This is a genomic window from Xenophilus arseniciresistens, assembly GCF_028023875.1.
GTDB lineage: Bacteria > Pseudomonadota > Gammaproteobacteria > Burkholderiales > Burkholderiaceae_C > Xenophilus > Xenophilus arseniciresistens.
Window position 1 is genome coordinate 1 of the sequence record NZ_JAQIPB010000004.1, and the last position, 113167, is coordinate 113167.

Annotated in this window: 106 protein-coding genes and 1 pseudogene (1 of these 107 cut by a window edge); 39 read left to right on the plus strand and 68 right to left on the minus strand. The window is 67.0% G+C overall.

Annotation, left to right across the window (positions count from 1 at the left end; genetic code table 11):
• Positions 1–507 precede the first annotated feature (507 nt).
• Together PGB34_RS11680 and PGB34_RS11685 are read left to right on the plus strand one after the other, a co-directional pair.
• Positions 508–2412, plus strand: a complete 1905-nt coding sequence (locus PGB34_RS11680; protein ID WP_271428272.1) for an ATP-binding cassette domain-containing protein — start codon at positions 508–510, stop codon at positions 2410–2412.
• Positions 2413–2524: 112 nt separating this feature from the next.
• On the plus strand, positions 2525–4234 hold the full coding sequence (locus PGB34_RS11685) for a phospholipase D-like domain-containing protein (RefSeq protein ID WP_408647873.1): 1710 nt from the start codon (positions 2525–2527) through the stop codon (positions 4232–4234).
• Positions 4235–4255: 21 nt separating this feature from the next.
• Here the strand turns inward: PGB34_RS11685 and PGB34_RS11690 are convergent, their stop codons facing one another.
• The 3 genes from PGB34_RS11690 to PGB34_RS11700 form a co-directional block, all read right to left on the minus strand.
• A complete protein-coding gene (locus PGB34_RS11690; RefSeq protein WP_271428384.1) occupies positions 4256–5221 on the minus strand; it encodes a Bug family tripartite tricarboxylate transporter substrate binding protein in 966 nt (321 codons plus the stop codon).
• An 80-nt stretch (positions 5222–5301) separates the two neighbouring features.
• A complete protein-coding gene (locus PGB34_RS11695) occupies positions 5302–5664 on the minus strand; it encodes an AtuA-related protein (RefSeq protein ID WP_271428273.1) in 363 nt (120 codons plus the stop codon).
• The gene (locus PGB34_RS11700; protein ID WP_271428274.1) at positions 5661–7052 is read right to left on the minus strand and encodes an acyclic terpene utilization AtuA family protein; all 1392 of its coding nucleotides are present in this window, start codon (positions 7050–7052) and stop codon (positions 5661–5663) included. The genes PGB34_RS11695 and PGB34_RS11700 overlap by 4 nt, the downstream gene beginning before the upstream one ends.
• Before the next feature lie 101 nt (positions 7053–7153).
• Here PGB34_RS11700 and PGB34_RS11705 point away from each other — a divergent pair, with 101 nt between their 5' ends.
• The 4 genes from PGB34_RS11705 (at position 7154) to PGB34_RS11720 (ending at position 11475) form a co-directional block, all read left to right on the plus strand.
• Entirely contained in the window at positions 7154–8071 is a 918-nt protein-coding gene (locus tag PGB34_RS11705) for a LysR family transcriptional regulator (RefSeq protein WP_271428385.1), read from the plus strand.
• A gap of 175 nt (positions 8072–8246) precedes the next feature.
• Positions 8247–9434: a serine hydrolase gene (locus tag PGB34_RS11710; protein ID WP_271428275.1), complete on the plus strand. Its 1188-nt coding sequence runs from the start codon at positions 8247–8249 to the stop codon at positions 9432–9434.
• On the plus strand, positions 9379–10446 hold the full coding sequence (locus tag PGB34_RS11715) for a serine hydrolase (protein ID WP_271428276.1): 1068 nt from the start codon (positions 9379–9381) through the stop codon (positions 10444–10446). The genes PGB34_RS11710 and PGB34_RS11715 overlap by 56 nt, the downstream gene beginning before the upstream one ends.
• 267 nt (positions 10447–10713) lie before the next feature.
• On the plus strand, positions 10714–11475 hold the full coding sequence (locus PGB34_RS11720) for a hypothetical protein (protein ID WP_271428277.1): 762 nt from the start codon (positions 10714–10716) through the stop codon (positions 11473–11475).
• A gap of 16 nt (positions 11476–11491) precedes the next feature.
• Here the strand turns inward: PGB34_RS11720 and PGB34_RS11725 are convergent, their stop codons facing one another.
• Positions 11492–12958 (minus strand): aminotransferase-like domain-containing protein, encoded by a 1467-nt coding sequence (locus PGB34_RS11725; RefSeq protein WP_271428278.1) that lies wholly within the window; start codon positions 12956–12958, stop codon positions 11492–11494.
• Between the two features lie 112 nt (positions 12959–13070).
• Between PGB34_RS11725 and PGB34_RS11730 the strand changes: the two genes are divergently transcribed.
• From PGB34_RS11730 to PGB34_RS11770, 9 genes are all read left to right on the plus strand, one after another.
• The gene (locus PGB34_RS11730; protein WP_271428279.1) at positions 13071–13667 is read left to right on the plus strand and encodes a LysE family translocator; all 597 of its coding nucleotides are present in this window, start codon (positions 13071–13073) and stop codon (positions 13665–13667) included.
• Positions 13664–14620, plus strand: a complete 957-nt coding sequence (locus PGB34_RS11735) for a DMT family transporter (protein WP_271428280.1) — start codon at positions 13664–13666, stop codon at positions 14618–14620. Before PGB34_RS11730 ends, PGB34_RS11735 begins: the two co-directional genes overlap by 4 nt.
• A gap of 56 nt (positions 14621–14676) precedes the next feature.
• A complete protein-coding gene (locus PGB34_RS11740) occupies positions 14677–15885 on the plus strand; it encodes an aminotransferase-like domain-containing protein (protein WP_271428281.1) in 1209 nt (402 codons plus the stop codon).
• A gap of 52 nt (positions 15886–15937) precedes the next feature.
• Positions 15938–16567 carry a glutathione S-transferase family protein gene (locus tag PGB34_RS11745; protein ID WP_271428282.1) on the plus strand — a complete coding sequence of 210 codons (630 nt, stop codon included), beginning with the start codon at positions 15938–15940 and terminating at the stop codon, positions 16565–16567.
• A 104-nt stretch (positions 16568–16671) separates the two neighbouring features.
• On the plus strand, positions 16672–17631 hold the full coding sequence (locus PGB34_RS11750; protein WP_271428283.1) for a PhzF family phenazine biosynthesis protein: 960 nt from the start codon (positions 16672–16674) through the stop codon (positions 17629–17631).
• Between the two features lie 6 nt (positions 17632–17637).
• Positions 17638–18345, plus strand: coding sequence for a VOC family protein (locus PGB34_RS11755; protein ID WP_271428284.1), 708 nt, complete (start codon positions 17638–17640; stop codon positions 18343–18345).
• Between the two features lie 6 nt (positions 18346–18351).
• Entirely contained in the window at positions 18352–18984 is a 633-nt protein-coding gene (locus tag PGB34_RS11760) for a LysE family translocator (protein WP_271428285.1), read from the plus strand.
• A 54-nt stretch (positions 18985–19038) separates the two neighbouring features.
• Positions 19039–20013, plus strand: a complete 975-nt coding sequence (locus tag PGB34_RS11765; RefSeq protein WP_271428286.1) for a threonine dehydratase — start codon at positions 19039–19041, stop codon at positions 20011–20013.
• Positions 20014–20109: 96 nt separating this feature from the next.
• A complete protein-coding gene (locus PGB34_RS11770) occupies positions 20110–20784 on the plus strand; it encodes a histidine phosphatase family protein (RefSeq protein WP_271428287.1) in 675 nt (224 codons plus the stop codon).
• On the opposite strand, the gene cutA is transcribed toward PGB34_RS11770, so the two are convergent.
• Genes cutA through PGB34_RS11785 form a run of 3 tightly spaced genes read right to left on the minus strand, consistent with a single transcriptional unit; the run spans position 20781 to position 22418 of the window.
• Entirely contained in the window at positions 20781–21104 is a 324-nt protein-coding gene (gene cutA, locus PGB34_RS11775) for a divalent-cation tolerance protein CutA (protein WP_271428288.1), read from the minus strand. The genes PGB34_RS11770 and cutA overlap by 4 nt on opposite strands.
• Positions 21105–21129: 25 nt before the next feature.
• The gene (locus tag PGB34_RS11780) at positions 21130–21453 is read right to left on the minus strand and encodes a hypothetical protein (protein WP_271428289.1); all 324 of its coding nucleotides are present in this window, start codon (positions 21451–21453) and stop codon (positions 21130–21132) included.
• A gap of 38 nt (positions 21454–21491) precedes the next feature.
• Entirely contained in the window at positions 21492–22418 is a 927-nt protein-coding gene (locus PGB34_RS11785) for a LysR family transcriptional regulator (RefSeq protein WP_271428290.1), read from the minus strand.
• 139 nt (positions 22419–22557) lie between these two features.
• Between PGB34_RS11785 and PGB34_RS11790 the strand changes: the two genes are divergently transcribed.
• Genes PGB34_RS11790 through PGB34_RS11800 form a run of 3 tightly spaced genes read left to right on the plus strand, consistent with a single transcriptional unit; the run spans position 22558 to position 26520 of the window.
• Positions 22558–23898: a DUF3100 domain-containing protein gene (locus tag PGB34_RS11790; protein WP_271428291.1), complete on the plus strand. Its 1341-nt coding sequence runs from the start codon at positions 22558–22560 to the stop codon at positions 23896–23898.
• 33 nt (positions 23899–23931) lie between these two features.
• The gene (locus PGB34_RS11795) at positions 23932–25101 is read left to right on the plus strand and encodes a M20 aminoacylase family protein (protein ID WP_271428292.1); all 1170 of its coding nucleotides are present in this window, start codon (positions 23932–23934) and stop codon (positions 25099–25101) included.
• Positions 25102–25134: 33 nt separating this feature from the next.
• Complete coding sequence (locus tag PGB34_RS11800; RefSeq protein WP_271428293.1) at positions 25135–26520, plus strand: L-serine ammonia-lyase; 1386 nt, start codon at positions 25135–25137, stop codon at positions 26518–26520.
• 22 nt (positions 26521–26542) lie between these two features.
• Here the strand turns inward: PGB34_RS11800 and PGB34_RS11805 are convergent, their stop codons facing one another.
• Genes PGB34_RS11805 through PGB34_RS11820 form a run of 4 tightly spaced genes read right to left on the minus strand, consistent with a single transcriptional unit; the run spans position 26543 to position 28539 of the window.
• A complete protein-coding gene (locus PGB34_RS11805; protein WP_271428294.1) occupies positions 26543–26998 on the minus strand; it encodes a PaaI family thioesterase in 456 nt (151 codons plus the stop codon).
• Positions 26999–27002: 4 nt separating this feature from the next.
• The gene (locus PGB34_RS11810) at positions 27003–27251 is read right to left on the minus strand and encodes a GlsB/YeaQ/YmgE family stress response membrane protein (RefSeq protein WP_271428295.1); all 249 of its coding nucleotides are present in this window, start codon (positions 27249–27251) and stop codon (positions 27003–27005) included.
• Between the two features lie 56 nt (positions 27252–27307).
• Positions 27308–28156, minus strand: a complete 849-nt coding sequence (locus PGB34_RS11815; RefSeq protein ID WP_271428296.1) for a creatininase family protein — start codon at positions 28154–28156, stop codon at positions 27308–27310.
• A gap of 56 nt (positions 28157–28212) precedes the next feature.
• Complete coding sequence (locus PGB34_RS11820; protein ID WP_271428297.1) at positions 28213–28539, minus strand: hypothetical protein; 327 nt, start codon at positions 28537–28539, stop codon at positions 28213–28215.
• A gap of 277 nt (positions 28540–28816) precedes the next feature.
• Here PGB34_RS11820 and PGB34_RS11825 point away from each other — a divergent pair, with 277 nt between their 5' ends.
• The 5 genes from PGB34_RS11825 (at position 28817) to priA (ending at position 36474) form a co-directional block, all read left to right on the plus strand.
• Positions 28817–29560: an alanyl-tRNA editing protein gene (locus PGB34_RS11825; RefSeq protein WP_271428298.1), complete on the plus strand. Its 744-nt coding sequence runs from the start codon at positions 28817–28819 to the stop codon at positions 29558–29560.
• Between the two features lie 52 nt (positions 29561–29612).
• A complete protein-coding gene (locus PGB34_RS11830; protein ID WP_271428299.1) occupies positions 29613–31883 on the plus strand; it encodes a protein-disulfide reductase DsbD family protein in 2271 nt (756 codons plus the stop codon).
• Between the two features lie 143 nt (positions 31884–32026).
• Complete coding sequence (locus tag PGB34_RS11835) at positions 32027–32722, plus strand: redoxin domain-containing protein (RefSeq protein ID WP_271428300.1); 696 nt, start codon at positions 32027–32029, stop codon at positions 32720–32722.
• Positions 32723–32780: 58 nt separating this feature from the next.
• The gene (gene hemE, locus PGB34_RS11840; RefSeq protein WP_271428301.1) at positions 32781–33884 is read left to right on the plus strand and encodes a uroporphyrinogen decarboxylase; all 1104 of its coding nucleotides are present in this window, start codon (positions 32781–32783) and stop codon (positions 33882–33884) included.
• Positions 33885–34284: 400 nt separating this feature from the next.
• Entirely contained in the window at positions 34285–36474 is a 2190-nt protein-coding gene (gene priA / locus PGB34_RS11845; RefSeq protein ID WP_456300864.1) for a replication restart helicase PriA, read from the plus strand.
• A gap of 10 nt (positions 36475–36484) precedes the next feature.
• Here the strand turns inward: priA and PGB34_RS11850 are convergent, their stop codons facing one another.
• Positions 36485–37477 carry an AEC family transporter gene (locus PGB34_RS11850; RefSeq protein ID WP_271428302.1) on the minus strand — a complete coding sequence of 331 codons (993 nt, stop codon included), beginning with the start codon at positions 37475–37477 and terminating at the stop codon, positions 36485–36487.
• 229 nt (positions 37478–37706) lie between these two features.
• On the opposite strand from PGB34_RS11850, the gene PGB34_RS11855 reads away from it, so the two are divergent.
• From PGB34_RS11855 to PGB34_RS11870, 4 genes are all read left to right on the plus strand, one after another.
• Positions 37707–39785, plus strand: coding sequence for an ATP-dependent helicase (locus PGB34_RS11855; RefSeq protein WP_271428303.1), 2079 nt, complete (start codon positions 37707–37709; stop codon positions 39783–39785).
• Positions 39782–40219, plus strand: a complete 438-nt coding sequence (locus PGB34_RS11860) for a hypothetical protein (RefSeq protein ID WP_271428304.1) — start codon at positions 39782–39784, stop codon at positions 40217–40219. The genes PGB34_RS11855 and PGB34_RS11860 overlap by 4 nt, the downstream gene beginning before the upstream one ends.
• Complete coding sequence (locus PGB34_RS11865) at positions 40216–41412, plus strand: phospholipase A (protein WP_271428305.1); 1197 nt, start codon at positions 40216–40218, stop codon at positions 41410–41412. Before PGB34_RS11860 ends, PGB34_RS11865 begins: the two co-directional genes overlap by 4 nt.
• 119 nt (positions 41413–41531) lie before the next feature.
• Positions 41532–41819, plus strand: a complete 288-nt coding sequence (locus PGB34_RS11870; RefSeq protein ID WP_271428306.1) for a hypothetical protein — start codon at positions 41532–41534, stop codon at positions 41817–41819.
• Here PGB34_RS11870 and PGB34_RS11875 read toward each other — a convergent pair.
• Both PGB34_RS11875 and PGB34_RS11880 read right to left on the minus strand, forming a co-directional pair.
• Positions 41806–42354, minus strand: coding sequence for a DUF2442 domain-containing protein (locus tag PGB34_RS11875; protein WP_271428307.1), 549 nt, complete (start codon positions 42352–42354; stop codon positions 41806–41808). The two genes, PGB34_RS11870 and PGB34_RS11875, sit on opposite strands and share 14 nt — an antisense overlap.
• Positions 42355–42388: 34 nt before the next feature.
• Complete coding sequence (locus PGB34_RS11880) at positions 42389–42541, minus strand: hypothetical protein (protein WP_271428308.1); 153 nt, start codon at positions 42539–42541, stop codon at positions 42389–42391.
• Between the two features lie 239 nt (positions 42542–42780).
• On the opposite strand from PGB34_RS11880, the gene PGB34_RS11885 reads away from it, so the two are divergent.
• Genes PGB34_RS11885 through PGB34_RS11895 form a run of 3 tightly spaced genes read left to right on the plus strand, consistent with a single transcriptional unit; the run spans position 42781 to position 47861 of the window.
• Entirely contained in the window at positions 42781–43698 is a 918-nt protein-coding gene (locus tag PGB34_RS11885) for a DUF4007 family protein (RefSeq protein WP_271428309.1), read from the plus strand.
• Complete coding sequence (locus tag PGB34_RS11890; RefSeq protein ID WP_271428310.1) at positions 43691–47026, plus strand: ATP-binding protein; 3336 nt, start codon at positions 43691–43693, stop codon at positions 47024–47026. Before PGB34_RS11885 ends, PGB34_RS11890 begins: the two co-directional genes overlap by 8 nt.
• Positions 47019–47861: a phosphoadenosine phosphosulfate reductase family protein gene (locus tag PGB34_RS11895; protein WP_271428311.1), complete on the plus strand. Its 843-nt coding sequence runs from the start codon at positions 47019–47021 to the stop codon at positions 47859–47861. Before PGB34_RS11890 ends, PGB34_RS11895 begins: the two co-directional genes overlap by 8 nt.
• A gap of 48 nt (positions 47862–47909) precedes the next feature.
• On the opposite strand, the gene PGB34_RS11900 is transcribed toward PGB34_RS11895, so the two are convergent.
• From PGB34_RS11900 to PGB34_RS12045, 31 genes are all read right to left on the minus strand, one after another.
• Positions 47910–48761, minus strand: coding sequence for an SIR2 family NAD-dependent protein deacylase (locus PGB34_RS11900; RefSeq protein ID WP_271428312.1), 852 nt, complete (start codon positions 48759–48761; stop codon positions 47910–47912).
• An 11-nt stretch (positions 48762–48772) separates the two neighbouring features.
• On the minus strand, positions 48773–49810 hold the full coding sequence (locus tag PGB34_RS11905; RefSeq protein WP_271428313.1) for a DUF262 domain-containing protein: 1038 nt from the start codon (positions 49808–49810) through the stop codon (positions 48773–48775).
• Positions 49811–49830: 20 nt separating this feature from the next.
• Entirely contained in the window at positions 49831–55242 is a 5412-nt protein-coding gene (locus tag PGB34_RS11910) for an FtsK/SpoIIIE domain-containing protein (protein WP_271428314.1), read from the minus strand.
• Positions 55236–56795, minus strand: a complete 1560-nt coding sequence (locus PGB34_RS11915; RefSeq protein WP_271428315.1) for a hypothetical protein — start codon at positions 56793–56795, stop codon at positions 55236–55238. Before PGB34_RS11915 ends, PGB34_RS11910 begins: the two co-directional genes overlap by 7 nt.
• A complete protein-coding gene (locus tag PGB34_RS11920) occupies positions 56792–58696 on the minus strand; it encodes a hypothetical protein (RefSeq protein ID WP_271428316.1) in 1905 nt (634 codons plus the stop codon). Before PGB34_RS11920 ends, PGB34_RS11915 begins: the two co-directional genes overlap by 4 nt.
• A gap of 201 nt (positions 58697–58897) precedes the next feature.
• On the minus strand, positions 58898–59521 hold the full coding sequence (locus PGB34_RS23105) for a class I SAM-dependent methyltransferase (protein WP_408647874.1): 624 nt from the start codon (positions 59519–59521) through the stop codon (positions 58898–58900).
• A gap of 29 nt (positions 59522–59550) precedes the next feature.
• Positions 59551–60384 carry a hypothetical protein gene (locus PGB34_RS11925; protein WP_271428317.1) on the minus strand — a complete coding sequence of 278 codons (834 nt, stop codon included), beginning with the start codon at positions 60382–60384 and terminating at the stop codon, positions 59551–59553.
• 312 nt (positions 60385–60696) lie between these two features.
• Positions 60697–60921: a DUF2274 domain-containing protein gene (locus tag PGB34_RS11930; RefSeq protein ID WP_271428318.1), complete on the minus strand. Its 225-nt coding sequence runs from the start codon at positions 60919–60921 to the stop codon at positions 60697–60699.
• Positions 60918–62171, minus strand: coding sequence for a TrbI/VirB10 family protein (locus PGB34_RS11935; RefSeq protein WP_271428319.1), 1254 nt, complete (start codon positions 62169–62171; stop codon positions 60918–60920). The genes PGB34_RS11930 and PGB34_RS11935 overlap by 4 nt, the downstream gene beginning before the upstream one ends.
• Positions 62168–63199: a P-type conjugative transfer protein TrbG gene (gene trbG / locus PGB34_RS11940; RefSeq protein WP_271428320.1), complete on the minus strand. Its 1032-nt coding sequence runs from the start codon at positions 63197–63199 to the stop codon at positions 62168–62170. The genes PGB34_RS11935 and trbG overlap by 4 nt, the downstream gene beginning before the upstream one ends.
• Positions 63196–63903, minus strand: a complete 708-nt coding sequence (gene trbF, locus PGB34_RS11945; RefSeq protein WP_271428321.1) for a conjugal transfer protein TrbF — start codon at positions 63901–63903, stop codon at positions 63196–63198. The genes trbG and trbF overlap by 4 nt, the downstream gene beginning before the upstream one ends.
• Before the next feature lie 12 nt (positions 63904–63915).
• On the minus strand, positions 63916–65280 hold the full coding sequence (gene trbL, locus PGB34_RS11950) for a P-type conjugative transfer protein TrbL (protein WP_271428322.1): 1365 nt from the start codon (positions 65278–65280) through the stop codon (positions 63916–63918).
• 4 nt (positions 65281–65284) lie between these two features.
• The gene (locus tag PGB34_RS11955) at positions 65285–65578 is read right to left on the minus strand and encodes an EexN family lipoprotein (protein ID WP_271428323.1); all 294 of its coding nucleotides are present in this window, start codon (positions 65576–65578) and stop codon (positions 65285–65287) included.
• A gap of 13 nt (positions 65579–65591) precedes the next feature.
• The gene (gene trbJ, locus PGB34_RS11960) at positions 65592–66371 is read right to left on the minus strand and encodes a P-type conjugative transfer protein TrbJ (protein WP_271428324.1); all 780 of its coding nucleotides are present in this window, start codon (positions 66369–66371) and stop codon (positions 65592–65594) included.
• A complete protein-coding gene (gene trbE / locus PGB34_RS11965; RefSeq protein WP_271428325.1) occupies positions 66368–68818 on the minus strand; it encodes a conjugal transfer protein TrbE in 2451 nt (816 codons plus the stop codon). Before trbE ends, trbJ begins: the two co-directional genes overlap by 4 nt.
• A gap of 19 nt (positions 68819–68837) precedes the next feature.
• A complete protein-coding gene (locus PGB34_RS11970; RefSeq protein ID WP_271428326.1) occupies positions 68838–69104 on the minus strand; it encodes a VirB3 family type IV secretion system protein in 267 nt (88 codons plus the stop codon).
• Positions 69101–69460: a TrbC/VirB2 family protein gene (locus PGB34_RS11975; protein ID WP_271428327.1), complete on the minus strand. Its 360-nt coding sequence runs from the start codon at positions 69458–69460 to the stop codon at positions 69101–69103. The genes PGB34_RS11970 and PGB34_RS11975 overlap by 4 nt, the downstream gene beginning before the upstream one ends.
• The gene (gene trbB / locus PGB34_RS11980) at positions 69457–70485 is read right to left on the minus strand and encodes a P-type conjugative transfer ATPase TrbB (protein WP_271428328.1); all 1029 of its coding nucleotides are present in this window, start codon (positions 70483–70485) and stop codon (positions 69457–69459) included. The genes PGB34_RS11975 and trbB overlap by 4 nt, the downstream gene beginning before the upstream one ends.
• On the minus strand, positions 70482–70976 hold the full coding sequence (locus tag PGB34_RS11985) for a ribbon-helix-helix protein, CopG family (protein ID WP_271428329.1): 495 nt from the start codon (positions 70974–70976) through the stop codon (positions 70482–70484). The genes trbB and PGB34_RS11985 overlap by 4 nt, the downstream gene beginning before the upstream one ends.
• On the minus strand, positions 70973–73018 hold the full coding sequence (locus PGB34_RS11990; protein WP_271428330.1) for a conjugal transfer protein TraG: 2046 nt from the start codon (positions 73016–73018) through the stop codon (positions 70973–70975). The genes PGB34_RS11985 and PGB34_RS11990 overlap by 4 nt, the downstream gene beginning before the upstream one ends.
• A gap of 281 nt (positions 73019–73299) precedes the next feature.
• On the minus strand, positions 73300–74187 hold the full coding sequence (locus PGB34_RS11995; protein WP_271428331.1) for a LysR family transcriptional regulator: 888 nt from the start codon (positions 74185–74187) through the stop codon (positions 73300–73302).
• A gap of 78 nt (positions 74188–74265) precedes the next feature.
• Positions 74266–75384 carry an ABC transporter substrate-binding protein gene (locus PGB34_RS12000; protein ID WP_271428332.1) on the minus strand — a complete coding sequence of 373 codons (1119 nt, stop codon included), beginning with the start codon at positions 75382–75384 and terminating at the stop codon, positions 74266–74268.
• A gap of 56 nt (positions 75385–75440) precedes the next feature.
• Positions 75441–76124, minus strand: a complete 684-nt coding sequence (locus PGB34_RS12005; protein WP_271428333.1) for an RraA family protein — start codon at positions 76122–76124, stop codon at positions 75441–75443.
• Positions 76125–76143: 19 nt separating this feature from the next.
• On the minus strand, positions 76144–76611 hold the full coding sequence (locus PGB34_RS12010; RefSeq protein WP_271428334.1) for a RidA family protein: 468 nt from the start codon (positions 76609–76611) through the stop codon (positions 76144–76146).
• A gap of 18 nt (positions 76612–76629) precedes the next feature.
• Positions 76630–77415, minus strand: a complete 786-nt coding sequence (locus tag PGB34_RS12015; RefSeq protein WP_271428335.1) for an SDR family oxidoreductase — start codon at positions 77413–77415, stop codon at positions 76630–76632.
• A 9-nt stretch (positions 77416–77424) separates the two neighbouring features.
• A complete protein-coding gene (locus PGB34_RS12020) occupies positions 77425–78642 on the minus strand; it encodes an aminotransferase class V-fold PLP-dependent enzyme (protein ID WP_271428336.1) in 1218 nt (405 codons plus the stop codon).
• Positions 78643–78651: 9 nt separating this feature from the next.
• The gene (locus PGB34_RS12025; RefSeq protein WP_271428337.1) at positions 78652–79380 is read right to left on the minus strand and encodes an amino acid ABC transporter ATP-binding protein; all 729 of its coding nucleotides are present in this window, start codon (positions 79378–79380) and stop codon (positions 78652–78654) included.
• 10 nt (positions 79381–79390) lie between these two features.
• Positions 79391–80047 (minus strand): amino acid ABC transporter permease, encoded by a 657-nt coding sequence (locus PGB34_RS12030; protein ID WP_271428338.1) that lies wholly within the window; start codon positions 80045–80047, stop codon positions 79391–79393.
• Position 80048: 1 nt separating this feature from the next.
• The gene (locus tag PGB34_RS12035; RefSeq protein WP_271428339.1) at positions 80049–80768 is read right to left on the minus strand and encodes an amino acid ABC transporter permease; all 720 of its coding nucleotides are present in this window, start codon (positions 80766–80768) and stop codon (positions 80049–80051) included.
• Between the two features lies 1 nt (position 80769).
• Positions 80770–81639, minus strand: a complete 870-nt coding sequence (locus tag PGB34_RS12040; RefSeq protein WP_271428340.1) for an amino acid ABC transporter substrate-binding protein — start codon at positions 81637–81639, stop codon at positions 80770–80772.
• Positions 81640–82551 (minus strand): dihydrodipicolinate synthase family protein, encoded by a 912-nt coding sequence (locus tag PGB34_RS12045; RefSeq protein ID WP_271428341.1) that lies wholly within the window; start codon positions 82549–82551, stop codon positions 81640–81642.
• A gap of 153 nt (positions 82552–82704) precedes the next feature.
• On the opposite strand from PGB34_RS12045, the gene PGB34_RS12050 reads away from it, so the two are divergent.
• Positions 82705–83688, plus strand: coding sequence for a LysR family transcriptional regulator (locus PGB34_RS12050; RefSeq protein ID WP_271428342.1), 984 nt, complete (start codon positions 82705–82707; stop codon positions 83686–83688).
• Between the two features lie 97 nt (positions 83689–83785).
• On the opposite strand, the gene PGB34_RS12055 is transcribed toward PGB34_RS12050, so the two are convergent.
• The 3 genes from PGB34_RS12055 to PGB34_RS12065 all read right to left on the minus strand — a co-directional run bounded on the left by PGB34_RS12055 (position 83786) and on the right by PGB34_RS12065 (position 87576).
• Entirely contained in the window at positions 83786–85315 is a 1530-nt protein-coding gene (locus PGB34_RS12055; RefSeq protein WP_271428343.1) for an IS3 family transposase, read from the minus strand.
• Positions 85316–85400: 85 nt separating this feature from the next.
• Positions 85401–86579, minus strand: a complete 1179-nt coding sequence (locus tag PGB34_RS12060) for an enolase C-terminal domain-like protein (RefSeq protein ID WP_271428344.1) — start codon at positions 86577–86579, stop codon at positions 85401–85403.
• Between the two features lie 10 nt (positions 86580–86589).
• Positions 86590–87576, minus strand: coding sequence for a Bug family tripartite tricarboxylate transporter substrate binding protein (locus PGB34_RS12065; RefSeq protein WP_271428345.1), 987 nt, complete (start codon positions 87574–87576; stop codon positions 86590–86592).
• A gap of 436 nt (positions 87577–88012) precedes the next feature.
• Here PGB34_RS12065 and PGB34_RS12070 point away from each other — a divergent pair.
• A pseudogene (locus PGB34_RS12070) lies at positions 88013–88629 on the plus strand (substrate-binding domain-containing protein).
• A gap of 169 nt (positions 88630–88798) precedes the next feature.
• Here the strand turns inward: PGB34_RS12070 and PGB34_RS12075 are convergent.
• Together PGB34_RS12075 and PGB34_RS12080 are read right to left on the minus strand one after the other, a co-directional pair.
• Positions 88799–89770: a Bug family tripartite tricarboxylate transporter substrate binding protein gene (locus PGB34_RS12075; RefSeq protein ID WP_271428347.1), complete on the minus strand. Its 972-nt coding sequence runs from the start codon at positions 89768–89770 to the stop codon at positions 88799–88801.
• A 36-nt stretch (positions 89771–89806) separates the two neighbouring features.
• On the minus strand, positions 89807–90799 hold the full coding sequence (locus tag PGB34_RS12080) for a succinylglutamate desuccinylase/aspartoacylase family protein (RefSeq protein ID WP_271428348.1): 993 nt from the start codon (positions 90797–90799) through the stop codon (positions 89807–89809).
• A gap of 119 nt (positions 90800–90918) precedes the next feature.
• Here PGB34_RS12080 and PGB34_RS12085 point away from each other — a divergent pair, with 119 nt between their 5' ends.
• On the plus strand, positions 90919–91857 hold the full coding sequence (locus PGB34_RS12085; RefSeq protein ID WP_271428349.1) for a LysR family transcriptional regulator: 939 nt from the start codon (positions 90919–90921) through the stop codon (positions 91855–91857).
• A 346-nt stretch (positions 91858–92203) separates the two neighbouring features.
• Here PGB34_RS12085 and PGB34_RS12090 read toward each other — a convergent pair whose 3' ends face one another.
• The 9 genes from PGB34_RS12090 to PGB34_RS12130 all read right to left on the minus strand — a co-directional run bounded on the left by PGB34_RS12090 (position 92204) and on the right by PGB34_RS12130 (position 99395).
• Entirely contained in the window at positions 92204–94150 is a 1947-nt protein-coding gene (locus tag PGB34_RS12090) for a DUF3363 domain-containing protein (RefSeq protein WP_271428350.1), read from the minus strand.
• Positions 94151–94477: 327 nt separating this feature from the next.
• The gene (locus PGB34_RS12095; protein WP_271428351.1) at positions 94478–95014 is read right to left on the minus strand and encodes a S26 family signal peptidase; all 537 of its coding nucleotides are present in this window, start codon (positions 95012–95014) and stop codon (positions 94478–94480) included.
• The gene (locus PGB34_RS12100) at positions 95011–95526 is read right to left on the minus strand and encodes a DUF2840 domain-containing protein (protein ID WP_271428387.1); all 516 of its coding nucleotides are present in this window, start codon (positions 95524–95526) and stop codon (positions 95011–95013) included. The genes PGB34_RS12095 and PGB34_RS12100 overlap by 4 nt, the downstream gene beginning before the upstream one ends.
• A gap of 35 nt (positions 95527–95561) precedes the next feature.
• Positions 95562–95816 carry a chromosome partitioning protein ParB gene (locus PGB34_RS12105; protein ID WP_271428352.1) on the minus strand — a complete coding sequence of 85 codons (255 nt, stop codon included), beginning with the start codon at positions 95814–95816 and terminating at the stop codon, positions 95562–95564.
• Positions 95813–96451: a ParA family partition ATPase gene (gene parA / locus PGB34_RS12110; protein ID WP_271428353.1), complete on the minus strand. Its 639-nt coding sequence runs from the start codon at positions 96449–96451 to the stop codon at positions 95813–95815. The genes PGB34_RS12105 and parA overlap by 4 nt, the downstream gene beginning before the upstream one ends.
• A 277-nt stretch (positions 96452–96728) precedes the next feature.
• Positions 96729–97610, minus strand: coding sequence for a replication initiator protein A (locus tag PGB34_RS12115; RefSeq protein WP_271428354.1), 882 nt, complete (start codon positions 97608–97610; stop codon positions 96729–96731).
• A 21-nt stretch (positions 97611–97631) separates the two neighbouring features.
• Entirely contained in the window at positions 97632–97943 is a 312-nt protein-coding gene (locus PGB34_RS12120) for a helix-turn-helix domain-containing protein (RefSeq protein WP_271428355.1), read from the minus strand.
• A gap of 100 nt (positions 97944–98043) precedes the next feature.
• Positions 98044–98853 carry a DUF2285 domain-containing protein gene (locus tag PGB34_RS12125; protein WP_271428356.1) on the minus strand — a complete coding sequence of 270 codons (810 nt, stop codon included), beginning with the start codon at positions 98851–98853 and terminating at the stop codon, positions 98044–98046.
• Positions 98854–99047: 194 nt separating this feature from the next.
• A complete protein-coding gene (locus PGB34_RS12130; protein ID WP_271428357.1) occupies positions 99048–99395 on the minus strand; it encodes a DUF2958 domain-containing protein in 348 nt (115 codons plus the stop codon).
• Positions 99396–99631: 236 nt separating this feature from the next.
• Here PGB34_RS12130 and PGB34_RS12135 point away from each other — a divergent pair, with 236 nt between their 5' ends.
• Positions 99632–99919, plus strand: coding sequence for a helix-turn-helix domain-containing protein (locus tag PGB34_RS12135; RefSeq protein WP_271428358.1), 288 nt, complete (start codon positions 99632–99634; stop codon positions 99917–99919).
• 41 nt (positions 99920–99960) lie between these two features.
• Here the strand turns inward: PGB34_RS12135 and PGB34_RS12140 are convergent, their stop codons facing one another.
• From PGB34_RS12140 to PGB34_RS12160, 5 genes are all read right to left on the minus strand, one after another.
• On the minus strand, positions 99961–100308 hold the full coding sequence (locus PGB34_RS12140) for a DUF2958 domain-containing protein (protein ID WP_271428359.1): 348 nt from the start codon (positions 100306–100308) through the stop codon (positions 99961–99963).
• 631 nt (positions 100309–100939) lie between these two features.
• Positions 100940–101245 carry a DUF736 domain-containing protein gene (locus tag PGB34_RS12145; RefSeq protein WP_271428360.1) on the minus strand — a complete coding sequence of 102 codons (306 nt, stop codon included), beginning with the start codon at positions 101243–101245 and terminating at the stop codon, positions 100940–100942.
• 566 nt (positions 101246–101811) lie between these two features.
• Positions 101812–102261 carry a thioesterase family protein gene (locus PGB34_RS12150; RefSeq protein ID WP_271428361.1) on the minus strand — a complete coding sequence of 150 codons (450 nt, stop codon included), beginning with the start codon at positions 102259–102261 and terminating at the stop codon, positions 101812–101814.
• Positions 102262–102469: 208 nt separating this feature from the next.
• Positions 102470–104518, minus strand: coding sequence for a ParB/RepB/Spo0J family partition protein (locus tag PGB34_RS12155; protein ID WP_271428362.1), 2049 nt, complete (start codon positions 104516–104518; stop codon positions 102470–102472).
• Positions 104519–104609: 91 nt separating this feature from the next.
• Positions 104610–105437: a DUF932 domain-containing protein gene (locus tag PGB34_RS12160; protein ID WP_271428363.1), complete on the minus strand. Its 828-nt coding sequence runs from the start codon at positions 105435–105437 to the stop codon at positions 104610–104612.
• 628 nt (positions 105438–106065) lie between these two features.
• On the opposite strand from PGB34_RS12160, the gene PGB34_RS12165 reads away from it, so the two are divergent.
• Entirely contained in the window at positions 106066–106500 is a 435-nt protein-coding gene (locus PGB34_RS12165) for a nuclear transport factor 2 family protein (protein WP_271428364.1), read from the plus strand.
• A gap of 192 nt (positions 106501–106692) precedes the next feature.
• Here PGB34_RS12165 and PGB34_RS12170 read toward each other — a convergent pair whose 3' ends face one another.
• Positions 106693–107082: an ATPase gene (locus PGB34_RS12170; protein WP_271428365.1), complete on the minus strand. Its 390-nt coding sequence runs from the start codon at positions 107080–107082 to the stop codon at positions 106693–106695.
• Positions 107083–107530: 448 nt separating this feature from the next.
• On the opposite strand from PGB34_RS12170, the gene PGB34_RS12175 reads away from it, so the two are divergent.
• The 4 genes from PGB34_RS12175 to PGB34_RS12190 all read left to right on the plus strand — a co-directional run bounded on the left by PGB34_RS12175 (position 107531) and on the right by PGB34_RS12190 (position 111109).
• Positions 107531–107851, plus strand: a complete 321-nt coding sequence (locus PGB34_RS12175) for a helix-turn-helix transcriptional regulator (protein ID WP_333909029.1) — start codon at positions 107531–107533, stop codon at positions 107849–107851.
• 108 nt (positions 107852–107959) lie between these two features.
• Positions 107960–108232 carry a helix-turn-helix domain-containing protein gene (locus PGB34_RS12180; RefSeq protein WP_271428366.1) on the plus strand — a complete coding sequence of 91 codons (273 nt, stop codon included), beginning with the start codon at positions 107960–107962 and terminating at the stop codon, positions 108230–108232.
• Between the two features lie 3 nt (positions 108233–108235).
• The gene (locus PGB34_RS12185) at positions 108236–109591 is read left to right on the plus strand and encodes a type II toxin-antitoxin system HipA family toxin (RefSeq protein ID WP_408647875.1); all 1356 of its coding nucleotides are present in this window, start codon (positions 108236–108238) and stop codon (positions 109589–109591) included.
• 141 nt (positions 109592–109732) lie between these two features.
• Complete coding sequence (locus PGB34_RS12190; RefSeq protein ID WP_456300865.1) at positions 109733–111109, plus strand: DUF6035 family protein; 1377 nt, start codon at positions 109733–109735, stop codon at positions 111107–111109.
• A 371-nt stretch (positions 111110–111480) separates the two neighbouring features.
• On the opposite strand, the gene PGB34_RS12195 is transcribed toward PGB34_RS12190, so the two are convergent.
• From PGB34_RS12195 to PGB34_RS12205, 3 genes are all read right to left on the minus strand, one after another.
• Positions 111481–112347 carry a nucleotidyl transferase AbiEii/AbiGii toxin family protein gene (locus PGB34_RS12195; RefSeq protein ID WP_271428369.1) on the minus strand — a complete coding sequence of 289 codons (867 nt, stop codon included), beginning with the start codon at positions 112345–112347 and terminating at the stop codon, positions 111481–111483.
• A complete protein-coding gene (locus PGB34_RS12200) occupies positions 112344–112949 on the minus strand; it encodes a type IV toxin-antitoxin system AbiEi family antitoxin domain-containing protein (protein WP_271428370.1) in 606 nt (201 codons plus the stop codon). The genes PGB34_RS12195 and PGB34_RS12200 overlap by 4 nt, the downstream gene beginning before the upstream one ends.
• A gap of 122 nt (positions 112950–113071) precedes the next feature.
• On the minus strand, positions 113072–113167 hold the end of the coding sequence (locus PGB34_RS12205) for a DUF2200 domain-containing protein (protein ID WP_271428371.1). It continues 228 nt past the right edge of the window; only the last 96 of its 324 coding nucleotides appear in the window; the start codon falls outside the window, past its right edge; it ends in the stop codon at positions 113072–113074.

Genomic DNA, 113167 nt, shown 5'->3' on the forward strand with positions numbered 1-113167 from the left:
GGCTGTATATTTTTAATGATCAGCAGCTCTAGCTGCTTGACTCGCCGCGATCAGCGAAGCCTTCGATTATGACACGTTAAATTTTAACCTGTCAACTTTGAGGGTCTTTCGACCCTCTGCTTTGCAACTTAAGTTGTTTTGCGCAACTTATTTAGCGAAGCCCTCGATTATGACATCGTTTTTTGAAGATCCGCAACTTATTTCGCAGCGCTTCTCAAACTTGCCTTGCGTCGTTTCCGAGTGCTTGGCGTCATCTGTCGAGCCGCTCAGTATATGCCAGCCGCGGTGCCGCGCAAGCACTTCCCCAAACTTTTTCAAGACGGTGGAGGCCTCCGCGTGCTGACCGGGCCGCGACGACTGGAAGCGTTTCACTGCCCATCAGGCGCATGAGGCGGCACAAGGGGATGGAAAGGTGCGCGCTGACCGCCGGCGTTTGCCGTTTGAGCGTTTGGGGCACTCGCAAGGCCTCTTGAGCCGCTCGACGAGCCGACTTTCGATAATCAGCCCATGGCATTGCTTACTCTTTTAGATGCCCAACTCGCTTTCGGACATGTGGCGTTGTTGGACCACGCGGACTTTTCCCTGCTGGCCGCGGAGCGCGTCGGGCTGATCGGGCGCAACGGCGCCGGCAAGTCTTCCTTGCTCAAGATTCTTGGGGGGCTGGAGTCGCCCGACGACGGCCAGCTTCAGCTGCAAACGGGGCTGCGCGTCGCCTATGTCGCGCAAGAGCCCCAACTGGCGTCCGAGTCCACCGTGTTTGATGCGGTGAGCGCGGGCCTGGCGCCCGTCATTGCGCTGCGCGCCCGTTATCTCGCCCATGACGCCAGCGAAGACCTGGACGCCCTTCAGACACAGATCGAGGCGCTGGGTGGCTGGACCTGGGAGCAGCGCGTCGATGAAACGCTCCAGCGCCTTCATCTGGCCAGCGACGCGCGCATCGGCACGCTGTCCGGCGGGATGCGCAAGCGGGTGGCGCTGGCGCAGGCCCTGGTGAGCACGCCCGACGTGCTGCTGCTGGACGAACCGACCAACCATCTGGACCTGGACTCGATCGAGTGGCTGGAACAGCTGCTGCTGGACTACAAGGGAAGCGTGGTGACCATCACCCATGACCGCGCCTTCCTGGACCGAATCGCCACCCGGATCGTCGAGCTGGACCGCGGGCAGCTGCGCTCCTATCCGGGCAATTTCGCGCAGTACCAGCTGCAGAAGGAAGAGCAACTGGCGCAGGAGGCCGTCATCAACGCCAAGGCCGACAAGCTGCTCGCGCAAGAAGAGGTCTGGATCCGCAAGGGCGTGGAGGCGCGGCGCACCCGCAGCCAGAGCCGGATCGTGCGGCTCGAGGGTTTGCGCGAGCGGCGGGTCAACCGGCGCGAGGCGCTGGGCCGCGTGTCGCTGGACCTTGCCTCGGGCGCACCGAGCGGCAAGATCGTGGCCGAGCTGCAGCACGTCTCCAAGCACTATGGCGAGCGCGCGGTGGTGCGCGACTTCAGCGCGACCCTGCTGCGCGGCGACAAGATCGGCCTCATCGGCCCCAACGGCGCCGGCAAGACCACCTTGCTCAAGCTGATCCTGGGCGAGCTGGCCGCCGACAGCGGGAAGGTGCGCCAGGGCGCGAACCTGCAGGTCGCCTATTTCGATCAGATGCGCGACGCTCTGCAACTGGACGCGACGTTGGAGGACTTCATCAGCCCGGGCAGCGAATGGATCGAAATCGGCCAGCAGCGCAAGCATGTGAAGAGCTACCTGTCGGACTTCCTCTTCTCGCCGGCGCGCGCGCATTCGCCGGTGCGCTCGCTCAGCGGTGGCGAGCGCAACCGGCTGCTGCTGGCGCGCCTGTTCGCGCGGCCAGCCAACGTGCTGGTGCTCGACGAGCCGACCAACGATCTGGACATCGACACATTGGAGCTGCTCGAGGAGCTGCTGCAGGACTACGACGGGACCGTGTTCCTCGTCAGCCACGACCGCACCTTTCTGGACAACGTGGTGACCAGCACCATCGCCTACGAGGGCGATGGGCGGTGGCGCGAATACGAGGGCGGCGTGCAGGACTGGCTGACCCAGTCCCGCCGTGCGCGCGAGATCGCTGCCGCCGCGGCCCCCAAGCCCGTCGCCGCAGCGCCCACGGCGCCGGCCGCACGCCCGGAGGCCGCAGCCGCCGCATCCGCTGCACCCGCGCGCCGCAAGCTCAGCTACAAGGAACAGCGCGAACTCGACGGGCTGCCGGCCCACATCGAGACCCTGGAGGCCGAGCAGCGCGAGATCGACAGCAGCCTGTCGGCCAACGGCGGCGCACTGTATGGCAGCGACCCCGGCCGGGCGGCCGCGCTGGCCACGCGCCATGCAGAAATCGAAGAGGCGCTGCTGACCGCGCTGGAACGCTGGGAAGCCCTCAGCAGCCCGTCCGCCTGAGCACCTGCCCCGGGCACGACGGCGCCGCACTCCATCGCGCCGGGCCGTCGTCCCACAGCATCCGCACGGCCGTTGCGGATATACCTGCGGCATCGCCACTTGCCTGCCGCCCATGCGCCTGCCGAGCCTTCGTTCCCACCGACTCTGGCCCCGCCTGCTGGTGGCCTGCGCCGCGGCACTGGCGATGACGGGCTGCGCAGGCCTGCCGCAGGATGTGCAACGCCCCGAATCGCATGCCGTCGAACCCGAAGGCACGGCGCTGCATGCGCTGGTGGCACAGCGGCGTGCGCAGGCCGGCGCGCGGGCGGCCTCCGGCTTTGCCTTGCTCGATGGTCCACAGGCCGCCTACGGCAGCCGGCTGGCGCTGGTCGAGGCAGCCCAGAAGACGCTGGACCTGCAGTACTACGCCATCCACGCCGATGCCAGCAACAGCCGCCTGCTGCGCAGCGTGGGCGAGGCCGCGGCCCGCGGCGTGCGGGTGCGCATCCTGCTGGACGACTTCCACACCACGGGCCGCAATGCCCAGGTGCTGCAGCTGGCCTACGTGCCCAATGTGCAGATGCGGCTGTTCAACCCGCTGCCGGGCTCGCGCGACAGCACGGTGCGGCGCGTGATCCAGTCGCTGGGCGATGTGCAGCGCATCCAGCAGCGCATGCACAACAAACTGTTCATCGCCGACAACGCGCTGGGCATCACCGGCGGACGCAACCTTGGCGATGCGTATTTCGGCTTGGGCGAATCGGGCAACTTTGTGGACCTGGACGTGCTGGCTGCCGGCCCCATCGTGCGCGAGATGTCGCGCAGCTTCGACAGCTACTGGAACAACGAGCGCGCCTACCCCGTGCAGTCGCTCGTCACGCCCAAGGAACTGGCCGAGATGCGCGAGCGCCAGCGCCGCGCACCGCAGGAGGCCGAAGGCGCCGAAGGCGCGCCCCGGCCACCCGATGGCGAACCCCGCCCGGGCCCCGGCCAGCCCGACCCCGCGCAGGAGGCGATCCGCCGCGCGCGCGCCTGGGACCACCAGCCCATGGACCTGCGCACCCAGCCCTTCGTGTGGGCGCCCTCGGCGCTGCAGGTGGACGCGCCGGCCAAGATCCCGGCCGATGCGCAGGCGGCGGCTTCGCCTGCCCCCGACGCGCCCGCACCCGCGCGCGGCCAGTTGCCCGAAGGCGAAACCGTGGTCGACGGCCTGCTGCGCCTGATCGCCGAGGCCCAGCAAGACCTCCTGATCATCTCGCCCTACTTCGTGCCCGGCGCCGACATGAAGAAGGCCTTCGCCGACGCCGTGCAGCGCGGCGTGCGCGTGCGCGTCCTCACGAACTCGCTGGCGTCCAATGACGCGCCCATCGCCCATGTGGGCTACGCGCGCCACCGGCGCGAACTGCTGGATGCGGGCGTGCAGCTGTATGAGATGCGCAGCGAACAGGCGGGCCTGGGCAGCGCGCTGGGCAGCTCGGCCGGCAGCGCCAGCGCCACCGGCCAGTCGCGCGCCATGCTGCATTCCAAGGTGCTGGTGCGCGACGGGCGGCTGCTGGTGATCGGCTCGATGAACCTGGACCTGCGCTCCCAACTGCAGAACACCGAGATCGCCTTGCTGATCCGCAGCCGCGAGCTCTCCGCCCAGGCCACCGAGCTAATCGAGCGCAGCCTGCGGGAAGGCTCGTGGCGCGTGGAGCGCGAAAAAGAAGGATCGGGCGGACTGGTGTGGCGCGCGCCCGCCGGCAGCGCTCTGGCCGACGCGCGCACCGAGCCCGACAGCAGCCTGGGCCTGCGCCTGCTGCTGCGCGTGATCGGCCCGTTGGCGCCCGACGAAATGCTCTGAGGCGCCGCAGGCCTTGCAGGCTCACTCGGGCTGGATGCCGGCCGCCTTCACGATGCGGCCCCACTTCTGCGACTCGGCCGCCTGGAAGCGACCCAGTTCTTCGGGGCTGGTGGTGAACACCTCGGTGCCGCTGGGCTCGTAGAACGCGGTCCTGGCCGCGCTGCTGCGTGCCGCGTTCACCAGCAACTCGTTCAGGCGCTTGACCACGGCCGGCGGCGTGCCGGCCGGCGCATAGGCGGCGAACCAGAAGCCCATCTCGTAGCCCTTGACGCCGGCTTCGTCGATGGTGGGCACATCGGGCAGCAGCGGCGAGCGCGTGGCGCTGGACACGCCCAGCGCGCGCAGCTTGCCACCCTTGACCTGCGGCAGGCCGGTGGCCGAGTCGGTGATCATCATGTGGATCTGGCCGCCCAACAGGTCGGTCACGGCCAGCGTGTTGCTCTTGTAGGGCACATGCAGCAGTTGGATGTCGGCCATCTGCTGCAGCAGCTCGCCGGCCATGCGGCTGGACGAGCTGCCACTGCCGAAGCTGTACTTGCCCGGCTCTTTCTTGGCCAGCGCCAGGAACTCCGCCACCGACTTGGCCGGGAAGTTCGGCTGCACCACCATGATCTGCCCGCCCTTGCCCAGGCCGGCCACGGGCGCGAAGTCCTTCACCGGGTCATAGGGCAGCTTCTTGAACAGATGCTCGTTGGCCGCGTGCGTGGTGTTGGTGGTGATGAGCACCGTGTAGCCATCGGCGGGCGCCTTGGCCACCTGCTGCGAGGCGATGAAGCCGCTGGCCCCGGCCTTGTTGTCGATCACCACGGGCTGCCTGGCTTCGGCCGTCACCGCCGTGCCCAGCGCGCGGGCGATCTGGTCGGTCGCCGTGCCGGCGGCAAAGGGCACCACGAAGGTGATGGGCTTGGCCGGAAAGTTCTGCGGCTGGGCCAGCGACGAAGCGCCCGCCACCAGGGCGCAGGCGGCAACCAGCAGGGGTTTGATCATCTTTTTCGTGTTCACGCTTTTTTGTCTCCTTCGATTGAAATGGTCTGAATGGTCCGAGTGACTCTGGGTGGGATGGGAAATCAGGGGCCGGCCAGATGCGGCTGCAGCGCCGCGGGCACGCGCACCGGCATGTCCAGCAGCCAGAAGGACAGCGCCTTGCCGTGCGTGTCGAGGTTCAGCGCGTCATTCACGCCGCCGTCCAGCACTTCGTCGAGCACGAAGTTCAGCGCCTGCAGCCGCGGCAGCACGAAGCGCTGCACGCGCGAAGGCTGGCGATGCGCGAAATGCGCGGCCACGGCTTCGGGCGTCAGCGCCTCCAGCAGCAGCGGCCACAGCGCCGGGTGCCAGGCGATCACGCTGATGTTGGACCGGTTGCCCTTGTCGCCCGTGCGGCCATGGGCCAGGCGGTACAGCGGCACGGTGATCGTTTTTTGCCCAGTCATGCGCCCGTGCCCTCCACCATCTCGAAGCTCACCGGCACGGCCTCGCGCGGCAGCAGGCACGACAGCGTGTTCAGCCGCGGCGTGAGCGCCGTGCGCACGCCGCCGCCGCCCGCGGGGCCGCAGGTGTAGAGCGCCATCACCTCGCGCGGCAGGCGCTGGGCCTGGGTTCGCTCGGCATGGGCCGCGGCCACGCGCAGGCGCACGTCACGCGCGCCGCCATCGGCGGTGGCCGCCAGCGCGCGTCCGGCGTCGTCGGCCAGGATGCTCAGGGCGCCGATCAGGTCCACGCGCAGCGTCAGTTCGGGCAGGCGCGCGCGCAGCACCTCGGCCGCCAGCCGCGCGCGGCCCTCGGCGCGCGGGCCTGCATAGGAAATCTCACCCTCGGCCAGCCACCCGCCCTCGTGGCAGACGTTGACCTTGTAGTCTGCCGGCCGCGCGTGGCCGCGCACGCCGCGCAGGGCCACGCGGTCCGGGCCCAGCGCCAGCACCTCGGCTTCGGTGATGTCGGCCACCACGTCGGGCGTCAGGTAAGCCGCAGGGTCATGCACCTCGTACAGCAGTTGCTCCTTGACCGTGGCCACGCTCACCTGGCCACCCGTGCCCTGCGCCTTGCCGATCACGCAATGGCCTTCGGCGTCGATCTCGGCGATGGGGAAACCCACCTCGGCCAGGCCCTGCACGTCCTTGTAGCCCGGGTCTGCAAAGTAGCCGCCGCACACCTGGGCGCCGCATTCCAGCAGGTGGCCGGCCATGGTGGCGCGGCCCAGGCGCGGCCAGTCGTCGGCGGCCCAGCCATAGTGGGCCATGGCCGGCCCGACGGTGAGCGAGGGGTCGGCCACCCGCCCGCACACCACGATCTGCGCGCCCGCGCGCAGCGCCGCGGCAATGGGCTCGGCGCCGATGTAGGCATTGGCGCTGACCACCGAGCGGCCTTCCAGCGCGCGGCCCAGCCGCTCGCCCAGCATGGCGCGCTGCTGCGGGCTGGCCAGGTCGTCGCCCTCCACCACCGCCACGCGGGGCACCGCCAGGCCCAGTTCGCGGGCCATGCGCGCGATGTGGCGCGCCGCCGCGCGCGGATGGGCGGCGCCGAAGTTGCTGACGATGCGGATGCCGTGCTGCAGGCAGCGCGCCAGCACCGGCCGCAGCAGGTCGTCCAGCAAGGGCTCGTAGCCGGCTTCGGGGTCGGCGCGGCGGCGCAACTGGGCCAGCGCCAGCGTGCGCTCGGCCAGGGTCTCGAAGATCAGGAAGGCGGCCAGCCCTTCGCGTGCGTCGGCGGCCGCGAGCCGGGCCACCAGCGTGTCCACCACCGGGCCAGCGGCGTCGGCGCGGTCACCTGAAAAACCGGCGGCGCAGCCCACCAGCAATGTGGAAGTTGGGGAATCGACCATGTCTCTTCTTGTGCAAGTGCTGCACTCTAGGCGGCCTTGCATCATCCGTGAAATCGAAAGTACGGATGAATTCATCCAACTTCTGGATTAATCTGCGCCACATGCACACGCCCGACCTCTCCAGCCGCCAGCTGCGCGCCTTCCTGGCGCTGGTGGAGCTGCGCAATTTCACGCGGGCGGCCCAGGCCTGCCACCTCTCGCAGCCGGCCTTCAGCGCGCTGATCCGCACGCTCGAGGAGGCGCTGCAGGTCCGCCTGTTCGACCGCAACACCCGCAGCGTGCAGCTCACGCCCGAGGGCCTGCGCTTCGAGCCGGCCGCGCGCCAGTTGCTGCAGGACCTGACGCTGGCCCTGGGCGACTTGGCCGACCACGCGCAGCGGCGGCGCGGCCGCGTGCACCTGGCCGCCCTGCCCTCGCTGGCGGCCGGCTGGCTGCCGCAGATCTTTGCCGACTACCGCGCCCGCTGGCCCGGGGTGGAGCTGGTGCTCAGCGATGTGCTGTCGGACCCTTGCCTGGACCTGGTGCGCAACGGCCAGGCCGACTTTGCGCTGGCAGCCGGCGGCGCGCGGCCCGCCGACGCGGGCGAGTTGCGCGCACGGCCGCTGGTGGCCGACAGCTTCCACCTGGTGTGCCGCGCCGACCACCCGCTGGCGCGCGAGCCGCGGCTGACTCTGCGCAAGCTCGCGCCCTGGCCCTTCATCCACATGCGGCGCAACAGCAGCGTGCGCCAGACGCTGGAAGCCGCCCTGCACCCGCTGGCCATGAACACCGTGCTCGAAGTGGAGCAGCTGGCCACCGTCACCGGCATGGTGGAAGCGGGCCTGGGCATCAGCGTGGTGCCCACGCTCACGCTCTACCAGTTCAGCCGCGACAGCCTGGTCACGCGGGCGCTGCAGCTGCCGGCCAGTGCCAGCCGCCGCATCTACCTCGTGCAGCGGCGCGAGGGCAGCCTGTCGGCCGCCGCGCAGGCCCTGCACGACCAGATCATCGAGCGCTTCGCGGCCCTGCCATCCGCCTGAACGGCGGTCGACCCGCCGGGCCCGCAGCCCTGTGGGCCGGCCGGCGACAGGCGCACGGCGTGTCGGCCTGCGCCGGGCCCGCGCCCGCGGCCCGACCCTGTGCCATGTGCATGGCCCGCAAGCTCCACACCACCGCCGTCCCCTGTCCATCGCTCCCCCGCGTGCGCTGCGGCGCGTGAGCGCCTTGGCGCTGGGCCTGATGGGTCTGGCCTGGGCCGCGGGCAGCGCCGCGCAGGACGCGCCCTGGCGCGCGCCACTGCTCGAAGACCTGCGCCGCGTGGCGCGCATCGAGGCCGAGGCCCACGGCCTGGCGCTGGGCGTGCACGTGCGCGACCTGCAGTCCGGCGCCGCCGTCAACTGGGGTGGCAAGCGGCGCTGGTACCTGGCCTCGATGGTGAAGGTGCCCATCGCGATCGCGGTGCTGCAGGCCGTGGACGAGGGCCGCGTGACGCTGGACACGCCGCTGACCGTGCGCGCCGATGACTACGTGGACGGCGCCGGCCGCACCAACAGGACGCCCGTGGGCAAGGCGCTGAGCGTGCGCTTCCTGTTGGAGCAGATGATCATCCACAGCGACAACACGGCCAGCGACATGCTGATCGGCCTGGCGGGCCTGTCGGCCGTCAATGCGCTGGTGCAGCGCCAGGTGGGCGACGGCCTCGAGCCCATCACCACCTTGGGCGAGGTGCGGCGCCAGGTCTATGGCCGGCTGACGCCGCAGGCCGAACACCTGTCGGGTGCTTCGCTGCTGAGCATCCACCGCGAGCGCGGCGACGACGCGCGCCTGCAGCGCGTGGCGCAGATCACCGGCGTGCCCACCCCCCAATTTCGCCAGCGCTCGCTGGCCAAGGCCTGGCAGGACTATTACGCCGAGGGCCTGAACAGCGGCCGGCTCGACGCCTATGGTGACCTGCTGGCGCAGCTGAACCGCGGCGAGCTGCTGTCGGCGCGCAGCACGGCCCATCTGCGCGCACTGATGGAGCGCGTGGTGACCGGCCCGCGGCGCCTGCGCGCGGGCCTGCCGGCCGACGTGCGGCTGGCCCACAAGACCGGCACGCAGCGGGAGCGCACCTGCGACGGTGGCGTGGCGCGCCTGCCGGCCGCCGGGCGCGGCGCGGCGCCCGCGCGAGAAGTGCTCATCGTGGCCTGCGTGGCCGGCGCGGCGCCGCGCGCCCAGGCCGAACGCGCCATCGCCCAGTCCGCCGCGGCCGTCTGCCGCGCGGGCCTTCTTCATCACGGAGCCCCCCATGCGTCTGACTGCCTTTCCCCACCCCAAAGCGCCAGCGCGCGCGCCGCGCCGGCGCGCGATGCCGACGCTGCTGCTGCTTCTGGGCCTGCTGCTGGCGCTGCCGACGAAGAGTGAAGCCCAGGACGACGGACCCGACTGGCGCGCCAGGCTGCGCAGCCAGGTCGAGGCCCTGGACAGGCAGACACCCGGCGCGCTGGGCGTGTACGTCAAGCGCCTGGACAACGGCGAGAGCTACAGCCACGGCGCCGACCAGCGCTGGTACCTGGGATCGATGACCAAGATCCCCATCGCCATCGCGGTGCTGCAGCAAATCGATGCCGGCAGGCTCAGGCCCGACAGCGCGGTGGCGCTGCAGGACAGCGACCGCATCGACGTGGGCAAGCTGGTGTGGGAGAAGGCCGGCACGCGCCACACGGTGGCCGACCTGCTGCAGCGCATGCTGCGCGACAGCGACAACACCGCCGCCAACATGCTGATCCGCGCCGCGGGCGGCGAGACGCCGCTGAACAAGAGCGCGCAGGCGGCCATCGGCGAATCGCGCATGGGCGAGCTGACGGACTTCGCGCGCGTGCGGCGCGATGTGTACGCCGAGCTGCACCCGGCCGCGCGCCGGCTCTCCAATGCCCAGCTGGTGCAGGTGGCCGGCGCCCCCATCGGGCCGCAACGCGTGGCAGCACTGCAGCGGGCGCTGAAGGTGCAGGCCGGCGACATGCAGCTGCGCGACTTCGACGAAGCCTATGCGCGCTACTACCGGCATGGGAACAACAGCGCCACCCTGGAAGGCTACGGCGCGATGCTCGAGAAGCTGGCGCGCGGCGAACTGCTCAAGCCCGAGAGCCAGGCGCGCATGAATGAGGGGCTCAAGCTGGGCATCTACACCAACCACCGCCTGCAGGCCGGCCTGCCGCGCAGCGCCCGCTTCATCCACAAGACCGGCACCCAGCACCTGCGCGCCTGCCATGGCGGGGTGATCCACCCCGAAGACGGCGCGGCCCGCGGCATCGTGGTGGTGGCCTGCACGGCGGAGCTGGACGAGCAGAAGGCGGCCGGCCCGGTGCTGCAGCGCGTGGGACAGGCCGTGGCGCAGGCGCTGCTGGCGCCGCCCGAGCGCGCCACGGCACGCTGAGGGGGTCGGCTTCGGAAGGGAATTGCCCACAGGAGGCTTTTTCATCTTGGGGCGGCCCGGCGATGAAATATTGCCCCCACGCTCCCCCGCTTCGCGAGGTCCGCTGCCCCCCGAGGGGGCTTTTCATCTTGGGGCGGCCCGGCGATGAAAAAAGCGCGCCGCGCGCGCGTTGCATTGGAGAAAACTCTGTCCTGAATCGTTTCCAGTCAGGCTAGCCTCCTGCGCGCCACTTCCTTCCTATCTGCCCCTTCTTCGCCGAGGACTCCGATGACCACGATCCAGATCCTGTATGAGGACGACCACCAGCAACGCGCGCTGGCGCTGAGCACCGCCCTGGTGAACCAGGCGGCCGCCGACCCGGTGAGCGTGGCTCCCAAGGCCGTTCAGGGGCTGCGCACGCTGGTGTTCTGGGGCCATGGCGACAAGGACGCGCTGTGCCGGCTCAGCAGCCGCGAGGTGGTCAGGCTGATCGGCCAATGGCATGCCCTCAACCCGACGCTGGACGCGGTGGAGATCATCACCTGCAACGCCCGCCACTACGACGACGCCTGGCTGACCAAGACCGACGACAAGGGCAAGATCTCGAAGATCAAGCCCAAGACCCACCTGCACAGCTACCTGGCGCACGCGCTGTCGGGCAAGCGGATCAACAACTCCATGGCCAAACAGGTCAAGCGCGGCCTGAAGTACGGGCGCGACTCGAAGGTGCAGAAGATCCAGCTCAAGTCCATGCCCGAATCGCTCAACGGCAGCCACAACCAGTACTCCATCCTGTACTGGGACCAGTCCTCCTTCAGTTGGTGCTATGTCACGGGGCCCAGCACGGCCGAGATGTTCGAGATGGGCAACAACATCAAGCTGACCAAGTCCAACGGCTCGGACCCGAGCAAGAAGTGGGGCCCGGCGCGCAAGGGCAGCTTTCCCGAGAAGGTGGAGGCCGCCAAGCTGGAGTTTCCCAACGCCGATTTCGGCGACGTGAAGGCCGGCAAGCTGGCCGACCTGCGCAGCATGCTCGAAGTCGTTTACTGAAGGAAGCGGCGCGCGTTCAGCCCTTGTCGCGCACGGCGCTGAACACCTTCCAGAACGCGGCCTCCTGCGTGGTCGCGAAGTTGATGCGCATCAAGGTGGTGGGCTGGCGCCGCGCATGGAAGAGCGAGCCCGGCGCCAGCAGGTAGCCCTTGTCCAACATGCGCTGGGTCAGGGTGTCGGTGTCCACGCCCGTGTCCAGCCAGCCGAACAGGCCCGCGGGCTCGGCCGCCAGCGTGCAGCCATGGGCCAGCGCCAGCTTCACGGCGCGCGCACGGGCGCCGTCCAGCCGCACGCGCACGCGCTCCACATGGCGGCGCAACTGGCCCTGGTCGATGCACCAGGCCAGCGCGCGCTCCAGCAGCGCGGGCGTGGTCAGGGTGGCCAGCAGCTTGGTCTCCTGCAGCCGCTCCAGCAGCGGCGGCGCGGCACACATGAAGCCGATGCGCCAGTTGGGCGCCAGCACCTTGGCAAAGCCGCTGACGTAGATGGTGCGCTGCAGTCCGTCGAGCACCGACAGGCGCGTGGCATGCGCGCTCGCCAGGTGGCTGTAGGTGTCGTCCTCGACGATGTGGAAGTCGTGCTGCTGCGCCAGTTGCAGCACGCGGTACGCGCTGGCCGGGTTCAGGCTGTAGCCGGTGGGGTTGTGCAGCACGCTCACGCTCACGAAGAGCTTGGGCGCATGGGCCTCGCAGTAGCGCTGCATCACGGCCAGATCCGGCCCGTCGGCACGGCGCGGCACGGGCAGCACGCGCATGCCCAGCGCCTCCAGCCGCGCGAATTCCACGGCCCAGCCGGGCTCTTCCACCATCACCGGGTCGCCCGCGCGCAGGAGGGTGCGGCTCACGATGTCCAGCGCATGCGTGGCGCCCACGGTGGTCACGATCTGCTCGGGCCCCACTTCGAGCTGGATGCCCGCCAGCTTGTGCGCCAGGCTGCGGCGCAGGCCGGCGTCGCCGGCCGGATCGCCGTACTGCAGTGAAAACTCCTGCAGCGCCGCCGTGGTGGTCACGCGGCGCACCGCGGCCGGCATGAAGGTGCTCTGCAGCCAGTCGGGCGGCAGCACGCCCATGCCCGGCTGCGGCTTGTCGCTGCGGCGGTGGAACATGCCGCGGATCAGCGTGCTGGCGTCGGCCGGCTTGGCGGCCAGCACGGTGCTCACGGGCGCGGCCGCGGGCGCCACGCGCGGCGCTGGCGCGCCCCGTGCGGCAACGGCCTCGCGCCCGCGCAAGGCGGGCGGGGCCTCCTGGCGCACGAAGAAGCCGCGCTGGCGCCGGGCCTCCACCAGCCCCAGCGCCAGCAACTGGTCATAGGCCGCCACCACGGTGTGCGGGCTCACGCCCTGCTGGCGCGCGCATTCGCGCACCGAGGGCAGGCGCGCGCCCGGCGCCAGCAGCCGGTTGCGGATGCGGTCGGCAAAACGCTCGGCCAGTTGCTCGGTGAGCGTCTGGCTGGCGGTGCGGGTCAGGGGCGAGGCAAGTGACACAAGAAAGCCTTGAGGCGGGTGCTGTGCTGGCGTGACGACCAATACAGTTCATTTGCATTGTCTGCACAACTGTACTGGTCGTGTAATGGTTCCAAAGTTTAGAGTGCATGGCATGAACTGGCAAGAATTCACCGCGCTGCTGGTGCTGGCCACGGCGATGAGTTTTTCGCCCGGGCCCAACACCACGCTTTCAACGGCCCTGGCGGCCAACGGCGGCTTGCGTTCGGCCATGCGCTTCGTGGTGGCGGTGCCGGTGGGCTGGAGCCTGCTCTTGCTGCTCACGGCCGCCGGGCTGGGCGCGTTGATCCATGCCGCGCCCATCCTGCGCCTGGTGGTCAAGACGCTGGGCATCGGCTACTTGCTGTGGCTGGCCTTCAAACTCTCACACTCTGGCCAATTGAGCCGTGCCGATGCGCCGCTGCGCGTGGGCTTCTGGCAGGGCGTGGCCCTGCAGTTCGTGAACATCAAGGCCTGGCTGCTGGCGCTGACCCTGGTGGCCGGCTGGGTGGCGGGCCAGGCCCAGCCGCTGTTGCGCACCGCGGTGCTGCTGCTGGTGATGCTGTTCTTTGCCTTTAGCAGCAACTTCGCCTATGCGGCTGTGGGCGCGCTGCTGCGCGCCTGGCTGGCCCAGGGTCGGCGCCTCTTGTGGTTCAACCGCTTCATGGCCATGGTGCTGGTGTTGACGGCGGCCTGGATGGTGAAGGCATGAGCAGTACGGTGCACACGCAGGCCCCCGCCAACCAAGAAACGCTGGGCATGTGGCTGGGCGTGCTCGGCGTGGCCTTCTTCGCCATCACGCTGCCTATGACGCGCCTGGCCACGGGCACGGCCGACGCGCCGCAGCTTTCGCCCTGGTTCGTGACGCTGGGCCGCGCGGCGCTGGCCGGGCTGCTGTCGGCGGTCTTCTTGCTCGTGACGCGCTCGCCGCGGCCGCAGGCGCATCAATGGAAGCCGCTGGGCATGGCCGTGCTGGGCAACGTGATCGGCTATCCGCTGCTGCTGGCCTACGCGCTGCGCGTGGTCACGGCCAGCCATGCGGCGGTGATCACGGCGCTGCTGCCGCTGGTGTCGGCCATGGTCGCGGCCTGGGTGCTGCACCAGCGTGCGCGGCCGGGCTTCTGGATCTGTGCGGCCGTGGGCAGCGCGCTGGTGGTGCTGTTCTCGGTGCTGCGCGCCTCGCAGCACACGGGCGGCGGCTTCGGTTTCGAGTGGGCCGACCTGCTGCTGGTGGGCGCGGTGATCGCGGCCTCCTTCGGCTACATCTACGGCGCCCAGGTCACGCCGGCCCTGGGGGCCGAGCGCGTGATCTGCTGGGTCTGCGTGCTGGCGCTGCCGCTCACGCTGCCGGCCACGGTTCTGCTGTGGCCGCAGCAGCCGGTGGCCACCTCGGCCTGGGTGGGCTTTGTCTACGTGGGCGTGTTCTCCATGTGGATCGGCTTTTTCGCCTGGTACCGCGGCCTGGCCCTGGGCGGCGCGCTGCGCGTGAGCCAGACCCAGTTGCTGCAGCCCTTTTTGTCCATCCTGGCCGCGGTTCCACTCTTGGGCGAAGCGCTGGATGCGGTGACACTGGGCTTTGCCGCCGCCGTCGTGGTCACGGTGGTGATCAGCAAGAAACTCTCTCAATCGCCAGCGGCTCGCGCACCGCTGGCACGCTCCCCTTAGATCCCGTTGGAACGACACCCGCGCGCAACGCATTCGTGCACAAGGAAAGACAAGAAATGACCTGGAAACTGGCCGCCCGCGCCGAGAAGATGAACCCCTCGGCCATCCGCGAAATCCTCAAGGTGACCGAGCGCCCCGACGTCATCAGCCTGGCCGGTGGCCTGCCCTCGCCCAAGACCTTCCCGGTCAGCGCCTTTGCCGCCGCCTGCGCCGAAGTGCTGGCCACCGATGGCCAGGCCGCGCTGCAGTACGCCGCCAGCGAAGGCTACGCGCCGCTGCGCCAGGCCGTGGCCGACATGCTGCCCTGGGACGTGAACCCCGACCAGGTGCTGATCACCACCGGCTCGCAACAGGGGCTGGACCTGATCGCCAAGGTGCTGATCGACCCGGGCAGCAAGGTGCTGGTCGAAACGCCCACCTACCTGGGCGCGCTGCAGGCCTTCAGCCCCATGGAACCCAACGCCGTGAGCGTGGCCAGCGATGCCGAAGGCGTGCTGCCCGATGACCTGGCAGCCAAAGCCAGGGATGCGCGCTTCATCTACCTGCTGCCCAACTTCCAGAACCCCACGGGCCGCACCATGAGCGAGGCGCGCCGCGCCGCCGTCTCGGCCGCGGCCCAGGCCGCGGGCCTGCCGATCATCGAAGACAACCCCTATGGCGAGCTGTGGTTCGACGAAGCCCCGCCGCTGCCGCTCGCGGCCCGCAACCCCGAAGGCTGCATCTACCTGGGCTCGTTCTCGAAGGTGCTGGCGCCCGGCCTGCGGCTGGGCTTCCTGGTCGCGCCCAAGGCCATCTACCCCAAGCTGCTGCAGGCCAAGCAGGCGGTGGACCTGCACACGCCCATCTTCACCCAGCGCATGGTGGCCTCGGTGATGAAGGACGGCTTCCTGGACCAGCACGTGCCCAAGATCCGCGCGCTCTACAAGACGCAGCGCGACGCCATGGTCAGCGCACTGCAGCGCGAGATGAAGGGCCTGGATGTGGCCTTCAACGTGCCCAAGGGCGGCATGTTCCTGTGGCTGCGCATGCCCGAAGGCATCGACGCCACGGCCCTGCTGGCCCAGGCGGTGGAGCGCCGTGTGGCCTTCGTGCCCGGCTCGCCCTTCTATGCCGGCGAGCCCGACGCGCGCACGCTGCGCCTGTCCTTCGTGACGGCCAGCGAAGAGCAGATCGCCACCGCCATCGCCGCCCTGGCCGAGACCGTGCGCGAGGCCCTGGCCCGGCGCGCCGCCGAACAGGTGCAGCAGCAGCTGGCCGCCGCCTGAACGCCACGCCGCGCAGGCCGCGGCGCTTTTTCATCAAGCAGGAACACGCAAGATGATCAACATCTGGGGCCGCATCAGCTCGATCAATGTGCGCAAGGTGGTGTGGTGCGCGCAGGAGCTGGGCCTGGACTTCCAGCGCACCGAGGCCGGCGGCGCCTTCGGCGTGGTGCAGACGCCCGAGTACCTGGCGCTCAACCCCAATGCGCTGGTGCCCACGCTCAACGACGAAGGCTTCGTGCTTTGGGAGTCCAACGTCATCGTGCGCTACCTGTGCGCCAAGCACTGGACGCAGCAGCTCTACCCCGAGCGCCTGCCCGAACGCTTCGACGCCGAGCGCTGGATGGACTGGCAGCAGACCACGCTGAATCCGGCCAGCGGCGGCGCGTTCAGGCAGTTGATCCGCACGCCGGCCGCCGAGCGCGATGCGGGCGTGATCGAGCGCTCGGTGCGCGCCACCGAACCGCTGCTGGCCCTGCTGGACGCGCACCTGGCCGCGCACAGCCACATGGTCGGCGAGCACTTCACCATGGCCGACATCCCCATCGGCTGCGAAGTGCATCGCTGGTTCGGCCTGCCGGTGGCCGACTACCAGCGGCCCGCCTGGCCGCACCTGGAGCGCTGGTTCGCCAGCCTGCTGGCGCGCCCCGGCGCGCGCGGCGTGCTGGACCTCGCGCTCGAATAGCCGGATCGCCGGCCCCACGCCTTCGCTTCCTCCCTCGGCCCGGCGCTTGACTCCACGCCGGGCCCGGGCCACCCTTTTGCTGCCCAACCGCTGCCACTGACGCCATGACGCGCCCCCGCCCCTTCTGCCAAGTCGATGTCTTCACCCACAGCGCCGGTTTCGGCAACCCGCTGGCCGTCGTGCTCGACGGCGAAGGCCTGAGCGACGAGGCCATGCAGCGCTTCGCGCGCTGGACGAACCTGTCGGAAACCACCTTCGTTCTGCCGCCCACGGCCGCGGGGGCGGCACAGGGGGCCGACTACCGCGTGCGCATCTTCACGCCAGGCGGCGAGCTGCCCTTTGCCGGCCACCCCACGCTGGGCAGCGCCCATGCCTGGCTGGCATCCGGAGGCAAGCCCCGGCGCGCCGGCCTGCTGCTGCAGGAATGCGGCGTGGGCCTGGTGACGCTGCGGCAAATACAGCAGGAAGACGGCGCCCTGCGCCTGGCCTTTGCCGCGCCCGCCCTGCGGCGCAGCGCGCCCAGCCCCATGCAGCTGGCCAAGGTGGCGCAGGCGCTGGGGCTCAAGGCCGCGCAGATCGAGGCCGCGCAGCTGCTGGACAACGGCCCCATGTGGCTGGGCCTGCTGCTGAGCGATGCCGACACCGTGCTGTCGGTGCGTCCCGACCACGCCGCGCTCAAGGCGCTGGGCGTGAAGGTGGGGCTGGCGGGCCGGCCGGCGCAGGCGCCCGAGCCGCTGCTCATCGCGCGTGGCAACCGCGAGGCCCGCGCCTTCGCGCAGGCACAGCCGAAGCCGGCCGAGGCGGCCGCCGAAGCCGGGGTGGACCTCGAGGTGCGCGCCTTCGCCACCCCCATCGGCGTGGAGGAGGACCCTGTCACCGGCAGCCTCAACGCGAGCCTGGCGCAGTGGCTGATCGCCGACGGCCATCTGCCCGCGCAGTACGTGGCGGGCCAGGGCCAATGCCTGGGCCGCGAGGGCCGCGTGCACATCGCGCGCGATGCCGACGGGCTGGTGTGGGTGGGCGGCGACGTCGCGCCCTGCATCACGGGCAGCGTCCTGCTGTAGCGCGCCATGGCCGCCACGCTCGATCACCTGGTCATCGCCGCCCACACGCTGGAGGCCGGCGTGCGCTGGTGCGAGGCCACCCTGGGCCTCACGCCCGACGCCGGCGGCAGCCATCCGCAGATGGGCACGCACAACCGCCTGCTCAACATCTCTTCGCCGCCCGACTGGCCGCGGACCTACCTGGAGATCATCGCCATCGACCCCGCGGCCCGGCCGCCGCTGGCGCCGGGCCAGCGCCGCTGGTTCGACCTGGACGAGGCGGCGCTGCAAACCTCGCTGGCGCGCGACGGCGCGGCGCTGATCCACTTCGTCGCCCGCACGAATGATGCCGATGAGCTGGACGCCTGCACGCAGGCGCTGGCGGCGCTGAAGCCGCCCGTGGCGCGTGGCCCGGCCGTGGCCATGCACCGCGACACGCCCACCGGCCGCGTGCATTGGCAGATCACCTTGCGCGAAGACGGCCAGCGGCTGTGCCAGGGCGCGCTGCCCACGCTGATCGCGCGCGACGGGCCCGCCCACCCCTGCGACCGCCTGCCCGACCATGGCCTGCGCCTGCGCACGCTGCACGCCCGCCACCCCGAGGCGGCGACACTGGCGCCCGCGCTGCACGCGCTGGGCCTTCATGCCGTGACGGTGCAGGCCGGCCGGGCCGACCTGGTGGCCGAGCTGGACACGCCGCGCGGCCCGGTCACCCTTCATTCCTCTGGACGCTGAAACGCCATGCTGCCTGTCTCCGAGCTGCTGTTCTTCGCGCTGGCCGCGCTGGTGCTGGTGCTCACGCCCGGCCCCAACATGATCTATTGCGTCTCGCGCGCGCTGTGCCAGGGCCGCGCGGCGGGGCTGATCTCATTGGCCGGCGTGATGCTGGGCTTTGGCGTGCACCTGCTGGCGGCGGCGCTGGGCCTCACGGCGCTGCTGCTGGCCGTGCCCTTCGCCTTCGACGCCATCCGCCTGGCCGGCGCGGCCTATCTGCTGTGGCTGGCCTGGCAGGCGGTCAAGCCCGGCGGCGCTGCGCCATTCCAGGCGCGCAACCTGCCGCAGGACCCGCCGGCCAGGCTCTTCGCCATGGGCTTCATCACCAACGTGCTCAACCCCAAGGTGGCGATGTTCTACCTGTCCTTCTTCCCGCAGTTCCTGCATCCGGAACAAGGCTCGGTGCTGTTGCAGAGCCTGCAGCTGGGCGCAGTCCAGATCGGCGTGAGCGGCGCCGTCAATGCCGTGCTGATCTTCTGCGCGGGCGGGCTGACGGCTTTGCTGTCGCGCAGCGAAGGCTGGCTGCGCGCGCAGCGCTGGGTGATGGGCAGCGTGCTGGCGCTGCTGGCCCTGCGCATCGCCCTGCCCGAGCGCAGGTAGGCCGCCGCGCTCCTGTTTTTTTTCTTCTTCTTTTTTCGTTCTCCGTCCGTTCGCATGCAGTTCACCCCCGACGAAATCGCCGACGCGCAGCGCATCGTGTATGCCGCCATGCCGCCCACGCCGCAGTACGCCTGGCCCCAGCTGGCGCAGGTGCTGGGCGGCGAGCTGTGGCTCAAGCACGAGAACCACACGCCCGTGGGCGCCTTCAAGATCCGCGGCGGCCTGACCTACTTCGACACCTTGGTGCGCCAGCGCCCCGACGTGCGCCACGTGGTCAGCGCCACGCGCGGCAACCACGGCCAGTCGGTGGGCTTTGCGGCGCGCCGGCACGGGCTGGCCGCCACCATCGTCGTGCCGCATGGCAACTCGGCCGAGAAGAACGCCGCCATGCGCGCGCTCGGCGTGAACCTGGTCGAGCATGGCGACGACTTCCAGGCCGCCAGCGAGCACGCCGCCGAGCTGGCGCAGGCGCATCACGCGCATCGCATCCCATCCTTCCACCGCGAACTGGTGCGCGGCGTGGCCACGGCCTATGTGGAGTTCTTCGAAGCGTTGCGAGAAGCGCCGCCCGAGGTGCTGTATGTGCCCATCGGCCTGGGCTCGGGCTTTGCGGCGGCCGCGGCGGCGCGCGCCCATGTGGGCGCGAAGACGCGGCTGATCGGCGTGGTGTCGGCCCATGCCACGGCCTACCTCGATTCCTTCCAGGCAGGCCGGCCCGTGGACGCGCCGGTCTCCACCGTGCTGGCCGACGGCATGGCCTGCCGCACGCCGGTGCCCGAGGCCGTGGCCTTGATCGAGCGCGAGGCCGAGGACGTGGTGGCCGTGAGCGATGACGAAGTGGCCGCGGCCATGCGCCTGCTCTACGGCGCCACGCACAACGTGGCCGAAGGCGCGGGCGCCGCGGGCCTGGCCGCGGCCCTGCAACTGAGCGGCCGCTGGCGCGGGCGCCGCGTGGGCGTGGTGCTGACCGGCGGCAATGTGGATGCGCCGCTGTTCGCGCAGGTGCTTCAATCCCAGATCATCGACTGAGGCGCCCATGCCGCGTCGCGTCGCGCGGGTGACGCGCGGGCGGGTTCCGGTCGCTGGCGGGACAAGCGAGCGCGCGCCGCTGCGCAGAATGGGCGCATGGGAACCCTTTATCTTGTGCGCCACGGCCAGGCCTCCTTTGGCGCCGACGACTACGACAAGCTCAGCGCGCTGGGCCACCGGCAGGCCGTGCGGCTGGGCGAGTACTGGCGCGAGCGCGGCATGCGCTTCGACGCGGTGATCACGGGCACCTTGCGCCGCCATCGCGAGACCTGGGAAGGCATCGCCCAGGGCCTGGGGCTCACCGAGCAGGATGTGCTGCCCTGGCCGGGCCTGAACGAGTACGACGCCGAGGCGGTGGTCGCCAGCATCCACCCGGCCAAGCTGGGCAAGCCCGACACGCCCGAGCTGTACCGCCAGCACTTCCGGCTGCTGCGCGACGGCCTCACGGCCTGGATGCAGGGCCGCGCGGCGCCCGCGGGCATGCCCAGCTATGTGGACTTCCTGGCCGGCGTGACCACGGCGCTGGACCATGTGCGCGAGCGCCACCATGGCGTGAAGGTGCTGGTGGTGAGCAGCGGCGGACCGATTTCGACGGCCGTGGGCCATGTGCTGGGCACCAGCCCCGAGACCACCATCGAGCTGAACCTGCGCATCCGCAACAGCTCGGTCACCGAGTTCGTCTTCACGCCCAAGCGCCACACGCTGCTGACCTACAACACGCTGCCGCACCTGGACGGCCCCGCCTACGAGGACTGGGTCACGTATTCCTAAGCCGCCGTTTCCTGCGCCACCCAGCGCAGGTAGTCGGCGGATCCTGCGGTGATGGGCAGTTGCACGATCTCGGGCGTTTCGTAGCTGTGGCGCTCGCGGATCAGCGCCTCCAGCGCGGCGTAGCGCCCGGTGCGGGTTTTGATGCACAGCTGCCATTCGGGCTCGTTGCGCACCTCGCCCTGCCAGCGGTAGAGGCTGCGCACGCGCTGGATCTGCACGCAGGCGGCCAGGCGCGCCTCGACGATGGCGCTGGCCAGCTGGTCGGCCTCGTCTTCGGTGCCGGCGGTGGTCAGGACGATGCAGGCGGTGTCGGTGCTCATGGCGCGGCTCCTTCTTGCAAAAGATTCAACCTTGCCACACGCCGTAGCCGCAGGCGCGCAGGTGAATGCCCAATTCGACTTCCATGATCTGCGCCTCCTTGTAGGCCATGGGGTTGTAGCGCTCATAGAGCTGCGGCAGCAGGCGCAGGCCATAGAGCTGCACGAAGCGGTTGGCCTGGATGCCCGCCTTGTGCTTGTCGAAGCGCAGGTCCGGGTCCAGCCCCGTCATGCCCACGTACACGAAAGGCATGCCCAGGCGCCAGCCGGGGTTGGCGCGCCGAAAGCGCGCGCTGTTCCACACGCGGTCGTCGAGCTGGACCACATAGACATGGTGGTGCGGCCTGGCCATGGCGTCGTCCGTCGAAGTGCTTCAGCACAGGGGCGCCATCAGGCCATCGGCCCCTGCGGCATCTGGTCGAAGTCGTCCATCACTTGCCGCAGCAGGGCCGCGGCGGCCGGCGGCAGCAGCCGGCCATGGCGCGAGACCAGATGCACGCGCCCCTGCGAGAGCAAGGCGTTTTGCATCGGCCTGGCCACCACGGGCCGGCCCGCGGGCTCCAGCGGCAGCGCCGTGCGCGTGCACAGCGCATAGCCCAGCCCCGCCACCACGAAGTGCGCCACGGCGTCGAAGGACGAAGTGGTCAGCGAGATGTTCAGCCGCAGGCCTTCGCTGACCTCGGCCGCCTCGATGTGCTGGCGCACGCCGAAGCTGCGGTGCAGGGCTGCGCCCGGGTAGGGCAGCAGGTCCGCCAGGCGCAGCGGGCGCGCGAGCTGCGCCAGCGGATGGGTGTCGAGCATCAGCGCCTCGATCGGCTGCAGATTGGATGCATGCGAGCGCAGGCGTTCGTCCCGCCGCGGCTGGAACAGCAGGCCGATGTGGGCGCGCTCGTCCACCACGCGCTGGGCGATCTCCTCGCTGCTGCCCACGTCCAGGTCCACCGTGATGCCCGGATGCGCGGCCATGAAGCGGCGCACGCTGTGCCGCATCAGCCAGTCCACAAAACCTTCGCCCGCAACGATGTCCACATGGCCGCGCTCGAGCTTGTGGATGCCTTCGAGCTGCGCCAGCAGTTGCTGCTTCTGGCTGTGCTGGCGGCGCAGGTAGCCGGCCAGCAGCTGGCCCGCATCGGTGGGCACCACGCCGCGCCCGCGGCGCTCCAGCAGGCGCGCGCCGCAGTCTTCCTCCAGCAGTGCCACGGCGCGGCTGACGGCCGAGGCGTCCATGCCCAGCACCTCGGCCGCACCGCGCACCGAGCCGCTGTCGATCACCTGCATGAAATAGCGCGCGCGGCGCGTGTCGAGCTTGTCGTCCATGGCGGGCCCCTGGCCAGGGGCAGATGTCCGTTGCATTCAATGCAACACAAAACGGGATTGTGCGTCATTGATGCACGACCAGCCTTGCCGGAGACTGCGCCCCAATCCAAATCCAACAGCTCCCCAGCGAGACACGACCATGCCCAGCGCCAGCCTTTCAGCCCCGCCCCATGCGCCCGCCGCCCACACGGCGGCCCACAGGCTTCGCCTGGTCGCGGTGGTCATCGCCGTGGTGATCGTGGCCGAATGGATCGGCTCGGCGCAGTTCGCGCTCGGCCCGGGCAAGGTGGTGCTGCTGCCCATGCTGTGGGCGCTGCTGATCGCCGCGGCCCTGGGCATGGCGCAGCGCCGGTTGCCGGCCGCGCTGCGCATCGATACGCCGCTGCAGGCCTACGCGGGCGGCCTGCTCAATGCGGTGCTGCTGCTTTTTGTGGTGAAGCTCGGGCTCACCGTGGGTGCCTTCCTGCCGCAGGTCAGGCAGGCGGGCTGGGCCCTGTTCTTCCAGGAGTTCGGCCACGCCTTCGGCACCCTGGCGCTGGGGCTGCCGCTGGCGCTGCTGCTGGGCATCAAGCGCGAAGCGGTGGGCGCGACCTTCTCGGTGGGCCGCGAGGGCAACCTCGTGATCATCGGCCAGAAGTACGGCATGGATTCGCCCGAAGGCCGCGGCGTGCTGGCCGAGTACATCACCGGCACCGTGCTGGGCGCCCTGTTCATCACCTTGCTGGCCGGCTTCATCACCAGCCTGAACATCTTCGATCCGCGCTCGCTGGCCATGGGGGCCGGCGTGGGCTCGGGCAGCATGATGGCCGCAGCCATGGGCGCGATTGCCGCGCAGCAGCCGGCCGCGCTGGTGCCGCAGCTGACGGCCATCGCGGCGGCGGCCAACCTCATCACCATGGTGCTGGGCTTTTACTTCACGCTCTTCCTGTCGCTGCCGGCCTGCGCCTGGCTGTACGAGCGGCTGGAGCCGGTGCTGGGCCGCTTTTCCAGGCCGCGCGGCGGCCAGGAAACGCGCGGCGCCGCCGGCATGGGCGGGGTGGACATCCAGGGCCTGCCGCTGGTCGATACCGTGCTGGCCTGGGCGCTGATGGCCGTGACGGTGACGATTGGCAACCGCATGGCCTACCAGGTGCCGATGCTCGAGTCGCTGATCGGCCTGGCGCTGGTGATCGCCATCGTGGCGGTGGTCGATGCACTCAAGCGCGCCGTGCCGCGGCTGCCGCTGGTGCTGGCGCTGTCGGTGGTGGCCACCGTGGTGGGCGTGCCGGGGCTGCTGCCCTTCTCCGACGCGGTGGTGGCCCACACGGCCAAGCTCAACTTCATGGCCTTCACCACGCCGGTGCTGGCGCTGGCCGGCTTCTCGGTGGCCAAGGACCTGCCCATCTTCCGCCAACTCGGCTGGCGCATCGTGCTGGTGTCGCTCACCGCCACGGCCGGCACCTTCCTGGGCGCCACGCTGGTGGCCGAGTTCTTCCACTGATCCCCCTCAGAACGATTCCACCGGACCCGCACGATGTACCGCGACCCCGAGATTTCCGACGACATCCGAGCGCAGATGCAGGCCTGGCGCCGCGACATCCACGCCAACCCCGAAACCGCCTTTGAAGAGCACCGCACCGCCAACGTGGTGGCGCAGGCGCTGCAACTGATGGGCCTGAACGTGCACCGCGGCCTGGCCGTGACCGGCGTGGTGGCGACGCTGAAGAACGGCGAGGGCCCGAGCATCGCCCTGCGCGCCGACCTGGACGCGCTGAACATGCAGGAGCTGGGCAGTGCGCCCCATGCCTCCCGCTGCGCGGGCAAGATGCACGCCTGCGGCCATGACGGCCACACGGCCATGCTGCTGGGCGCGGCTGCGCATCTGGCGCGGCACAAACCGTTCAAGGGCACGGTTCACTTCGTGTTCCAGCCCGGTGAAGAGAACGAGGGCGGCGGCCGCGTGATGGTGGAGGAAGGGCTGTTCGAGCAGTTCCCGGCCGACGCGGTGTACGGCATGCACAACTTCCCGCAGCTGCCGCGCGGCCACTTCGCCATCCGCAGCGGCACCATGACGGCCTTCCTCGACACCTTCGAGATCACGATCACCGGCAAGGGCTGCCACGGCGCCATGCCCGAGACCGGCATCGACGCGGTGATGGTGTCGGCGCAACTGGTGAACGCGCTGCAGACCATCGTGAGCCGCCGCACCGGCGCCACCGAATCGGCCGTGGTCAGCGTCACGCAGATCCATGGCGGCGACACCTGGAACGTGATCCCCGAGCAGGTGATGCTGCGCGGCACCGTGCGCACGCTGGACGCGGCCGTGCAGGCGCGCACCAGAGCCGCGATGCAGCAGATCTGCGATGGCGTGGCGCAGACGCACGGCGCCGCCGTGGCACTGGACTACCGCCATGGCTACCCCGGCGTGGTGAACACCGCCACCGAGACCGCCGCTGCGGTGGCCGCCGCGGCCAGCCTGGTCGGCGATGCGCAGGTGCACACGAACATCGCGCCGGCCATGGGCTCGGAAGACTTCGCCTTCATGCTGCAGAAGCGCCCGGGCGCCTACATCGGCATCGGCGCGGGCGAAGGGGCCAACGACCCGCCGGTGCACAACCCGTATTACGACTTCAACGACAACATCCTGCCGCTGGGTGCGGCCTACTGGGTGGCGCTGGTCAGGCAGCAGCTGCCTGTCGCATGATGGGGCGGTGATCCGCCCCTGAAAGGCTCGCGCATGCTTTCCGCCTTCGACATCTTCAAGATCGGCATCGGTCCCTCCAGCTCGCACACCGTGGGCCCGATGCGCGCGGCGCTGATGTTCGCGCGCAAGCTGCAGGAGGCGCAGGGCCTGCTGCCGCAGGTGGCGCGCGTGCAAGCCGAGCTCTTCGGCTCGCTGGGCGCCACGGGCCGCGGCCATGCCACCGACCAGGGCGTGCTGCTGGGCCTGATGGGCGAAGCGCCCGACACCGTGCAGCCCGAAAGCGTGGCGCCGCGCCTGGCCGCGGTGCGCCGCGAACGCCGCCTGCCGCTGCTGGGCACGCATGCGATCGACTTCGAGGCCGCGCGCGACATCGCCTTCCTGGGCGAACGTTCAATGCCCGAGCACCCCAACGCGCTGCGCCTGGCGGCCTTCGACGCTGCGGGCGCGCTGCTGCACGAGGCCCACTACTTCTCGGTCGGCGGCGGCTTCGTGGTCGAAGGCGGGGCGCAGGCGCCAGCAGGCCACGCGCACCAGGTCACGCTGCCGCACCCCTTTTCCACGGGCGATTCGCTGATCGCGCAGGCCGTGGCGGCCCGCAGCTCCATTGCGCAACTGGTGCTGGCCAACGAATGCGCGTGGCGCCCCGAAGCCGAGGTGCGCGCGGGCCTGCTGCGCATCTGGCAGGTGATGCAGGATTGCGTGCAACGCGGCTTCGGCATCGGCAACCACGAAGCGGGCCTGCCGCTGCCCGGCACCTTGCACATGCGCCGCCGCGCGCCCGAGCTGTACCGCAGCCTGTCGCAGGCCGGCGCCGGCAACGACCCGCTCGCGGCCATGGACTGGGTCAACGCCTTCGCCATGGCCGTGAACGAGGAGAACGCGGCCGGCGGGCGCGTGGTGACGGCGCCCACCAACGGCGCGGCCGGCGTGGTGCCGGCCGTGCTGCACTACTACGTGAAGTTCGTGCCCGGCGCGGATGAGGCCGGCGTGATCGACTTCCTGCTCACGGCCGCAGCCATCGGCATGCTCTACAAGACCAATGCCTCCATCTCGGGCGCCGAAGTGGGTTGCCAGGGCGAAGTGGGCGTGGCCTGCTCGATGGCTGCCGGCGCGCTGGCCGCCGTGCAGGGCGGCACGCCGCAGCAGGTGGAGAACGCGGCCGAGATCGGCATGGAGCACAACCTGGGCCTGACCTGCGACCCGGTGGGCGGGCTGGTGCAGATCCCCTGCGTGGAGCGCAACGCGATGGGGGCCGTGAAAGCCATCAATGCCGCGCGCATGGCATTGCGCGGCGACGGCAGCCACTACGTGTCGCTGGACACGGTGATCCGCACCATGAAGCAGACCGGCGAGGACATGAAGTCCACCTACAAGGAGACCTCGCTGGGCGGGCTCGCGGTGAACGTGGTGGAGTGCTGAAAGGCGCGGCCGCGCCTGTTCTTCAGAAGTCGCCGGCCACGATGGCCATCGTGCCGTTGAACTTCGCCACCCGCACCTGCTCGCTGCCGCGCTGGCCGAAGACTTCGGCCTCCACCACATGGAAGTTGCGGCCGGCCTTGAGCACTTCGGCCACGCACAGCAGCCGCCCCTGGCCGGGGCGCAGCAGGTTGAGCTTGAACTCGGCCGTGACCACGGTCTGGCCAGGCGCGCACAGGGTCTGGGCGGCGGCGCCGGCCGTGTGATCGGCCAGGGTGCTGATCACGCCCGCATGGGCCACGCCGCCATGCTGCAGATGGCGCGCGGCCAGCGGCAGCGCGGTTTCGCACCAGCCCTGGCCGGCGTCGACCAGCTGCAGGCCGATGTCGGCCACGAAAGGCGCGCCTTCGAAGATGCGCGCGACCCGCGCGCGCAACGCGGGGTCGGGGCGTCGCGTCGCGGCGCCCGCGGGTTCGCTCACGCCCTCAGCCCTTCTTCTTGATCAGGCCCCACAGGATCAGCAGCACGATGGCGCCCAGCACCGAGGCGATGAAGCCGGCCGGCTCGCCCACGGTGTAGAGGTTCAGAGCCTGCCCCACGTAGGTGGCCGCCAGCGAGCCGAGCACGCCGATGATGGTGGTGACGATGAAGCCGGCCGAGTCGTCGCCCGGCTTGATGGCACGCGCCACGAGGCCCACGATGAAGCCGATGAGGATGGTCCAGATGATTCCCATGGAGCTGACTTCCTGTTGTCGCGAAAGGTCGATGGATTGCTGATGCGCAGACCGCCTCAGCGCTTGGCCGGACCATCATAGCGAGGCGGGTCGGCTGCCAGCGTGTCAAGCGGCAGCCGCGAGACTTCGGCCAGCAGTTGCGCCAGCGCGCGCGCGGCGGCGTCGATCAGGGCCTGGCCCTGGGCGGCGGTGGCGGCGGCCGCGTTGCCGGCCGCGCCTTCGGGGTGGTAGTCCTGCATGGCCCAGCCGAGCTTGGCGCTGCGGCCGTTGCCAAGGATGGGGTAGTCGCGCGCACGCTGCTCGGAGCTGGACCGGAAGTCGCGTGCCAGGCCCTGGCGCACCAGTTGCGGCGCCAGCGCCAGCATCATGGCCGTCTCGGATTCGCCCGCATGCACGTCGAAGCGGTCCAGCGTCAACGCGCGGCCCTGCGCGTCGTTCAGCGGCAGGTTGAACCAGCTCACGCTGTAGACCAGCAGGTCGTGCGCCTCGCGCAGCTCGCGGGCCACGATGTCCATCGCCCCTACATGGCCGCCATGCGCATTGAAGAGCACGAGCTTGCGCAGGCCGGCGCGGGCCACGCCGGCACCGATCTCCTTCCACATGCGGATCAGCGTTTCGGCCGACAGCGTCAGCGTGCCGGCAAAGCGCGCATGCTCGGGGCTCAGGCCGATGGTCTGCGTGGGCAGGAACAGCGCAGGCAGATCGGGCGCCAGCAGAGGCACGGTGGCGCGCACCAAGCCATCGGCCAGGAAGCTGTCTACGCCCAGCGGCAGGTGCGGACCATGCTGCTCGGTGGCGCCCAGCGGCAGCACGGCCACGGCGCGCGCAGCGTCCAGGGCCTCGAAATCGCGGGTGTTGAGGTCGGCCCAGAAGCGGGGCCAGGCGGGGCGCGGCGCGGCGGTCATGGGCACGATCTTAGAACCAGCGCCCCCCGCTCACTCGCCCATTGCGGCCACGCCGCTCAGCGCGTGGGCGCCTGGGGCCGCAGCTCGGGGCGGTCGCTCATGCGCTCGGCGCGCGCCAGGGCCGCTTCGAGCACGGCGATGTCGGAAGGGCTGCCCTTGAGCCGGCGGGCCTCGGCCTGCAGCAGTTGCCGGCCCTGGTCGCCGGCCAGCGCCAGCAGTTGGGCGTGCAGTTCGCGGCGGCGGCGCACCAGCGCCACCATCTGCGTCTCGCGCACCTTGGCGCCGCCCGGACCGCGCTTTCTGGCCCGCCGCATCACCACCCACACCACCAGCAGCACGAGGACCAGGCCCAATGCCAGCCAGGAGTAATCAAAACTATCCATGCAGACCTCCCAACCTGATGCTGGGGCATCAAATTAGGCATTAAGTTAACACCCTTTCCATCGTCGTCAACTCGCACGTCAGGAATGGGGGAGCTTTCGCTCAAAAAATCTCGCCGCTCGTCCGGCCAGGGGCACCGCCGATCTGCCCGGATGAATTCTGTGCAGTGTGCCACGCTGCAGGCCCTGCACTGTCAGACACCCCTGCATTCGGCCTACGGCCTCAGGCGCGTATGCGGCGTCAGGCCCGGCCGAGCCTTCACCCTCTAAGATTCCCCGCATGACCCAGGATCTGTTCCGCAGCGATGCCTACCTGCGCCAGTGCGAAGCGCAGGTGCTGGCCGTGGGCGATGAAGGCGTGGTGCTCGACCGCACCGTGTTCTACCCCTTGGGCGGCGGGCAGGCCGGCGACGCGGGGCTTTTGCAACTGGCCGACGGCCGCAGCCTGGCCATTGCCGACACGCGCAAGGCCAGGGACGCCGAAGGCCGGCCCACGGCCGACATCGTGCATGTGCCCGCGCCCGGGCAGGAGGCGCTGCTGGCCGCGCTGCAACCGGGCCAGCGCGTGACGGCGCAGCTGGACTGGGAGCGGCGGCACCGGCTGATGCGCTTTCACACGGCCACGCACCTGCTGTGCCACCTGGTGCCTCAGCCGGTCAATGGCTGCTCGATCACGCCCGAGCACGCGCGGCTGGACTTCCACATGACCGAGCCGCTGGACAAGGACGCGCTGACCGCGGGCCTGGCGCGCCTGGTTGCCCAGGCCCATCCGCTCACCGTGGGCGCCGTCACCGATGCCGAACTGGACGCCAATCCCGCGCTGGTCAAGAGCATGAGCGTTCAGCCGCCGCGCGGCAGCGGCAGCGTGCGCACCATCCGCATCGGTGCTGGCGATGTGCTGATCGATCTGCAGCCCTGCGGCGGCACGCATGTGGCGAACACGGCCGAGATCGGCGCGCTGCAGGTGCTCAAGATCGAGAAGAAGAGTGCGAGCAGCCGCCGTGTGGTGCTGGGCTGGGCATGAACCGCAGGCACGCGCGGAACTTCGGCCCAGGCCCGCGGCTCGGACTGGCGCCATGAACGCGCGCCCCTTGCCGACCCTGCCCCGCCTGTTGCTGCTGCCCCTCGCGTGGGCCGCGCTGACGGCGATCGCCACGCCGACCGCCCAGGCCCAGCAGCCAAGCCTGCCGGCGGGCGGCGGTGGCAGCAGCAGCCTGAGCACCCCCTATGTGCAGGCCGAGCTGCTGGCCCAGGCACCGCAGGGCCTGAGCCCCGGCGCCACCGTCTGGCTGGGCCTGAAGATCACGCACCAGCCCGAATGGCACACCTACTGGAAGAACGCGGGCGATTCGGGCCTGCCCACCGAGCTTCGCTGGACCCTGCCGCCCGGCCTGGTCGCGGGCGAGGTGGACTGGCCCACGCCGAGCAAATTCCCCATCGGCCAGTTGGCCAACTACGGCTACGAGAACACGGTGCTGCTGCCCGTGCCGGTGCAGGTGACCCCCGAGTTCCGCCCTCCCGTGGCGCTGGTGGGCGCGGCGACGGTGCCCATCGAGCTGCACGCCTCCTGGCTGGTGTGCCGCAAGGAATGCATTCCCGAGGAAGGGCGCTTCTCGCTCAAGCTGCCGGCCCAGGGCTCCACCGCCGCACACGGCGCGGAGTTCGAAGCCGCACTGGCCGCGCGCCCGAAGGCGCTGGCCTCGGGCGCCACCGTCACGGCGCAAGCCACGCACCTGGGCGTGCGCGCCGAGGGCCTGCCCGCCGCCGCGCATGGCAAGACGCTGGGCTTCTACCCCGAAACCGGTGAAGTGATCCGCAACGGCGCCGTCGCCGGCAAGGACTGGACGCAGCGCTGGGACGGCGGTGTCTGGACGGCCTCGCTGCCGCTGAGTGCGCAGCGCAGCGCCAGCCCGAGCATGATGCCCATCGTGCTGGCGCTCGAAGGCGAGGACCGGCGCGCCGCCGCGCGGGCCGGCCAGAGCGTGGCCTGGCGCCTGGAAGCGCCGGTGCAGGGCAGCTGGAGCGCCGTGGCCGCGCCGGCCGCCGTGTCGCCCGCGCTGCAGGCGGCGCTGGAGGCGAACAAGGCCGCCGCGGGCGCGGCCCCGCCCGCCAGTCCGGCGCCCGCCCCCGGCCTGCTGGCCGCGCTGATCGGCGCGCTCTTGGGCGGGCTGCTGCTCAACCTCATGCCCTGCGTGTTCCCGGTACTGGCCGTCAAGGTGCTGGGCTTCACGCGCCAGGCCGGCCATGCGGGCGCGCATCGCCGCGCCGCGCTGGCCTACACGGCGGGCGTGCTGCTGTCCTTCCTGGCCCTGGGCTGCCTGATGCTGGCGCTGCGCGCGGCCGGCGCGCAGCTGGGCTGGGGCTTCCAGCTGCAATCGCCGGCCATGGTGGCAGCTCTGGCAGTGCTGTTCACCCTGCTGGGCCTGAACCTGGCAGGCCTGTTCGAGGTCGGCATGCTGGCGCCCTCGGCGCTGAGCCAGCGCCAGCTCAGGCACCCGGTGGCCAACGACTTCCTCTCGGGCGTGCTGGCCGTGCTGGTGGCGTCGCCCTGCACCGCGCCTTTCATGGGCGCCTCGCTGGGGCTGGCGATCAGCCTGCCGGCCGTGCAGGCGCTGCTGCTCTTTGGCGCACTGGGCCTGGGGCTGGCCCTGCCCTACCTGCTGGCCGGCTTCGTGCCTGCCGTGGCGCGGCTGCTGCCGCGGCCCGGCTCGTGGATGGACACGCTGCGCCGGCTGCTGGCCTTCCCCATGTTCGCCACGGTGGCCTGGCTGATCTGGGTGCTGGGGCAGCAAAGCGGCATCGACGGCGCCGCCGCGCTGCTGATGCTGCTGGTGGCCGGCAGCGCCGTGGTGTGGGCGCTGAGCTTGCGCGGGCGCGCCCGCCTGGCGCTGGGCGGCGCGCTGGCGGCCATGCTGGCGGGCCTGGTGCTGCTGCTGGGCCCGGCCGTGCTGCGCGAGGCGCCCGCCGGCAGTGCCGCCGCCGCCTCGCAGTCCATGGCCGGCGACGCGCGCTGGCAGCCCTGGTCCGAGGCCCGCGTGGCGGCCCTGCAGGCCGAAGGACGGCCGGTGTTCGTGGACTTCACGGCCGCCTGGTGCGTGACCTGCCAGGTCAACAAGCATGGCGCGCTGTCGGACGCACAGGTGCTGGCGGACTTCGATGCCGCCAGGGTCCAGCTGCTGCGCGCCGACTGGACGCGCCGCGACCCGGCCATCACCGCCGCGCTCGCGGCGCTGGGCCGCAGCGGCGTGCCGGTCTATGTGCTGCTGGCGCCGGGCCAGCCGCCGCAGGTGTTCAGCGAGCTGCTGTCGGCCCGCGAATTGCGTGCGGCGCTGGCGCGCATTTCCTAGCGCCGCGCGCCTTTTCCCCAGTCGCCGTGCGGTGGCCACGCCTTGTCACATGCACATGAGGAATTGCGCCTAATCTCTGGTTTTTATTGAACTAAGTACCCGTGCGTTTTGACCCCGAGTTCGACGAAGGAGTTGTGAAGACCATGTCCGCCGCACCGACGAACACCGCCACCCAGCGTTCCTTGCGCGCCGCGCGCCAGGCCCGCGCCGCCCTGAGCCGCGCTTCGCGCCGGGCCGTGATGGCTGCCGCGATGGCGCTGGGCGCCTCGCTGCTGATGGCCCAGGCCCAGGCCGCGCCCGCCGTGGGCCAGAAGGCACCCGATTTCGTGGCCGTGGACACCAGCGGCCAGCGCCACAAGCTGTCCGACTTCGCGGGCAAGTACGTGGTGCTGGAATGGACCAACCCGGGCTGCCCCTTCGTGCGCAAGCACTACGGCAGCGGCAACATGCCAGCGACCCAGAAGACCGCCACCGACAAGGGCGTGGTCTGGCTGGCCGTCAACTCCACCGAGCGCGCCGCCAGCGACTACCTGGCACCCGACAAGCTGGCCGCCTGGATGAAGGAGCACAAGGCCGCCGCCACCGCCGTGCTGATGGACGAGGACGGCATGATCGGCCAGGCCTACGGGGCCCGCACCACGCCGCACCTGTTCATCATCGACCCGCAGGGCACGCTGGTGTATGCGGGCGGCATCGACAGCATCCCCTCGGCCCGCGCCAGCGACATTGCGCAAGCCACCAACTACGTGAACCAGGCCCTGGGCGAGGCCTTCGGCGGCAAGACGATCTCGGCCGCCAACACCAAGCCGTACGGCTGCACCATCAAGTACAAGGCGTGAGGCCTGGCGTTGCGCGGCGCGAGGCTGTTCTCGCCGAACGCTCAACGACAATGGCCCCATGCCATTCGCCCCGCTCCAGAACGACAGCTTCCTGCGCGCCTGCCGCCGCCAGGCCACCGACCACACCCCCGTCTGGCTGATGCGCCAGGCCGGGCGCTATCTGCCCGAGTACCTGGCCACGCGCGCCAGGGCCGGCAGCTTCATGGGCCTGGCAACGAACGTGGACCTGGCGACCGAGGTCACGCTGCAGCCGCTGGAGCGTTTTCCGCTGGACGCCGCGATCCTGTTCTCGGACATCCTCACCGTGCCCGACGCGATGGGGCTGGGGCTGTCCTTCGAGGCCGGAGAAGGCCCGCGCTTTGCGCATCCGGTGCAGGACGAGGCTGCCGTGGCCGCGCTGCGGGTGCCCGATCTGGACCGGCTGCGCTATGTGTTCGATGCCGTCGCCAGCATCCGCCGTGCGCTGAACGGCCGGGTGCCGCTGATCGGCTTTTCGGGCAGCCCCTGGACGCTGGCCTGCTACATGGTCGAGGGCGCGGGCTCCAGGGACTACCAGCTCATCAAGTCCATGCTCTATGGCCGGCCCGAGCTGATGCACCGCGTGCTGGCCGTCAATGCCGACGCCGTGGCCGCCTACCTGAACGCGCAGATCGACGCCGGCGCGCAGGCCGTGATGATTTTTGACAGCTGGGGCGGCGTGCTGGCCGACGGCGCCTTCCAGGCCTTCAGCCTGGCCTACACGGCGCGCGTGCTGGCGCAGCTCAAGCGCACGGGCGCCGACGGGCAGGACGTGCCGCGCATCGTCTTCACCAAGGGCGGCGGCCTGTGGCTGAGCGAGATGGGCGCGCTGGATTGCGAGGTGCTGGGCCTGGACTGGACGGTGAACCTGGGCGCCGCGCGCGCCCTGGTGGGCGAGGGGCCGCAGGGCAAGGCGCTGCAGGGCAACATCGACCCCAACGTGCTGTTCGCGCCGCCCGCCGCCATCGAAGCCGAAGTGGCCAGGGTGCTGGACAGCTTCGGTGCGCCGCATCAGGAGCGCGCCAGCACCGGCCCCACGCACATCTTCAACCTGGGCCATGGCATCAGCCAGCACACGCCGCCCGAGCATGTCGCGGCGCTGGTGGCCGCAGTGCACGCTCACTCTCGCAGGCTGCGCAGCTGAGGGCCGCGGAAAAAACGTTGTCCCATGTATTGACAAAGTGGCTTGTCAAGCTTTTTCGACGTGAAGAACGACTGACTTATGCACAAAACATGTGCTGCGATGCGGAAAATCACCGAAGCGGCATGGAGCTCGGGCCGTCGATGGCTTGATCATCCAAGTCATTGATTTTCAAGGATTTTGTTTTTTGCTTTTTTGACGGGCAAAGCGCTGGAAGCCTTGATACATGCGGCCTCGGCCCGTTTCGAGCCCTTCTATCAACAAAGTTATCCACAGATTCTTTGAGTGAAGCGCAAAGCTTCGCCAAATCAACGACTTAGCGTCTTTTGCTCCATCTGCTGTCAGACTTTGCCGCGCCCTGCATGCCGCCCCTGATCTGTGCCTGCGCCCCGAGGTGCTTTCCGTGAACACCGAAGAAGCCTGGGTGCTCGACGTGGCGGTGCAGACGCCCGCCCACGCGGGGCTGGGTGATCTGCTGAGCTATGCCCACACCGCCGACCTGCCCGCCGGCACCCTGGTGCGCGTGCCGCTGGGCCGGCGCGAGGTGCTGGGCGTGGTGTGGGGCAGCCGGGCGGCCGAGGGCGGCCAGGCGCTGCTGGATGGCAGCCTGGCCGATGCCGACGGGGTGCTGCTGCGGCCGGTGAGCGCTGCGCTGGACGCCCTGCCGCCGCTGGACGCGCACTGGCGCGCGCTGGTCGCCTTTGCGGCGCGCTACTACCAGCGCGGCCTGGGCGAGCTGGCGCTGGCCGCGCTGCCACCCCAACTGCGCGAGCTGGACAGCACGCAGCTGGCGCGGCGGCTCAAGCGGCGCGACAGGAAGGCCCAGCTGGCAGCGGCGAGCGAGGATGGCGCCGCCCGCGCACCGGCCTGTGAAGCGGCGCTGGCGCCGAGCCCCGAACAGAGCGCCGTGCTGGCCGCGCTCGAAGCCGAACGGACCCAGGGCCAGGCGCCGCGCCCCGCCCTGCTCTTCGGCAGCACCGGCAGCGGCAAGACCGAGGTCTATCTGCAGGCCGTGGCCCGCTGCCTGGCGGCCGACCCCGCGGCGCAGGCCCTGGTCATGGTGCCCGAGATCAACCTCACGCCCCAGCTCGAAGCGCGCTTCAGGACCCGCTTCGCCGCCCTGGGCGAAGGCGCCGTGGTGGCGCTGCACAGCGGCATGACCAACCCGCAGCGCCTGCAAAGCTGGCTGGCCGCGCTCACGGGCCAGGCGCGCATCGTGCTGGGCACGCGCATGGCGGTGTTCGCGCCGCTGCCGGGGCTGCGGCTGATCGTGGTCGACGAGGAACACGACCCCAGCTACAAGCAGCAGGAAGGCGCGCGCTACTCGGCGCGCGACCTGGCCATCTGGCGCGGCCAGCGCCAGGGCGCGCAGGTGCTCCTGGGCTCGGCCACGCCCTCGCTCGAAAGCTGGCACCACAGCCGCCCGGCCGAAGGCGAGGCACCGGCGGGCCGCTACCTGCGGCTGCATATGCCCAGCCGCATCGGCGCGGGCGAGCTGCCGCGCGTGCGGCTGGTGGACATGCAGCAGCAGCCGCCCAAGACGCTGATTTCGGCCGGCCTGCTGGAGGCCATGACCCAGCGCATCGCGCGCGGCGAGCAATGCATGGTCTTCCTCAACCGGCGCGGCTATGCGCCGGTGCTGGCCTGCACCGACTGCGACTGGAAAAGCGAATGCCCGCACTGCAGCGCCTTTCGCGTCTTTCACAAGATCGACCGCACGCTGCGCTGCCACCACTGCGGCTTCACCGAGCGCGTGCCGCGCGCCTGCCCCACCTGCGGCAACCCCGACATCGCGCCCGTGGGCCGAGGCACCGAGCGGCTCGAGGAACAGCTCGCCGCGCTGTTCGCCGACATTCGCCGCCCCGATGGCGGCGCGGTGCGCATCGCGCGCATCGACGCCGACAGCACGCGCCATGAAGGCGCGCTGGAAGCGCAACTGGCCCAGGTGCACAGCGGCGAGGTGGACGTGCTGGTGGGCACGCAGATGATCGCCAAGGGCCACGACTTCCGGCGCATCACGCTGGTGGCGGCCGTGAACCCCGACAGCGCGCTGTTTTCCAGCGACTTCCGCGCGCCCGAGCGCCTGTTTGGCCTGCTGATGCAATCGGCCGGCCGCGCGGGCCGCGACAGTGCCTGGCTGGCGGCCCAGGGCAGCCGGGCCGAGATGTGGATCCAGAGCTTCCACCCGCAGCACCCGCTGTTCGAGGCGCTGCGCGGGCACGACTACCCGCGCTTTGCCGCGCAGCAGCTCAAGGAGCGCGAGGCCGCCGCCATGCCGCCCTTCGCCTTCCAGGCGCTGGTGCGGGCCGACGCGCGCACGCAGGAAGCGGCGCAGGCCTTCCTGAACGCCGCGGGCGACGCCGCCGAGGGCTTGCCCGGCGCCGACGAAGTGATGCGCTACCCGGCCGTGCCGCTGGCCGTGCAGCGCGTGGCCAATGTGGAGCGCGCGCAGATGCTGCTGGAAAGCGGCTCGCGCGCCGCCCTGCAGCGCCTGCTGGCGGCCTGGCAGCCCGTGCTGCAGGAGCTGCGCCGCGGGCCCGCGGGCCAGGGGCTCATCCGCTGGCTGGTCGACGTGGACCCGCAGAGCATCTGAGAAAAAAACTTCAGCCGACCCAGCCCGCCACCAGCGGGAAGCTGAAGAAAGTCGCCACCGTGGTCCAGAGGATGATGCGTGCGATGCGGCCGTTGTCGGCGCCGAAGCGTTCGGCCAGCAGCGACACATTGCTGGCGCTGGGCAGCGCGGCCGCCAGAACCAGCACGGCCCAGGCCCCGGGCGGCAGCGGAAGGCCGGCGCGCATGGCGGCCCAGCCCAGCCCGGCCACCAGCAGCGGGTGCACCAGCAGCTTCACCGCCACCACCGGCAGCACGCCGCGCAGCGCCGCGCGGCGGCTGGGGCGCTGCGGCGCGGCGCGCGCCAGCAGGGTGGAGCGCGCCAGCACCGCGCCGATGGTGAACAGCGCCGCGGGCGAGGCGGCGTCGCCCAGCATGCCGATGGTGCGATCCAGCGGCCCCCAGAGCTTCCACTGCATCGCGGAAGCCAGTGCACCCAGCAGGATGGACCAGCCCAGCGGGTTCATCGCCGCACCCTGCAGCGCCTTGCGCGCCGCCAGCCACACGGCACGGCCGCCCGTGGCGCCATGGCGCTCGTCCAGCCTTGAAAGCGCCAGGCACAGCGACGAAGTGAGCACCATGTCGATCAACATGGTCAGGATCACCGGCGCCGCAGCCGACGCGCCCAGCAGCGCCACCAGCAGCGGCACCCCCATGAAGCCCGTGTTCGGAAAGGCCGCAACGAGCGCGCCGAAGGCCGTGTCATTCCAGTTGGGCGGCTGCGGCCCGCGCCGCGTGAGCCAGACCGCGATGCCCACGGCACCCAGCGCCGCCAGGCACCACACCAGCACCGCCGTGCCGTCCAGCAACTGCGCGATGGGCGTGTTGGCGCCGAAGCGAAACAGCATGCAAGGCAGCGCGAAGTACAGCAGGAACAGGTTCAGCCCCGGAATGGCTTCCAGCGGCAGCAGCCGGAGGCGGGCGGCGGCGTAGCCGGCCGCGATGAGGGCGAAGAAAGGAAAAGTGACAAAGAAGATGGCCAGCACGGGCGATCCGGACAGGCGGCCAGGCCGCAGGACGACAGGACGCGCGAAGGCGCCGGGGCGTGAATCTTAGGCGAGCGCACAGGCACAGTTCTTCACAGCATTCACAACCAGCAGTGGCGTGAAAGGGCCATCAGCGGGCCCCGTATGATTACGCGCTTTGCCGGGCCCGCAGGCCCGGGCGCCCCGGCGTCGCCCCCTCTCCCCACCCCTTCTTCTTGCGCACTCCCTCATGTCCGCCGGCCTGAACCTTGCCCAGCAGGAAGCCGTGAACTACCTGCATGGCCCCTGCCTCGTGCTCGCGGGTGCGGGCTCGGGCAAGACGCGCGTGATCACGCACAAGATCGCGCGGCTGATCCAGGCCGGGCTGGAGCCCAAGCGCATCGCGGCGATCACCTTTACCAACAAGGCCGCGGCCGAAATGCGCGAGCGCGCCAAGGGGCTGATCGGGCGCGACGCGCGCCATGTGGTGGTGTGCACCTTCCACGCCTTGGGCGTGCGCATGATGCGCGAGGACGGCGCGGTGCTGGGCCTCAAGCCGCAGTTCAGCATCCTCGATGCCGACGACGTGACCAAGATCCTCAAGGACGCGGGCGGCACCACCGACGCGGCCACGGCGCGCAGCTGGCAGTGGACCATCAGCAAGTGGAAGAACATGGGCCTGAACGCCGCCGAGGCCGAAGCCCAGGCCGTGGACGACAACGAGCGCATCATCGCGCGCATCATGGCCCGCTACGAGGAGCGGCTGGTGGCCTACCAGAGCGTGGACTTCGACGACCTGATCGGCATGCCGCTGGCCCTGCTGCACAAGCACCCGCAGGTGCGCGAGAAGTGGCAGAAGGCGCTGGGCCACATCCTGGTGGACGAATACCAGGACACCAACGCCACGCAGTACGAGGTGCTCAAGGCCCTGGCTGGCGAGCGCGGCAGCTTCACGGCCGTGGGCGATGACGACCAGTCCATCTACGGCTGGCGCGGCGCCACGCTGGACAACCTCAAGAAGCTGCCCATCGACTACCCGCAGCTCAAGGTCATCAAGCTGGAGCAGAACTACCGCTCCACCAGCGCCATCCTGCGCGCGGCCAACAACGTGATCGGGCCCAACCCCAAGCTCTTTCCCAAGACGCTGTTCAGCGAACTGGGCGAAGGCGAACCGGTGCGCGTGGTCGATTGCGACAACGAGCAGCACGAGGCCGAGCGCGCCGTGGCGCGCCTGCTGAGCCTGCGCGAGAACTCGCCCCACAAGGAGTGGCGCGACTTCGCCATCCTCTACCGCGCCAACCACCAGGCGCGCGTGTTCGAGCAGGCGCTGCGCAAGGCCAGCATTCCCTACAAGGTCTCGGGCGGTCAGAGCTTCTTCGACCGCGCCGAGATCAAGGACCTGTGCGGCTGGTTCCGCCTGTGGGTCAACAACGACGACGACCCGGCCTTTTTGCGTGCCGTGACCACGCCCAAGCGCGGCATCGGCCACACCACGCTGCAGCAGTTGGGCGTGTTCGCCAGCCAGTACAAGCTCAGCCTGTTCGAGGCCCTGTTCTCCAGCTCGCTGCCCAGTGCCGTGGGCAAGCGCGGCATCGAAGGGCTGCACGAGTTCGGCCGCTACATCAACGACCTGGAATACCGCGCGCGCCACACCAAGGGTGCGCAGGACGCGCGCGCCTTCCTCGACAGCTGGCTCAAGGAAATCGAGTACGAGCAGCACCTGTACGACGGCGAGGAAAGCGAAACCGCCGCGGCCACGCGCTGGGGCCATGTGATGGAGTTCTGCGACTGGATGGCCCAGCGCTGCGGCGGGCAGGTCGACGATGCGAGCGGCGCCAACGCCATCACCGAAGAACCCAAGAGCCTGCTCGAAGTGGCGCAGACCATCTCGCTGCTTTCCACCATCAGCGAGCGCGGCGAGAAGGAGCAGAACGTGCTCACGCTCTCGACGCTGCATGCGTCCAAGGGCCTGGAATGGCCGCATGTGCTGATGGTGGGCGTGAACGAAGGCATGCTGCCCTTCAAGCTGGACGACGACGAAGGCCGGCAGGAAAAAGTGCAGGAGAACACGCTCGAGCGCCTGCAGGAAGAGCGCCGGCTGATGTACGTGGGCATCACGCGCGCGCAGCGCAGCCTGGCCGTGAGCTGGGTCAAGCGCCGCAAGAAGGGCCGCGAGATGGTGCGCGCACTGCCCAGCCGCTTCATCGCCGAGATGGCGCTGGCGCAGAACACGGCCAAGGAAGACCCGCGCGAGAAGCTCAAGGCGCTGCGTGCCGAATTCGCGCGCAAGGCGCAGGAAAGCGCGGCCCTGGCCGCCAAGACCGCATGAAGACCGTCGCCGCCCGCAGCGGCCTGCTGGCCGCCGCCCTGGTGCTGGCCGGCTGCGCCGCGCCCACCGATCCGAACTGCCCGCCTGCGGGTGCGCGCCTGCCGCCCGGTGCGCTCTTTGGCGCCTGGGAGGCCCGCATCGGCGAAGGCAATGCCCCGCGCCTGCGCGTGGACCTGCAGCCGCATCCCGACTATGCCGGCGTGCGCGGGCAGGTGCTGCGCGGCGCCGCCGCCCCGGCCCAGCTGGCCGGCGACATCAATGACGAGGGCGTTCTGCTGCTCGATGAATCCGCCGACGGCCGCAGCATCAGCGCGGTCTGGGAAGGCGAACTGCTCGCGCGCAGCTGCGGGCGCGTCTTTCGCGGCCACTGGCGCCGCGCGGGCGAAGACCAGGGTCAGCCCTTCGAGCTGACCCGCATTGGCACCACACCATGAACCTGTTTGCTCCCTCCACGCTGCTGGCGCTGGCCGCGGCCATGGGCACCAGCCCGGCCGCCCTGGCCCAGACGCCCCCCACCGGCCCGGCCCCGGGCCTGCCGCCCAGCCCGCTGGCCGATGCCCAACTGACCTGGCAGCAATGCACCCGCCTGGGCGGCGACGACGCCGGCCGCCTGGCCTGCTTCGACCGCTGGGCCCAGCAACAGACGCTGCCCGCGGCCGCCGTGCCCGCCGCGCCGCCTGCCCTGGCCAGCGCCCAGCCCTCCAACGCCACGCCGGCCACCGTGCCCGTCGATGCCGCCCTGCCCGCCACGCGCGTGGTCACGGTGGACGACGAGCGCTGCCGCGATCGCCAATACTCCACGCTCTCGCGCTTCTGGGAGCTGGAGGAAGGCACCGACTGCGGCACCTTCACCTTCCGTGGCTACCGGCCGCTGTTCGTGGGCATCTCGGTGGCCAGCGACAAGCCCGACACCCCGACCTCGCCGTCCGAAGGCCACACGGCCGAGGCACAGCCCTACCAGGCGCACGAAATGCGCGTGGGGCTGTCGGTGCGCACCAAGCTGGCCCAGGGCCTGCTCACCGGCGGCGACCCGGTGCGCAAGGATTCGCTGTGGTTCGCCTATTCGCAGCAATCGACCTGGCAGGTCTTCAACGGCGACATCTCGCGCCCCTTCCGCACCACCGACCACGAGCCCGAGCTGATGTACGTGTACCCCACCGACATCCGGCTGCCCGGCGGCTGGCGCTGGCGCTATGCGGGGCTGGGCATCGTGCACCAGTCCAACGGCCAGAGCCTGCCGCTGTCGCGCAGCTGGAACCGCGTGTTCCTGATGGGTGGCGTGGAGCTGGACAGCCGCTTCACCATCACGGGCCGCGTGTGGAAGCGCATCAACGAGAGCGCGACCGATGACGACAACCCCGACATCACGCGCTACCTGGGCCACAGCGAACTCACCGGCAGCTGGAACGTGAACCCGGCCAACACCCTGTCGCTGACGCTGCGCGGCCTGCTGGGCGGCAGCGGCCGCGGCGGCGCGCGCCTGGAATGGACGCGCGCCATCGGCGACCCGGCCAAGAGCAACCTGCGCTGGCACGCGCAGCTCTACCACGGCTACGGCGACACCTTGGTCGACTACAACCGCAAGCGCACGGTGCTGAGCCTGGGGGTGAGCCTGGTGGACTTCTGAAACCGCGCTGCCGGCGCGGCGGAGCACCGGGCGGCGGCCTGCCGGACAAGCGCCAGCGACGAACCTGCAAGGGCTGCACCAGCAGCCAAATCACAGGTTCGCAACGCGTCGTGCTCCCAATGCAAAAAGCCCCTGATCTTTTTCAAGATCAAGGGCTTCGCATGTTTGGTGGCTGGGTCGGAATGGCAAAAACCCCGGCAGGCCCCTATCCATGCGCCTTCCGAAAAGTTACAAATTTTTCAGGGTACGGGTTGGGGTACGGACCTGGAAAACAACGAAATGATCCTTGGTTCAATTCCAAAATCGCCGTGCACGGGCCATTTCAAACAGCCAGCCATAGCTTTGACGCCGACGAGCGGACGATGCCTGCAGTGATTGTGCCCGACTTGCGCTTTACCCCGGAATAACTGCGCGTGTCTTGGGAGGACGCCCACCCTTAGCCCCGTTGCGACGCGCCGCTTCCGCCTTGTGGGGAGAGCGGACTCGACCACGCGCTGCAGCCACCGTCCGTCTGGCAATGTCGATCGGGATCAGGCGCGCCACCAAGCCGGGAATGCCGACCGAGGCCGCCTCGTCGCCCTCGCCGAACACTAGGCCATCCCCCCCAGGAGTCACATAGGGCTGCGCGAGGGCTGCGCGTGAAACTCCCTTCAAGGCGGGCACGCCCTTCGGGTCGATACGCAGCACCAACCCGTTGCTGTACACCAACTCCAGCATGCGGGCCACATAGCGCGCAGATACGGCGTGAGGCTGTTCCAGCGCCTCGCGACCACGCGCCAGCGCCTGTTCGTAGTCGTCGCGAGAAATCCTGGTCGCCATATTCACACCTCCTTCAGCAATTCCATCGTCGTCGATAAACCCCATTCCATAGCCTGGCAGGTAAACGCCACTACGCTTGACGACGACACCGTCGCCCGCTGCGCCACTCGGCAACAGTGCCACGCCCTTCGATCCACGCCGCTTGACGGACACGTTGTCAAGACAAGCCGTCTGCTGCAACCGCCACCAAGCCGCCCGACACGCCAGGCGGTTTCGATGCACCTGACCCGGCCAGCTTGTTGAGCAGCCCCAGCAGCGGTGCATTGCGCTTGGGTTTGACGTCCCACAGCGACACGGCATCCGTCACCATCGAACTCGAAGCGAGCAGTCCAGCCATCCGCCCGGCAGACCGCCGTGACGTGCGGTGGACAGTGGTCCAACGGCCAGATGCGCAGTTCAACATTGCCACTCGTCCAGAGCATAAAAACCCATCATCTTAGGTTTATTGTAGCCCTTCTGCCGCTCTGGCACCCCATCTCTGACAACTCATCAGGGTGGGCAACTGGTACTATCCTCCAGTTCGAGAACTCTGACACATTTTGTAGCGCAATGACTCTCACCACCGCAGGCGATCGAACACCTGTTCACTTCTCAGGGCACGAGACATTTCCCCTGCGACAGATGTGGCTCAAGAAGGTGTTTCAGGAGTCCTTAGGAGGTGGATTGATTCGTAAATCCACCTTCTCCGACGAGGACGCTATTGCCAACTTCGGCGTTGGCAAGAACATGGTCGCCTCGATTCGACATTGGGCCTTGGCCTGCGGTGTCATGTACGAGGCTGATGGGGACTTCCGTGTCGGCAGCCTTGCCAGCGAAATCCTTCGTGACGGTGGATTCGACCCATACGCCGAAAGCCCTTCGACCGCATGGCTAGCCCATTGGCAACTCGCCGGTCGGTGCTTCCGATCCACAACATGGTATTGGCTGTTTAACCATGTCACGGCGCCCGATTTCACGCGCAAGGAGCTAGAAGAGCCGCTCGCTCGCTACGCCCGAGAACTTGACCCGAAGCATCGCCTGTCTGCCTCAACGATTTCGCGCGATCTAGAGACGTGCTTGCGCAGTTACGCGCCACGCGCGGCGGGGGGATCTCCCGAAGACTTCGCCGAGCCGTTGTTGGGCGAGTTGGGCCTGTTGCAAGAGGTCCATAAAGGTCAATATGCCTTCCGCCGCGGCCCCAAGGCCTCACTGCACGATGGCATTTTCTCCTACGCACTCGTCGATTTTTGGAACCGCACGGCTGCTGGTCAAAGTTCGCTAGCCTTCGAGGCTGTCGCGTATGCGGACGGCTCGCCGGGCCGCGTCTTCAAGCTCGACGAAGAGTCGGTTGCCCAACGGCTGATCGCACTTTCGGACTCCACTGGACGCAAACTTGAATGGACAGATTCTGCGGGATTGCGGCAGGTCCATCGCAAGCACCTGACGAAGGACGACATCAAGAACATGATCAGGCGCGCCTATGACTGACAAGAAGCAACTAGCCCTGTCGGACATCGTCCAGATTTCGCGCCAATATCAACGCTCTATCCGCGTCGACACTGACATCGGCCGTGCAGATGCCCTGTCTGGCTATATCTGCCACGGTACCGCAGCTTCCCTGGTCGATGGCATGTGCAAACAGCTGGCGGCCACTAACCAACGCTCCTTTACCTGGACAGGCCCCTTCGGTGGAGGCAAGAGCTCTCTGGCCGTGGCATTGGCGAGCGCGCTCCATCCCGACAAGGGACTCCGAATCAAGGCGCGCGAGGCTTTACGCCTGGACTCCATGCCCGCGTTCGACAAGGCCTTCCCCGTCCGCAAGGGTTGGCTGCTCGTCCCGGCGGTGGGCCGACGCGGAAGTATCGTTGCGGAGTTGCATGCGTCGCTTCGCCGCGCGCAAGGAAAAACCGTCGACGGCCGAAGCAAACCCAACGCCCAAACGCTGATCGCAGAGCTTCTTGATGAAGCCAAGAGCCGACCACATGATGGTGTGTTGGTCATCATCGACGAGATGGGCAAGTTCTTGGAAGCCTCTGCCCTCGGCTCGGGGGATGACGTCTACTTCTTCCAGGAGCTCGCCGAAGCCGCTGCCCGCTCCGAAGGTCGCCTGGTAGTCATCGGCGTGCTGCATCAATCCTTCGCGCAGTATTCGGCGCGCTTGGGTATCGATACCCGGGACGACTGGGCCAAGGTTCAAGGCCGCTACGTCGACCTGCCCTTCGTGGCCGCGAGCGACGAGGTCGTCGAGCTCATCGGGCGCGCGATCGAAGCCAAAATGCGGCCCGATTGGATGGCCGAGGCTTCGGTCGCCATCGCCGAGGCGATCCGCTCGCGCCGCCCCGCCGTGGGTAATGACTTCGCCAAGGCCTTGGAGGCCTGCTGGCCGCTGCACCCGGCCATGGCCGCGCTGCTGGGCCCGATCTCCAAGAGGCAGTTCGGGCAAAACGAGCGCAGTACCTTCGGCTTCCTGTCGTCGGTGGAACCGCATGGTTTCCGCTCCTACCTGAACTCGACGCTCAAGGACGAGGCGAGCTGGTATCGCCCGAGCGATTACTGGGACTACCTGCGCTCGAACTTGGAGCCTGCGATCCTGGCCTCCTCTGACGGCCATCGCTGGTCGCAGGCAGTCGAAGCGGTCGAGCGGGCCGAAGTCAAGACGGGCGATGCCTTGCTCGTGTCAATGATCAAGAACATCGCGGTCATCGACCTCTTCCGCAACGGGTCCGGTCTGGCGGCTGATTCGGCGGTGATCGCCTCGCTCTTCTACCCGCGGCCGGCCATCGAGCTCGACGGCGCCCTCAGAAAGCTCTCCGAACTCAAGGTCTCCCTCTTCAAGAGCTACACCGGAGCTTGGTCGGTGTTCGAGGGCAGCGACTTCGACATCGACGCGGCCATCGCCCAAGCCTTGGCGGTCTCTCCCGGCATCGACTACGCGCGGCTCGCGCAGCTCATGGGCCTGCATCCCGTGGTGGCCAAGCGGCACTATCACGAGACGGGCTCAATGCGCTGGATGGAGCTCTCGCTTTGCAGCATCGAACAGGCCGAGAAGATCGCCGCGAACTTCCAACCCAAGAAGGGCGAGTTCGGCGCCTTCATCCTCGCGCTGCCGAGCAAAGGCATGAAGCCCAGGGACGCGCGGAAACGCGCGCAGGCCTGCGCCAAGCTTCGCCCCTGGCCGGTGATGATCGGCATCCCTGAGAACCACGCCCGCATCGCTGAGCTCTCCGCTGAGCTGGTGGCCTTGGAGCAAGTCAAGGATCGCCACGAGCTTGCAGGCGACGCCGTGGCGCGCCGCGAGGTGTATGCCCGCTTGGCGGCCACCCGCGCCGACCTGGAAGACCAACTGCAAGCCGCCGTGTCGCTGGCGAAGTGGCACGACGGATCCGATCAAGTCGTGGAGCCTGGCTCGAAGCTCTCGCCCGTTGCTTCGAGCTTGGCGGAAGAACTATTCACCGACTCGCCCCCAGTGTGGAGCGAGCTGGTCAACCGCGACAGCGTGTCGAGCAACAGCGTGAAGGCCCGCCGCGATCTGCTGCACGCGATGGTCAATGCTGAAGGTCAGGAGGCCCTAGGCTTCGAGGGTTTCCCGGCAGAGCGCGGCCTCTACGAGACGCTCCTGAAAAGCACGGGGCTTCATCGCCAAGACGCATCTGGCGCCTGGCGTTGCATGCCGCCCGACAACCAGTTCGCAGAGGGCTTCAAGAATCTGTGGGATGAGACGCGCGCCCTGTTCTCGGACGCCGACGCTCGCGTGGGCGCGCACGAGATCTATGCGTTGTGGAGCGCCCCTCCTTTCGGCATGAAGCTGGGCATCCAACCGGTGATCCTCACAGCCTTCCTGCTCGCCCACAAGGCCAACATCGCCGTCTATAAGGACGGGATGTTCGTGCCCAGGCTCACCGACTTCGACATCGACGAATGCCTGCAAGACCCTGACCGCTTCTCGCTGCGCTGGGTGGCCATTGACGAAGACAAGAACCGAATCCTCGAAGGCATCTCGAAGCTCCTTGCCGAGATCGGCGAGAACGCTGGAGCGGCCGACCCGCTTGAAGCCGCCCGCGGCATGGTGGCCATGGTCTTCAACCTGCCGGAATGGGCCCGGCGGACCTCGCGGCTGGGCCAGACGGCCAAGGACATGCGCGACATGCTCTTGAAGGCCAGCGACCCGCACAAGGTCTTGTTCGTCGACCTAGCGTCTCTTCTGGGCGCGGCCGACGGCAAGGCCTACGTGAAGGCGCTGCGCGCGCCGCTGCAAGAGCTCGCCGGCGCCTACGGCAAGATGCTCTCGGAAGTCGAAGCCAAGATGCTCTCCGCGCTCGACGCGGGCCGCGACGACCTCGAAGCCCTGCGCGAGCGGGCGAAGTCGGTCTCCGGCATTTCGGGCGATTTCCAAATGGATGGCTTCGCCACGCGCCTGGCCAACTACGACGGATCGCGCTCCTCTCTTGAAGGCATCCTGGCGCTAGCGGCCGAGAGGCCGCCTCGCGACTGGGTGGACCGCCATATCGACGCCGCCGTGTTGGAGCTCTCCAAGTTCGCACGGCGCTTCCGCGAGTCGGAGGCTTTTGCTGCCGTGCAGGGCCGCAAGGCGCACAGCGAAGCCATCGCAGTTGTTATCGGCGCGGGCGCGGACACCAAGACGATCTCGCGTTCGTTCTCGATCTCGGATCGGCATCGCAAGACCGTGGAGGCTAAGGCCGACGAGCTCGCCTCGATGCTCGAGGGGCAAGGCTTGGGGACCGACGTATTGCTGGCGATCCTGGCCAAGGCCGGGATAAAGTTGGCGTCCATCGACAAGGAGCCGGCCAATGGCTGAGCGGCATGTTCTGGGGATCTCCGGCGGAAAGGACAGCGCGGCGCTGGCCGTCTACATGGCCGCCAAGCACCCTGAGCTCGACATCGACTACTTCTACACCGACACCGGCGAAGAGCTTCCCGAGGTTTACGAGTTCTTGGCCAAGCTCGAAGGCAAGCTGCACAAGCCGATCTTGCGGTTGAACCCCAACCGAGACTTCAAGTTTTGGCTGCGCCAATACAACCATTTCCTGCCCAATCCCAATTCGCGCTGGTGCACCCGGAAGTTGAAGCTTGCCCCGTTCGAGGAGTGGGTTCGGCCCATGCTGGCAGCTGGCGACAAGGTCACTTCCTATGTGGCCATCCGCGCCGATGAAGACTATCGCGAGGGCTATGCGGCCAAGGCCGAGAATCTCTTCGTGAAGCTACCCTTCCGCGAGGCCGGCATCGACAAGGCCGGCGTCATCGACATCTTGGAGAACTCCGGCGTCGGATACCCCAAGTACTACGAGTGGCGTTCGCGCAGCGGCTGCACCTTCTGCTTCTTCCAGCAGAAGATCGAGTGGGTGCGCCTGCGCGAGAAACACCCAGACGCCTACGAGGCTGCCAAGGCCCTGGAGAAGGACGCGCTAGAGCACGGCTCACCCTTCACTTGGTCCAAGGGCGAGTCTCTCTCGGACCTGGAGCAGCCAGAACGCATCGCGGAGATCCAAGCTGAATACGACATCCGCCGCGCGCGCATGCTCAAGAGCATTCCCATCAATCCGCTGCGGCCTGTGAAGGCCTGCCCGGACGACATCGACGACATCTATGGAGTCGATGAAGGCAACGGTTCCTGTGCTGTCTGCCACAAATAGGCTTGGGACTCGGGCCACCGAGCAAAGCTGTCGGGCCATTGAGCCCTATCAGACCGTCGCTAACGCTTGGATGAACTCGGTCGCCTCCGCATAGTCGTCGTCTTTGCTTATCGGAATGATGTTGACATTGAAGTCCTTGCGCCAACGTCCTCGCTCAACTGCACCCATGTCCTCTTCGGCCATTAGGGCGTAGTGCTGGGGTCCCGACGTCGGCAAGAAGACTTCGGAGATGTATGAGAGCAGCAATTGCAGCTCTGGATCTGCCATGGATGTTCCGATAAACACTATGGAATACATCGTGAACATTGTTGCCAGCATCGCTTGATATGCTCGTTGCCTATAAAGCAGCTCGCGGTAGTCAGCATCGGTCATAACAATGCCATTACCAATTTTTGTAGCATCGCCGTGTGCCTTCAGGATGAAGAACTCGCGATTGCTGAGAGCACTTTGCGTTGCCCCCACGTCCCGAAATGTGCAAATGCTGACGTCCGGGTCCACCACCTGATACGCCCTCTCAACCAGTGCGTCGTAGTTTGTTGTGATGACAAACTGCAGGTTTGAGAGCTTTACGAAACCATGATGAAGAGCAGTGGGCTTCGGCTTCGGCGTCACAAAGGTTGATTTAATGAAGTCATCGAAATGCCGACCGAGTACTTCTTTGAGAGCTGATGCAACCATCAAATTCTTGCTCGAATTCGCAATTAGCGATTCATATTCCTTGGCTTCGGCTTCGCCGATCAGCTTCTCCGCGCTCGCTCGCTCAAGCATGGCCTTCAGCATCCCCGACCACATGGGCAAGCCGGCCGGCTTTGATGCCCCTGCGCCAACGTATACGCCACACACGCCCTTCTTGTATGCATCTTTAAGAGATTGCGGGATGCGGGCTGGATCAAGAGCCATGATGATGCTCCTTAAGCGCTGAGAAATTGGTCGATTGCATTCGATCGTACAAGGACGTTGCCTTTAGTTCCGCCCTGAAGCTTGAAGGCCACCAAATAGTTGTAGAGGTGCTTGCTAAGCCTTTTGCTCACTTCCGAACTTACAAGCGCCTCCTCAGGCGCGTGAGTAAATTTCCGTCGTAACGCGTCAAACACCTGAAATCTTGAGGCCGTTACTTGCACATCGAGCTTGACCTTTAGTCGCAACTGCTGAATCACCCACCATGCCAAGTCCACTACTATCCATTTGTGTCGAATAGAAAACCCCAGCAATGCATTCAACGCGTCCAAGAACGCGAAGGCTGCCTCGACCTCTTTGCTAATCTTCATCAGCGCGTTGTTGTGGCTTGCATCGAATTCTTGATAGAGATGTTTTAGGTTGGGAGCCTTGATATCAAGCTCCGTGCCGTGCGCGCCCAACGCAAAGACGTGCGCAACGTAGTCTTGGCGACGGTAGCGAGGCTGCGGAATGCGGCTGTTAGTAAAAAAGCTGTGCGAGAGCGCGATCGCTTCAACCAAATTTCTCACCGGGCCTAGCATCGCGTTCCGCAGCTCCGCCGGATTCAGCGGCACGCCTTGTTGAAGACGTGAGAAGAGCCGAGAAATTTCGAGCTGATCGGATTCCACTATTTTCGCGACAGTGATCTCGAACTCATCGAAGGCATCGCGCAGCCGTTTGGGCAAGGCACTGTATGTTTTGCCGTTGACGTCCTCTTGCCCAATGGGTTCAAGCTTCTCGGCGTTTTTCAACGGCAGCTCGTTATCTCGGAATAACCATATCGCACGAAGACGCTGCTGTCCGTCTACGGCATCGTACGCATACGCTCCGTTCTGATCTCTTACCCGGAGATACACCTTCGGGATGTCTAATGACCGTAGCATGGAGTCAATCAGAAGGACCTGTCGAGGGGCCGTCCACGCTGGCCCGCGCTGCCAAGCAGGCGAGATCTGAATCTTCTCTTTCTCGCTGACAAAGTCCGAGACCGTCCAGATCTCTTGTTCTACTTTCATTCCCAATCTCCATTGTTGGCCTAGTTGAGGTCGCTACGAATAGCCTGAACCGCGAGTTCCATGTCGGAATCCGACAAATACGGAGCTTGCGCGAACACTAGGCCCTGCTCGCCATTGAGCTTCGCAGCCAGATGTCCCCGGCCCAGCAACAGCTCGGCCCCCGGTCGATCGAGCGCGATCTTGGAGGTCGCCTCGCTGGACACCTTCAAGATCAGGCGGTTGCCCAGATTCTCGCGAAGCTGCATCGGCATCACATCCTTATCGGGTCGCTGAGCCGCGAAGATCAGGTGAATGCCGGCCGCACGGGCCTTCACACCCAGCCGCTGCACGGCTGCTCCCACCGCCCCCTTGTAGGCGTCGTCGAGCATCCAGTCAGCGAACTCGTCATGGACCAGGAAGACCATGGGCAGGCGCTCTTCGGCTGAGACCTTAGCGTTGTAGGTCGGCAGATCGCGCGCGCGGGCCTTCGCGAACGCGCGGTAGCGGTCCTCCATTTCCTGCACCAGCGCTTCGAGCACTTCACCGGCCTTCTCCTTGGTGGTGACGATCTCGTCGCGCATGTGCGGCAAGTCCGCCAGCGGCGCGTAATCGACACCCATCTTGGGGTCGATCAAGATGAGCTGCGCCAGGTCTTTGGAGTTCGTCGCAGCGATGTCCAAAATCAAAGCCTGGATCAGCACCGACTTGCCGCTGCCGGTCGCACCGGCCACCAGCGAATGCGGCTCGTGGGACGAGAGCCCGCCGAACTCCGCGCCGAGGTTCAGATACAGCAGCGCGCCGTTGATCTCTTGGAGGCCCAAGAGGAAGGACGTGTTGATGCCGGCGACGTTGCGGTTGAGCTCGCGGCGCGACCAGAGCTCCCAGAGCGACACGGCCTGGCGCTTGGAGCCGGCGACCGTCACCACGATCTCGCCCGGCTTGGGCTGGACCGTCACGAGGTTGATCGCGTGCGTGGTCAAAAGCTGCGTGCGCTTGTTTTCAATGTCCTCGACGCGCAGCCGGTCGGAACCCGCCAAGCGCACCAGGCAGCCGTTAGGCGTCAGCCGCGTCCCAAGGATCGCCGCCTGCAGCCCGTAGCTGTTGAGCGCGGCCTTGAGCTTCTTGGTGACATCCTGGGCCCACTCTTCGCGGGCGGCATCCGATTGCACACCGCCGGCGAACTTAACAGCGACGAGCTCGGAGAGTGCGACGCCTAGGTTTGCGGACGGGACAAGCGCGGGCGCCAGTCCGTGGGCCGCAGCTGCCGCCGTAGCGTCGACTTGGGCCGGGCTTTGCGCAGGAGCTGCCGGCTCTTGCGCCGGGCTGCTGGCCGCAGCCTCCGCAACCGCCGCAGCGAGCTCCGGAGCAGCTTCAATGACCGCATGGGCAACGCCGCTGGCGAGTTGGCCCATGGCCGCGAGCCAGGGCACCCGAGGGGCGGGCTTCTTGAAGCCGTGCCCGCCCCAGGGCTGATGGGCACCCAGCCCAGCGCGAGCGTCGAGCCCGCCCGAGCCCTTTGCATAGGCCTCGGCGAGCTTTCGAAGGTCTGGACGGTCGAAGACCTCCTGCCAGGCCTTCACCCCATCGGACTCCTCCAGGAGTTCCTGGTCGGAAGCCGAGGATGAGCCAGCGTCCGAGGTGTGGACGTAGACATGCGAGTAACCGCGGAGCGAAATCTCCACGTCGCCCTCGCGAAGCTTCGCGCGAGCCCGCTTCATCAGGCCCGTCATCCCTGGCGGGATGTCCGCGTCGATGAGCATGTCGGCCAGGCGGGCGAGCCACACGTCCCGGTCGAGACGGCCAGGATCGCCAAAGAGCGCCTCGCGGAACATGCCCAGCGTGGCCAGGAGCTGGTCCTTGGAGTCGCGGCGCGCCTTAGCGAGGCCGTCGGCAGCGACGTATTTCGATTCGACGATTGAAATGACCACGCGCACGCCCTCCTCGCGCTCCTCGACATTGAGGGCGAGGATGTCGGCGATGCGGCTCTCAGGCTGCGAGAGCCAGCTCGCGTAGTCATCGAGCAGGAAGTAGGCGGTCACGATCTGGCCCCCGCCCGCGGCGGCCCTGAACTCTTCGGCGAGCAAATAGCGGCTGAGCACCAGGCCGATCATTTCGCCCGCGGAGACGCCGCGCTTGGCCGCCCGCAGCACGATGTCGCCGGAGACCGAGAGCGCATCGCGCTTGGCCTTGTCGGCGGCGGCTTGGACCTCGGAGGCGTCGAGCTGCAAGCTCAGCTCGGCCAGGCGCCGACGCACCAGAACGCCGAGAAGGCGCAGCTCGGAGGTCGAGCTCACGATCATGTTGCGGCCGTTGGTGGAGCCGCGGCGGTAGCGGACGACCGTGATGTCGTTGTGCTGGAGCTGGCGTTTGTCGAGCAGCTCGTCGTAGGTTGCGACCCATTCGGCCAGATCGTGGGCGTCCTTGATCATCCCGGCCAGGGCGGGGCTTTGCAGCGAGATGCGCCGGGCCGGCAGGTAGCGCTCGCCAGGCAACGCGTCGAGCTGGCGGCATACGGCGGCCACGGCGGACACGTAGGCCCAGCCGGAGGCAGTCTGCCAGGGGCAGGCCAGGAACGTCGTGGATTTGAGCTCGTTTTCGCCCGACACACTGCGGTAGGACCAGCGCGAGGGGGCGTGCTCGAGGTTCGGCCGGTCGTTGGTCCAAGGCACCGAGAGCCATTCGGACTGGGCAGCGCGCGAGACCACGTCATGCAGGAAGGCCACGTCGAAGGCCTTGAATCCCTGGGCGCTCTCACCAGGAGTCGCAGAGATCGGCGTGACCGAGATGCGCAGCTTCGAGATGAAGTTGTCGCTGGTCTCGCTGACCACGGGCAGATCTGGGTCGTCACCGGCCTTGTTGACTAGCTCACCGTAGACGCTGCGAAGTTTCGCAGGGTCCGAGTGGCGCACAGACACACTGCATTGCAGATTCCCGTCTTCGTGGATCGAAGAGAGCTCGCGCACCGTCGCCAGTGGCAGTTCGGCCGCGTCGGCGTTGTAGAGCACCACACTGAGGTTGGAAGCCTCATGGGGCTGCAAACCGACATAGCGCTCTAGGAGCTCGCGCGCCTGCTTGGCGGCAGCGGCCGGATCCACGTCGGTCATGGCGTCCTCCGCGCCGCGCGTGGGCGACTCCAAGAGGCTGTATCCGTTGACCGTGCTGCTCTCCGAGACCAGAGTCGGCGCGCCGGCCCGGTTGAGCACGGCGATCTCCGGATAGAACGGGTGGGCGATCTCGTCGGAGAGCTCGCGCATGAAGATCTCGCGGTCGCCGTAAAGGATGCTGCCGCTCGACAGCAGATGGGTGGCGAAGCCCGCCACGCGGCGGGACTTCACCGCCAGCGCCTTCATGCGCTCGGGGTGCCACGGCGGGATGATTAACGCGGGGTTGTCGCCGGCCACGCGGGCCGTGCCGACCGACAGGATCTCCGAGACCAAGCGCGAGCGACAAACGTCGCCGCGCGCCTGCGACATCAGGGTCGACATCAACGCGCCGAAGGACTCGGCCTGGCGCATGACGGCCTCACCGTGCAGCCCGATCGAGACGAAGTCCTCCATCGCCTTGATGTAGTCCTCCTCGAACTTGTCCCAGGACGCCTTGACCTCGTCGCGCTGCGACGGGGTCAGGTAGCCGCCCTCCGCCAGATCCTTGATCCGGGACTTGATGTCGGCCCGCAAGCTGCGCAGCTTGTTGGCGGGGGGCACAAGCGAGCCAGCGTCGGTGGAGTAGGTGGCCTCCAAGGTGCCGGTGTCGAGCAGGGAGACGTTCTGCACCCCGCCCTTCTTGCTCACCAGGCGGCGCGGGACCTCGGTGCAGCCGACCGCACCCTTCTCCAACAGGCGGCGCATATCGGCAACCATCGACAGGCCGATGGAGGTGGGCTTGTAGCTCCATAGAAGCTGGGTCTTGGCGAGCACCGTCTCCTTGTCCTTGGATACCTGGACCAGGGCCACGTCGAACTTGATCTGCAGGGCGATGCGAGAGAGCGACGAATTCGGCCGGACCTTGTTCTTTTTGTCGTTGCGAAGCTCCTTCTCCTTGGCGAAGAAGGCCTCGTAGTCGAACAGCGGGTCCGGCAGGCTCGCATTGCCGAGGCGCTCCACCTTCCATTCGGCCTTAGAGCCCATGAGCTCCTTCAAACCGCGATACATCGCCGAGAAGTAGCTACCGGCGTCGTAGTTGAAGCGCTCGCGCCACTCCTTGCGGCCCTTGGCCACGGTGAAGCGCAGGATCCGATCGCCATCGGCGTCGCGCAGTCCCGCATGCAGGCTGTTGACCACGCGGGCGAAGCCGTCGAAGAAGTCATTGCACTCGATGGGTTTGCCATAGAGGGCCTTCTCCCAACGGGCGCAGAGCTTGGCATCTTGCTCGAGCAGCCGGCGGTGCTTGACGAAGAATTCCTCGTCGTCCTCGGTGAAGTCGGAGCGGCGCTCGCGCGACTTCAAATCCTCCAAGAGCTTGCGGCCCTCGATGTCAAGCGAATTCTCCTGGTCGCAGTCGTGATCGAAGAAGCGAACCGTCGCATCGGCCAACCCGAGTTGCTTCTCCTTCGGCTTGTCGAAGGCCAGGTAGACACCATCGCGCTCCCACTCGAACTGGGCGAGCGCTGATGCTGCCTCCTGGTCGCCCGCCGGAGCGGCGGCGAAGGCGTCAAGAGCCAGGCGAGCGCTTTCATCGATTTCCGCCGCATTGGCCTCGATCCGCTCGGCGAGCTCCTCGGGGTCGAGCGGTTGACCGTTCTGACGTTGCTTCTTGAGCAGCGGTGCACGCTGGGTGAAAAGCTTTGCGAAATCCTTCTGCCAGGGCTTACGCAAGGAGCCGAAGCTCTTGGCGTTCGAGAAATGCGAGCTGTCGCGAGGCAGACCGGCGCGCGGCATGGCAAAGCCGACCGCATTGCGAATGGCAAGCCCGCGGGTGGACATGGCCTCGACGATCTCGGAGCAAAACTCGCCGAGTTGGACAAGCGAGAGCTCGGAGGAAGTCAGGAGACCGCCCAGTGCCGCTTGAAATACCAAGCGGTCATCCGGCACGGGCGAGATCCCTCCCGCGAGCAACGCGGCCTCGACCCACGGTTCGGGGTCGGCGCGCATCTCCTTGGCGCCGATCGCCATGACGTGGCCCAGCGTGTCGGCCAAGTTGTGCTCGTTGCCGTTGGCGGTGAGGATCGCCGCCTTGGCAGTCGTCGCGTTGTTGCGGACGTAGCCGGCGTTGTGCGATATCAAGATCTCGGGGGGCAAGCCTTGGCCGTCGACCAATGCCTCGGGGATCATGAGATCCACGAGGGCGAACAGGTCCGGATTGGCAAGGATCGCGCGCGCCACGGCTGCGATTTGGCTGGACGAGAGCTTGTCGAGCCGGAACAGCGCAGCAGAATCTCCGGGCTGGCCAGGGTTGGAAATGCGCTTGGCGAGGATGTTCGCTCCGACGCGCCCAATGATGCGGTCGGTCAGCATGCAGCCTCTCCCTTGAACGCGAACGGGTTTTCAACGAACGAGCAGGAGTCGGAGAGCCTGCGGACCAGGCCCAACCCCACAAGCCGGGCTTCGAGGTTGTCCCGGTTTTCGCTAAGCTCCTCTTGGTCGACAAGCTTCGCGTCGACCAGGCGAACGCCTTCGGCGTCGCCGAGGATCAAGCCATAACGCTTCTTGGCCTCCCCTAAAAATTCGTCGAACTGCATACGATCGTCGACGATGGCCACCACGATCGACTTCAACAACCGATCATTGGGGGCATAGCGGGTGCGCCGCGAGAGTCGGCGGGAGCTGAGCCCAATCGCCCTTGACCAGGAGGCGTGGATTTTGCCAACGTGCTGCTCGTGGCGCGCGAGGGCAAGCTCGGCGAGCTTACCCACCAAGGCGTCAGGGCTCTCGCCCGAATAGTCCTCCTCGTCATCGCCATCAACCGAGGGCCACTGGAAACGTTCGCGCATCAGTTTCACGCGCTCAGCGTCGGGGAAGTCGCCAGAAGCGGCCTTGGCCCAGCCTGCGTCCATGCGGATCGACTCGACATGTGCACGCACCGCCTTGGAGGGCAAGCCTTGGTTGAGCTGATAGCTGTCCCCGGAGAGCGCTCGGACCTTCGTGCGTTCCTTGGAGACAATCTCGCAGACGATCTCGACCGGATCATCGTTGCCGGCCACGCGCTTCGCTCGCTCGAGGAAGTAGAGCAGCATGTTGAGACCCGAAATGGCGATCAGATGCTCCAGCGCGTCGTAGATCGGCATGTCCGTGGCCAGGATCGCTAGCCAGTCTTCGCAGATCTGATCGAAACGCGGGTTGGTCGCCTCGGGCAGATAGCCCGACTGTCGGAAGTCGTCAGCCCGTTGGGGCACACCCTGCATCGCGCGGGCGAGGCGGTTCATTGCGGCCTCACGGTCGAACAACCGCTTGGCCAACAAGTCGCCCAATTCGGCACCGCGCTTGGCCCGCGTGAGCATCATGTAGAGCAGCTCGCCGGTGCGTGCAAAGAAGCGCCGATCGTTGCTCATTTTTCCCTTGGAGTCGATCTCCAAGTCCTCGTAGAGAGCGTCAGGACCGAAGGGGAAGACGAACTTGGAGCTCCATCGTTTGTTGCTGCGCGACTCAAAGGAAGAAGAGCGCAGCAGCTCGACGGCCTTCGCGAAGTCGTCGAAGCTCGTAAACGAGTGGCGCAGGTAGGCCATGTCGCCGACACCGTCGCCGTTGCCCGTCGCGCCCTGGCTAAAGCGCTCGAACCACTGCCGCCACTTTTCCTCGTCGGGCTGCGCGCTCTCGGAGATGGACTCGACGTAGGGGTTGTTGAAGATCAGGCCGCGAAGGCGAATCTGACGCTGAGGCTGGAACTTGAAGGCCCCGCCCAACCCTTCATGAGGGCGCAGCGGCTTGTCAAGGTTAGAGCCCAGGGCACCGAGAAACTCGAGCACCGTCAAATGCGGAAGCTGCTCGTCGTAGAGGCGATGCCCCCAGATGTTCTCGTCGACGCAGAAATCGACGTTCTTGATCTCGGGCCGTTTGAAGATCTCGCTCATGCTAGGGCCCTTACGGTCACGGGGCGGGCAAAGCCGCGGCCTCCAGGCTCAATGTCGATGAAATTCAGCGTCAGCGCGGAGGCTTCCCCGCCGACCTCGTCATCGTCGCCGGCAAAGCCCACCTTGCGGACGATCTCGGCCTTCCGCAGGAGCTTCGCCTTGAAGGCCAGCAGGTCTTCGAGACATTCATTAGAGAAGCTCGCCGGCAGTGCGCCTTCGGCCACGCGAGCGAGGAACTCATGCCGGATAGGTGTGAGGTCGAACGCGACCGAATTGCCGGGCCCGGGCGAGAGCGACACGTCGAGCTGGGGGCGGCCGGTCTCCTCGTCGAGCTTGATGGCCATGCCAACGCCGCCTTGCCTGCGGGAGGGTGTCTCGTGATCGCAGAGCACGCTCACACGGCTCTGCGTGAAGCCGCCGGAGCTGGCGATGAAGATGCGATCGACATTCTCCAAGAGTAGGCCGGTCATGACTCGATTGAGGCCGCGGGCGATGCGCCCGCGCGTGCCATCGCTCACAGGCCTCTTCGCCTTCAGCGATTCGATGATGTCCAAATAGTCGCCCGCAAAGCGGAAGGCCGTCATCGACCAGCGTGGGTATCCGGGCTCGGCCTCGGGCAGCGCGAAATAGAGCCGGCGGCGCTGGTCTTCCAGCATCTCCATGAACTCGGCGGAGCCGCCTTCCAAGCGAGCTCCCTCATGACCTTCAAGGTAGGCATCTTGGGCCGAGCGGAATTCCGCCGTCGCGCCATAGATCGGGTCGACAGCCACTAGGCGCGCAAAATCGGCCTGCAGACGCGAATCGTCCTTGCCGTAGACCAGCAAGCCATCGGCCGCATTGGTCGTTTCTTCGCCTACGCTAAAGCTCGCCATGGCCTTGAAGACGGGGCGGCCGGACGCCCGACGCTTGGGTAAATTTGCTCCGAAGGCGTTAGCGTAGATGCTGGCTTTGCCGATGTGCCCGCCCTCTTGGATCTTGGGCACGTCTGCGCAAGTCATGAGGTTCTCTTTGGCCCCCTTGGCATCAGCGTAGCCAAGTACCATGTTGGAGCAGAGAGCCAGCAGGTCGCGCACTGGGAGGTGGAGTCCGTTGAGGCGGGCGATCTCGACGAGGTCGCCGAGACGACGCGCGAGCTGCCTTCCATCGGATTCGCCGAGCAGGCGGCGGCGATTCTCATCGATCGGGCAGACCTTCCCGTCGGCCTTCAAAGAACAATGCGCACAGTTTGCCCACTCAGGATGCCCGGCCACCGCCTGGGCGACTTCGTCGAGCGTCTTTCGACTGGTGGAACGGCTGAGGTCAAAGACGGCCAGGCGCTGAGGCGCAGGTCCGGCTTGCAGGAAGCACTCCTGCAAGGGCTTGCGAAGGGGATGCGTGCGATCCTGCCGCTTACCCAAGTCGCGCAGGCGATCGAGAAGCTGACCATGGTTGGCCGCCAGGATCACAACTTCCGAATCGTCGCCGCCTAGAACCGACTTCTCCAGTCGCTGTAGCGGCAGATCGCTCTCTTCACCATTGAATTCGGAAAGGTCTTTGATGAAGACTGCTAAGCGACCATCGGCCAGGCGCAGCTCCTTCACATTTCCCTTGCTCGCCCACTCTCTGGGATCACCACCAATGCGTGTCCACAAGGCTCGGCAGTGGTAGGTTTTGCCATCACCCGCAGTCCCTGCGATCAGTATCGAGCCTGGAGCTTTCGACTCAAAGTGATGAACCATCGCGTCCAGCAACGGTGTCGACAGGCTGATAGGCGCCACCTTCGCCCTCCCGAGCGCGTTCGCCACGTACTCATCAAACATCGTCAGGTTGTTCGGCGTAGGGCCATAGCTGCGCAGGAACTTGACCCATGCGCTGGCTGGTGGTGCCCCGAGCCCACCTTCGCCTTGAAACGGCGTACTCATCGCGTTGCTCCTCCGTCAAGCGGATTCTCCATGCCGACCTCGCGAGACGCAGAAGATCAGCAGTGCAGGGACAGCAATTGCCCCGGATGCTACAGAGAGTAACACCAACGGAATGTACGCTTGTGAAGGCGCGGGTGGGGCCCGATCGGATGGAAACCAGCCGACTCTAAACTGCGGAGGCGGCGCAGCGCGCCGTCACGACTAACGTGGCGCGCTTAGTCCTGCTCTGGCCAGCACGTTGATCCACCTCGGACCTACGTGATCGCGAAGAACGTCCTCAGATCTCCAACTTCGGACGATCGCGAAACCGGCGGCAGCCGCTGCCTCAAGGAATTCGCTGGGGGTGTACAGCGCAAAAAATCTACCGCTACGATCAAATTGCTCCCCCTCGCCCTCCTGTACAGATGCGAACAGGGCGCCGAGCGGTACAAGCGCTTTGTGGAGACGAGCGAGCGCGTCAACGAGCGTCATCTTGGGCAAGTGAAGTAGCGAAGCACAAGCCCAGATGCCATCGTAGGCAGCCGACTCGTCAAGTTCCTCAATTCGTTGTACGTCGCATGGAGCGGATGAATATTCGTGCGCCAGCCGCGCAAGCGATGGCGACGCATCAATCCCACGGCACCGATAGCCGCGCCGCACAAACTCGCGAAGATCTCTTCCCGATCCAGCCCCAGCGTCGAGAATCCGCCCCCCCGGCGGCACTAGGGCTAAAAATGAGTCGTACAGGGGCGACATGTCTGCCCCCACGGTGCGCTCAAAGTATTCGAGCGCATGCTTCTCATAGTAGTCGTCCGTCCCGCTGTGGCCTTGGGAATTCATACCCATTACGTCGTACCGGTCATGCGATGCGCGTCCTAACCCGCTTTTGCGCGCCAGGCATTCAACTCAGAAACCAAATTTTTGTACCCTTCATCTACAAGGCCCTGAATTTCCTTTGGAAACACGGCCGCTCCACCCACCGGCATCGCGCCGCTATCAACCTGCGCGCCCTTCCCTTCCCCCTGCGATTTCTTGGCATGCGCATGAAGCTGCTTGAACACTCGATAGTGAGCGAGGTAACGCCCAAAAACAGGCATCAGGTCTTGATGCTGATCCTCCCTTGCAAGCCCAGCTTTTCCTTCAATGACTTCGACAATGCGTCGACCGATTTCAACCAGTTCGTCGAAGTAGTCCTCAATGCCCTTTCCAGCTCCATAGACTCTCGACAAGTGCAGCACTGTGCGAAATCTTTCCCACTGGTCATTGCCAGTCGCGATTTCGAATACTTTGCCGTCAAAGTCATCGCTGGGGCCGCCCTGTACAAGTCGAAATTGATCTGGGGCTGCACTTATCAGAGCTTCGTTCATCAATCGATAGAGTGCATTGGATTGGCGCAACAGCGCGTGAAGCGGCCCATATAGCTCCGAGAGTTGCTTCAGGCGCCATTGCACAAAGCTATTTCCGATCTCAAGCTTCGCCCTCGCTTCGGCGAGCTGGCGCGCATGCTCCGCAGCTCTTTCCGCTTGCAGCGCTTGAGACTTCAATGAGCGGGACTGTGTCGACCAACTGACAAGGCTTCCAACCAATGTACCAAGCAAAGCGCTCCCAAAGGCAAGATAGGCTGGAACGTAGTCTGGCGGCTTGGACTTGATCGCCTCTATCGACGTAGCAATGGTCTTGAGGTTTGACAAGATCATCTGATCGTCCACCGTGCCAGCCACCGTTTGGCCAGGAGCCACAATGGCACTCGGCGCACGCATTGGAGGAGAAACAGCTGGGGGAGTCTGTGTCTCAGCAAATGCCCATAGGGAGCACATGGAAAGCAGCAGCGAGAGCAGCCATCGATTCAGCCTCATTCCATTTTTCCCTTTGTCCTTGGCCCGACCTTTATTCAGTTCTGTGCATCATGCCATCCACAACCTAGGCCACTAGCCTCAGAGCATAGCGGACGCGAGTTCCAGTGGGCTGCGTGTCGCTAGCACCTTGACGCCCGATCCAGCTGATCGAAACTGATGCATTCGCTATCGGATCTCTTTACCTCTCCGGAAAGCACGGTCCCGCGCCATAAACGCTTCCAGCATGTACGGGATGAGCTGCAGCGTATCGACGGTTTCACCATAGATCTGCGCATGCAGCGCAGCATAGCGATCGAGATCCGCCTTCGTGCTAGCTGGGCACGCGAAGGTCAACTTGACCACTTCCTGCCGAGGAAGCGGTCCCAGGCGAAGTTTCGAGGTTGAGCTCATTGGACATCTTGCCGCTGGAAGAACAAGGGCTGGTAGGGCCGCAGTACCAGGTCGCGGTTGACGATGACCCGCACCGGCAGCCCGGGGCGTTCGGTCAGTGTCGGCTGGATGTTCATGTTCCGCCGGGTCATCTCCTGCCCGATTTGGTTCACGCTGTCCTGCACGCTGTCGCGCCCGGCAATGGCGACACGGTTGCCGTCCTGGCGGTTCTCGGGCGCGGCCAGCTCGGCGCCGATACCCAGCAGCGTGGTCAGCGCCGCGCCTGCAAAGATGCGGTCCCAGTGCCAGTCCACGCCGTCTTCCAGGCCCGCGTAGCCCGCCGGGTCGGTGCCCACTAAGTTGTCCAGTTTGAACGACGAGGTGTCGGGCAGGATCACCCGGTTCCACACGACCTGCACCCGGCTCTGGCCGTAGCTCACCTGGCTGTTGTACTTGCCCAGGATGCGCGAGCTCTGCGGGATCAGCAGGTACCTGCCGGTCGCCGTGTCGTAGACCGGCTCCGTCACCATGGCGATCACGTCGCCGGGCAGATCGGACTTGATGCCCGTGACCAGCGCCGCGGGGATTACCGTGCCGGCCATCACCTGGTACGGCGAAGCCGGCAACTGCAGAGTGCCGGAATTGCGGGTCTGTGCAGACCCGGCATTGCCCAGAAACGCTTCCTTCTGCTCCTGGCGGTTCTGCACCGTCGTCGGATCGGTGGGCGGCGCGGCGGCGGGCGCAAGCGCCCCTGCCAGCGCATCGAAAGGCTGCGCGCTGCCTCCCTCGCCTGCTGGTGCCTGCGCCGGCTTCGCGCTGGCCGGACTGCCGCCCGTCGCACGGAAGAACACGCCGGAGCGTGCCGCGTCCTCGGCCGCCAGGCGCGCCGCATGCGCCGGATCGGCGCCGTGGGCGCGCGCCTCCACCGGCTGCTGCGACCTGACAATGGCCGGCCCCAGGTCGCCCGGCAGCGGCTCGCCCAGTTGCGGCACCGCGGGCGCCGCCAGCCGGGCCACCCCGGCGTAGTCCCTGGGCAGCCGGTCCAGGCTCTCGGCCTTGGCGATGCGATCGACGTTGTACAGCTCGGTCGCCGGATTGCGCTCGCGCCGGTGCGGCTGCAGCGACCACAGGGTCGCACCCAGCACCACGGCCGCCAGCGTGCCGGCGATCACGGCCAGCATGCGTCGGTTGAGCCGGACCACCGGGCGCGGCGAAGCGCGCAGCGCCATCGCCTCGGGATCGGCTTTGGGCTGAACGGCAGCCTCGCTCATGATCCGCTGCTCCCCACGCCGCTACCCGAAGCGCGCGGCACGCCATCGGTGCGCTCGATGCGCACGATCTCGCCCCTGGTTCCCTTGCCGCCACCCAGGCGCAGTTCGGCCGCACCGAACAGCCGGTCCACCACGTAGTACGGCGCCCGATAGCGGTAGTTCACGAGCTGCCCATCGCCCTGCGGGCCGATCACGAACAGCGGCGGCAACTCGCCCTGCGCGATGCCGCCGGGGAACTGGATGTAGACCTTCTGCCCGTCATCGAAGGCGCGCAGCGGCTTCCACGGCGGGCTGTCGCCGCTGATCGCGTAGCGGAAGCGGATGCTCTCCAGCGACAGGCCGGCGTCCACGGGCGCCGAGGCCTGCGCGTCCCGCGCCTGCTTCTGCAACGCCACCATGCGGTCTTTCGGGTAGTCCCAGGACACGGACGCCATCCATGCCTGCGGCGTCGAGGACAGCTCGACGAAGTAGGTGCGGCGGTTTGTTGTGATGACCATGTTGGTCTTCAGGCCCGTGCGAGTGGGCTTGACCATCACGTTGACACGCTGGGCCGGCCCCGTGCCGCTGGTGGTGTCGCCGACGATCCAGCGCACCGTGTCGCCGGCCGAGACCGTCACCAGTTCCTCGCCCTCCTGCAGCGCGATGACGGTGACGCGGCCGGGGCTCGTGTAGACCTGGTACAGCGCACCGTCGGTGAAGGGCCAGACCTGGATCGCATTGACGTAGCCTTCGCGCGAGGGTGCGATGCGCGCCTCGTCGTTGGCCTTGGACACGCGCAGCTTCTCGTCGGTGGGCTCGGGCGCCGGCGACGGCGCTTCTATGGCCGGCAGTGCCTTCATCTGCGCCGGCAGCGGCAAAGGCTTGGGAACTTCGACCACTTCGACCGGAACGGGCGTGTCGGGCAGGCGCTGCGCCTGCACGGGTTCGTCCAGCGTGATGGCCGGCGGCGGCGTGCCCTGCGTGGCGCAGCCGGCCAGGCCCGCAATGCACAGTGCCGGTAAAACGTAAAGGCGGAATGGTCGATTCATGGCTTCTTCGCTCCTTCGGTCGCATCGAGTTCACGGCTCCACGACAGACCGTTGACGTGGATGCCCAGGGGGTTCTTGCGCAATTTCTCCTCGGTGCGCGGCGGCTGCAGCACGATGGACAGCACGGCGGTCCAGCGCTCGGTGCCGGCCGGCGCGCCGTTCACGAAGGCGCGCTCCACCCAGCGCACTTGGAACGACGAATCGCTGGCGCGCACGACGCTGGTAACCTCCACGGCCACCGAGTTCAGGCCGATGCGCGAGAACGGGTCGTTGGTGCGCGCGTAGTCGTTGAGCGTGGCCGCGCCCCGGTCGGTCGCGTAGTCGTAGGCTTCGAGCCAGTTGCGCCGCACGACGATAGGGTCGATGGACAGCGAGCGCACGTCGGTGATGAAGCGCGCGAGGTGGTGGGCGATCTGCGCGTCATGGGGCCGGTACGGCGTGGCGGCCTCGCCGACCGCGCGCACCTGCCCTGCCTGGTCCACTTCGACGACGTAGGGCGTGACGATGGACTGCGCCGAGCGCCAGACAAGGCCGCCGGCCATCAACAGTGCCAGCGACAGGCATCCGAAGGCCATGAAGCGCCAGTTCTTCGCCTGCACGCGGGCCGAGCCGATGCGCTCGTCCCACACCTGCGCGGCAGCCTGGTAGGGAGTGACGGGCGCCGGCGTCTCGGAGAATCGCACCTGGGGTCGTTTGAATCGCATGAAGGGTTCTCCTTAGCTGTCGTCGCGCAGGCTGGGACTGGCCCCGCTGCCGCCGCTGTCGCCCGAACGCAGCGTGTGGGCTGCGACGGTCGCGCCATGCGCGAGGCGCTGGTGTCGCTGCAGCCGCTGCGCCCAGGCGGGCGGCGCGCTGGAAGTGGCCGCCCTGTCGGTGGATGCCGTTGCGGCTGCAGCCGGCGGCGCGGCGGCCTCGGCGACGAAGTTCGCTACGCGATCGCGCATGGCATTGGCGCCCGAGGCAACGCGGTCGCCGACCGCACCGGCGCCGGTGCGTGCGACGTTGGCCAGCCCCGCACCCGCGGCGCGCAAGCCGCTACCACCCGAGGCCGCGGCGCCGGCCGCATAGGCCGAGCGGGCGCTGCCAGCAAGCGAGCCGGCCGTACGGCCAGCAGCTGCCGCCCCGCCGACGACGCTGCGCGCAGCGCCGGGCGCCATGCGGGCGCCGGCCGCGACTGCCGCGCCTGCGCCCGCAACCGCAGCGCCACCAGCAATGGCCAGCCCTGCCCCGCCCACCACCGTCCCGGCCGCCGCGCCCGCACTGAGCTGAGGCGCGCCAGCTACCAGACCGGTCGCAATGCCGGGACCAAAAATGCCGAGCCCGAACAGCGCAATCGAGGCCAGCATGAGGGTCAGCGCATGGTCGATGCTCGGCTCGGGGCCGCTCGGCGCGGTGAACTCGCCGAACAGCCCGGTGCCGATGCCCACGATCACGGCCAGCACCAGCACCTTGATGCCGGACGACACCACATTGCCCAGCACGCGCTCGGCGAGGAAGCTGGTCTTGTTCCATAGTGCGAACGGCACGAGTACGAAGCCGGCCAGGGTCGTCAACTTGAACTCGATCAGGGTGACGAACAATTGCACCGCGAGCACGAAGAAGCTCACGATGACCACCAGCCACGCCAGGCCCAGCACCACGATCAGGTCGAGGTTGGCGAAGACTTCGGGGAAGCCTGTCAGGTCACCGATCTGCGTCATGATCGGCCGCGCAGCATCGATGCCGACCTGCGCAAGCCGGCCCGGCTGCAGCAGTTGCGCCTGCGTCAGCGCCGAGCCGGAAGCGGTCAGGCCCAGGCCCGCGAACGACCGGAAGACGATGCCGGCCAGCGTGTTGAAGTTGCCGATGATGTAGGCGAAGGCGCCCACGTAGAGCACCTTCTTGATCAGCTTGGCGATCACCTCGTCGCCGCCACCGCCGCCAGCGTTGCTCATGGCCCAGAACAGGCCGGCGAGCGTCATGTCGATCAGGACCAGCGTAGCGGTCAGGAATGCGACCTCGCCGCCCAACAGGCCGAAGCCCGAGTCGATGTAGCGCGAGAAGACATCGAGGAAGCGGTCGATGACGCCAACGTCGTTCACGGCTTCAGTCCTTGGGAGTGGACGACGCCGCTTCGGCCGCCGGCGGTGCGGGCGGCTTCACCGGATCGTTCGCATAGGGCGATTGGCCTCCAGCCATGAAGCGCCGCCGCGTGGCCTCGGCCACGGCGTTGCATTGCGCATCGCCGACCTTCGCGTGGTCCGCCTTGCAGGCCTCGCGCAGTGCCCGCAGCCGCTCGGGGTTGGCGACCAGTGATTCGACGCTTTCGATGGGCGGTGGCTTCTTCTCGCAGGCAGCCAGCGCCAGCGCGCACAGGATCAGGAAGAGGATTCGTCGCATGGCCTGCTCTCCTTCAGTTGCCATAGAAGTTGACGGCCGCCGGCGTGTACGGCGTGCCCTCGCCCTGGAAGCGCCGGCGCACCTCGCGCGCGCGCTCGTGCACCGCGACCTGGCGTGCCTGCTCCAGCGCCGCGGCGCGGTCCTGGGTGATCTGGAGCTGCTGCGCCTGGATCGCCTGGCGCGACTGCAGCGCGAGCAACTGGTTGGTGGCCTGCATCGCCTGCAAGGCGCCCGTGGCCGACTGGCTGCGGTTCACGAGGTCGGTCAACGCGCGTTCGTCGGCCGCGAAGTTCTGCACGGCCTGCGACTGCACCTTGGTCGCCGTGCGCAGCGCTTCGAGCGAGTTGCGCCAGCGCGTGCGCGCGTCGAGCGCCATCTGCGTGCCCGAGATCGCGGCGGTGTACGACTCCGGGTACAGGCGCCGGAAATCCGTCTCCATCTGCGAGACGGTGAAGGCCAGCCCCTGTGCCTGCTGGATGAGCTGGTTGGTCGCGTCCAGCGTCGCACGCAGGTCGCCCAGCACGCTGAACGGCAGGCTGGTCAGGTTGCGCGCCTGGTTCATCAGCATCTGCGCCTCGTTCTGGAGCTGGCGGATCTGGTTGTTGATCTGCTCCAGCGTGCGCGCGGCGGTCAACACGTTCTCCGCATAGTTCGAGGGGTCGAACACGATGTCGCCGATGCCGAACAGCGCATGGGCAGGCTGGGTGACGCCGAGTGCAAGCGCGCCGGCAACCGCCAGCGCGAGGACGCGGCCCTTGAAGGGGCGGGGTTTGAACGAAGCGATGCGGGTCATGGCGAGACTCCTTCAGGTGGTGGATCAATGAGGTCTGCGGCCCAGTCCAGGCCGCAGTGGCGCAGCCAGTGCGCCGCGAAGTGCTGTACACCGTGCGCCGCGAGCACGGCGTCGATGTCGCGCTGGTGCTCGGGGGTCGAGGCGCCGGCGAAGGCGAGCGCCACCGGGCCCAAGTCCAGGTCGAAGACCCGGTTCCCGAGCCGCGACTGGTAGTAGTAGTCCTGCTTGGGCTGCGCCTGCGCGACGATGCCGATCTGCCGCCCGTTCAGGCCAAAGCTCTCGTAGATCTTTCGGATCTGCGGCTCCGTGGCCTGCGGGTTGGGGAGAAACACCCGGCTCGCGCAGCTCTCCACGATGGCGGGCGCGATCGCCGAGCCCTCGATGTCGGCCAGGCTCTGCGTGGCGAAGACGACGCTGACATTCTTCTTGCGCAGGGTCTTGAGCCACTGGCGGATGCGCGCCGCGAACACCGGGTCGTCGAGGAACAGCCAGGCCTCGTCGAGGATCAGCAGCGTGGGCGCGCCGTCCAGCCGCTCCTCGAAGCGTGCGAACAGATAGCGCAGCACGGCCAGCGCCGCAGCTTTGCTGGCCATCAGCTCCTCCATCTCGAAGCCCTGGACGTCCGCGCTGCCCAGCCGGTCGTGGTCGGCATCCAGCAACCGGCCGTGCGCGCCGCCCAGCACGTAGGGCGCGAGCGCCTGGCGCAGCGCGTTGGACTGCAGTAGCACGGACAGGCCCGTGAGCGTGCGCTGCTCCACCGGCGCGCTGGCCAGGCTGCCGAGCGCCGACCAGACCGCCTCGCGCTCCTCCGGGCCGACCGCCACGCCCTCCTGGACCAGCCGCCCCTCGATCCACTCGGCCGCCCAGGTGCGGTAGCCCTCACGGTCGATGCGGGCGAGTGGCTGAAACGCGATGGCGTTTTCGCCCTTCATCCCATTCACGTCGTCGTCCGCGCGGCCCAGGTCGTAGTGCTCGCCGCCCAGGCCCAGGACGGTCGCGCGGATCGAGCGCCCCCAGTCGAACGCGAAGATGCGCGAGCCCGGGTAGCGGCGGAACTGCAGCGCCATCGTTGCGAGCAGCACCGACTTGCCCATGCCGATCGGGCCGACCACCAGCGTGTTGCCCACGTCGCCGATGTGCGTGACGAACCTGAACGGCGTCGCGCCGTCCGTGCGGGTCACGATCAGCGGCGGGCCGTCGAGGTGCGCATTGCGCTCCTGCCCGGCCCACACGGCGGACACCGGCATCATGTGCGCGAGCCCCAGCGTCGAGACGATGGGCTGGCGAACGTTGGCGTAGGCGTTCCCAGGAATCGAGGACAGCCAGGCTTCCACGGCATTCAGCGTCTCGGGGATGGTCACGAAGCCCCGGCCCTGGATTGCCCGCTCGGCCTGCCGCAGCTTTTCGTCGGCCGCAGTGGCATCGGCATCCATCACCACCACCGTTGCGGTGAGATAGCCAAAGGCCACCTGGTCGCTGCCCAGCGCCTGCAGCGCGGCGTCGGCATCCGCCGCCTTGTTGCTGGCGTCCGTGTCCACCAGCACGCTCTCCTGCTGGAAGATCGTCTCGCGCAGCAGCGCCACGATGTTTTTCCGCTTCGCGAACCACTGCCGGCGCAGGCGCGTCAGCTCCTTCTCCGCCTCGGCCTTGTCCATGCACAGGAAGCGCGTGGACCAGCGGTAGGCGAAGCCCAGGCGGTTCAGGTCGTCGAGGATGCCCGGCCAGGTGGAGGTCGGAAAGCCCCGCACGGTCAGCACCCGCAGGTGCTGGTCGCCCAGCATCGGCGCCAAACCGCCGGTCAAGGGAGCGTCGGCCAGCAGCGCATCGAGGTGCATGGGCACCTCGGGCACCGCGACGGGATGACGGCGGGTGGATACCGTGCCGTGCAGGTAGGCCAGCGTCCCGGCATCGTCCAGCCGGGTGATCTCGGGCATCACGCCATCGAGCAGGTCAAGCACCCGGTCGGTCTCGGCGATGAAGGCCGTCAGGCGCTCGTGCCAGTCCACGCCTTCGCTGGCCCGGTTCTCGTACAGCAGTCCCGCCGCACGGGCGCGGGACTCCTCAGGCGGCAGGTACTGCAAGGTCAGGTGGTAGCGGCTCTCGAAATGGCTGGCCGATTCCTCGAAGGCGGCGCGCCGCTCCTCCTCCACCAGCCAGGACAGCGGTTCGGGAAACTCCGAGCGCGGGTAGTCTGCCGCCGGCAGGCGCTCGGCCTCGATGAACAGGGCCCAGCCCGAGCCGAGCCGGCGCAGCGCGTTGTTCAGGCGCGCGGTGACGGAGACCAGCTCGCCCTGCGTCGCGCTGTCCAGGTCCGGACCCCGGAAGCGCGCCGTGCGCTGGAACGAGCCGTCCTTGTTCAGCACCACGCCGGGCGCGACCAGCCCGGCCCAGGGCAGCCAGTCGGCCAGCAGCGCGGGACGTTGGCGGTATTCGGCGAGGTTCAGCATCGCATCGTCCTCGCATCCGCTACACGTCGAGCAGTGCGCGCTGCTTGATGTGGCGCGCGAAGACTTGCATGAACTGCGGGTCCGCGCGCGCACCCCAGACCGCGAGCGAATGGCCGACCAGCCACAGCACCAGCCCGGGAATCCAGAGCTGCAGCCCGAGGCCGACGGCTGCGGCCAGCGTGCCGTTGGCGATCGCCACGGTACGCGGCGCGCCGCCGAGCAGGATGGGCTCGGTCAGCGAACGGTGAAGAGGAACCTCGAAGCCGGGAGCGTCCTGCGCATTCATGCCAGCACCGCCCCGCCCGAGAACGAGAAGAACGACAGGAAGAAGCTCGATGCGGCGAACGCGATCGACAGTCCGAAGACGATCTGTACCAGCTTGCGGAACCCGCCCGAGGTATCGCCGAAGGCGAGCGTCAGGCCCGTGGCGATGATGATGATCACCGCCACGATGCGCGCCACCGGCCCCTGGATGGATTCGAGGATGGATTCCAGTGGTGCCTCCCAGGGCATGCTGGAACCGGCGGCATGCGCGGGCAACGCGACCGCGAGCAGCAATGCCACCATCAGCAGCACCTGCAGCGCCAGGCGCACGCGCGCGGCGCGTGCATGCGGATCTACGGAAATGAACCAAGTCGTCATGGCGTTTCTCCTGGAACGGAAGGGGATGAAGGAAGGGATGGCAGCGGGGTGGACGCCAGTTCGTGGTCGAGCCGGTAGCTGCTCCCGTCGAGGCCGGTGACACGCGCGATGGCCTCGACGCGCCGTGTGCGTCCCCGCCCGGCGATGAAGACGATGACGTTGACGGTCTCGGCGATGAGCGCGCGCGGCACGTTCATCGACACCTCCTGCACGAGCTGTTCGAGCCGCGTCAGTGCACCGACGGGCGAGCCCGCATGCACGGTGGCGATGCCGCCCGGGTGGCCCGTCCCCCAGGCCTTGAGCAGGTCCAGCGCCTCGGGGCCGCGCACCTCGCCGACGACGATGCGGTCCGGCCGCAGGCGCAGCGTGGAGCGCACCAGTTCCGTCATGCTGACGACGCCGGGCCGCGTGCGCAGCGGCACGTGGTCGTGTGCCGTGCACTGCAGTTCCACCGTATCTTCGAGCACGATCACGCGGTCGCCGGTGGCGGCCACCTCGTCGAGCAGCGCGTTGGCGAGCGTGGTTTTGCCGGTGCTGGTGCCGCCGGCGATCAAGATGTTCTGGCGATCACGCACGGCCGTGCGCAGGAACGCAGCCTGGTCGGCCGTCAGGATGCCGTCGACCACGTAGTCCTCCAGGCGGATCAGCGCGACGGCGCGTTTGCGCAGCGCGAAGACCGGACCCGGCGTCACGGGCGGCAGCGCGCCCTCGAAGCGCTCGCCAGTCTCGGGCAACTCGGCGGTCAGCAACGGCTTGCCCGCATGCACTTCGGCGCGCACGTGCGCGGCGATCAAGCGGATGATGCGTTCGCCGTCCGCAGGCGACAGAGTGACGCCCATCGGCGCGCGGCCGGTGCCCAGCCGGTCCAGCCACAGTGAGCCATCGGGATTGAGCAGCACTTCGACCACGTCCGGATCGGCCAGGGCCTGCGCGATCTCAGGCCCCATCGCCGTGCGCAGCATCCGGATGCGACGATCCAGCGCCAGCGAGGCTGGGGCCGCGGGCTTGGGCAGCGGCTCGGTCATGGCGCAGCCTCCGTTTTGCTGTCGGCCGGGGTCGCCGGCCGATGGTCTCCCGTGGAAGCATCGAGCCCGAAGAACTGCCGCTCCTCCGGTTGGATCTCCTCGTACACGTCCTTGACCAGGCTGCGCCCGCGCAGCAGGTGGCGGCCGAGCTGTTCGATGAACTGCTCGAAGCGGGCGCGTCCCTGGGCACGCGCTGCCTCCTGGTGCGCCTCGGGCACCGGCGTGCTGACGGTCAGGAAGTAGCGCACGTACAGCGCCACGGTCTCGATCAGGATGTTCTGGTCGCGTTCGACCTTGTCGAGCTGGCGTGAGAGGCGGTCCAGGCGCTTGGCGATCGCGGCCTCGCGCTGATCGCCGCTGTCGGGCGACAGGAACGAGGACAGCGCGGCAGCAATGATCGAGGACTTGGACAATCCCTTCATCGCGGCCAGCTCATCGAGCCGGCGCGCGTGGTCCCGCTCGAGGAAGATGTTCAGGCGAGCGCGGCTCATAGCGCGATCCCATCGTCAGGGTCGAGCGCGGCCAGGCGCGCGGTGCGCTGCAGGCGCGGATCGAGCTGCGTCGGCAGGGGCAGCGGCGCGTCGTCGTCATCGAGCAGGCCGAGGTCGTCGGTGACGGGTTCGGGCTGCGGCACATAGCTCACCTCGCCCAGCTCGGGCTGCTGCTGCCGGCCGCCGTCATCCACGGAGTCGACCTGGCCGGCAATCGCCATGTCGAGGATGGGTGCGGCCAGCGGCGCCAGCCCGCTCCAGGCGTCCTCCCGCGCCGGTGGCGCATCGCCGTAGCGACCGCCCGTGGCGAGCACCGGGGCCTTCTTCACGCGCTGCGTGAAGTTGCGGTCGAGGTAGTAGCGGATCTTGCGCGCACGGATCGGCGGATGGCCCGAGACCATCACCACGGCATCGTCGGGCGGAAGCTGCATCACCTCGCCGGGCGTGAGCAGCGGGCGCGCGGTCTCCTGACGCGACACCATCAGGTGCCCGAGCCAGGGCGCGAGCCGGTGCCCGGCGTAGTTGCGCTGCGCGCGCAGCTCGGTGGCGGTGCCCAGCGCGTCGGAAATGCGCTTGGCCGTGCGTTCGTCGTTGGTCGCGAACGCAATGCGCACGTGGCAGTTGTCCAGGATCGAATGGTTCTGGCCATACGCCTTGTCGATCTGGTTGAGGGACTGGGCGATCAGGAAGGCGCGCAGGCCATAGCCGGCCATGAAGGCCAGTGCTGACTCGAAGAAGTCCAGGCGCCCGAGCGCCGGGAATTCGTCGAGCATCAGCAGTAGTTGGTGCCTGCGCGCGATGCCATCCGACCCATCGAGCGATTCCGTGAGACGCCGGCCGACCTGGTTGAGGATCAGGCGGATCAGCGGCTTGGTGCGGCTGATGTCCGAGGGCGGCACGACCAGGTACAGCGATACTGGATGCTCCGTCGAGATCAGGTCCGCGATGCGCCAGTCACAACGCGACGTCACCTCCGCCACGGTCGGGTCACGGTACAGGCCGAGGAAGCTCATGGCCGTGGACAGCACGCCGGAGCGCTCGTTGTCGCTCTTGTTCAGCACCTCGCGCGCGGCCGACGCGACGACGGGATGGGGTGCCCCACCTCGCTCATTTGCCAGGTGCTTCGTCGTCATCATCCGGTGCAGGGTCACCTCGAATGGGCACGCGGGATCGGACAGGAAGTTGGCGACGCCGCGCAGCGTCTTGTCCTCGCCGGCGTACAGCACGTGCAGGATGGCGCCGACCAGCAGCGCGTGGCTGGTCTTCTCCCAATGGTTGCGCCGCTCCAGCGCGCCCTCGGGATCGACCAGGATGTCCGCGATGTTCTGCACGTCGCGCACCTCGTGCGTGCCGCGGCGGACTTCCAACAGCGGGTTGTAGGCGGCCGACCTCGGATCGGTGGGGTTGAACAGCAGGCAGTGCGAGTAGCGGGCGCGCCAGCCCGCCGTGAGCGTCCAGTTCTCGCCCTTGATGTCGTGGATCACGGCCGAGCCCGGCCAGGACAGCAGCGTCGGGACCACCAGGCCCACGCCCTTGCCCGAGCGCGTCGGCGCGAAGGCCATCACGTGTTCGGGGCCGGCGTGCCGCAGGTAGCGCTCATCCTTGCGGCCGAGGAAGACGCCGGCCGGTTCCTGCAGGCCGGCCTTGCGGATGTCGTCGTCCTCGGCCCAACGCGCGGAGCCGTAGGTGGTGACGCGGCGCGCCACACGCGAGCGCCAGATCGCCATGCCGATTGCCACACCCGTGGCGAGCAGGCCGCTGGCCGCTGCGATGGCGCCGCCGCGCAGGAAGATGCTGGGCGCGTAGGCGTCGTACCAGTACCACCACTCGAACAGCTTCCAGGGCGCGTAGACCGGCAGGCCTGCCACCTCGGACCAGGCCGGCCCCAACTGCTGCTGATAGCCCAACGCATGGGCGGTCCACTGGGTGGCACCCCACACCCCGCCCAGGGTCACGCCGATCACGGCCGCGATCTGGCCGAGCAGGATGCCCGTCTGGACGCTCGACGTCCCGCCTTCGCCAATCCCGGATCGAACTGCCATGTCCATTCCCTTCGGCGCCAGATCGCGCCATGCGCATGTGCGCCCCATGGCGCGCATCGCACGAGTCTGGAATCGACGGGCCGCGCGGTACACCCACGAGGGCGTAGCTCAGCGAAGGCTGGCGGGTATGTCGCGAGAAAACGCGGTTGGCTGGCTGGATTCCAGAACGCCGGGACCTAAATTGCCCCAGCTTTTCAGATCAGGAGCATCCTTGGCCAGGCGCTTGGCGTCCAAGACCGATGAGGCGGCGGCCGGCGCTCATCCGCCGGCCACGGTAACTTTCATGACAAAGTGCTGACGTGAGCAAGGAACCGCTTCAGCGGCTCGGCGATGCCGAAGCGCTGGTGCTTGTGCAGCACGAACGTGGTGATGTGCTCTTCCTCTGCCAGCGGCACCGCGAGCACGTCGTCGCGCTGCAGCGCCCATGTATGCCCGGCATCCGCCAAACCCACACCGGCACCAGCTGCGATGCGAGTGACGTAGCCCGACAGCGTGCTGGCTGCACCCGCAAGCGTGGCCTGCTCGATGTGCTTGTGCATGATTAATCGCATCTGCGCAAGAAGACCGGGAAGGCGCTCCTCATTGCAGGACAGCAGCGGAAAAGCAAGCAGTTCCGGCAGGGGTACCGTGAAACGCTCCGCAAGTTCGTGACCGCGCGGCAGCAGTGCCATGACGCGGTAACGCCATGCGGGCGTCTGAGCGATAGCCTCATCATCAGACACCCCAAACGAGAAACCCACATCAACTTCCTCGTTCCTGAGCGCATTGGCCAGTTCGCGAGCCCGCATCTCCTCGATCTCCAGCGGTACCTCAGGGGCAATCAAGCGCCAGCGGTTGAAGCATTCGGACAGTCTGGGCTGCGCGATGCCATCGGCCACGCCGACGCGCATTGGTGCCTGGTACAGGGCATGGGTGTGACGCACCGTTCGCTTGACGCGCTCCAACTGAACCAGGAGCTTGCGGCATTCCGTCAGCAGCTTCAGCCCAGCCGGCGTGAGCTTCAGCCCGCGCGGGAGACGAACAAACAACGGGACGCCAAGGTCCTCTTCAAGATCCCTGACGGCCCGCGACAACGGGCTCTGTTCGATGTGAATGCGCTCGGAAGCACGCCGAAAGTTCAACTCTTCCGCGACAGCGGCGAAATAGCGTAGGTGCCTTAGCTCGATCATTCCGCATCGAGACCCGAATGGTGGCCGCGAAATCTGGATTGCTCCGGCAATTGCAGACTTGCGGTTGGGAGATGGCCTCTAGTACAGGACCTTCCCGTCCGCTGAAATGATTGCCAAGTCTGCGTAAGTGCCCGACCGCCTGTCCTTTGAAAGGTCGACGGTGTAGCCGCCAATGTCGATACGCTTCAGGCGATCCAAGGCGGCACGCAGTGACTCTCCGGTGCAAGGTTGAGCACAGCTACGCAATCCCTCCAGAATGACACGGCCAACGATATAGCCCTCGAAGCTAGCGTTGTTCGGCTGTGAGGCGGGGTCGGCGGCTTTCAACGCGGCGCGGTAGTCCACCGCCAGCTTTAGCACCGGCGCCTCGGGATTGGGTATGACTTGCGACGCTCCCACGCCGCGCCGCACGCTCTCGGGGTTGTCGGAGGCGAAGCCACGCAGATCGAAGTCGGAGATGCCCACCACCAACTGGCTCCCGCCCGCAGCGCGGTAAGCCTTGGCGAAGGCGGCGCTGCCCGCGCCGCTGGCTACCATCAGCACGGTGGTCGGGCTCAGCTGCCGCATCTCTTGCACGGCCTTGTCCACGTCGGACAACGAGCGGTCATAGCCCGCCTCGCCCTTCAAGCGGATGCCGGCGCGCTGCGCCGCAGCCTTGAACACAGCCAATCCGCTTTCGCCAAAGGCATCGCGTTGATACAGCACGCCCACGTTGCGGTAGCCCACGCTCGCCAGGCTGGTGGCCAGCTTGCCCAGTTCATCCTCAAAGGCCGCCCGGCTATGAAAGATGTAAGGCTGGCCCGCCAGCCGCACGGCGGGCGAGCCGGTACGGGTGGTGAACAGCGGCGTCTTCGCCTGGTTGGGGATGTCGGCACACAGCACCTCCACATTGCTGGCGGTGGACATGATGATCAGCGCCGCGGGCTTGTCTTTGTCCACGGCGGCGCGCGCCAGCTCCAAGCTCAAGGAGGGTTCGAACTTGTCGTCATGCACCACTTGCCGCACCTGCGGGCCACCCTTGCGGCCGGCTTCAGCGAAGGCGGCCGCTGTGCCTAGTACCACCAGGCGGCCGACAGTGGCGACAGGTGTGTCGCTCAGCGGCGCGATCTGACTGACGACGATCTCGGGCGACTGAGCTTGCGCTGCCATGCAAAGCCCGAGCACCAGCACAAAGGGAACACATCTTTGCAAGAACATGGAAGCACCTCACTCTGCTCAGGCGGCGCGCTGCCGCCCCGACAACTACCCTGGGATCAGACGTGCCCGTACTTCGCCAGTGCCTGCGCTAGCGATAAGCCCTTGGACAGCTCCGAACGGATGGACACTTCCACTGAGGTCAGGCGTTCGGCCTCTGCCAGCACCTTCTCCACCACGGCCGCGGGAATGGCGATAGCGCCGTCCTCGTCGGCCAAGACGAAGTCGCCCGGCTCCACCTTCACGTGGCGCGCTGTGGCGCCGCGCAGCATCACGGGCACTTGGCATGCGTTCACCTTCCAGCGGCCGATAGACTGCACTGGCGTGCGGTAGCGCGCGAACACGGGGAACTGCTGCTTGGCGATCCAGCGCAGGTCGCGCACTCCGCCGTCCACCAGCGCGCCCGCGCAACCGCGCTCCTTCATGCCGATCGCGATGAGCTCGCCGAAGTAGCAAATGCCTTCGCCGTCACCGCTCCACACCGAAATCTCGCCTGGCGAGAGGCCTTGACAGGCCTTCATTTTGTCGGCGTCGCCGCCCAGCGGAAAAGGCGTCATCTGCCCGCGGATGGTGTAAGCCCAGCCGGCCATGCGGGCGCCCTCAGCGGATTGCGGCGCGAATTCGGGGGCCAGCCCCTGGTCGGGCAGGCCCAGCGTGTCCAGCACATCGGCCACGTTAGAGCTATCCACCGCCAAGAAGCGCTGGCGGATGGCTTCACGGTATGTCTGTTCCTGTTGCATCATTCAGTGTTTCCTTGTTTTCCTATTCGATGGCGAACATGCCATCAACTTCCACCGGCACGCCGCGCGGCAGGGCGTGTGTGCCCACTGCCGTGCGCGCGTGCTTCCCGCGCTCGCCCAGTGCCAGCACGAAAAGGTCCGACGCGCCGTTCATCACCATGGCCTGCTGTGTGAAGTCGGCCGTGCATCGCACGAAGCCGCCGATACGCAGCGCGCGCACGCGCTCGAAGCGGCCTTCGCAGGCCACACCCACCTGTGCCAACACGTTCAGTGCGCACAGGCGCGCTGCAGCCTGGGCAGACTCGATGTCCACGTCGGTGCCGACCACCCCCAGGTACTGCGGCTCGCCATCCTGTACCGGCGTCTGGCCGGCCACGAAAAGCAGGCTGCCCAGACGGGTGAACGGCACGTAGTTAGCCGCGGGCAAGGTAGGCCTGGGCAGGGCCAAACCAGCAGCCTTCAGGCGCTGGATGACGTCGTCGTTGTTCATGTATGTTCTCCTGATGATTCAGACGCTGGGAATGAGGCCGCCATCCACACGCAGCACGGATCCGTTGATGTAGGAAGCGCGCTCGCTCGCGAGAAAGGCAACGGCGTCGGCATATTCCGCAGGGCGGCCGTAGCGGCCTGCTGGGATGCTCCCCGTACTTTCTTCTTCCACGGCCTGCACGCTGCGGCCCTCGCGCCGAGCCTTGGCCTCGTCAAGCGCGCGGATGCGGTCGGTGGCCACGCGGCCGGGTAGCACCACGTTAGCCGTGATGCCCTGGCGCGCAACCTCGCGCGCCAGAGTCTTGGACCAGCCCACCAGCGACAGCCGTAGCGCGTTGGACAAGCCGAGGTTGGGGATGGGCGCGACAACGCCGGACGAGGCGCTAGTGACGATACGGCCCCACCCGCGCTCGCGCATGCCGGGCAGCACTGCGTCGGTAGTCGCGATCACCGAAAGCACCATCGCGTCGAAATGCTTGCGCCACAGCGCAGCGCTCTGGCCCGCGGCCGGCGTGGGCGGTGGGCCGCCGGTGTTATTGATGAGGATGTCGATGCCGCCTAGAGCTTCCTGCACCTTGTGCACATACGCGGGTGCACCAGCGACGTCGCCCAAGTCCCAAAGCAGCGCAAACGCGCGTCCACCGGCCGCTTGCACTGCCTCTTTCGAGGCTGCGAGTGCTTCGCCGTCCACGTCCGCCAAAGCCACCTGGGCGCCTTCCTGCGCCAATGCGATTGCGATCGCGCGGCCCAAGCCGCCGCCCGCGCTGAGCACCAGCGCCGTTTTTTGAGAGATGCCGTAGTCCATGGGGTGTCCTTAAGTGGAGGTTCCTGCCAGATGCACGGCGTCGGCCACGACAGCCAGGAAGCGGTCAGCCTCGGCTTCGGTCGTGTAGGCATGCGGCGCCACGCGGTTTACGGACGTGAGGCCCCGCGCTTCGAAGTCCATGCGCGCGTAATCTAGGCCGACGGTAGCTGTGACGATGCCGGCATGCGCTAATTGCGCTTTTAGCTGCGCAGGCTCGGTGCCCGCGGCAGCATAGGTGAGGAAAGAGGGCTCAGCCGCCACGTCTTCGAACACCGTCACGCCGGGGACGGCCCGCAGGCCTGCCTCGATCTGCCGCAGGCGCAATGCGATGGCTTGGCGGATATTCGTGACACCCAGCCGCTGCGCGGTGTCAATGGCGGCGCCCAACCCGAGCCGGCCTGCGAGCGAGTAGTCGTAGGTCTCGAAGCGCCGGGCGTCTTCCAAGGTGCGGTAGGCCGCAGGTTGGGTCCAGGCAGAGCCGGTGGGGTCCAGCAACGGCGGATCGCCCAACAGGCACAGTGAGCGTTCGGACAATGCCATCATGCCCTCGCCCTTGGGACCGCGCAGCCACTTGCGGCCGGGGCACACCAGGAGGTCGGCGCCGGTCGTCTCTAGGGTGACGGGCCGCTGGCCTATGGCCTGCGTGCCATCGACGAAGTAAAGGCAATGCTCCGGGCGGGGCAATGCGCCCAGCGCCTGCACCGGCTGCACGGCCCCGCAACCACTGGACACCACCGGCACACACAGCGCAAACGTGCGTTCGTCGATCATCGTCGCAGCGCGCGCCACATCGATCAGGCCGGTGTCCGGGTCGATGGGGAGCACTTCTACCGACACGCCCAGCGCCTGCTGCAGCCGCAGTACGTTCAGTACGTTACTCACCCACTCGCTGCGCGCGATCAGGATGCGCGCGCTGGGCGGGATGGGGCGGCTGAGCATGGCCATGCCCCACAATCGACCCGCGCCGGGGCCGAAGGCGATTTGATATTCCTCGCAGCCCAGCAAGCCGGCTGCGGCGGTCCGCACCGCGTCCAGCCGCTCCTGCGCCTCGGCCGCCGCCCAATGCGGGCCCACGGCGGCCTCGCGCTTGACCTGCGCCAGTACCGTGTCCGTAACCGCACGCGGCGGCAACCCGGCGCCAGCTGCATTGAGGTGAATCACTTCGCGCACGCCCGGCGTCTCGTCGCGCATGCGGGTGGTGAAGTCGCTCTCTACTTCGTTCATCATCGGGGCCGTTCAATGTGTGAGGATGCGCGAGAGGAAATCACGCGCACGTTCGCTTTCGGGGTGGGAGAAGAAATCCTGCGCACTGGCGGTCTCCACGATGGCGCCGGCGTCCATGAACACCACGCGGTGCGCTACGCGGCGGGCAAAGCCCATTTCGTGGGTGACGCACAGCATGGTCATGCCCTGGCGGGCCAGGTCGGTCATCACGTCCAAAACCTCGTTGATCATCTCGGGGTCGAGCGCGGAGGTGGGCTCGTCGAACAGCATGGCCACCGGGTCCATGGCCAAGCTGCGCGCGATGGCTACGCGCTGCTGCTGGCCGCCTGAGAGCTGGCCTGGGTACTTGCCTTCGTGCGCGGCCAGGCCTACGCGCTGTAGTAGCGCGCGCGAGCGCTCGGTGGCCTCGTTCTTGGAGCGGCCCAGCACCTTTATCTGCGCTAGGTTCAGGTTGTCCAGCACGCGCAGGTGCGGGTACAGCTCGAAGTTCTGGAAAACCATACCGATGCGCTGGCGGATCTGCCGTAGCAGCCCCGTACTTCCGTTAAGTTTCATGCCATCCACGCTGACATGGCCCTGCTGGAAGGCTTCGAGCCCGTTCACGCACTTAATGAGCGTGCTCTTGCCCGAGCCCGAGGGGCCACAGATCACGATTACCTCGCCTTTTTCCACGGAAAGCGAGCAGTCTTTCAGCACCTGGAAGGCGCCATACCACTTCGAGATATTGCTGATTTCGATCATTTCGGTTCATTCACGCCGGGTTGAAGCGTCGACGCAATAGTTCGACCGCGCCTGCGGCGGCGAGGCACAGGACGAGGTAGACAAGCGCGACGAAGGTGTACAGCTCTACGAGCCGCCCGTCGCGCGTTGCCACGGTTGAGGCGGCCGTCAGCAGATCCATGAGGCCCACGACGTACACAAGCGAGGTGTCCTGGAACAGCGCGATGCCTTGCGTCAGCAGCACAGGCACCATCTTGCGCAGCGCCTGCGGCAGCACCACCAGGCGCATGGCCTGCGTGTAGCCCATACCCATGGCCATCGCGGCCTGCAATTGCCCGCGCAAGACGCTCTGAATGCCGGCGCGGATGATCTCGCTGAAGTACGCCCCCTCGAATACCACAAAAGCCACTAGCGCGGAGTTGAAGGCGCCGATCTGCCGGCCGGTAAGCAGCGGCAGCAAGAAGTAGATCCAGAAAATCACCATGATGAGCGGGACCGCTCGGATGCCGTTGACGTAAGCCGCTGCGAACAGCGACAGCGCGCGGCTGGGCGCAAAGCGCATCACGGCCAGTACGGTGCCCCACAGCATGCCCAGCACGCCGGCCAGTGCCGTCAGTTTGAAGGTAGTAGCCATGCCTTCCAACAGGAAGGGCGTGGCGCGCACGATCGCGTTGAAGTCGTACTCCATCTCAAGCTTTCCCTGCCAGCATGCCGGGGATGTGCACGGCGCGTTCGAGCCGACTCGACAGGCTGATTGCCGCGAGCGAGATCGCGAAGTAGATCAGCGTCGCGGCGGTAAAGGCCTCGATGCCGCGAAAGGTGTAGGCCTCGATCTGCCGGCTTTGGCCCGTGAGCTCCAACATCCCTATGGTTAGCGCCAAACTGGAGTTCTTCACCGTGTTCAGCAGCTCTGAGGTGAAGGGCGGCATGGCGTAGCGCAGCGCCACGGGCACGAGCAGATGTCGGTAGATCTGCGGCCGGGTGAAACCCTGCGAAAGCCCGGCGCGTTCCATGCCCTGACCTGCCGCGTTGATGGCGGCGCGCGTCTGTTCCGCGATGCGCGCGCTCATAAACAGACCCAGGCCGACGGCGGTGGTCCAGTACTCGGGGTACGGCAGTTCGCGCTTCAGCCAAGTCCCCACTGCATCAGGCAGCACCTCGGGCACCACGTAGTACCAGAGGAAGAGCTGCACCAGCAGCGGCACGCTGCGGAAGACCTGTACGTACGCATTACCCAAGCTGCGCGCTGCGGCCGATGGCAGGGTGCGCAGCACGCCCGCCGCAATGCCCATGGTCAGCGCCAGCGCATAAGCCAGCAGCGAGATCAGAACCGTCCAGCGCAGGCCCGTGGCCAGCCATCCGAGGTAGGGATCGCGCAGCAGCACGCTCCAGTCCCATTGGTATCCCATGTCAGTCGGGGATGGATTGAGACTGGTACAGGTTCAGCAGCTCCGGCGTGGGCTTTACGCCCGTGGGGCCGAAGTGCTTGGCCAGTAGCTTCTGCGCTTCGCCGGATTCGAAGGCCTTGGCCAACGCACGATTCACCAGCAGGCGGAAGTCGGCGTCGCCGCGCTGCATCATGATGCCGTAGGGATCAGTGGTGAGCAGCCGCCCCACCACCGCCAAGTCGGCGGGCTTGCGTGCCCTGGTCGCCGCGAAGACCGCCATGGGCGTTCCGTCGCCGGCCAGCGCGTCGATGCGGCCCGTCTCCAGCGAGAGGAAGCCTTCGGCATAGTCCTTGATGTAGTTGAACTTGAGGTTCAGCCCCTTGTCCTGCGACAGCTTCTGCAGCGCCCGCTCGTTGGTGGAGGCCTGCAGCACGCCCACCGTCTTGCCCTTCAAGTCCTCGGCCTGCTGGATGCGTTCCTTCTTCTGCACGGCCAGTTGCGTGCCAGTCACCCAGAAGGGCATGGAGAAGTCCACCTGCTCCATGCGGCCCAGAGTAATAGTGGTGGTGCCGCACTCCATGTCCACCGCGCCGCTGGTCACCTGCGGAATGCGGTTGGCCGTGGTGATTGGCACGAAGTTCACCTTGAGATCCTTGCCGAGCTTCTTCTTCACCTCTTCCACAATCTTCATGCACAGGTCCACGGTGTAGCCCACCACCTGCTTGTTCTCGTCGTAGTAGGAAAAGGGAACGGAGGAATCGCGGTGACCCACGTTGATCTGGCCGCGCTCATCGATGCGCTTGAGGATCGCTTGCGCCTGCGCCGCGGTGGTGGTGGCGACCAGCAGCGCCAGCATCGCTACGGAGCGATAGAGAAGGGAAGAGGATGTCATTTATGTCTCCTTGTTGAAGCTTGTGAAGCCGTGTGCGGTCAGCCGCTGCAGCAGTTCGGCGTGCTGGCCGTCCGAGAGCGCCGTTAAGGGCGGGCGCACGCGGCGCCAGCCTTCGTCGGCGCGAAAGCCCGCCACCGCCGACTTCATCGCCGCGATGAGGGGATAAGACGCGAAGATTTCGCGCGTAGCGTTGAGCTCGCGCTGCAGTTCGTCGGCGCCGCCGTCGCGCCAGTGCCGCGCGAGATGCACGATGCGCGCCGGGTTGACGTTGGCGGTGGCCGTGATGCAGCCGGGACCGCCCGCGCGCAGGGCGGCGAGCAGCACGGTCTCGGTGCCTGCGAAGACACCGAATCCGCCGGGACCGAACTCGCGGATCATGCTTTCGGTGGAAGCCCAGTCGCCACCCGTGTCCTTCATGCCGGCTATGGCGTGCGGATAGGCCTTGAGCAGCCGCCGCACCAGTGCAGCCGTGATGGGCACGCCCGAGACGGCGGGAATGTGATAAAGGTAGATGCGCAACCGCGCATCGCCCACCCGCTCAACCAGCTCCGCGTAGAAGCGAAACAGCCCGTCTTCGCTGGGGTTGTTGTAATAGAAAGGCGGCAGTACCAGCACGCCCGCGCTGCCGGCCTGCGTGGCGGCGTTGCTCAGCGCCACTGCGTCGCTCAGGCTGCAACTGCCAGTAGCCGGTAGCATGCGCTGCGTAGGGAGACCGGCGCGGATCAGCGCGTCGAGCAGCTCGCATTTCTCCGGCACCGAGAGGGAGTTGCCTTCGGAGTTGGTGCCGAAGACCGCTAAGCCCACGTCGTGCCGTAGCAGCCAGCGGCAGTGTTGGACGAAGCGTTCGCTGTCTGGCGACAGGTCGGCGGTGAATGGGGTGAGGACCGGGGAGAATACTGCGGGAGCGACCATGCATACATGCTAGGAAGCTCTCGGCTTACAGGCATTGCGTGTCTAGCCGCTGTTGATGCGAAATCCGCAACAGGATTAGACGCCAAGGCTGTGCGCGGCTCAAACGGATGCGGGATACTCCTAAGCACCTCTTCGTTTTGCGAAAGCCGCAACATGTGTGATCTGCAGACTTTCAAGGATTTCCTCGTCTTGGCTCGGCTCAAGAGCTTCTCGCGCGCCGCGCAGCATTGCCATGTGACTACCTCCGGCCTGAGCCGCCGTATCCAGAACCTCGAGCAGTGGCTTGGGGCGCCGGTGTTCGAGCGGGCGAAATCGCCGCTGGAGCTGACGCAAGCGGGCGAGCAATTGCATCAGGTCGCGCTGCAGGCGGTGAGCGTGCTGGATGCGGTGCGCTCCTCAGTGCGAAAGCAAGGCGAAGCGCACGCGGAGCAGATCAGCTTCGGCGCGCCGCACATCATGACCACGGCTTTCTTCCCCACTTGGCTGCCGCGGCTACACGGCCACTTCGGCCAGGCGCGCTTCACCGTCAATTCGGCGCTGCTGCCGGATTGCCTACAGTTGCTGGAAAGCGGCGAGGTGGATTTCGTCATCACCTTCGACGACGCGCCCGGCGGCATCCGCGAGCAACTGGAGATTGACCCTGGCTGGGTCGGGTTCGAGTATCTGGAGATCGGCAGCGAGCGGCTCGTGCCGGTGAGCGCGCCGGGCATCCGCGGAGAGGCGCGTTGCCGTTTGGACAGGCCCGACCGGTCGTTGCCTTACCTCGGCTACAGCCCCGAGTGCTCGCTGGGCTGGGCGATGGCGCGCGCGCTGGCTGCGATGGACGGGCTGCCACCATTGAACATGGACCATGGCAGTTCACTGGCCGACGGCTTGCGCTCGATGGCGAGGATCGGCATGGGCATCGCTTGGCTGCCAGAAAGCCTAGTGCGTGAGGATATCGCCGCGCGAACGCTCATCGCATGCGGCGGGCCAGAGCACACCGTATTGTTGCGGGTGCTGCTGCTGCGCAAGCCGCTGAAGCTGGGGGCGCGGGCGGAGGCGCTATGGAAAAGACTCCAAGACGAACCTGCGGCTGACCCTTTTGGCAGCACTGCACCAGCGCCGGCAGTCAGGTTTATCAAACGTGCTGCTTGAGGTCGTCGACCTCGGTGTAGCTCACTGAGACCCACATTGGCGTGTTGGCGCCGACCGAAACTGAGCCGGTGGGGGTGCGGCAGAAAACTTGGACGGGTTATGTGGCGAGCCCGAGGCTGCGCCGGTACTCGATGGGGCTGCGGGCTCCCAACGAGATCTTGATCCGGTCCGCGTTGTACCAAAGGATGTAGGCGTTCAGCGCCGTGATGAATTCCTCGATGGTGGTGGACAGCCAGTTGCGCGCGTAGAACAGCTCGATCTTCAGGCGGCCGAAGAAGCCTTCACACGCAGCGTTGTCCGGCGAGCATGCCTTGCGAGACATCGAGCGCGCAAGCCTTGCATCGGCGATCCGAGACAGCCATCCAGGCCATCGGTAGTGGGCACCGCGATCGGAGTGCACGATCGGCCGCTCGTTGCTGGCGGTGACGGTCTCAATGGCCGCGTCCAGCATCGTGTTGACGAGCTCGGCGTCCGGGCGCGTTCCGATCGTCCAGCTGACGACCATGCCATCGAAGCAGTCGATCATGGGCGACAGGTACACCTTTCCAGCTGGGATCTGGAACTCGGTGAGGTCGGTGAGCCACTTCTCGTTTGGCGCAGCTGCGCTGAAGTCGCGCTGCAGGAGGTTGTCCGGCGCGGGGCTGATCTCGCCCATGTAGGAGCCGTATCGTCGGCGTTTGGGCGTGGTGGCAACCAAGCATTCCTGCTTCATCAGCCGCTGCACGACCTTCTCCGAGATGTTCACGCTTTGCCTGGTCAACGATGCCTGCATCCGACGGTAGCCATAGCAGCGGTAGTTGCGCTCGAAGATGTCGGCCATCACGCGACGTACGTCGACGTACTTGTCGGCGACATCGAGCCGCGCCCGATGGTAGAAGTAGGAACTGCGGGGCAGGCCCGCTTCGCGCAGCAACTCATCCAGTCCGTAGGTCGGTCTCAGGGCATCAACCAACTGCGTCTTCTCCCGATTCGTCAGGAGCTGCCGGTTGATGCCCAGGTCTTTTTTTAGGAGTTCGTTCGCCTTCTTCAGCAGGTCTTGCTCAAGGCGCAGGCGTCGGACTTCTTGCCGCAGTGCCGCGGCTTGTTGTTCCAGCTCGGCCAACTCAGGGCTTGGCTGAAGATCTTGCTTGCGCTTCATGGATGCAGGTGCGTCGTGGCCGAGCAGCTGATTCTTCCAGGTGTACAGCGATGGCCGAGACACGCCCAGCTCCTGGGCCACCGCCTGCGCACTGCCTTCCCTCATGCACAGCTCGATGACCGCGGACTGCTTCATCGCTGGTGTCAGTGTCTGCGACCGACCAACAACGCGCTTGCGGGTCTGCGGATGCAGCTCCTGGACCCAGAACGGAAGCAGCGTCCGTGATGGATAGCCCAATGCCTTGATCGTCGCCGCGAAACTGCGGCCGTGTTCCAGGTAGTGGGCGACCGCGACTTCCTTCTGGGCCTGCGAATACCTCGGCGCGCGCGTGTATCCGGCGGCCAACCCAAGGCCTTGCTCGTACTCCTGATGCCAGTGCTTGAGCGTGTTCTTGGTTGGAAAGCCAAGCTGTCGGATCGTCATTCCGACCCGTTTGCCGAGCTTGATGTAAAGCTGGACGGCTCGAAGCCGATCCTCGTATGAAAACATGAACTACCCCTCCTGGTAGTCCAAGTTTTCCGCCGCACCCCCGGTGGCTCAGTTTTACTTCGGCGCCGCCACACGTGAGCTTCTCTCAAGAGATTTCTTTGGAAAGTTCCGTAAACACGCGGTACAGCGCCGGCTGCTGCTCAAAGCCGATGCCGGGTGCGCTTGGCAGGCTTGCCTGTCCGTCGCAGATCGTGACTTCATTGCTGAAGCCGGCAATCGCACCAAACAGTCCAGGATAGGATTCGGCGCTTCCAAGTCCGAGTCCTGCCGCCACATGCAGCGACATCATGTTTCCGCCGTGAGGGATGATGTTCGCGCGCGGCACGCCATGGCTGGTCGCTGTTTCAACGATGCGCGCAAACTCGCCGATGCCGTAGGCTAGAGGCGGGTCAGGCTGCAGCACCACTTGGCCGTCAAACATGCCATAGCGCAGGAAGTTGTCCACCTCCTCTCGACTAAACAGATTCTCTCCACCGGCTACGACGCCGCCGCTGGCCTCTCTCACGAGGCGATAAGTCTCAAAATCGCCCGGGTCGCACGGCTCTTCCAGCCAGCGGAGTCGATAGGACTCGATGGCTCGGGTAAAGGCCAGCGCGTCGCTCCGATTGAACGCGCAGCTCGCGTCAAGCGCAAGCCGGTTGCCGGCACCGACCTTTCTTAGTACCGCCTCTATGCGGCGAAGCTCATCGCCCAGCGAAAGACCACCGGCCTTGATCTTCACATGCGTGTAGCCGGCGTCGAGATAGGCTTGAACCTCGTCAACGACGCGAGACAGGTCGTCTACCGGCTGGTAGAAGCCGCCTCCGACGTAACACGGAATCGTCGTGGCCGACGCGCAATCCGGCATACCGAAGCGTTGCGCCAGTACCTGAAACAAGGGGCGCCCCTGCAGCTTACCGACGATGTCCCACAAGGCCACTTCGATGGTGCCCACGGCCATAGACCGCTCGGCATGCGCGCCGAGCTTCTCGTTGGCAAGCATCAGCCTCACTGCGCACTGGGGGTCGATGTGACCAGTGACAGGATCATTTAGGTCGTCCGGTATTGCCGCGAGAAGCCGCGGGATGAACCGGTCGCGCATCGGCCCTCCGCAGGCATAGCGGCCGAGCGAGTTAAAAGCGTAGCCCACAACGCGGTGACCATCGCGAAACTGGTCGGTGCTCACCGCAACAACTGTTGCCGTCATCTGGCTGAAGTCCACGCGCGCATTGCGCAGAGGTGAACCAATGGCGATCGTGCGCTCTGCAATATTGAGGATTTTCATGACTTCGTCCTCAATCAGCGGTGGCGCCGGTGCTCTTGACGATTGGCCCCCATTTGTTGTGTTCGCTGCGGATGAAGGCGCTAAATTGTTCCGGCGTCCCGTGCACTGGCGGACTGCCCAGGCTGGCGATCTGCTTCTGCACGTCGGGGTCATCCAGCACTTGCCGAAATTCATGATTGATCCTGTCGACGATAGGCCGCGGTGTGGCGGCAGGGGCCATCAGGCCGTACCATGCGAGCGACTCGTAACCTGCCACGCCGGCCTCTTCGAGCGTGGGCACATCAGGCAGCAGGGCTGCGCGCTTCTTTGCCGTAACCGCCAGCGGGCGCAGTCTCCCTGTAGCGATGTTCGGCATGGTAGCCACCATGCTGTCGATGGCGAAGTCGATCTGACCGCCCATCAGGTCTGTTGCCATCGGCGCGCCGCCCTTGTAGGGAACGTGCACAGCCTGAAAGCCAGCCAGCGATTCGAGCAGCACGGCCGACAGATGCTGGGGCGTGCCGCTTCCCGATGAGCCATAAGAGTATTTTCCTGGATTGGCCTTGAGCACCTTCAAGAACTCTTCGGCCGTCCGCGCCGGGTTTGAAGCGTTGACTTGAAGCACCAGCGGTACCGCGGCTATCTGCACGACAGGGACGAGATCTTTGAGGGGGTCGTACCCCAGCTTGCGGTAGAGCCAGGGACTGATAGCAACCGGCCCACTCGCTGACAACAGCAAGGTGTATCCGTCTGGCTTGGCCCGGACCACATATTCCGTGCCGATGTTGCCGCCAGCGCCGACGCGCGCTTCGACGATGACTGGCTGGCCGAGACGCTGCTGCAGCCTTGGGCCAATGATCCGCGCGAGCATATCGGACGGGCCGCCTACTGGATATTGGATTACAAGGGTGACAGGCTTGGCCGGATAACCTTGAGCGTACGCCACGGCGCACAACAACGGGGCCGCAAAGCACATCACTCGAAAAAATGCGCGCACAAAATTGAAATGAGATGACATTGGAACTCCTGTAGCGGCTGGGACCGGCAGCCTGTCTTGATCAGGGCGCGCCGAAAATTCGATGCTAGACAGAGCTTGCGAACGGCATGTTGCGGGTAAGGCAACGGCTTGCAAGAACCAGCAACGCCACCCCCTGCGCAGCCGGTTTCAGTAGCTTTTTGCTTTAGGGTTAATACCAAGCGCGGACTGGCGTTGCGGAAATGGCAAGCGGAGTTTGCGGGCGAATATGTGCTCGACGTACTTTGCCGTCTAGGCAGGCCAATCTGCCTGGTCCCTCTTCGACCGCAACAAGACCGCGCTGGAGGTCACCGATGCTGGCCACCGATTACACGTAGTGGCCACGGAAGTCGTCTACGCCTTGGAAGCGCTGCGCAAGTCCGTCCGAGAAGACCGCAGCATCGAGCAATAGCGCATTCGCTTCGCCGCACCGCACATCATGTCTGCGGTGTTCTTCCCTGACTGGATTCCACGGCTTCACGAGGACTTCAAGGATGCGAAGTTCAGCGTGGACTCGGACAACCTGCCGGAATGCCTTGTGCTGCTTGACGAAGGCAAAGTGGACTATGTGGTTGCGCTTCTCGATGAGCGCAACGCGGTTGCTTCGCGTCTGGGCCTGTCGCCCGAAGTGCGCGACTATCTGTCCCTGCAACTCGGCGATGAGCGTCTAATCGCAGTCAGTGCCCCGAACGCCGCTGGCCAGCCGTTATTCGACTTGGGCAAGAGCGCAGACCAGCCCATATCTTTCCTGGGATACGCCGACGAATGCCATCTGGAGTGGTCATTGCAGGCCGTCCTGCAGTCCAGTGGACTGGACTTTCAACGCAACCACAGTGCAAGCCTGACAGAGGGCTACGCTTCATGGCAATCTCAAAACTGGGCATCGCTTGGCTGCCGCAGACATTGGTAAGTGAAGATATCGCTGCAAGGCGGCTAGTCAGGGCCGGCAACTCCGCGTTTGATGTCCCCCTGCATCTGACGCTGTTGCGCCGGCCAGCGCCGCTGGCAGCCGAGGCGCAGCGGCTATGGGACCATCTCGAAAGCCTCACGTGCTAACGCCATGACCAGGAACAACTGGACCCGGCTCCGATAGAGTAGCGGCAACGACCTTCTTCAATGCCAGTACATCGATCCGCAGGACAACGACCTGCGGCCCGTACGCGGTCCGCTGCCTCCGGTTCCCTGGGGAAGTGCGAGATCTACTCGCAGGCCGTTGGGCGGATAGTCAATCTATCGAAGCGCCTGACTCCTGGACGACAATCTTCCAGCGTGGCAGTTCTCGGTCGATCAATGCCGAGAAATCGCGAGGCTCCAGAAAGTATGGTTTTGCGCCCTGAGCTTGCAAGCTGGAAAGCACTACGGGATCCGCCAATGCACTCTTGACCGCGGCGCTCAGCGTAGCGATTACCGGTGCAGGAGTCTCGGCCGGTGCGAAGAGCCCATACCAAGGCGTTTCCCCGAAGCCGGGGAGGATCTCTCCGATTGTCGGCGTGCCAGGAAGTGCCTCGAGGCGCTCTTTATTGGCAATGGCCAGCACCTTCAGCTTCCCAGCCTGGACCTGGGCGATTGAGGATGCCAATCCTTGGAAGGCAACCGATACTTGACCACTCATGACATCAGTCGCCGCGGCGGCTGCGCCACGATATGGGATGTGCTGAAGCCTGACTCTCGCGGCTCGGTTGAACATCTCGCCCAGCAGATGATTCAAGGTTCCATTGCCGGCAGAGGCGAACGTGATCTGTCCTGGTTTGGCGTTGGCCAATTTGATAAGTTGATCTACGTTGTTCGCAGGAAAAGTCGGGGCCGCCACCAAAACAACACCAGCTGTGGCCGCAGGAGCCACTGGCACGAAATCTCTCTCTGGAGAGAATCCAGCGTTCTTGTAGAGGTATGGATTGATAAGGAAGGAACTGTTGATGTTGAACAGTAATGTGTATCCGTCGGGCTTTGCCTTGGCCACAGCAACGGTACCAATGTTCCCGCCTGCACCGGGTCGGTTATCGACCACCACTGGCTGGCCGAGCTGATCCGCCATTTGACGCGAAATGATGCGAATGATGACATCGCTGGCCCCTCCAGCTGCTTGTGGCACGACGATGGTAATGGGGCGCATGGGATAGTCTGCGGGTAGTGCAACACCGCTCACAAGACCGAGGCCGATGGCGAATGCGATGAAGCCGAGCTTCGTTTTTTTCATCGTGGATTTCCTTGAAGGCTATGGATGGCGAACCGGCTATACGGGTACGCCTAGGTGGAAGAGACAGTCGCCGATCTCGCACGGCGCCATGGATCGCTCGCAGATGACGATTCCATCGATTTGGAACCGTGCAGCTTGCGGTGGACGCAGCGGCTCCTCAGGGAAGTAGGTCCAACCCGCGAGGTCCCCAGCCTTGACCTTGGTGCCGAGCGCCACTTGGGATTCAAATAGCCCCGTCGCATCTGCATATACATAGGCCGACGGCGGGACGCGTACGAACTGAACCGGACCGGCAGGAGCGAAGCATTCCCCGCGAAGGACACCGAGGTATGACAACGTCCGTCGAACCCCTTCTTCGCATAACTGGCGCAGTCCAGGGTCGGCGTAGCCTTTCCCCCCAAACTCGGTGCCGATTCGGATGGCACCCGCCTGTACCGCAGCGTCGTGGCTGCTGCCAGTTCCTCCTCGCCCCTCATGGAGAATTCCATAGGGTGCACCGAACACTTGCATCAGATCCTTGCTCTTCTCCAGCAACTCGGGAGCATCGCCCGCCAATGAAACGGTGGAGGGCAAGTAGTTCAGTGATGTTCCCCCACTGTGCAAGTCCAGCACGACATCGGCACGAGCCACAAGTTCGGTTGTGATGAAGTGGGCGATCACGCTAGTGATTGACCCCTGTGCATCGCCGGGGAACGTCCTGTTGAGATTGCCGCCATCTAGAGGGGATACCCGCAGCCCTTCCTTCGCCGCAGGGAAATTCGCCATCGGAAGGATGATGATCTGCCCTTGAACAGATGTTGGATCGATCGACTGGATCAGACGCGAGGCGGCGATCCTGCCTTCGTACTCGTCTCCGTGGGTTCCCGCCATGACCAGAACGGTGCGCCCCATGCCATTACGAATGCTGACGATGGGGATTGGCAGCCAACCATAGGCAGATCTATGCACTGAGTGCGGGAGGCGCGCATACCCGACATGCTTCCCATCCACGTCAAGGGGAATGTCAATTTTTACTCTGCTGTTGGACATGTGTTCAGAAGCTATTCAGTCACGAAGGATTGCTTGCGTCCCGCAGTGTCTTGCTCCCACGTCCATTGGGCAAAATCAAATAGACTGATCCGATTCAAAAAAAGAATCGCCAGAAGACAATGGAACTCCCATCCCAGATCGTTTATCGACGTCTACTGACCAAGCTCAGCTTCAAGCACATCCAGTCTGTGGTGCTGACAGCCCAGTTCGGAAGCACGCACAAGGCAGCGGAGTTGTCTGGACTCAACCAGCCCAGCATCGCCAAGTTCCTCAATGCAGTAGAAGAACTCGTCGGCGAAGCGCTGTTCGAACGGCATGCGCGAGGTATGCGGATCACGCCGGCAGGAAGCGCAATGCTGCCTCTATTTAGCGGCATGCTCAGGCTTCTGGAGAACGGATCTCAGGCGTTGCACGCCGTACAGTCGGGTTCGACTGGAGCGCTCCAAGTGGCAGCATTGCCCGCCGCTTGCCGAGCGGGCGTTATGCGGGGCATCGCTGCTTTCATGCTCAAGCACCCCCAGTTCAAGCTACATATGGAAGAAGCAGGCTTGTCCCAGTTGAGGAAGTTCCTTGAGACAGGTGCTTGCGATGTCATCCTGATGAGACCGCCACCCTCCCTGCCGGACGGCTACCGTTTCGATCCCATTCTTCAAGACCATTCAGTCGTTCTTGCTCGGCGAGGGCACAGGCTGGAAGGTAGGAAAGGGCTAACCCTCGAGACCCTGGCGCGCGAGCACTGGCTGGTGCCTCCGCCAGGCATCACCAGCCGGATGATTTTCGATTCCTGGTTCGCCACAGTTCCTAACTACCCTGCAGTTGTGAACATTGCCACCGATTCTTTCTCGGCGCTGAGCGCCTTTGTCGCCGAGAGCGATGCCCTCCTCGTCGTACCGTTCAACTTTGCGGAGCCGGCCCTTTCCTCCGGCCGAATCGTCGCGCTAAACGTCCAGCGTCGAGAAGAATTACCTCCCCTCGGAATTGTTTGGCATCCCGAATCGGCCAGCGTCGCCACCGCAACCTTTTCCCGCTGGATGAAATCGGACGTCTGGAAGCATTGAGGTGTTCGACCTTGCTCAAGACTTCACAATGGGGTCCATGTGCGGTGTCTCGCTGACTTCGTGAACCGCCCCGGGGTAGTTCAATCAACTTCTGCACGGAAAGATGCTTTTTTCGCTGCAGTTGCAATGCGCTGATGAGCCGTGCACACGCGCCGACACGCTCGCGCAAAGTTAACACAAGGTTCGCGCGAGAACCGCGCGCCGTCCAAGGCGGTCCGCCAGCCCTGTTCGATGAGGAAGCCCACACGCGATTGCATGGTGTCGCGAATGCGTGCGCCGAAGTTGTAGTGCGAGATCGTTGGGATCTCTCGCAAGGCGCATTGCTGCGGTACCGGGCACGATGTCGTCAGATGGACATGCTTCGCTGCCGGCCCAAGTTCCATGTCACTGACGAACCAAGCACCACGACGCCGACCTGCTGGCCCAGCCGCTGCTCGATCACCGGCCGCCAGGGCACCAGGCTAAAGCTCATTCCGTCGTCGAGCATGGCGAAGCGACCGCTGGCGAGTTGTACGGACTGACGGTAGACACCGCTGGCTTGCTGGCCATCCTGTAACGGGCGATAAGGCTTGCCGGTCTGTTCCTGAAAGATGCGGCCCACGCTTGCCAACTCGCGGTCACGCAGGGTTGAGAGCAGGTTGCGTGCAAGAACGATGCGCTGGCCCCGCCGTTCGGCCAAGCCCTGCTCGCACAGGAACTCCACGCGTCGGTCCATGGCCTCACGTGCTTGCGACCCGAAACCCTGCGGCGCCAGCGCACGGCCACTGTCCACCAGTTGCCGGTCCAGCCAGGTCGTACCCATCGCGCGCACCTGCTGCTCGATGGGCAAGTGAGAGCGCTGCTCAATCACCGGGCCAGCCGCTCCTCGTGCATCGTGCTGCTGCGCCTTGGCCAGCAGATCCCCGGGAATCTTCCAGACCCCATCACGCAGGCGCTCCACCGCACCGCTGCGGCGCAGGGCTTCCAGGCGGCGCACGTGGACACCGACCGTGCCTCGTGGATCGCGGACACCAGCCTGCACGAGCTGGGCCAGATGGCCGGCCGTGTTGTATATGCCATCCCTCGTCGCCTCCAGAATATTGCGGTCCACCGCCTTCCCCTGCTGCGGCGGCCGGGCCTCCACAATGGCACCCATGCGCAGATCGCCGAGATCGGTGCCGGCCGGTAGCTTGAGGTAGTGCGCACGGCCGTCGATCCCATCGACCACCAGGTAGCCTCGGTCGTTGAGTTCATCGGCCAGGCCCTTGCCGGCGATGCGGCCGATGATGGGTGCGGCGTCGGCACGATCTGCGTCGTGCAGCACCAGTTCGCGCTGCTGCCCCTTCAGCGCCCGGCGCATGGTGTCCAGTGTGTCCTGCCGCTCGCCCAGGGCCGTTAGCGTGGCGGCCAGGCCCGGCTGGAGCTTCCAGCGGTGGGCCTCCACCCGAGAGGCCAGTCCCATGTTTTCGAGCCGCTGCAGCCGTGCGCGCAGGATGTTCTGGCGCTGCCGGTCCTGTGGATTGCCGGACAGGTCGATGTCGTCCGCGCCGACCTGGCGGATCAACGTGCGATCCAGGCTGGTCAGGCGCTGCTGGTCCACCTCGCGCAGCAGGCTCTGGCGCATCTCGGCCTCGGTACGCGGTCCCAGCCATTCGGTGGCGATCTCACTGGCGCGCTGGCGCATGCCGTGGGCCATGTAGTCCGGGGCGATGACCAGGTGCTCGCCGCTGGCGGTGCGCCCGTTCAGGACGATGTGGGTGTGCGGGTTGTCCGTGTCCCAGTGGTCCACGGCCACCCAGTCCAGCCGGGTCTCCAGATCGATCTCCATGCGGCGCATCAACTGGCGCGTGAAGCCCTTGAGGTCTTCCATCTCCAACCCGTCCTCGGCCGAGACGATGAAGCGGAACTGGTGACGGTCGGCCTTGCCGCGTTCCTGGAAGCTCTTCAGGTCCGCCGCATCGGTCTCAGCCCCGTAGGCCTTGCCTTTATGCCCATCGCGCGTGACGCCATCGCGCTCGATGTAGCGCAGGTGGACGGACACCGAGTTGGGGCTGGCGCGCTGCAGCACCACGAAGCGGCTCTTGATGATCACGCGCCGGGCGTTCGCGCCCAGCCGCTGGCCCGCCAGCGTGGCCGGCACGCGGCCCCGGCCGAAGGTGTTGGCGGGGCGCCAGGCATTCCTTCCGGAACCCTTGGCGCCAGCCTTGGACACCTCCTTCAACACCCGCGAAACGAAGCGCTGCGGCCGTGGCCCGGCGCGCGACTTCGGCGGCGAGGGCCGGAGGCGGAAACGGTCATCGTCACCCGAAGCCACGGCGAAGCCTCCAGCGCAGCGTGGCGCAGTCCAGGGCGAACGGCACGCGGCAAAGGCCGCACGGATGCGGTTTCCGGTGTCCGCGGGGCACGCCGGGCACCCCTCGCGGTGCCGCCGCGAGCCCACGTGCAGACTGGCTTGCAAGGGCTCGGCGTGCCGGCCCCTTTATCTGGCCCTCCGTCTTTGCCGATCGCTGGTGCGACCGGCCCCGACGGTCGGGCGGCGATCGTCTGCACGGACGAGGCGCGCCAGCCGCAGGCGGCGCAGCGAGGCGCGTGCGCTCCGGCTGCACGTGGATCGGCAGCGCCGATGCACGGCGGGCGGCAGTCATCGCGCGCTCCAAGTCCACATCGGCTGCGCGCGGCCGAGCACGGCCGCCGCGTCGATGGGACCGAAGTACCGGCTGTCGAACGACGCCGGGTTCGTCGCACTGAGCAGGAACAACTCGCCGGTGCGCAGCGCACGGCAGTGCGACCACACGGGCAGGCCACGGCCCAGGCCGTCGGCCTCGCGCGCGAGCGCCACCGGCACGTCATCGACGTAGACGGTGCGCTGCGCGAGGCACACGCGCTGCGGCGCGATCGCGCCGATGCGCTTGAGCAGCGGAACGCGTTCGGGCAGGTAGCCGCGCTGCGCAGCGAGGGCGGCGGCCCCGGCCGGCAGGCGGGCCAGCACGATGTCACCGACATGCAGCGCATCGGTCGACGCCGGCTGCGGATCGATGCGATACCAGCCGCGCGGCACGCTGTCGCTCGGGTTGTAGGCCCAGCGCACCGCAGGCGCGTGCAGCGCGGGCCCGGCGAGCGCAGCGAGGCCGAGGGTCGCCACCAGCGCGAGCAGGATACGATGCGCGAGCCGGTTCATCGCAGTAGCTCCCCGCGCAGCCAGGCCGCGTGCCGCTCGGCGCCGTAAGCCGGCAGCGGCTGGCGGGCGGCGAGGCGGTTGCCGAGCGTGCGCCAGTACGCGGGCGCGGCATCGGCCGGGTCGATGGCGAGCGCCTCGATGGCGTCGATCCGTTGCAACACAGCCTGCACCGCGGCTTCGCCTTCGGCGCGCAGCAGAATGCACGCGCCGGGTCGGATGCCGGCGATGCGCTCCATGCGCTCGCCCGACGTGCAGGCCTGCAGCACCATGAGCTGCCAGCGCGTCGTGCCGTAGTCGTTGGACTCCCAGCGTACACGGCTGAAGACCGCGCCTGGCGCGAAAGTCGCGCAGCGCCGCCAGCGGTCCAGGCGCAGTTCGCGCAGCGGCCGGCCGAAGCGCAGGTAGAGGTTGATGCGGCGCTCGAGGTAGGCGAGCGAGACGCGCGTCAGCGGCGTTTCGTGCGACGAACGCGACACGTCCGAAAGCACGTCGAGGCGTGCGATCGCCCGCAGGCCATTAGCCGCGGAAAGGTTCGACGGCGATGCATTCACGGCCGCTGCTCCGGAAACTCGCGCTCCAGCAGCGCGCGCAGCATGTCGGCCACCGTGATGCCGCGCGTGAACGCGGCCACCTTGATGCGCCCGCGCAGCGCCGGCGTCACGTCCAGCGTCAGCCGCGCGGTGTAGACCTCGGCGCGCGCGAGCGCCGCCAGGTCGTTGCCGTCGCCGGCGCGCACCCAGGCCTCGGCCTGCGGATTGGCCGGCGGCCGCGCTCCGATAGACACGCGCTTACCGTTCTTCATGCCGGGCCTCGCAACACCTCGGCGGCGAGCGCCGCGATCTCGCGCGCGGCAAGGCCGTCCTCGTCCAGTTCGCGCACCAGCCGGCCGGCGGCCACGCTGTCGGCGAAGGCGATGCGCTGGCGCACCTCTGCCGACAGCGCCGGCAGCGGCTGGTCGGCCAGCGCGCCCCGCGCCTCACGTCCGATCACGGTCGTGCTGACGCGCCGGTTGATGACGAAGGCCGCGCGCAGCGCAGGCCTGAAGACCTGCGCCTCGCGCACCAACGAGACCATCTCGGCACTGGCCCACACGTCGTAGGGGCTGGGCTGCACCGGGATCAGCACGAGGTCGGCGGCGAGCAGCGCGGAGCGCGCGAGCGCCGCGATGCGCGGCGGCCCGTCGATGACGACGTGATCGGCGCGGCGCGCGAACTCCGGCGCTTCCTGGTGCAGCGTCTCGCACGCCAGGCCGACGGCACCGAACAGGCGCGGCAGGCCACTCCGGCTGCGCCGCTGTGTCCAGTCCAATGCCGAGCCCTGCGGGTCCGCATCGAGCAGCAGGACGTTCCTGCCCAGCAAGGCCAGTTCGCCGGCCAGGTGCGTGGCGAGCGTGGTCTTGCCGACGCCGCCTTTCTGGTTCAGGAGCGCGATGATCATGGCGCGCTCCTGGTAGACCGGTTTTCGGTATTGGGCCTTGCGGGCCTCGCGCCATTCCTCGCGCTAGGCGTGCCGCCTGCGTGCCGTGCGCCGCCGGGGCTTTTCCACAGCGCGCGGCGCTCTCCTATCGTTAGGTTTTTATTAAATACGTTAGATACGTTAGGGATCGCGCAAGCCATTGTGGTGCAAGGATTTTTCGGCCATCCGCACGCCTGATAGCACGAGTCCGCTGCGCCTGATAGCACGAGCGGGCGCACGCCTGATAGCACGAGCCCGTTCACCGGCTGTCCACAGGCCATGCACTTTCGTTGAAGCTGCCGCCAGCGCGCAGCGGTGCCGCAGACGGCACGGGGCGAAACGCCAGCACCTCCGGCCCATGGCGCGAGCGCACGATGGCGAGCGCGTAGCCCGGCAGCGGCTGGCGCGCAACGATGCGCCGCAGGTCGCAGGCGAAGTCCGCAAAGCGGGCCAGGCTGCCGGACTTGCGGTGCAGGTGCGCGAACTCGAAGCGCCAGCCCTCCGGCTGCCAGCCGGCGTGCTTGCGCACCAGGCGGTACAGCCAGCGCTCGATGCCGCCGGTGAGGCGGAAGTAGTCGGCGTCGATGGTCAGCACCAGGCTGTCCTCCATCACGCCCGCATAGAACCAGTCGGGCAGGATCAATTCGACGCCCAGCGGCCGGCCCTGTCCGTCCGCGCGCTCCTTCCACTCGTTGATCCAGGAAAAGCGGTGCAGCCGCCGCGCATTGGGCTGGCGGATCGAGGTCGCCACGCTGGTGGACTGCAGGCGGTCGAGCGCAGCCTTGAGCCGCTGGTAGTCGCGCAGCGAGGTGCCCCGCCCCACAAAGCGCAGTATCTCGTGCGGCGTCGCGGCCATCAGCCGCGAGCTGCGCAGGCCCGCGTCGCGGGCCTCGACGATCTGGCTGGCGGCCCAGATCAGGATGTCGGCGTCCCAGATCGTCGCGAGGCCGTGCTCGGCCGTGCCTTCCACGCGCACCGTCACCGGTCCGGCGCGGAAGTCGATCGGCACGGTGCGCCGGCTCTTGGCCAGCGAGAAGAACGGGTAGGCCATCAGGTCCTGCACGTCGCGCGCGGGCATCTCGCCCGGGATGGCATGGAACAGTTCGAGCTGCTCGCGCTGCGGGTCGCGCGGGGCGGGCATCGGCGGCGGTGTCCATGGCGGTCAACGCCGGCCGGCGCGGCGCGCGCCGCGCAGCTCGACGTACTCAGGGTCGCAGGTGGCCTCGAAGCTGCGCTCATCCGCCCAGGCCTTGAGGTCGGACCGGGCGTACATCACGCGCCGCCCGAACTTGCGAAACCGCGGACCGCCGCCGATTACGCGGTGCTTCTCCAGCGTGCGCGGCGACAGCCGCAGAAAGGCGGCGGCCTCGTCGTTGGTCAGGTAGTCTGGCTGCGCCGTGGCCGCGGCGCTGTTCTGCGCAGGCTCGGGCGTCGATGAGGGTGCGGCCTGCGGCCGCAGCGAAGCAGGTCTCATGGAATGGGCCTCCGTCGGTGCTGGTCGCCGACGGGCGAAGCGCCGCCGACTGGAGGCAGTCTCAGGAAAGCCCGGCGTCCTGGGGACGGACGTTCGAGCGTCAGCCGGAACGTCCGTCCCTGGAGGTTTCCATCTGCAGTAGGCGCCGGTAGCCACCGTCCACGAGCGCTTGCCCACGGCGCGCGAGCCGGCGCACCTGGGCGCGCAATTCGCCCAGGTCGTGCCAGCGCTCGGCCACCGCGGCCGCGCCGAAGAGCGCCTGGGCGATCTCGCGATGCGTGGCGCCGACGGCCATGCCGTCGAGCGTCTGCAGGCTGCGCATGTGCATCAGCGCGATGCGGTCGGGCCGCTGATGTGCGTGCGCGTGGGCGTGGATGCCCGGCCGGGCGGCGTCGCGGCCGTAGTAGCCGTCCAGGCGCTCCATGGTGGCGGTGGCGGCACGCCAGCGCTCGCGCAGCCGTGCGCCGGCCGCCAGGCCGTGCGCATAGGGCATGCCATGCTCGAGTGCGGGAGACAGCGCCGCGCGCAGCGTGCCCTCCGGGCGGTAGGCCGTCAGCAGCAGGCGGTGCCCGTCGTGGGCGAGCTGCTTGCGCCCTGGCATGCGCCACACGCCGAAGACGGGCGCATCGGACGCCGCGGCCCCGTCCGGATGGAGCTGCGGCAGGCCGTCGGGGTCGGGCAGCCAGGCCGGCTGTGCCTGGCGCGCATCGCGCGCCGGGTCTTCAAGCAGGCGCAGGCCCCAGCGTGCGGCGTGGCCGGCTTCATCCTCGCTGCCGCGCGCGTGAAGGGCGTAGACCGCACAGTAACGCGGATTGCGTCGCAGGTACTCCCAGGCCAGCGCCGGCGCATCCAGCGTCAGGGCGTAGAGATACGCCGCAGGCGGATGCCAGTCGTTCGCACGTGCGCCCATGTCGAACCCTCCTTGCTCGAAGGTGGCGTCACGGGCAGCAGTCCGGTCAGTGCGGTAGCGTGCTTGTCTCGGTGTGGGGTGTCTGAATGGGTGGCAGGCGATGCCGCGTGCGGCTGCCCATGCGCCGCTGCGTCCATCATACGGACCCGGGAGCGTTCAGCGGCGGGCCGGCCGTCGACCGAGGTCCGCCAGCGTCAGTCGTTGATCGAGCCGTCCGCCTCGGCGCGGCGAACGTACTCGGCCAGCGAGCGCTGCGGCGTCCAGTGCGAATCGCGCAGCACCGACAGATTGCGCGGGCCGCGGATGTTCTGCAGGTCCGACAGGCGCACGTGATCGAGGCGCGGCGCGCCCATGCCGAGGTCGCACAGGCCGTAGGCTGTGTCTCCATCGGCCGGATCGAGTTGCACCAGCAGCCAGGTGGCGTGGGCGTCGGGCGTGAACAACTTGACCACCGGCCAGGGATCGGCCAGCGCGCCGATGGCAGCCGCCTTGCCGTTGTCGAGCAGTTGCCGCCGCTGCTCCTCGGTGACGAGCGCCGTCACCGACACCCTCGCCGGGTGGAGCCACCGCCCCGAGTCGGTGCAGAAACTGGCGGCCGTGTGCTGGTGGCGGCTACCGGAAAGAATTCTTTGGGGGAGATCATGTGCAGAACCCAGGGATCAGCATAAAGCGGGCCTGCGTGCGCGCAAGCGGGCTAACCCGGAAAAATGAATCCTATAGATTGTAGCCCTATAGATGTCCATGCGATGTCATCTTGGACTTGTCCCAAGTCCAATTGATGACTGCGAAGAACTCATTTCCCGCTGCCCTGCGTACCCTCCGAAAATCCCGCGGCCTGAGCCAGGAAGCATTTTCGGAGGTATCGAGCCGCACGTACATGAGTTCTCTCGAACGGGGCCTGAAGAACCCAACGCTCAGCAAGGTCGACGAGCTGTGCGAGGTGATGCAGGTGCATCCGCTGACGCTGCTGGCCTTGACCTATGGGCTCGACGCCAAGGGCGCGGACAAGCTGCTCGCCCGCGTGCAGCGCGAGCTGGCCGAGCTGCAGGAAGTCCCGGCAGAGTGAGCGTGGCAAGCGGGCGCCGCCGGCAGCGCCCTGCTCGCCTGCTACGTCACAATGCACCCGGCCAGGCGCGCGTCGCGCGCATAGGCGCTCAGCCGCTTCTCGGCCCGGAAGTACACGTCGCGCTCGACCGGCAACCCAAGGGGCCCACGCAAGTCCGCCACTTCGGCCAGGCTTACCCAGCCCATCTCGGGACAGCCCAGGCCGAGGTCGCATAGCCCGAAGGCATGGTCCGGTTCGTCGGGATCGACTTGCGTCAGCAGCCAGGTCGCGCCGGCATCGGGCGTGAACAGCTTGACCACCGGGGCGGGGTCGAAACCCCGCTCTTCGAGCGATTGCCGGCCGTTGGCCAGCAACGCGGTGCGTTGGTCGTCGGTGATGAGTGCGGTCATGGTCTTCTCCTTGGAAGGAATGCCGGGCGGGATTGCCCGGGACCGCGGAGAAGCACGGCGCAGCGCAGCCGTCACAGGTTCGACAGACGGCCGCAGGCCGCCAGCGTGCGCAGCACGCGCAGACCTTGACGGCGAGACCGGCGTGCTACGGTGGGTCCACCAGCAAGCCAGCCCTGTCGCCACTCCTGCCTTGGCTCGCGCTGCGCGCGAGCGCGTCAGCGATGGAAGCCCGAAGGGGCGAGACGCCCGCAGCGCAGCGAGGACGGCTCGATGCGCAGCACGACAGCGCGCCCCGGCCACGCCGGGGGACGCCCGGATTCACATATCGGTGCAGAAGCCCGAACCCTCGAAGCCACCTCCGTTGCAAGACACGAAGGCTCGAATCCGCTTTCTCACGAAGCCGTGCAAGCACGATGCCGCACTGGCGAATTCACGCGCATGCGGGGAGCCTCGAAAGAACGAAAGCGGCTTTCCTTGCAGCAGCAAAGCCACGAAGCCGCTTTTACGGAAAGCCGCAGACACACCAGGCCCTCGAGTCGCGCATCACGGCCCGGGTCACCGCGCCAGGCTGATGTGCTGGCAAACGTGCCAGCGCCCCGCCGGGAGGCGGGGCGCTGGGGGTAGGTGGCGTTCAGTCGCCCTTGCTGCGCGACCAGATCAGGTTGTGCGTGCCGTCCTCGGCCTCGACCAGGCGGGCGTAGATGGTCGCCGGGAACGACGGGTCATCGAGCGTCACCGACAGGTAGGGCCGGTCCGCCTTGCTGATCTTCTTCCACGCCGCGCCGATCTCGAAGTTGCCGGCGACGATGCGGTAGTCGGGAGCGTTCTCGCTCTCCTTCTCGTTGGGGACCAGCTTGACCTTGACGTTGAGCGTCAGGGTGCGCACGGTGCCCGTGAAGCCGTTGTTCTGCGCGGTGAAGGTGCCGATGTTGGCCATGATGAAACTCCTTGCGGTTGGTTGACTGGTCGCGCCCATCGCGGCCTTGTCGGTGATCCGGTAGGGCGAGGCACGGGCGGGCTGCACCCCTGAGCACAGCGAAGGGGCCGCAACAGCGTGGAGGACCGGGAGTGCCCGAAGAAATCTGTCTCGCGAGGAAGCCGCACCGCGGCGGGGAAATTTGTTCGGGCCGGACGGTTGCTGCCATGAAGCCCGAGGCGTCAGCCGGTGCATCGCCAGGATTCACGACAAGCCAAGGCCGCCCTGGGCGGGACTGCCACCGCAAGGGGTCATGGCCGATGCACCGCCCCGCGAACACCGCCGGCACCATGCGCACCCCAACCGCCGCCACGGTCAGTCCCCAACGCGAGCGGGCCGCTCCCGCACACATCGTTGCCGGCAGCTTCAGCGCGGCGTGGAAGGACACGGCGAACCGGCCCGGGGTGAATGCCCGGACTCGGCGTCATCGAAGGCTGCTGCTGGTGTCGGGACCGGACGCGCAACCTGATCTGGACGGGCGGCCCACGGCGGGGCGGCACACTCCGGCGCGCGCCGCCCGGCATGGCTCAGGGCGCCGGTTCCCGCAGCGCGGCAATCTTGGCCGTGATGCGCGACTCGATGGTCTGCCGCGAGGTCGCCACCAGCGTAACGACGGCCTCGCAGACGACTTCGTGCGCATCATGCGCACGCACGCGGAAGGTGATGCTGCGGTCGCTCAGTCGCTCGACCCATCCGCGCAGCCGCAGTGGCGAGCCTGGCGGGATCGGCCCCAGGTGGTCGATACGGATGGAGCGCCCGACGACGACTTCCACCTCGGCGTCCGTGAGCCGCTGCACCTCGCGGATGCACACCGACTCGATGACCGCGACCAGATAGCCGGTCGCCAGGCACTCGATCAACTGCTCCGCGTAGTCGCGGCCGTGCGGCAGCCGCGAGAAAAGAGACCGGGCGGTCTGGTCGGCCGGGACGACGTAGGACTCCTCGAAGAAGACCGAGCTGACTGCTTCATGGTTCATGGGTGCGTGGTGGCGAGAGGACGATTGCCTCCGATCCACCGATGCTCCCGTGCAGTGGCCGGGCCGCAAACCCGCTGCGGCGTGCACTGGCGCGCTGCGGCGGGCTTGCGGCCCGGCTGGATGTGAAAACGCGCGCGGCACACCTGCCGCGCGCGTCGCGCTGACTTCGCAAAGCCCCGGCCGGCGAGGCCGGCCAGGGCTTGCCGCGTCAAGCGGCTTCGGCCACCTCCTGCGCCTCGTCGGCGTTATTGTCAGCGGGCACCGCCGCATCCTCCTGTGCTTCGGCCTGCGCTGCGACGGTTTCCGTCACGGCTTCCGGCGCGCGGAACATCGCGGGCAGCCAATCGCTGCCTGCGGCCAGCCGCTCGGCCTCGGCCGCGATCTGCGCCTTCTTGAGCTTGCCGAGCCGGTGCACTTCGCCCGGCGCGAACACCTGCACCGCTTCCAGCGCCTTGGCCTTGGACACGTGCTCGAAGTAGCCCGCAGCGGTCGGGGTCCACCACTGCCCCATGTCCAGGCCCACGGCCTGCGCCAGCAGCGCGGCGGGCCGCTCGCCTTCGCGCGACGTGATCGCGCTGACCGTGAAACCCACGCACAGCGCCAGCAGCGACAGCAGTTCGGACTGCGGCATCGCCAGCAGCTCGGCGAACAGCGCTTCCGAATCCTCGGGCAGCCGCTGCGCCCACGCCTCGCGCACTTGGCGCATGCCCGTGGCGGCCGGGGCTTCGGCCACGTCCGGCGCGTGCTGCTCCAGCCGGTCCTGCGCATCGGCGCTGAGGTGCAGCGGCGAGCCCCGGTAGCCCTCCAGCACGATGCGCTGCGCGAGCCGGTGCACCACTGCCACCAACGCGACATGCGGATGGCGGGCGACTTCGGCCTGCAAGGCGGCAGTGCGGTGCGCCGACAGGCGGCGTGCCAGCTTCTCGGAGATGGTCAGCGCGGGCGGCTCGTCCTCGGCGTGCTCGGGCTTGTCGGTCCCGTCCGCCTCGCCTGTCTCATCGGCCTCGGTGCCGCACTGCTGCGCGCGCAGCGCCTTGGCGTCTTCCTCGCGCACCAGCCCGCGATGTACCACCGGCGCGCCCTCGGCATCAAGCGACACCACGGCCCCGGCCATCGGCACCACGCCCACCGGGTAGACCAGCAGCTTGCGCTCGATGGCGTCCAGGTCGTTGTCGATCGCGTCCATCGCATCCTGCAGGGCCTGCGCCTCGTCGTCGCCGATGGCTTCGTTCTCGTCGTCCAGGCGCTCCTGCAGCTTGGCCTGCTCGGCTTCCAGTCTGGCGATGCGCTTGGCCTCGGCCTTGCCCGGCTCGTGCCGCGTGGCGCGCACGCGCTGGAAGCGGTGCAGGTCGGCATAGGTCGCACGGGGCGCCACGTCCACCCAGCCCCAGCCCTCGGCCCGGATCTCGCCGGCCATTGCCGCAAGCCTGTCGCGGGCCAGCGTGTCCAGCAGCGCGGCATCGGCCAGGAACACGCCGCTGTGCTCATTGGCGAACAGGTCGCGGCGCGTGCTGCCGCCCGCCTGCTCGTAGGCGTCCAACCCGACGAACCGGGCCACCGGGTCGCGGCCCGCGTCGATTTCCTCCTGCGTCAGGTGATCGCGCAGCGCATCCGGGCTGCGCTGCCACTGCGGCGAGTCGTAGAACGCGGCCTCCTGCGCCGCGTGGTCATCGGTGATGGCAAGGGCCATCAACTGCTCGAGCGTCACGGCGTCGGCCCGGTAGTCGGCCAGCAGCCGGGGCGAGACATTGGCGAGCTTGAGCCGGCGCTGCACCACGAGTGGCGTCACGCCGAAGTCGGCTGCAATGTCCTCGACGGCGCGTCCCTCGGCCACCAGCGAGGCGAAGGCCTCGAACTGGTCCGCCGGGTGCATGGCCTCGCGCTGCACGTTCTCGGTCAGGCTCACCGTGCGCGCGGCCGCATCAGGCACCACGAGGCACGGCACTTCGTGGTCCTTGGCGAGCTTGCGACGCTTGACCAGCAGCTTGAGGGCCGCGAGGCGGCGCCGGCCCGCCACCACCTCGTGGTGCTCGCCATCGGGCGAGAGCACCACGGTGAGGTTTTGCAACAGGCCCACGCGCGCGATGCTCGCGGCCAGTTCGGGGATCGACGTGCCGCCGTTTTTGCGCACGTTGCGCGAGGACGGGCGCAGCCGCGACAGCGGGATCAGCAGCAGGTCCTGGCCCGCGCCGATGGCAGCCACGGTCTGCACGGCGGCAGCGATGGCGGTGGTTTCGTGAAGGGTTGCGGTATTCATGGTGAAACTCCTATCGAATGAAGAAACGGAAAAGCCAACGGGGGAAGAAATGGAGGGGCCGTGTTGGCGTGAAGGCCCCTGCGCGAGGGGTTCAGGCCTTGAGGCGCTGCATTTCGTCGGCAAGCAGCCACAGCGCGCGGTTCAGGCGCAGGTTCTGGTCGATGCCCTGCGCCGGCCGGGTGTGCTGGCGGCGGCCGTTGGCCGCGCGCGCGGGCAGGCCGCCCCGGGTCAGGTTCTCCTGCGTGCGGTTGAACACGCTCCACAGGTCAGGGCGGTTGTCGTCCAGGCGGCGCGGGGCCAGCAGCTGCGCCTCGGTGATGGGCGCGGGCCTGTCGGGGTCGTCGTACTTGAGGGTCAGCGCGGCACGCGCGAACACCTCGGCCTCCCGGTCGTCCAGGGTGATGGACCGCATCGCATCGCGCGAGGCCTGCGCCTGCCCGAAGCCGTGCAGCACCTCGTAAGCGCCCTCGATGACGGCGTTGGCCACGTCGCCCTTGTGCGGCACGCGCACGTCCGCCACCGTGTCGCCGCAGACGAGCCCGTTCGTGCAGACGAACCGCAGCATCCCGGCCAGCATCTGGTAGCTGCTGGTGCCGTCGTGCGAGTTCAGCAGGATGATTTCGTTGGCCTCGCGGCCGTTGATCTGGCTGGCGTGGCGCAGCCGCAGCATGTGCTTGGTGAAGTCGCGCCGCCCTTCCTGGCGCACGCGGGTCTGGCAAACCATGAAGGCCTCGAAGCCCTCGGCGCGCAGCTTGTGCAGCACCGTCGCGGTGGGGATGTAGCTGTAGCGGTGCGAGCGGCTGTCGTGCGGGGCCTGCGCGAAGATGGACGGGGCCACTGTCCTGATCTGGTCGTCCGACAACGGATGTTCGGAGCGCAGCACCGGCGAATGCGGTGCGAAGCGGGAAGCGAGTTGCATGGTCTTTCTCCAATGGAAGTTGGCTGTTGAACAACCCCCACCGGATTCCTAGATTCGGAGCCCTCTTCGGACTCCCCGGTGGGGTCGGCGCGAAGACCCAGTGCGGCCTCGTTGCCACCGTCTTTCCTGAGTTCATCGCCCGCGACGGAAGGGAGACCGCGGCCGGTGGCCGTCAAGGAAGAAGCGCCGGGTGCTGGGGCGGCCCGCAGCGAAGCGAGGACACGGCCCGGCGCGCCTTGACGGCCACCGGTCGCGGGCTACAGTCGCGGACAAAGTGATGGGCTCAGGAAAGACGGCGAGCGCGGCAACGGTCGCTATCGGCGCCGGCACCCCGCAAGCGAAGCGCGCAGCGCCGCCAGGCGCGAAGGCCGATCAGGCGCAGCCTGTTCGGCGGTCTTGCAGGGGCGCCAAGCGCAGCGCGGCGGGGATGGGCCGCACGGCCGATCCCCTGGAGGCAAGCGCAGCGCGCAGCGCCGCAGGCGCGAAGGTGACCGATGGCGTGCAGTCGAATGGACGTCGCGGCAAAGGCGGCGCGCCGCGCCGCCTGATCACCCGATGACTCAGGTCGCCAACACGCGCTCTACGATGACGAGCGTGAACAACGAGACCCCACACCAAAGGAGCACCGATGGAAGAAAAGCTCGTCCGTGAGTTCTTCGAGCGATACCAGGACTTCTTTCGACAAGGGCTGAAGGACGAAGCGGACATGGAGCAAGTCGCCTCGTCCTATGCCACCGCGTTCATCGCGGCCTCGCCCGCGGGCGTCAACGTCGGCCAGAACGACGAACAACTGAAGCAGGTCATGCGGCAGGGGTTCGAGCGGTATCGCCAGATCGGCACAAAGGACATGGCCCTGCGTGGCGTGCGCATCAACCCCATCGACGAACACCATTGCCTTGCGCACGTCGCCTGGACGGCGACCTATGACCGGGGCACGGCCCCGGATGTATGCATCGACTTCGACGTCCACTATTTGATGCAGCAGCTCGACGACGAGCCAAAGATCTTTGGCTGGGTGTCGGGCGATGAGCAAGCACTACTCAGGCAGCAGGGCATCCTCTGACTCCAGCGAAGCGCGCAACGCCGCCAGGCGCGAAGGCCGATCGGGCGCAGCCTGTTCGGCGGTCTTGAAGGGGTGCCAAGCACAGCGCGGCGGGGATAGGCCGCATGGCCGACCCCCTGGAGGCAAGCGCAGCAAAGAAAAAGCGCCGTGCCCGCGACAAGCGGGCACGGCGCGCGAGGCCTCCGTGAGCGATCAGTCCGCCGTCGGCGACACCATCGCCTGCAGTTGCTCGATGACGCCCGGCTCGACGAAGACGCAGGCCTGGCTGGCCTCGATCGGCACGTTGAACAGCTGGGTGAACACGTGGCGCTTGACGTGCGCCAGCCGACCCGTGCGATAGGCCTGCTCGGGCCTCAGGCGACCACCCGGCGAGCCGCTGCGCTGCGGGTCGCACTCGACCAGCGCGACGAAGCCCTCATCGGCCAGCTTCTGGTGTTCTGCGCACAGGCCCCAGCCGGTCACCGTGTGGCGCTCCATGCTCGCGCGCAGGCGCCTGTCCAGCAGCAGGTTGCCAGTGTCGAAAGCCACGCCGCAGACCAGGCAGACGTGTTGCTCCATCGAAACATGCGATTTGTCGTTCATGACGATCTCCGGTTGCTCGGGCGGAATTGCCCGGAACCGTCGCCAGCACGGCGCAGCGCAAGCAGTCAGGGGTCGCAGACGGCCGAAGGCCGCAAGCGCCATCGGCGCGCAGCCCTTGACGGCGAGCACGCCGTGGTACGGTGAAGGGGACAGCAAGACCGTCCACAGCCCCTCCAACGAAGGCGCGGACGGACAGCGCAGCGCGCAGACCCCGTGCTCCGCAGGGGGCCGGAGGCGTCGGGGATCAGCCCTATGGTCGCGATTGGCACGAAGCGCAGGACGCAGCCCGTGAGCCCGACGGCGGAACGCAGGCATATCTCATGGCGTGACAGTGATACGACATCGGCCGGGCACGCCCTATTACGCCCGACGACGCTGCAGCGGGTTTGCCACTCTTGCGAGAAGGAGCAGTCTTGCAGCATCAGGAACGCTCACGAAGGTGCAACCCATGCCGCATGTCCAGGACACCACGACAGCCTTGCCCGAGCCCGAACCGGCCTTCTACCGCCTGGCCGACGTCGTCCGCATCACGGCCCTGAGCCGGTCCAGCATCTACCGGCGCATCGCTGCCGGCGAGTTCCCTCCGCAGGTGTCGCTCGGCGGACGAGCGACTGGCTGGCGCCGGGAAGCCCTGAAGGCATGGATCAGTGACCCGTCGGGGTTTCGCCCACTGACCACCTGCGAAGTGCAGCGCACCTCGTCAGGCGCCCATGTCCGCCATGTCTCCTTAGCTTCAGGCCAGCCCGCAGCCCATGCGAGGACGAAGTAACACCCGCACCACGTGACTTGGCTCACCCTTCACAGAATACAAATCAAAAACTGTAAAACATATTTACTGCTTATAATGCGTAAATTTCAAATACAGTCTGGGGTTTGTATGCCTGGATTCACGGTGCGCACGGCAGATCAGCTGCCCGCCCTGCTGCAAGCTTTCCGCAAAGAGACCGGGCTCACACAGAGCGACGTGGCCTTGCGCTTGGGCGTGACCCAGCAGACCTATTCGGCGCTGGAGCGCAACGCCGAGAACATCGGCGCGGCGCGGTTGCTGAAGCTATTGGGCATTCTCGGCGTCGAGATGGTGCTCGACAAGCCGGTCCCCGACGCCGCGCCCGCATCAGGCAAGCCCTCCACCGACAAGCCAAGCTGGTGAGCCATGGGACGCCGCTCGCACAAGCGCTCCCTGGGTCTCTGGATGAACGGCGCCGTCGTCGGCACCTGGAGCCTGGCCCCGAACGCACCGGACACGCTGCAATACGACCCCGCGTGGACTCAATCGGAACAAGGGCGCGCGCTGTCTTTGTCCCTGCCCTTCACCCCGGGCAACGCGCCTCACCGCGGCGACAAGGTCCGCGCCTACTTCGAGAACCTGCTGCCCGACAGCAAGGACATCCGTGAACGGATCGCCCGCCGCTACCGCACGGGCTCCACCGACGCCTTCGACCTGTTGGCCGAGATCGGCCGCGACTGCGTGGGCGCGCTGGAAATCCTGCCCCATGGCCAAGCATCGACAGGACTCGCCCCCCTGCAAGCCGAGCCCCTGAGCGAAGCGCAGGTCGCCGAAGTCTTGCGTGGCACCACGACCCCGAACACCCTGGGCATGACGGCCACCAACGACGATTTCCGGATCTCCATTGCGGGCGCGCAGGAAAAGACCGCGCTGCTCCATCACGACGGGCAGTGGTGCCTGCCCCGGGGGAGCACGCCCACCACGCACATCCTCAAGTTGCCCCTGGGGCTGATCGGCGGAATGAAGATCGACATGCGCAACTCCGTCGAGAACGAGTGGCTGTGCGCGCTGATCCTGCGGGAGTTCGGCCTGCCCGTGGCGGCCTGCATGCCCATGCAGTTCGAGGACATGAAGGCGCTGGTGGTCGAGCGCTTCGACCGGGCCTGGTGGGATAGTCCTGCAAGCGACCGCCGTCTCGTTCGCCTTCCGCAGGAAGACCTGTGCCAAGCCACCGGCACTCCTTCGGAAGCGAAGTACGAAGCCGATGGCGGTCCGGGCATGGATCGCATCCTGGACGTGCTGGAGGGTTCGATGGCGCGGGAGCAGGATCGCCGTACCTTCTTCCAAGCTCAAGTGCTGTTTTGGATGCTGTGCGCCACGGACGGCCACGCCAAGAACTTCAGCCTGTTCTTGCGGCCGGGCGGGCGGTACCAGCTCACGCCGCTTTACGACGTGCTGTCGGCCTATCCGGTGCATGGCGAGGGACCGGGGAAGATTTCACCGTTCAAGGCCAAGATGGCCATGGCCGTGCGTTCCAAAAACGCACACTGGAAGATGCGGGACATCTTGCGCCGGCACTGGCTCGCCTTGGGCACTCGCCACGGCATCATGACCGAGGACGGTCGAGAGGTTCAGTTCATCCTGGATGACCTGATTGCACGAACGCCCGGGGTGGTGGCTGCGGTGCGGGCAAAGTTGCCGGCAGACTTCCCCGAGCAGGTAGCCGACGGCATCCTGGATGGCTTGCGGGATGCCGCGAACAAGCTCGCAGGCCAGGACTGAACCCCAGCGAAGTGCGGCTCAGTCAACGATGCTTCCCAGCAGCGAACCACCCCAAATTGGCACGCTGGCTTGCATCTGCGTGCGCAGGCTTTGATGACCTGGCAGTAAATTGCGCACATGACTTCTTGGGAATTTTGTGCAATGCATAGCTTCAGTGTCGAGGCCCCTGCCATCCCAATAGTCTTTGACTCGGAAGCATGCGTCGAAGTGCACACCGGCGCCTTGCTCACCTCGGATGAGGCTACGGTCATGCAGCTTCGCTTCGACGTAAAGCGCTTAATTAAGGAAGACCGAGCGAAGTACCTGTGTCCGGAGTGTTTTGTCCCGGTTTCCTTGGTGTCACGTAAAGAATCACGGCGCTTTTTCTTCCGGCACTTGGTGGAAGACGGCCGCTGTAGCGCCGTCACTCGTGGGGAACTCTCTCAATCCGATATCAACGCACGCAAGTACAACGGCGCAAAGGAAAGCTTTCTCCATCGCGAGATGAAGCAGTGGCTTGCAGACTCCCTTCGGGCGAGTGGACTGTTCACGGACATCGCGCAGGAGGCCCGATGGACAGGGCCTATCACAGGGGCATGGCGCAAGCCCGATGTCAGCGCAATGTATGGAGAACTAAAGATCGCCTTCGAGGTCCAGCTCTCCACCACGTTCCTGGATGTCATCGCCGAGCGATGGTCCTTCTATCAGAAAGAGGGAGGCCTCGTCATTTGGGTATTTGCACGCTTTGACGATGAGCGCCGCCGGCTAACGCAGGACGACCTGTTCTTCCTCAACAACCAGAACGCGTTCGTCGTTTCCAAGGGCACAAGAGACGCGTCAGTTGCTGCCAATGACTTTCTCATGGACTGCACGTGGGCCGAGCCTGCGCTGCCACATATCGCGCCAACCTTAGGCCACGCGCGTATTTCTTTCTCTCAGTTAACGCTCGACACCGAGCGTCAGCAGGCCTACTACTTTGACCATCAAGGACTGAAGACCCAACTCCAAGCGGACTTGGCGGAAGAGCGTCGGAACTGGCCAGCCTATTTTGAGGAATGGTGGCTGGAATTGGCCAGCCGAAAGTCTTCACAGGAGGAACAAGAAGACGACGTTTGGCGGTTCCCTGAAAGCTCGCCCATTCATTGGAACGATTGGGGGATGCTGCAAGAAACTTGTCTAGCCGCATATGGGAGAGAGCAATCGCGGCACTTGCCGGTGGCCATGCTGAATGTCTTCTACTCGGCCAAGCACGGCAAGCCCATCGGCATCCGACGGCGGCACTTCATCGAGGTCGCGCACTACGTGGTCGAGTCGTACCCAAGATATCTTCGCTGGTTCCGCCGAGCACTCGAGGTCTTCGAACGCGGCCCGCTCCTCGCAGAGCAGGACCAAAGCGGGAAATGGGCAATCAAAGTCAAGCGCTACAAGCAGGCGATGAAGAACAGGGACACTCGTTACGACGTTGACGAGACGCATAGGCAGCTTTTCGAGTGGCTGTTCCCAGAACTCGCCCCGTTGCCCCGACAGACCGGCGAGTGACGAGTTTGAGCACGCATTGCTGTAAGAACCAGTCTGAAGGCTATGGGGAGTGCTGGTCAGCCATGTCATAGGCCAAGGACGCTACGACCGCTTCGCAAAATCCCGAGCCGGCCGGCCTTCTATTGCCTCAACGACGTGATCCGCTCACGGCCCTGAGTCACTCCAGCATCTACCGGCGCGTCACCGGCGAGTTCCACTCAGACGTCGCTCGGCGGACTAGCGAAGGGTGGCGCCGGGAAGCCCTGCAAGCGTGGATTGGCGATCCCTCGGGCTTCCGTCCGCTGACGAACTGCGAAGTTCAGCAGAGCGCATCGGGCGCCCGGGTGAGACGCGTCGCAGCCCCCTGACCTCACGCCATTCAGAGCAGTCGGTCAGGCAGCGCCCTGGGCTGCCGCCCGCAGCATCGCTGGCGCCAACCCGGCACGCAGCCCCGTAATGACGTCTGCCAATGGCCTCGGGTCCATATCGTTCTTCCGAAGGAACGTCTGCCACAGCGCCTGGCGCGACGGATCGTTCGCGAACTGGTCGCTCAATCCCACGGGAGGCGAGCGCGGCACCATTGTTGCCCGCCGCGCGAAGGTCGCGGCAATGGCCTTTGCCAGCATGTCCGCGTCCAGGGTCTCACGGCTCAGCAGCACCGACAGATCCAGATAGTCCTTGAGTCGGGTGTTGGTCATGCCCAAGATGGCAATCGCATGCAGCTTCTCTGCAACGACGGTGTACACCGGATAGGTGCGCAGGTGCGGTGCCGGCAGGTCGGCGATCAACACCGGGTAGACCGCATCCACCGGGCCGGGCGTGACCGCGTCACCGAAGCCGACATCGATCTGTGTCTTGCACCGAGCCTTGGCAATGTCCGCAGCGATCAGGACGCGTGCCCCGGCATAGCCGGCATCTTTGCGGATCTCCTCCGCCTTGACCGACGCCGGATCGAAACGGATGCCATCGTCCACCGCCATGCCGGCGATGTCGCGGAAGACCTCCGTCACCGACGCCAGGTCGCTCGCGCCGAACCCGAGCAGGTCGGCATCGCGCGTCGCCCGGTGCGGCATGTCGTACCAGAGTGTGAAGAGCAAGGCGCCCTTGAGCAGAAAGCGATCGGCATGCGCGGACTGCCCGAGCCGGTACAGCATGCGCTCCAGCGCGAAGCGCACCAGCACCTGGTTGAAGTCCACGCCCTGCGCCTTGGCGATGTTCAGCAGACGTGCTCGCACTGAGGCCGCAAGATCCTTGTTCATCCGATGGCCTCCAGATACGGGCGCATCACGTTGGCGACGCGACAGATCTCGGCGTAGTGCCAGAGCTCGTCTGCCGTGGCCTTCTTCTGCGTCCAGGCATCCCTCAGCGCCTCCAGGGCCACATCCAGCCCGATCTTGTGGCGATGCTTGAAACAGTCGGCCACGGTCTTGGCCACGCCGTAGACGCGCAGCGGGACCTGGTCGCGCACCACCACCTCGACGCCGGCCGTGTAGGCCTCGCCCGAAAACTGAATCATCCTGACGGGGGGATAGTCGAGCCGCGGCACATGGCTGCCGCGCGGCATGGCAATCCATACCTGGCGCGGCAGTTGCGTGGTCAGTTCGTGGAACTGCAGCGCCGTGAGCAGACAGAACACGGCCCGAGGAACCCGGGCAGCGACGGTTGCCAGGCTCTCGTGTTCGGACCCCGGGGACTCGGGCAGGCGATACAGGCCACGTCCGACCCGCTCCAGTTGGCCCGCGGCAGTCATGCGCGAGAGGACCACCCGAGGTGCCTCAACGGCATCCAGGTCGCTGGAGCGCAGCACCCCCTTTCGGGCAAGCAGGTCGAGAACGCGCTGAGCGTGGCTGTCGGGCAGCATGACCCGAGTATGTTCCATTTTGTCGTCGAATTCAAATATCTAACGAGATTACGGAACATTCCAACGACAAGCCGTGGAGACGGGCCTCGTGCAGCGCGATGACCGCTCGCAAGCTCAGGACGTCACCGCAGAATCTTGTCCATCGTCTTGCCTTTGGCAAGTTCGTCGATCAGCTTGTCCAGGTACCGGATTTTCTGCATCAGCGGGTCCGGCACGTC

Excerpts from the sequence above, each read along its gene's own strand:
- PGB34_RS11740 (WP_271428281.1), top strand. The coding sequence starts at position 14,677 with ATGACCTGGAAACTGGCCGCCCGCGCCGAGAAGATGAACCCCTCGGCC.
- trbG (WP_271428320.1), bottom strand. The coding sequence starts at position 63,199 with ATGAATCGACCATTCCGCCTTTACGTTTTACCGGCACTGTGCATTGCG.
- PGB34_RS12150 (WP_271428361.1), bottom strand. The coding sequence starts at position 102,261 with ATGAACCATGAAGCAGTCAGCTCGGTCTTCTTCGAGGAGTCCTACGTC.
- PGB34_RS11720 (WP_271428277.1), top strand. The coding sequence starts at position 10,714 with ATGACCACGATCCAGATCCTGTATGAGGACGACCACCAGCAACGCGCG.
- PGB34_RS12095 (WP_271428351.1), bottom strand. The coding sequence starts at position 95,014 with ATGAACCGGCTCGCGCATCGTATCCTGCTCGCGCTGGTGGCGACCCTC.
- cutA (WP_271428288.1), bottom strand. The coding sequence starts at position 21,104 with ATGAGCACCGACACCGCCTGCATCGTCCTGACCACCGCCGGCACCGAA.
- PGB34_RS11695 (WP_271428273.1), bottom strand. The coding sequence starts at position 5,664 with ATGACTGGGCAAAAAACGATCACCGTGCCGCTGTACCGCCTGGCCCAT.
- PGB34_RS12190 (WP_456300865.1), top strand. The coding sequence starts at position 109,733 with ATGCATAGCTTCAGTGTCGAGGCCCCTGCCATCCCAATAGTCTTTGAC.
- PGB34_RS12180 (WP_271428366.1), top strand. The coding sequence starts at position 107,960 with ATGCCTGGATTCACGGTGCGCACGGCAGATCAGCTGCCCGCCCTGCTG.
- PGB34_RS11760 (WP_271428285.1), top strand. The coding sequence starts at position 18,352 with ATGCTGCCTGTCTCCGAGCTGCTGTTCTTCGCGCTGGCCGCGCTGGTG.
- PGB34_RS11810 (WP_271428295.1), bottom strand. The coding sequence starts at position 27,251 with ATGGGAATCATCTGGACCATCCTCATCGGCTTCATCGTGGGCCTCGTG.
- PGB34_RS11920 (WP_271428316.1), bottom strand. The coding sequence starts at position 58,696 with ATGAGTACGCCGTTTCAAGGCGAAGGTGGGCTCGGGGCACCACCAGCC.
- PGB34_RS11835 (WP_271428300.1), top strand. The coding sequence starts at position 32,027 with ATGTCCGCCGCACCGACGAACACCGCCACCCAGCGTTCCTTGCGCGCC.
- PGB34_RS12105 (WP_271428352.1), bottom strand. The coding sequence starts at position 95,816 with ATGAAGAACGGTAAGCGCGTGTCTATCGGAGCGCGGCCGCCGGCCAAT.
- PGB34_RS12045 (WP_271428341.1), bottom strand. The coding sequence starts at position 82,551 with ATGGTCGCTCCCGCAGTATTCTCCCCGGTCCTCACCCCATTCACCGCC.
- PGB34_RS12125 (WP_271428356.1), bottom strand. The coding sequence starts at position 98,853 with ATGGGCGCACGTGCGAACGACTGGCATCCGCCTGCGGCGTATCTCTAC.
- PGB34_RS11885 (WP_271428309.1), top strand. The coding sequence starts at position 42,781 with ATGACTCTCACCACCGCAGGCGATCGAACACCTGTTCACTTCTCAGGG.
- PGB34_RS12030 (WP_271428338.1), bottom strand. The coding sequence starts at position 80,047 with ATGGAGTACGACTTCAACGCGATCGTGCGCGCCACGCCCTTCCTGTTG.
- PGB34_RS12175 (WP_333909029.1), top strand. The coding sequence starts at position 107,531 with ATGCCGCATGTCCAGGACACCACGACAGCCTTGCCCGAGCCCGAACCG.
- PGB34_RS11765 (WP_271428286.1), top strand. The coding sequence starts at position 19,039 with ATGCAGTTCACCCCCGACGAAATCGCCGACGCGCAGCGCATCGTGTAT.
- PGB34_RS11975 (WP_271428327.1), bottom strand. The coding sequence starts at position 69,460 with ATGACGACTTGGTTCATTTCCGTAGATCCGCATGCACGCGCCGCGCGC.
- PGB34_RS12035 (WP_271428339.1), bottom strand. The coding sequence starts at position 80,768 with ATGGGATACCAATGGGACTGGAGCGTGCTGCTGCGCGATCCCTACCTC.
- PGB34_RS11790 (WP_271428291.1), top strand. The coding sequence starts at position 22,558 with ATGCCCAGCGCCAGCCTTTCAGCCCCGCCCCATGCGCCCGCCGCCCAC.
- PGB34_RS11890 (WP_271428310.1), top strand. The coding sequence starts at position 43,691 with ATGACTGACAAGAAGCAACTAGCCCTGTCGGACATCGTCCAGATTTCG.
- PGB34_RS11680 (WP_271428272.1), top strand. The coding sequence starts at position 508 with ATGGCATTGCTTACTCTTTTAGATGCCCAACTCGCTTTCGGACATGTG.
- PGB34_RS11800 (WP_271428293.1), top strand. The coding sequence starts at position 25,135 with ATGCTTTCCGCCTTCGACATCTTCAAGATCGGCATCGGTCCCTCCAGC.
- PGB34_RS11795 (WP_271428292.1), top strand. The coding sequence starts at position 23,932 with ATGTACCGCGACCCCGAGATTTCCGACGACATCCGAGCGCAGATGCAG.
- PGB34_RS11745 (WP_271428282.1), top strand. The coding sequence starts at position 15,938 with ATGATCAACATCTGGGGCCGCATCAGCTCGATCAATGTGCGCAAGGTG.
- PGB34_RS12200 (WP_271428370.1), bottom strand. The coding sequence starts at position 112,949 with ATGCTGCCCGACAGCCACGCTCAGCGCGTTCTCGACCTGCTTGCCCGA.
- PGB34_RS11750 (WP_271428283.1), top strand. The coding sequence starts at position 16,672 with ATGACGCGCCCCCGCCCCTTCTGCCAAGTCGATGTCTTCACCCACAGC.
- PGB34_RS12015 (WP_271428335.1), bottom strand. The coding sequence starts at position 77,415 with ATGGACTACGGCATCTCTCAAAAAACGGCGCTGGTGCTCAGCGCGGGC.
- PGB34_RS11815 (WP_271428296.1), bottom strand. The coding sequence starts at position 28,156 with ATGACCGCCGCGCCGCGCCCCGCCTGGCCCCGCTTCTGGGCCGACCTC.
- PGB34_RS11825 (WP_271428298.1), top strand. The coding sequence starts at position 28,817 with ATGACCCAGGATCTGTTCCGCAGCGATGCCTACCTGCGCCAGTGCGAA.
- trbB (WP_271428328.1), bottom strand. The coding sequence starts at position 70,485 with ATGACCGAGCCGCTGCCCAAGCCCGCGGCCCCAGCCTCGCTGGCGCTG.
- PGB34_RS12115 (WP_271428354.1), bottom strand. The coding sequence starts at position 97,610 with ATGCCCGCCCCGCGCGACCCGCAGCGCGAGCAGCTCGAACTGTTCCAT.
- PGB34_RS11895 (WP_271428311.1), top strand. The coding sequence starts at position 47,019 with ATGGCTGAGCGGCATGTTCTGGGGATCTCCGGCGGAAAGGACAGCGCG.
- PGB34_RS11685 (WP_408647873.1), top strand. The coding sequence starts at position 2,525 with ATGCGCCTGCCGAGCCTTCGTTCCCACCGACTCTGGCCCCGCCTGCTG.
- PGB34_RS12075 (WP_271428347.1), bottom strand. The coding sequence starts at position 89,770 with ATGAAAAAAACGAAGCTCGGCTTCATCGCATTCGCCATCGGCCTCGGT.
- PGB34_RS11910 (WP_271428314.1), bottom strand. The coding sequence starts at position 55,242 with ATGCTGACCGACCGCATCATTGGGCGCGTCGGAGCGAACATCCTCGCC.
- PGB34_RS12135 (WP_271428358.1), top strand. The coding sequence starts at position 99,632 with ATGACTGCGAAGAACTCATTTCCCGCTGCCCTGCGTACCCTCCGAAAA.
- PGB34_RS12000 (WP_271428332.1), bottom strand. The coding sequence starts at position 75,384 with ATGTTCTTGCAAAGATGTGTTCCCTTTGTGCTGGTGCTCGGGCTTTGC.
- PGB34_RS12185 (WP_408647875.1), top strand. The coding sequence starts at position 108,236 with ATGGGACGCCGCTCGCACAAGCGCTCCCTGGGTCTCTGGATGAACGGC.
- PGB34_RS12055 (WP_271428343.1), bottom strand. The coding sequence starts at position 85,315 with ATGTTTTCATACGAGGATCGGCTTCGAGCCGTCCAGCTTTACATCAAG.
- PGB34_RS11915 (WP_271428315.1), bottom strand. The coding sequence starts at position 56,795 with ATGAGCGAGATCTTCAAACGGCCCGAGATCAAGAACGTCGATTTCTGC.
- PGB34_RS11705 (WP_271428385.1), top strand. The coding sequence starts at position 7,154 with ATGCACACGCCCGACCTCTCCAGCCGCCAGCTGCGCGCCTTCCTGGCG.
- PGB34_RS11860 (WP_271428304.1), top strand. The coding sequence starts at position 39,782 with ATGAAGACCGTCGCCGCCCGCAGCGGCCTGCTGGCCGCCGCCCTGGTG.
- PGB34_RS11735 (WP_271428280.1), top strand. The coding sequence starts at position 13,664 with ATGAGCAGTACGGTGCACACGCAGGCCCCCGCCAACCAAGAAACGCTG.
- trbF (WP_271428321.1), bottom strand. The coding sequence starts at position 63,903 with ATGCGATTCAAACGACCCCAGGTGCGATTCTCCGAGACGCCGGCGCCC.
- PGB34_RS12020 (WP_271428336.1), bottom strand. The coding sequence starts at position 78,642 with ATGATGAACGAAGTAGAGAGCGACTTCACCACCCGCATGCGCGACGAG.
- PGB34_RS11865 (WP_271428305.1), top strand. The coding sequence starts at position 40,216 with ATGAACCTGTTTGCTCCCTCCACGCTGCTGGCGCTGGCCGCGGCCATG.
- PGB34_RS12145 (WP_271428360.1), bottom strand. The coding sequence starts at position 101,245 with ATGGCCAACATCGGCACCTTCACCGCGCAGAACAACGGCTTCACGGGC.
- PGB34_RS12065 (WP_271428345.1), bottom strand. The coding sequence starts at position 87,576 with ATGTCATCTCATTTCAATTTTGTGCGCGCATTTTTTCGAGTGATGTGC.
- PGB34_RS11900 (WP_271428312.1), bottom strand. The coding sequence starts at position 48,761 with ATGGCTCTTGATCCAGCCCGCATCCCGCAATCTCTTAAAGATGCATAC.
- PGB34_RS11905 (WP_271428313.1), bottom strand. The coding sequence starts at position 49,810 with ATGAAAGTAGAACAAGAGATCTGGACGGTCTCGGACTTTGTCAGCGAG.
- PGB34_RS11770 (WP_271428287.1), top strand. The coding sequence starts at position 20,110 with ATGGGAACCCTTTATCTTGTGCGCCACGGCCAGGCCTCCTTTGGCGCC.
- PGB34_RS12170 (WP_271428365.1), bottom strand. The coding sequence starts at position 107,082 with ATGAACGACAAATCGCATGTTTCGATGGAGCAACACGTCTGCCTGGTC.
- PGB34_RS11785 (WP_271428290.1), bottom strand. The coding sequence starts at position 22,418 with ATGGACGACAAGCTCGACACGCGCCGCGCGCGCTATTTCATGCAGGTG.
- PGB34_RS11970 (WP_271428326.1), bottom strand. The coding sequence starts at position 69,104 with ATGAATGCGCAGGACGCTCCCGGCTTCGAGGTTCCTCTTCACCGTTCG.
- PGB34_RS11935 (WP_271428319.1), bottom strand. The coding sequence starts at position 62,171 with ATGAGCGAGGCTGCCGTTCAGCCCAAAGCCGATCCCGAGGCGATGGCG.
- PGB34_RS11820 (WP_271428297.1), bottom strand. The coding sequence starts at position 28,539 with ATGGATAGTTTTGATTACTCCTGGCTGGCATTGGGCCTGGTCCTCGTG.
- PGB34_RS11870 (WP_271428306.1), top strand. The coding sequence starts at position 41,532 with ATGCAAAAAGCCCCTGATCTTTTTCAAGATCAAGGGCTTCGCATGTTT.
- PGB34_RS12165 (WP_271428364.1), top strand. The coding sequence starts at position 106,066 with ATGGAAGAAAAGCTCGTCCGTGAGTTCTTCGAGCGATACCAGGACTTC.
- PGB34_RS23105 (WP_408647874.1), bottom strand. The coding sequence starts at position 59,521 with ATGGGTATGAATTCCCAAGGCCACAGCGGGACGGACGACTACTATGAG.
- PGB34_RS11690 (WP_271428384.1), bottom strand. The coding sequence starts at position 5,221 with ATGATCAAACCCCTGCTGGTTGCCGCCTGCGCCCTGGTGGCGGGCGCT.
- parA (WP_271428353.1), bottom strand. The coding sequence starts at position 96,451 with ATGATCATCGCGCTCCTGAACCAGAAAGGCGGCGTCGGCAAGACCACG.
- trbJ (WP_271428324.1), bottom strand. The coding sequence starts at position 66,371 with ATGACCCGCATCGCTTCGTTCAAACCCCGCCCCTTCAAGGGCCGCGTC.
- PGB34_RS11990 (WP_271428330.1), bottom strand. The coding sequence starts at position 73,018 with ATGGCAGTTCGATCCGGGATTGGCGAAGGCGGGACGTCGAGCGTCCAG.
- PGB34_RS12195 (WP_271428369.1), bottom strand. The coding sequence starts at position 112,347 with ATGAACAAGGATCTTGCGGCCTCAGTGCGAGCACGTCTGCTGAACATC.
- PGB34_RS11755 (WP_271428284.1), top strand. The coding sequence starts at position 17,638 with ATGGCCGCCACGCTCGATCACCTGGTCATCGCCGCCCACACGCTGGAG.
- PGB34_RS11855 (WP_271428303.1), top strand. The coding sequence starts at position 37,707 with ATGTCCGCCGGCCTGAACCTTGCCCAGCAGGAAGCCGTGAACTACCTG.
- PGB34_RS12140 (WP_271428359.1), bottom strand. The coding sequence starts at position 100,308 with ATGACCGCACTCATCACCGACGACCAACGCACCGCGTTGCTGGCCAAC.
- PGB34_RS12005 (WP_271428333.1), bottom strand. The coding sequence starts at position 76,124 with ATGATGCAACAGGAACAGACATACCGTGAAGCCATCCGCCAGCGCTTC.
- PGB34_RS11955 (WP_271428323.1), bottom strand. The coding sequence starts at position 65,578 with ATGCGACGAATCCTCTTCCTGATCCTGTGCGCGCTGGCGCTGGCTGCC.
- PGB34_RS11700 (WP_271428274.1), bottom strand. The coding sequence starts at position 7,052 with ATGGTCGATTCCCCAACTTCCACATTGCTGGTGGGCTGCGCCGCCGGT.
- PGB34_RS11985 (WP_271428329.1), bottom strand. The coding sequence starts at position 70,976 with ATGAGCCGCGCTCGCCTGAACATCTTCCTCGAGCGGGACCACGCGCGC.
- PGB34_RS11995 (WP_271428331.1), bottom strand. The coding sequence starts at position 74,187 with ATGATCGAGCTAAGGCACCTACGCTATTTCGCCGCTGTCGCGGAAGAG.
- PGB34_RS11715 (WP_271428276.1), top strand. The coding sequence starts at position 9,379 with ATGCCGACGCTGCTGCTGCTTCTGGGCCTGCTGCTGGCGCTGCCGACG.
- PGB34_RS11830 (WP_271428299.1), top strand. The coding sequence starts at position 29,613 with ATGAACGCGCGCCCCTTGCCGACCCTGCCCCGCCTGTTGCTGCTGCCC.
- PGB34_RS12080 (WP_271428348.1), bottom strand. The coding sequence starts at position 90,799 with ATGTCCAACAGCAGAGTAAAAATTGACATTCCCCTTGACGTGGATGGG.
- PGB34_RS12085 (WP_271428349.1), top strand. The coding sequence starts at position 90,919 with ATGGAACTCCCATCCCAGATCGTTTATCGACGTCTACTGACCAAGCTC.
- PGB34_RS11780 (WP_271428289.1), bottom strand. The coding sequence starts at position 21,453 with ATGGCCAGGCCGCACCACCATGTCTATGTGGTCCAGCTCGACGACCGC.
- PGB34_RS12010 (WP_271428334.1), bottom strand. The coding sequence starts at position 76,611 with ATGAACAACGACGACGTCATCCAGCGCCTGAAGGCTGCTGGTTTGGCC.
- PGB34_RS11880 (WP_271428308.1), bottom strand. The coding sequence starts at position 42,541 with ATGGTGACGGATGCCGTGTCGCTGTGGGACGTCAAACCCAAGCGCAAT.
- PGB34_RS12155 (WP_271428362.1), bottom strand. The coding sequence starts at position 104,518 with ATGAATACCGCAACCCTTCACGAAACCACCGCCATCGCTGCCGCCGTG.
- PGB34_RS12060 (WP_271428344.1), bottom strand. The coding sequence starts at position 86,579 with ATGAAAATCCTCAATATTGCAGAGCGCACGATCGCCATTGGTTCACCT.
- trbE (WP_271428325.1), bottom strand. The coding sequence starts at position 68,818 with ATGCTGAACCTCGCCGAATACCGCCAACGTCCCGCGCTGCTGGCCGAC.
- PGB34_RS12160 (WP_271428363.1), bottom strand. The coding sequence starts at position 105,437 with ATGCAACTCGCTTCCCGCTTCGCACCGCATTCGCCGGTGCTGCGCTCC.
- PGB34_RS12025 (WP_271428337.1), bottom strand. The coding sequence starts at position 79,380 with ATGATCGAAATCAGCAATATCTCGAAGTGGTATGGCGCCTTCCAGGTG.
- PGB34_RS12120 (WP_271428355.1), bottom strand. The coding sequence starts at position 97,943 with ATGAGACCTGCTTCGCTGCGGCCGCAGGCCGCACCCTCATCGACGCCC.
- PGB34_RS11730 (WP_271428279.1), top strand. The coding sequence starts at position 13,071 with ATGAACTGGCAAGAATTCACCGCGCTGCTGGTGCTGGCCACGGCGATG.
- PGB34_RS12050 (WP_271428342.1), top strand. The coding sequence starts at position 82,705 with ATGTGTGATCTGCAGACTTTCAAGGATTTCCTCGTCTTGGCTCGGCTC.
- PGB34_RS11930 (WP_271428318.1), bottom strand. The coding sequence starts at position 60,921 with ATGAGCTCAACCTCGAAACTTCGCCTGGGACCGCTTCCTCGGCAGGAA.
- PGB34_RS12040 (WP_271428340.1), bottom strand. The coding sequence starts at position 81,639 with ATGACATCCTCTTCCCTTCTCTATCGCTCCGTAGCGATGCTGGCGCTG.
- hemE (WP_271428301.1), top strand. The coding sequence starts at position 32,781 with ATGCCATTCGCCCCGCTCCAGAACGACAGCTTCCTGCGCGCCTGCCGC.